This is a genomic window from Thermopirellula anaerolimosa (assembly GCF_054657335.1).
Genome location: NZ_BAAHYX010000004.1, coordinates 458,618 through 573,960 on the forward strand (window position 1 = coordinate 458,618; position 115,343 = coordinate 573,960).

The following is a 115,343-nucleotide window of genomic DNA, read 5'->3' on the forward strand; positions in this document are numbered from 1 at the left end:
CGCCAGAGTCCACGCGAGGATGCACAATACCAGCGAGAACAAGGCCGTGTGCCGAGCGCCGTCATGATGCCGCATTGGCCGCCTCACCGGTTGAAACATGACCGTATGGCCTCGGTAGTCTTCTCTGATTTGCAACGCGCAATACGGTTACGCTGCTAGGGACGCACCGGTTCCAATGCCATCCAGTCTCGAACGGTCTCCACCCGCTGCGGTTCCTTTTTCTTGAAGAATCCGAAGAACGAGGACTCTTGCTTGGGGGGCTTTTTGGTACGCGGCGGGTTCGGATTGTAATAGCCGGTAGAATTCGGCTCTTCCTTGGGTCCGCTGAACAGCCCTTTGATGCCGTCCGCAGCCTTGCGAGTCCCGTTCGCCAACGCCTCGAAGGGGTTGGGGAGATTCGGCAATCGAAATCCACCGGACCCATCCTTGGAGCTACTCGAGGCGTGATTCTTGGACGTCGGCCAAGCGTAGGCCGGATTGCTCCACGCCATCCAAACGGCCGACCCACAGCAAAAGATCACAACAAATAGTCCGTTTTTCTTGCTCTTCACGGTTCCACCATGTCCCTAAAAAGCCCTACGCCGGCGACTCCTCGCCCCCCAAACGGTAAACCCCTAGACCGAATGAAGCCGGCGCGTCGTGTCGGCCACCGCATCGAGGAACGACAGCGAGGACATGAATACCGAAAAAAACGAAGGGAATCCAGATCGATTCCGACCGGGGCCGAGACCGACCTACGACGCTTTCGCAAGAGGATCGTGACCGCTCGAGAATGAACCTGCGGGTTCACCGCGATGCGAGCATCGCATCGACACAGAACCACCGACATCATGGGCGAATCGCCGGTCGTGAAGAAAGCCGCGTGAAAAGACGCTGCCGGGAAGCCCGCAGAGCGGTCAAGCGTTCTACGCCTCCTGCTGAAGAACGTCACCGTCGGGCAGGGTTCCTTCTCCGTTTCCGCCGTTCACGATATCGATCAGCCAACGATTCACGTCGGCCAACATTTCGGTGGACAATTCACGACCGCAAGGGTACTGCCTTAGAACGATGTTGATGCCGACCGTGTGCAGAAAACGCAAATCTTCGCAAGCGAGAACCGGCGAGTATTCGTCGTCGTCACGGCCCACGGAAATCATCACCGGCACCTCGCGGACGCCGAGGTAGTCGGCCAAGGGTCGCATCCCACGCGGAGCGGGCCCGCACAGGGAAATCGCCCCGGCGAATTGCCGAGGACGTCGCCAGGCCAAACGCAAGGCCATGGTACCCCCGGCACCGAAACCGGCGATAAACACCCGATGCTTCGCGATGCGAAAACGCCGCAAAGAACTGCTAATGACGTCACCCACACGACGTTCCGCCTCCTCAATGCAGTCCGGCGTTTGCGGCCAATCCCAACCGCCGTCGTCCTTGCCGTCCACGGCAAACCCGCGCGGCGCCACCGCAACGAAGTTTTGCAAGTTGACCAGCGGCATCACGTACAACAACTGCCGCTCATCGCAACCGCCGTGCCCATGCAGCCATATCAACAGCGGATAAGCGTAGTTGGGTTCGTAATGAAGCGGCGCCAGAACCGTTCGAGCATTGCGCCCCGCCGGAGACCATCGCTCGCTCGCGGGGTCGGATGCTTCCGAGAAAAAAGGCTTGGAAAACGTTTCCGCGGAGGACATCTTGGGCAGAGCGCGACGATCCATGGATAAGTTCGCTTCCCGATCCCTAGAAGATGATTTTGAGCAGGATGAAACGCCCGCGCAACTCGAACATTTCGGGCACGACAACCACGGCGACGGCGACTGAAGGTTTGAAGCGACGATTGCGCCTCTTCAACCGCTCGATTCACGCTCGCGATACCGTCCGCCGACGCGTCGGCAGGCGTCAAGTATTCAAGACTGTACCCCAACGCGCGGCGATCTGTCAACCGTACTTGCGCCGCGGCGCCGAGTAGCAAAATTTGGGCCACATGCGACCGTCCGCCGAGCGCATTTTGCGATTCGACCTTCGACGATCCGGTGCTTGGCGAGGTCCGATCTCCGCCTTTTTTCGCGTCGATTTCCGCCGCGCGACGGCGCAGGCCGACGACGGACCGTCTTCGATCGAAGCCAAGGCGGACCGCATGCTTGCACTGCCGTCAGCGATGTCTCGGGCCGTAAAACTCCCCTCACGACACTCCGAGGTCGCGATGGGAGTCACGCGCGGACTAGTTTGTTCATGGTTTGCACCAGGCCCTTGACGGCTTCCACGCTCTTGCGGAATGCAGCCTCCTCGTCGGGCAACATCGCCAATTCGATGATCCTCTCGACCCCGTCTTTACCCAGCACCACGGGCACACCGATGTAATACCCGCCCACTCCGTATTCTCGATCGCAATAGGCGGCGCATGGGAGCAGGCGCTTCTTATCCTTCACGATAGCCTCCACCATTTGGGCTGTGGCGGCGGCGGGGGCGTAGTAGGCGCTCCCTTTTTGGAGCAGTTTCACGATTTCGGCGCCGCCGTCCCGCGTCCGCTGGGTAATCGCATCCAGTCTTTCCTTCGAGAGCAGTTGCGTGAGGGGAATCCCGCCCACCGAACTGCAACTGGCTAGCGGCACCATGCTATCCCCGTGCCCGCCCAGGAGCATGGCCGAGACATCCTCCACGCTGACCCCGAGTTCCATCGCCACGAAGGTACGAAACCTGGCGGTATCCAAGACGCCGGCCTGCCCCATCACGCGATACGGCGGAAAACTGGTCACCTGCCAAACGCGTTGCACCATGGCGTCCAGAGGATTACTGACCACGATGATGATGGCGTGCGGACTGGTCTTCTTAATTTGCTCGGCCACCGCGCCCACGATCATGGCGTTGGTGGCAAGCAAATCATCCCGACTCATGCCGGGCTTGCGCGGGATTCCCGCCGTGATCACCACGATGTCGCTATCAGCGGTATCTGCGTAATCGACGGTGCCGCGGATATCGGCGTCGAATCCCATAATCGGGGACGCTTGCATCAAGTCCAGGGCCTTCCCTTTGGGCATGTCGCCTGCCTCGGGGATATCCAAGAGCACGATGTCCCCCAACTCCAAGGATGCACACCAATGCGCGGTGGTGGCCCCGACGTTACCCGCTCCAATGATCGAAATCTTGGCACGCTTCATCGGATCGCATTTCCTTTCTGAACGTTGTCCCGTTAAGAACCGTATCCCTTCCGCCGCCCAGCCTTCTCGCGCGGCGTCTCTCGTCGCATTGCGATGCTGCGGCAACCAATTGTGCTACTGTGGAAACCAATCACGTTCCGCCGGCTTTGCTCCCTCGCATGGAACTCATCATTTTTGTCTGGTTGCTTCGAAAAGAAAAGTCCGCGAACAGGCGTCTCGCCCGCCCCTTGTGAGCCGACACGCGACAAGCGAAGATGAGAGGAATCGGCCTTGAAACCACGACACTCGGACTAGGAAAACCGGTCCGTCCCGCGAGCGGCGGACGAAGCCCGGGCATTCTACGGAGAGCTTCCTCCCATGAACATTCAAGAAGTCGTAGCCGAATTGAAGGAAGAACGCGGCGGTCGCATCGTGATGATGGTGGCCGACGGATTGGGCGGCCTCCCCCTCACCCCCGGCGGACCGACCGAACTCGAAGCGGCGCAGACCCCGAATTTGGATCGTCTCGCCAAGCGGGGTGTTTGCGGACTGATGACACCCATCAAGCCGGGCATCACGCCGGGAAGCGGTCCGGGACACTTGGGGCTATTCGGCTACGATCCGCTCCAATACGTGATCGGACGCGGCGTACTCGAGGCCACCGGCATCGGTTTCGCCGTCGGTCCCAACGACGTGGCCATTCGCTGCAATTTCTGCACATTAGGCGCCGACGGCAAGATTACGGATCGCCGCGCGGGCCGGATTCCCAGCGAGGAAAGCGCCGCCGTGGTCGCTTCTCTGCGGGCAATACGAATTCCCGGCGTCGAAATCTTCGTGGAACCGGTGAAAGAGCATCGCTTCGTGGTGGTATTTCGTGGGGAGGGGTTGGGGGCCAACGTCGCCGATACCGATCCGCAGGTGGTGGGGCAACCGCCGCTGGACCCGGTCCCCCACGACGAAGCCTCTCGCAAGACCGCGGAAATCGCCAAAGAGTTCGTCGCGCAAGCCCGCAAGATCCTGGCCTCGCAGAGCAAGGCCAATGGATTGACCATGCGAGGTTTCTCGAAGCGGCCTCATCTCCCCAGCTACCGGGAGGCCTACGGTCTCAAGGCGGCGGCCATCGCGGTCTATCCCATGTACAAGGGCCTAGCCAGCCTGGTCGGCATGGACCTGTTAGGACAACCGACTACGCTCGACGAAGAGATCGACGTCTTGGAAAAGGCGTGGAAAGAGACGGATTTCGACTTCTTCTTCGTGCATTTCAAGTACACGGACAGTCGAGGCGAAGACGGGGACTTCGATGCCAAGGTCAAGATGATCGAGAAATTCGATTCCGTCTTGCCGCGTGTGGAGGCTCTGAAGCCCGACGTCATCATCGTTACCGGCGATCACAGCACCCCCGCCAAGATGAAAAGCCACAGTTGGCATCCCGTACCGACGCTGCTAGTTGCGGATACCTGTCGGCCCGATGGCGCGGAAACCTTCGGCGAAAGGGCCTGCCTGCAAGGCGGCCTGGGACACTTCGAAGCGATTTATCTGATGCCCCTGGCCTTGGCCCATGCCGGCAGACTGGCCAAGTTCGGAGCTTGATCGCCTCGTCGCCCGGATTGACGCCCCTGCACTCGCAGGCTGCCGGTTTACCCGAGGGAAAAATCGCTCATCGCCCCGTGGTAGCCCGCAGGGCTTTTACCGCTCGCTCGTTTATCGTACCAACCGCGCGTTGAGCCAGTCGACGTAGTCCAATTCGTCCGCCCGCGGACCGAACTCCACGATCAAATCCAATCGTTCGGCGCCCGCCACGTTGACATCCACCGCGACCGGGAAATCAGCCGACCGCAGCGATTCGATTCGCCAGGCGGTCGTTCCGTCCAGGACAACGCGGCAAGCCGCATCGCCTCGCCCTCGCGCAACATCATCCATCACCACCTCCGCGCAGAATCTTCGATACTGCTTGGCCAAGTCGTAGGTGGCCCGACACGCGCTGTAGGTGCCCAGCCCCTTCAGATAAAGTGCTTTTCCGCTCCGCAAATAGGCCCCGCGCGGAGTGCGGTCGCGGCCCAGCGGTTGAGCATAAGTCAAATAGGGTACGTGGACGTAATCCATCGGCGACAGATCCGATAGGTAATCGATCCGCGGTCCGAACGCGTGCAAATACTTCACCGCCGCCGTGAACTCCCAAGCGTCCGGTTGCGTGACTCGATCGCCCAGACGCACTTGATGGAGGAACGCCGCTCCCGTTTCGTTTTCCCTTTTCGGATCGATTTCCAAGGGATAGCGCCCGCTCGTCGATCGGTCGACGACCAAACGCGAACCATCCTCCAAGGCCACGGACACCGCCCCCGAAACGGATCGCCGCACGCCGGGTCCGCGGAATGCCACGGCGGCGACGCGGGATGCGGGCACGTCCACGGCGCCGAAATCGCTCAGTATCCGCACGACGGAACTCTCGCTGCGGAGGATACGTCCCCGCAATTCGTCTCCGTTGGTGAGGATGAGGCGGTCGTGCTCGGCGCTGCCCGCGGCGATTCGATCCAGCAAACGATCTCGCGCCGCATTCGAGTACGGTGCCGCGATGACAAGGCCCGCCGCCTGTTCCGTCGTCATTTGGAGGTTCCCGATCCGAGCGTGACGCCAACGAAGGGTGCCGTTATCGAGCCCCTGCCAACCGCCGCTCAGAAGGGTGCCATCGGCGAGGTAAAGGTAATCCTCGCTGGGTTGAAGATCCGGGCAGGTCCCCCAACACACGAAATCATCGAAGCTCTTGGTGAGTACTCGCGATCCTGAAGCATTGGCATCGGGCACCAACAAGCGAACGTTGCCTGTGGCATCGAAACCGTCCAAGCCTGCCCGAATCGGCGGTCCATCGACGAGCAAACACGGGACGAGTTCGTTTTCGTCGGCAACGGCACTCGTGTTCGCGGAGGAGACGCCGGCGCATGCGACGTGACGCCCCATGGTCACAAGCAACCCTACGACTCCGGCGACGGCAGTCCGGCGAGAGCAACGATTCTCACTGCTCGCCGCGCACCGTCTTTCCGTGATAAAACTCCGAGTCGTCAACACAGGCCTCCTTGTCGGCAGCCTTCCTTCAAGACCGTTCCGCGTGCATTGTCACAGGGACACACCGTCACGCCGCATCCGATTCATCTTTCGAAGATGGGCAAGTAACCGTTCGGCACCTGTAGAATCAGGCACGCCATGGCCGTACCGTATTCGGGCGAGATAGGATCCGCCCACGAACCGTCGGGGGATTGGCGGCGGATCAGTTCCTCTCGAATGGCCGGATAATAGCGAATCCAAGCATCCCCCCCGCGTTGCCACATGGCTTGCACGGCGTAATAGTGACCGTAGAAGTAATACGGTTCCTGACGGATTACCCCCGGTTGCGGCACGAAGTCGAGCAGGTAACGAATGCCGTTCTCGATTTCCGCTCCCTCGTAGATTCCAGCCGAGTACAGAGCCACCACGCCCGCCGCCGATCTCGCGAAACCGCTCTCGCCGGGAATCAGCATGTAACGAAAACCGCCGTCGGGGTTTTGCGATCTGCGCACATATTCGATGCAGCGTTCCACAGTCTCCTTTGGGACGTGCAAACCGGCATTCCTGGCCGCACGAAGGGCCATGATTTGGCAGACGGTTACGGAAATGTCGGCATCCAGCTTTTGCGGTTGATATCGCCACCCACCCTCGGCATTCTGCGTGTTGACGATCAAAGCCACCGCCGCCGCCAGTTTCTCGCGAAGATCCGGTCGCGGAGTCGAACCGAGGCACTCCGCCAAGAATAACGTGGCAAACCCGTGTTCGTACATCGGTCCGCGACTGGCCGACGGGGCGTTCAAAACCAAGCCGTTTTCTCGACACTGGTCGAGGAGGTAACGCAATATCCGATCCGTCACGTCTCCGTGGGGCCCGCGATTGGGAAGACTGCCCTCCGCCAGGAAAGCCATGCCCACCAAGGCTGTCACCGCCACGTTACCGCGATACGCGCCGCTGCCAAAGGATCCGTCTTCTCGCTGGCGACTCGCTAAGTATTTGAGACCGTTCGCCGCCGCTCGTTCCGCCGCGGGAGTCATCATACTCGCCGCCGCTTCCGCCGCATCGGTTCCACCCGCGACTTCCGCGCCGACCGATACATTTAAGCTCAGCGCGAGACAGAGAAAGCCCCATAGCCAGACCAGCGCCGGGCCCCCTTTCTGGAAGACTTCCCAAAGGATTCCGCCAACGGCGCGCAACCGCATACAGCCGATCAAATCCGTTAGCAACGGCGACCGTGCAGGCAACCGAAAACCTCGGGCCGTCATTTCCGCTCCTCCGCGTTCGGAATCGTGGTCGCTGCCCGGGGTAATCTCCCCGTGCCGTCGTTCCCGCGCGCCGAGCGTCCCTCCGACAAACGTCGGAAATAGGCCTCGATCATCGGGCGGTACTTGGGCAAAAACGATTCGGTCCCTTGCTGCAAGAGAAGATCGCGCTGGCGCTGGGGCAATTCACCCCAAATCCGTTGTAAGACCATTTGCAGATCGTTTGCCGAATCGCTTCGACCGCCGTTACCGCCGGAAGCCCTGCCCTCGCCCGGCTGCGTCCCCTCAGGCCCCTTCTCGTTCGCAGTCGCGTCCTCGCTTTCCTGTGACGGTGACGGCGAGTTCTGAGATGCAGCGGCGGAAGCCGACGATGACGCCGACTCGCTTTCGGATTGGCGAATGAGTTCCTCCAGACGTTTTACTACGTTTTCCTGATATTGCCGTGTAGTCGGACCAGTGTCGCCCCGCTGGAGTCGCTTTTCGCATTCCGACATCCACTGCAAGACTTGGGCAAGCGAATCTCCGGTCCTCTCGGAAGGAGCTTCCGCAGGCAGGACCGTCCCCTCCGATCGCTCGATCGCGTCCGCAGGTTCCATAGCCGCCGCACGGCTACTCGCTACCAGCCATGCCGCACCGCCGAGAAGCACCCCCGCGACGATCATGGCTTCCACGGACGCCTTCAGCCGGGCGAGCCTCCCTCGCGATACTCCCGGTTCCGGAAGGGTTCGCTCGGCCGACGGGCGTCTCATGCGTCTGGAGAGCGGCTTGATCATGGTTTGAAGAGATCCTCCAAGCTTCCCGGCGAACTGGGTGGGATCAGCGCAGGCGGATCCGGCGACGGTAGCCGGGGCGAGGGCGTAGCGGGTTGGGACGTTGTCGGTCCCTCTAACAGCGTCTCCAACATCCCGCGCAACTGCGATTGCCGCTCACTTAAACGGGCAAGCTCCGCCGCAGCCTCCCCGCCGCTTTCCGTTTGTCTTTTCGCATCCAACTCTTCCGTTCGGCGAAGAATATCGGACTGCAATTCCCTCGCCAATTTGAGTTCCGCCAAGAGCAATTGAGCCTGTCTCGCCAGGTCCGGATCGACCGGTCGGCCGGACTGTCCATCGGCTCCCCCCTGGCCCGAAGCCTGCGACGGCGTTTGAGCGGTCGCCCGGTCGGCCAACGATTCCGTCACCTTTTCCAGCGCCGCCGCAGCCTGACTCTGAAGCGTCAAGGTCGCTTCGTCGTACAACCGACGCTCCAATCGTTGCGCGGCGGATTCCATGGCAGCTTCAGCCTCCCCAAGAATGAAGCCCGCGATCGGCCGATCCACCCACCGCCCCCGGAGTTCGCCGATCTCCCCGGCCAAGCCCCGTTGGCGCTCGTACGGATTGGATTCCACTGCCTTTCCCGCGGCAAGTTCCTTCGTTTCTTGCGTCAATTCCTTTTGCCGCTCGGTCAGCCCTCGCAAGATTTCCAAACTCCGGCGCAACTCCGAAGCGGCTTGTCTTGCGGCCTCCCGCGCCAGGCGTTGATTCACATCGGCCAAGGCCCGGCGCAAATCGTCTTCCGCATTTTGGGCGGCCTGTCCGGCAGCCTCCGCATCCGCACCACGCGCAGCCTCCGCCGCACGATTCATTGCCGCCGCCGCATTAGCCGAAGCCTCCGCGGCCGACGACGCGTTGGCCGACAACAACTCTTGCGCCAACGTTCCGGCCGACTCCGAGTCCGCGGACTGCTGCGCGGCCAAATCTCGCCAAAGATCGGCTCGCTCATCACCCGACTGCGACCGCTGCTCGATCTTGGAGCGCCAACGCGACTGCCGCCCAATCAGTTCTTGCAGTTTGTTTGCAGCATTACGCCAAACGTCGGCATCGCTCTGAGATGCCCCGCCCTCGGCCAGCCGATCCAGCAGTCCTCGCAAATCGGCGATCACCTCGCGTTGCGTCTGAAGTCCCTGACTCAGACGGTTGTCGTCCACCGCGGTCGCCGCCGTCCTCATCCGCGCACCGATGGCCGCATCCCTGGCGCGATCCACGACCTCCCGGAGTCGTTGTGATCCCGGTTCCGCACTGTCCTGCTCGCCTGAGCGAGACCCTAGCGAGGCTGCCGGGTCCGTGCCCGCCGAGTCCGACTTGCGTTTATCTTGAAGGCCCGCGCGGGCATCGGCGGCGTTTGCCGCATCCGCCGTATCCTCCATCAATCGATCGAACTCCTCAGCCAAGGCCGATTGTTCTTGGGCCGCATTGCGCAAATCCTCCAACTCCTGCGGCAACAAGGCATCACGCGACCGGCCCACGGTTTGCTGCCCCAACCGGAGCACGTTTTCCGCCAGAGTCTCTTGGCGCTGCAAAATGTTTTCCAATCGCCGGCGAAGCTCGAACTGCCGTCGTAACACGCCCCAACTTTCCAAGATCGCTTGCAATTCCCGTTCTACGACTTCCTGATGTCCCCGCACTTGCTGTAAGATACCCGCGACCCGCTCGCGAGAACCCTCATCCAGGCGGATCCCGCCGGGGTTGGTCGCGGCATTCTCGCTGAGAAGACTGCGCAAGCTCTTGACCGCCTGCGTCAATCCTTGTTCGGCCGGCCGCGCATGCTCTTGGTCGAGTTTGCTCAGCGACTCCGCCAACTCCTCCAACCGACGCACGTCAGGATGCGTATCCAACCCGCCGATCACCAGTTCGCTCACGATGCGCGCGATATCCGACGGTAATCCGACGGCGGGATCGCCCAGGGCCTGCCCGATCTGACGCTGAGCCAACTCCACGGCAGCCAAGCTCTCGGCGTCCAGTCGGGCCAAAGGCGCTGACGAGGCCGCGCGATCTTGCCAAGAGCGAACGTCCGCCAACGCCTCTCGCTGAACTTCCAGCAATTGGGAGAGCTGCGTCAGGATTCGGTTGCGATCCGCCGCGGCCAGGTCCAACAACTGACCTGTATCGACGACCCGCAGCGAGACCGAAGCGCTTTCCGCTGTTTGGCCCGCGTAGTCCTCCGCCACTGCTCGAACCTCGAGCGTCATTCCCGCAACGGCTTCCATTTCGGCCAGGTTCAATTCCGCACGCAGCGACCTGGACTCGCCCCACTTCTCCCCTTGGGACATCTTTTCCTCGCGTGTGGGAAACGGCAGGGCGCCCTGATAAACGGTCTTCTCGGGAAACACCCGCCGTGTTGACGAGTCGGTGCAGACGAATCGGACGCTCCGGATCGCAAGGTCGTCTCGGGCCGAAAAAATCAGCGGCACCTTGGCTTCCGGCGTGGAGTAGCGGATTCTTCCGTCGGTTTCCACCCACGCCGTCGGCGGCTCATCGACAATGGCACGAATCTCCCAGCGAGGCGGATCGGGATTCGCCGTCCCGTCGGCCGCTTCTACGAATAGTCGATAGCTACCCGAATGGCGCACTACCCACGGCGAGGACTCCGCCTGAGTTGCGGTTTCGGTCCGATGAACGGTCTCGGAAACCGCGACCTCGGGCGACACGCCGTCTCGCTTCTCGGGAGGCAACGCGAACGACTCGCCGTCGCGTCCGATCACCAGATCGAACCGTTCTCCGGTGGAGACCTCGATCTTGACGGCGCGTAAACTGCGATCCGCCCGCCCTCGTGGAAAAACTTGCGTGCCGACGAGGGCCTTGACGGCACCATCGCTATTCTCGGAGGGCCACCCCGTGTACTCCGGCGGAATGAGTCGCAACGTCCAATCCGTGATTCTCGGGGCCTCGACCACGTCGACTCGGTGCCACTCGCCGTTCACGTCGTCTCCCCCGCGAACCCGAAAGGCAAACGAGGACAAAACGTTTTCGCGCCGATGCCGAGCCGTCGTGCCCAGGCGCTCCATGGCATACGATTCCGCGGGGAGGGACTGCTGATCGATCCAGTGGTATTCGATCGTCACGTCCTCCGGCAATCGCCCGGACGCCTCCTCAACCACGACCTCGAAAGTGGAACCTCGTGCAATCCGATCGGGAAACGATACCACCTCCAGATGCGTTCGTTGCGGCCAGGGGAGGTCGAGAAAAGGGTTCAGCAGGCGGAGAGTCGCAGTCCCCGCCGCGACCGGATTCGCCCAGACCAGCGTGCACAGCAGCAAGATTGCCGCCGCCCCCAGTCCCAGCGCCGACCACACTTCCCGCCGAGGCAAAGGCCAAGGCGGAGCGCCGGATTGCATCAACGACTCTGCTTCACGCAGGGCGGCACGGCGCAAAGCGGGCGACTCCTCAGCGAGGTTCGCCCGGGCCTCAGGATCCCCGGAAACCAGCCCGGCGAATTCCACCGCCGCCGCCAACTTGCCGCGAAAAGCCGGAAACACTCTCTCGGCCCAAATCGCCAAAGCGATCGGCTGGATCGACAACGCCAGCGCCGGCACCACCCAGCGGCGCAGGCATTCGATCGCAACCGCCAGCCAAGCGCCCGTCAGTAGGAGGCGCATCCCGCCTTCTCGAAACCGGAAGAGATAGTCGGCCGCGCCCAAGGCCGTCCCTGCCAGCGTCACCAGAAAAAGCGACCAGCCGAGCGCGCGGAGGATCGCCGCCCGTCTGAGACGGCGACGCAGTATTTCAATCTCCTCGATGAAACGCACGCTCATAAATCTTCCGTAGCGGTCACGGCGGGCCGAAATCCAACCGCCCGCTGCTATCTTTCGCAGGCCGACGGGTCCATCCAAAAAATGCTCGCGACGGCACGCTTCGACCTGCGAACTCACACCCTGTTCATTCTACGCCAATCCGCGCAACTTTCGGATCAGCCATTCTCCGGTCAGAAGCCCAAACAGAAGCACAAGGATTGCCGGTTGGTTCCACAGCGTGACGGGAGGCAACCGCTCCACGGCGACGGAGCGACCGGGCGGGAGAGCTCGGCTCAATTGCGAGAGTTGCCACGGACGAAAAAAAGCTCCCCCCGTCATCTTCGCCGCCTCTTTCATACCGACAAAATCCGGTTCCGGTTCTTCCATCTCCCGGCGCGGCGGTTCGACCTCGAAGTTCACCGTCGGCGGCGACTCGGGAACGATCGGAGCGGCGATCCATGCACGATAACTGCCCGGCAAAAGGTCCTCCGCCCTCCCCTCGAAAACATGTCCGACCAACCCGCGACGTTCCAGACGCAATTGCGATCGCGCGGATCCGTCGCGTTCCAAAAACACCGTCACCGAATCCTCGGGAATCGGCGTCCCTTCGGCAGGCCGAAAAACCGCTCGCAAGATTACCGGCTCACCCGGGCGATAGGTCCTCTGGTTGCTTTCCAGCGTCGTTTTTCGCTCGCGCTCCAATTTCCCTCGCGCCAAGAACCTTAGAGTTTGAATCCAATACCGACTGAACAAGGGTTGCCCGCCGCGGTACCGCCAGCGCCAGGTCTCGTCGATCGCATGGAACAGCACCTTACCGGCGCCCGCGTATTGGAACACGATGAGCGGAACAGGGTCTCCGTTCCAGCGGCGATCCGATCCGTGGACGGCCAACGCTCGAGCGCCCGGCTTGAGGTCGCCGACCGAAGCGTACCAATACAAGTCGGGCAAAGACTCCCAAATCGCCGCGTTCCGTCGCGGGTCCAGAGCCAACTGCATGCCGGGACTCCCCAAGCCTATTTCGGTCGGAACGACGCGCGTCACGCCGGCCCGACCCGCCGGATCCGGCGTTCGATCCTGGTCGTTCTCAAACGGCAAGATCGCAGCCAAGGGCGTCGCCCGAAAGGCCGCCGGCATGAATTGCTCTCCGGCGATGAAGAGCACCGCGCCGGACTTCGCGGAATCGCGAACGAACTCCGCGATGTCGTCCAATGTGGAACGGGGAAACCACGCCGGATCGACGTCGCCCAGCATGATCACGTCGTAACGCCAAAGCTCGTCGCGACGCATCGGCACGCCCGGCAACACGTTCTTCGCGTCCGCGGCGTATTCCGGATCCGCCGACTGCAAGACGCAATCCAACGACACGCTCGGTTCGCGAAGCAAGAGATTGCGAAGATAGCGGTATTCGAATCGGGGCTTTCCCTCGATGTACAGGACGCGGATCGGCTCATCCAGCACATGAATCGACCGGCGCAGCACATTGTTCTCCTCTCTCAATTCGCCGGTTTGAACGGGAACTTCCAACCGCACGTTTTGCGTGCCCACGCGATCCGCCTGAAATGCCAGTCGCACGCTCTCGGCAAATGAGTCTCCCTTTATCATCACTACGGTAGAGGCCAAAGTTGAATTCGTCGTAGCATCCACGATACGAATCGGCAGCGTCCGGTTCGCGTAACCCTCGGCGACGATACGCACGTCGGCAAACACGATATCGTGCAGAAAGACGGTATCGTCCATCCGCAGATCGGTCAACCGAACGTCGCGATGGCTCCCGGCACCGCCCAATCCAATGAAGAACAGCGGCGTTCCCCGACGTCGCAATTCCGCCGCCGTCTCCTTCCAATCCGGTCCTTCGTTGCAAACACCGTCGGAGAGCACGACCACCGCAGCGGGCGGCGACCCGCGAAGAGTATCCAACGCCGTGAGCACGGCCTCTCCCAGAGGCGACGTTTCTCGAACGGCCTGCGATTCCTTCAACCATCCACCCGTTTCGCCGGGGCTCCATTCGAAACCGCGACCGCCGTCCAAGAAAAAGGCGCGGACCCGATACTCGCGACTCCACCGCGCCACCGACTCCGGCGGATTCAACAAGATTTGCCGGAGGACCTCGAATCGCACGGGATTCTTCGGCAGTCCGGCGAAATCGCGATTCAGCAATTTCCCCTCCGCCTCAGGATATTGATCTTGAAGCGTCATGCTGGCCGAGTCGTCGCAGACCAGCGCCAAGACGGGCAATCCGGTCCGCTCGATCGTGAGAACCCATTGCCCGAGCATGGCCAACACGACCGCCACCGCCGCCAAACGGAGGGCGATTAGCCCCGCCCGCAGCCCGGGCGAAATCTCACCCTCCTCTCGGCGGTAGAGCCGAATCACGAGAATTATTAACACAACAATCGCCGTGACGGTGACCCACATCGGCCACGGCCAATGCGCATGGAGTTTGACCGCCACTCCTTCGCCGGGCGCGGCCCCCACCCCCATCCACCGTTGTAGCCAGTATGGTACGTCCATTCGCGACGATGCTCTTTGTCACCGGTCTGCCCGGTTTCATCCCGACCTGACGGCCAACATCATTTCCAACACCAATAGCACCAAGGCCAGTTGCAGCAACCACTGCGCGGCGCGGTTGTAACCGGCAGTCGCTTCGCCGGGGGGTTGAGACCGATCCGCGTCTCCCCGCATCTCCACCGGCACGCCGGGCAAAACTCGATTCGAAAATTCCTCGGGCAGCCAACCGTCCGGATCGCTCTCTTCTACGGGCGGATTGACGGCGAACGCGCAGGCCGTCGGCCCATCCACAATGTTGGAAGGCCGCAAATCGGCACGATAAAAGCCTGCCCGTTGCGTGTCGTCAAAACTCCACCGCAACACCTCTCCTTCCATCACCGCGGCGCGTCGAATGCGTCGACCGTCCGGAGCAACGATTTCGACGTCCATCGATCCCGAGAGGCGTTTCAAATCGCGTACTTCGCCGATCGAATCCCCGACCGCCACATTCCGTTGCTCACGTCGAGGCTCCAAGAGATATTCCAACGTCTCTTGAATCATCGGGACGTAATCGGCCCAAATGGGAAACGCCGTCCAGGTCGTGTCCGCCGTCGTCGCCGCCAGGATGACGCGACCGAAGCCGATGGTCTCCGTCAGAATGAGCGGGTCGCCGTTGTCCAAAGCCAAAGCCGACTGGGCATTCGAAGCCGCGGTCTTCTCCAAGCGAAAATAGGCGCTCACCGGCGCCGTCAACAATCCGACCGACTCCCGCCCTTGAAACGCCCGCAAGAGAGGATGCCGATAACCCAGCGGGTCGAGCGCTACGGAATCGCGCCGTATGATCGGGCCCAGACGCGCGGGCAGAAGTCGGCGTCGACCGCCCTGCCCCGCCGCGAGGACCCGATTGTAATTTTCCGCGCGAACGCGCTCTCCGAGAAAGAAAGCCAGTCCGCCGCCCCGATTGACGAAGGCGGCTAACCTTGCCGCCTCCGATTCGGTAAACTCGGCGACGTCACAGAAGAACACGGCATCAAACGGCGTCAGGTCGATGTCGTCGAATGCTCCCTCGCCCTCCGTCCGGACGGCCACGCGTCGAAATCCTTCTTCGTCGCCCGGCTGGAGCGCGAGTCGCAAGTAGTCGGAGGCCCCTTGAAACGGTACATTCGACGGTCGACCGTCGACACACAGAACCCGCACCGCCGGACGCACGGGCAGCACGAATCGCCGCGTGTCATCGCCTTTCAAAGCATCGGGCGCAATCCTCACCTCAATCTCATGATCGCCCGGACTATCGAATCGATAGGTCAGCATCGCCTCCCGACGTCTTTCGCCGTTCCAAGGCAGGGTGGATTCCCGGACCAACTTCCCGTCAACGAACCACTGGACGGCAACATCCGTCGCGCGACTCGGACCGTAGCGACGCATGACCGCTCGCCATGCGGCCTCCTCGCCCACCGTCATGGCACCCGACTCCAGTTGCAAGTCCGCCACCGCCACGTTCTCTTGCCACCCGCCCGAGGCGACGGGCACAACCACAAGGCGTGCCGTTTCCGACAGCAGATTTGCCTCGCGTTGCAGTGCGGCGGCGCTGGAAGAGGTCGTGCCCACCGCTGCGGGCCAAGACGCCCGTTGCAGATCGGTGATCAGCACGACTTCCGCCCGAACCGGTCGCGGCAAATCCTGCTGCGCCGCCGAGATCAGCTCACGGCTCCGCGCCAGAGCCTGCCCCCAATCGACGCGACCATCCGTTGGTTGCAATCGCTGTATTTCCTCCCGGAAAGCCTGCCGGTCGAAAATCGGTCCGGCAAGGGCCGGATCGGGAACCCGCCCTGCGAGGATCAGAGAAAACAAGTCTCCCGGCGCCGCTGATTCCAATAGTCGCATCACCTCGGCTTTGGCGGTCTCAAAACGCGTCGTTCCCCCTTCTTCCGCCGACATCGATAAAGAGGCATCGATGACGAAGACTCGATGGGTGGGCGATGTCGCTGCGACTCCGGCGGGCAGCCCCCTCCACACCGGTTCCGCCGCCGCCCCGACCAATAGGACGATGAGGGCCACTCTCGCCAACAGCAGAAGCAATTCTTGCAGCAAAAGCCTCCACCGTCGGGGTCGATAGGCGGCAAGCAGGAATTCCATCGCCGCCCAATCCGTTTCGCGATGCCGCCGACGACTCCACAAGTGGATCAGCACGGGAACGACCGCCGCCGCCATCCACCCCAAGAGGGCGGGCTGCAAGAAGCCGATCGCCAAAAGATAAGGTTCCCACATGCTGATCATTCAACCGAAAATCAATGGCGAATCAGGCATCCGATTACCTCGTCATTCCATTTCGGACCATTCATCCGCGGCATTGCGACCTTTCCGCAAACTTCTTTCGACGGTCTTCTAGCCGCGACCTCGCCCGGACCTCCTTAGCAGATACTGCGTCAGCACCCGGTCCAGCGGCCAATCCGTGCGAACCAGAAGATAATCCGTATTGAGACCGCGGCACGTCGCCCGCATCCGACTTAAGAACCGCCCGAACTCGCGCAGATAGGCCTGTCGCAAAGACCGGGGGTCGGCCAATTTCTTCGGAAAGCCTTCCAGCCCGCGGAAGCGGATCGGTTCCCGGAACGAAAACTCCATCTCTTGCGGATCCAGGATTTGCACCACGATCACATCGTGTCGGCGATGTCGAAGATGTCGCAGTCCGATCGAAACGTCGTCGAGCGGCGCGAAAAAGTCGCTCATCACCACGATCAGGCCGCGACGTCGGTAGCGTTCCGCGGTCTCGTGAAGGACGTGCCCCAAACCCGTCCGCCCGCCGGGAGAAGCGGCCTCCAATGCCTGCACCACATCCTTGAACCTGCCCGCACCCGCGTCAGGGCGCAGCACCGTTCGCGTCTGCTCGCCGAAGACCGTCAAACCCACGCGATCCTGCCGATGCAGCACCAGATACGCCAAGGCCGCGGCGGTGCACTGGGCGCACTCCCATTTGCTCCAGGACGCACGATCGCTGCGATAGCGCATGCTCTCGCTGGCGTCCACCAACAAGCCGCACGTCAAATCGGTCTCTTCTTCAAACCGCTTGAGGTAGAACTTGTCCGTTCGCCCGAAGACCTTCCAGTCGAGGTAACGCAGATCGTCACCCGGCGAATACTCACGATGTTCGGCGAATTCGACGGAGAAACCGTGGTACGGACTGCGATGCCGACCGGCGACGTAGCCCTCCACGATCGCTTTTGCCCGCAGCGCCAAGCCTTCAAGCCGTGCCGGCAGTCGAGGATCCAAAAACTTTGGGAAGTATTCCACGGGCGGTCAATTCTTCATCCGGCAAGGAAATCGTATCCAGGAGGCGGCGAATCAAATCGTCGGCACGGACGCCCTCCACTTCCGCGCTGAAATTGAGAATCACCCGATGTCGGAGGACGGGAAAGGCGACGGTACGGATGTCCTCCACGGTGGGGTGGGTACGTCCCTGAATCCCCGCCCGTGCCTTGGCCGCCAACACCAAGTATTGGCCCGCTCGCGGCCCGGCACCCCATACCACAAAGTCGCGTACGAATTTCGGCGCGGTCTCGACTGCCGGGCGTGTGGCTCGGACCAATTGCAGGGCGTAGCGGACGACGTGATCCGGCGCGGGAATCCGCCGCACGAGACGCTGCATGGCAAGAATCTCCTCGCCGCCCAAGACCGGCGTGACCTGCGGTTCCACGTCCACCGTCGTCCGGCGAATGACTTCCAGCTCGGCCTCATCGTCCGGATAGTCCACTAAGATGTGAAACATGAACCGGTCGAGCTGCGCCTCCGGCAAGGGATACGTGCCTTCCTGTTCAATGGGGTTTTGCGTGGCCAAGACGTAGAACGGTTGCTCCAACGGGTGTCGCCGCCCGCCCACCGTAACCTGATACTCTTGCATCGCCTCCAATAGCGCGGCCTGCGTCTTCGGCGGCGTACGATTGATTTCATCGGCAAGGATGATATTCGCGAACAACGGGCCCGGAACGAACCGCAGTTCCCGCGTGCCCGCTTGCTTATCCTCCTGGATGATTTCCGTTCCCGTGATGTCCGAAGGCATCAGGTCGGGCGTGAACTGGATGCGATTGAATTTCAACGAGAGCGCGCCGGCGAGCGTGCGAATCATCAGCGTCTTGGCGAGGCCGGGCACCCCAACCAGAAGACAGTGCCCCCGCGCAAACAGGGCCATTAACAGTTCGTCGATGACGTTCTGCTGACCGACGATCACTTGCCCCAACTGCGTCTTCAATCGGGCGGCAGCCTCCGCCAATCGCCGCAGACCTTCGGTATCATCCATTTTGTTTTCCAAGATTCACGAGTGCGCGGGCCGTCATAGAGGATTGGGTGGGGCGAAATGATACGCGATTTCTTTTCGCCCCCCGCGAGGACTCCGCCGCAAGCACGCGGGACTTTCACCGGGGCTTGCCGAAGTCTCTCATCTATAAGCCGTCGCGCCCTTTTCGCTCATTCTCCGAGTCGATGCTCCGCGCTGTCAACCAATCACATTTTACACGATCGCGTCCGTGCCGCGGTTCACGGTGTCCGCGTCTTCACGACCGGCGTCAACGGGGCGGAAAAATCCGGCTTTCGGTTCCGAGAAAACCACTCCTCCAAAAGCAACCGCCGCCGAGTCGGCTCCACCGTGCGATTGCGGTCGTTGCGATCCGGACCGTGCTCGACGCTCCAGCCATCCCATTCGCGAAATGCATGATAGGCCCAATCCCAACCGTACTCTTCGAACAAGTCGATGCAGTCTCGCAAATACCGATAAGCGCTCTCATCCGGCGCCCAGCGAATAGCACTGAATTCTCCGATGTAGATATGGACGCCGTAATCGCGCTGATACCGAATCACGGGGTCGAGTATCTGCCGCAGCGTCTCCTTGTCGTAGTATTTTCCGTTGATTTCGCCCGGGTACAGCAAACCAACCCGAGAGTCGTACACTCCTTGATGCGTGAAGGCGTGCGGCTGATACATATGGACGCTGTAGACGATTCCCGGCACGTCCAGCGGCTCAAACCAATCCAGCCCCTCGGGGCTTCCCCAGGGTCCCGGTTCGACGATGATGGCGTGACAGGGATCGATCTCACGCACGCGTCGCGCCGTCGCCTCAGCCAATTCGCGCCAAGTCATCAGCCCCTCCGCAACTGCTCCCTCGACCGGTTCGTTCACCAAGTCGTAGCCCCACACGGCAGGATGCTCACGATACCGTGCCGCGATTTCCTCCCAAATCTGTAAGAAGGCCTCCTGGAACTCTTTCTCGTGGAACATACGGCATTCGGAGGCCGCATTGCGTCCGCCCGGCGGCGTGTGGATGTCGATGACCGCTAGAATCCCTGCTCGGCGACAGGCCTCCAACCCCTCATCCAGACGCTGCAAGGCCGACTCCAACCAACGGCGGTATTCCGCGACTCCGACGCTATCCGCAGGACTGCGGGGAAATCCTCCCCAAATCAACTGCCATCGGACGTGGTTGGCCCCCCAATCGCGTCCGAATTCCAACAGATCATCGTCCGTAACATGCGGCCCGATCATCGCCCCGCGAAGTCGCGGCAAGGCGTGCCCTTTGTAAACGACATCCCCCGGAGGTTGCGACGGCGCCGATCGCTGTCGACCGATGATGCGTATCCGCACGTCATCGAACCACACCTGTCCCGTGACGGCCTCCAGACCCAGAATTAGGGTAACGCTTTGGGCGCTTTCCGGGATGACGGCGACGTTTTCATGATTCCTCCACCCCCACCCGCCGCCCGGCAGGTTACGCTGCGGCCAGATCGTGCCGGCCGGCGTGTCGATTTTCAACATGCATTTCACGCCGTTGTAGGGTTGCGGCGGTTCGGCGATGTCGGCGGCCTTGATCCGTGCCGAGACCCGAACGCGTGTTCCCCTCAATTGCTCCACGGGCAAGTTCAACAGCACGCTCCGCGAACCCCGACCGGATTCCGGCGGAATCGCCACATGCAAGCACCACCCCTGTTCAGAATCGCGAACCAAAGCGAGCCCCTCGCCCCGCTTGGGCACCCACGGATCAGGCAAATCCGCGACGCGTTCCCCAGCGGCGGGCGCCGCCGGTTCAAAATCGGTCGAAAAGACCTCCGCCCGCTCCTCCGCATGCACATTCGGCCCCGGCAGGCACCATGCGGAGATTCCGGCCATCAACAACAAACCCCAGCGAAACACAGAGACGGCTTTCACGTTCTTGACTCCTAAGAGCTTTGTCGTTGTTTCCCTACCGCGAACTCGCACCGGTTGAAGCTACCCGCTCGTTCCCGGCTCTTTCGCAATCCTTGCGACCTTTTTTGACGGTTTCACTGCCTCGCCTCCCCGCATTTCATGGTTGGGAGGAACTTGGCTTCACAGCGTCTCGCGCGGCGTCCTCGTGCGTCATCTCCGTCTCAAATGCGGCTATTTCGGCGGCACCGACAACAAAGAGCGTCTTGCCGCAAAAAGCCAAGTTTCCACCCTTCAAACCCCACGGTTCCAAGGACACGACTCTAAGGGGACGACCGGCGGATGCATCGAAGACATAAATCGCGTCTTCGGTCGGCCAGTAAACGCGATTGCCGGCGATCAAACCCCGCCCGAAACCCGTCGGCTCTTTGCCGTCCGGCCAAACAAGGCTGACGGTGCCGGCATTGGGCCCCATCGTGTCCAGCAAGTATAACCGATCTCCGGAGGCAACCAAGCGATTGCCCGTCACGCCCAAAAGATAGACGACGCCCTCCAATTCGGCCCGGCTTTGCCACAAAATCTGCCCATTGGCGGCATCCAGGGCAAAGACGTACCGACTATCTCGCGGCGCCAGATACAGGACGCCGTTGTGATAAAGACACGGAGACGGAGATCGAAAACGAAAGATTTCGTTTCGACTCAAATCTCCCCGGGAAACTCGCGGATAGGTCGTCAACCACCGGAAGCTTCCCGTGTCCGCCGACACCGCCGCCACGCAACCCAAGTTGGTACCGACGTACACAGTGTCGCCGTGAAGGGTCGGCAAAAGATGCTCCATTTCGTAAAGCAGGCCCCGGCCCGGCGAGTCCGCAGCGCAGAGGAATCTCCGCCAACGCCCCTCTCCCCGATCCGCGGAATAGCAAGCCAGAAAGACTTGAGACGGGATGTCGGAACGCCGCAGAAGCACGTAAACGTTACCGTCGCGGACCGTCGGAGGACCTTCAAAGGCCCACTCGCGGTCGGGCGGCGCCGTTTTCCAAAGCAGGCGTCCTTGGCCGGCGATGTCCACGCACACCAGGAAGTTTTCGGGCACTTCACCCCCGGCTAGGGTCGGGGCAACCGTGACCGGTTGCCCCATACGGGCGAACAATCGTCCGTCGGCAATCGTGCAAGAGAATCGGGCCGCTCCCAAAGTGTTGTAGGGCAAGCCTTCCGCAAGGCTGGGTTCCGCGAATTCGACGACCACCGGCCCATCCAGGCCCCACAGCGGTTGCCCGGTTCGAACGTCCCAAGCCAAAATCCGCTGGGAAGTGGTTACCCACACGTAATCGCCAACGACCGACGCAAAATAACTCAACGGAGCGTCCGCAGGTTCCGTACCCAGCCGCATACCCGTCGGCTGAATCCACGCATTCATGGTACTGACGGGCGGGGACGGCAGACCGGCACGCCACTTCGGCCGAAGGATCTCGAATGCGCGCGGCAATACCTTGGAACGCGCGTCGTTGCCGCCAAAGGTGGGCCACTCGGCAGAGACCGGCGGAAGCGGTTGGGCACGGACCTCCTGCAACAATTCCCTCAGGACCGTCGCGTACGTCGTTTCGCGTCCCCCGAATCGCCCCGACGCGCTCCCAAACTTCGACGCAAAGTCTTGCAATTCACGCTCCGCGCGCGAGATGTCTCCCTCCAATATGGAGGCCAAGACCAGTCGAGCCAGGACCGCCGGCTTTTCGAAAGAGCAGTCCGGCACCCCCCACCACGATTCGCCCGGCGACGGGAGGAGGCGCAGCCAATGGCTCCGCGCTGCGGCGGGATCGCCGTCTTGAATCGCCCATTCCCCCAGCAACCACAAGGCGTCGTCGGCCCAGCTGCTGGCGGCGCCCGATTCGACCAAGCGCGTCAACTTCGCGCTGTCGTGTTCCGCGGCGGCCTGCCGATACCACATCTCGAACGTACCATCGGAAGACCGGCGGTATTCCTGGAGAGCTTGGGCGGGTAATCGGGAAAGCAAAGCCTGACCGTATTGCCGCAGCGGGATGTATCGCGGTGAGACCGTCGGCATGTCGTGCGTGACCGGCACCAACTTATCCTCGGCACCCTCGATCAAACGCAAGAGACTGGACAAGGCGTCTGAGTCCCGCCCCGCGGCAAGGGCTTCTTCGGCCTGCCGCAGTCGTCCGCGCAGCGTGCTGTCGATCTCGTCCACGCGGGGCTTGCCCGTCAATTCATAGATCGGCCCCACCGACGGAATCACCGCTTGCCCATGTGCGGACGGCACGCCCAGCAAAGCCAGGACGCAAAGCCAGACCGCCCAGGCGGGCCAGCAAACACCCTTGCATGACGAACCAACGGTTCGACACCGCGTACCGACGCGGGGCAAACCGCCGAGTCGAACGGTCGCGCGACCAAGAGACGTCCGAATCAAGCACCGGTTCAAGAGCTTACCACCCATTCTTGCCCTTTTGTCCCTGATGATTGCGACCGTCCCCCATCACAGCTACACATAAAACCGGCAATGGCTCACGAACAAGCGGTGACCGCTTCACAAAAGGCTCGCAAATTCTCGGAAGTCACCCCCGGCGGCGTTCCGCCTCCCGCGGACCAAATCAACCGTCGTCGATCCGTCAGGGATGCCTTCGCCGCATCCACCGCCCGAGCGACATCCTCCGGCGTCCCTCCCGCTAAGACATCCCGCGGCGGGATGTTGCCCACAAGAACCACGTCTTCGCCGGCCAAGGCACGGATCTCGGCCAGACCGTGCTCGTGCGAGAAATTGAAGGCATTGAAGCCGATTTGCCCCGCGTATTTGGCCGTAATCAGGCCGTGGGCGTCGTTATGCAGCATTCTCACCGGCACGTCCAAGGCCCCGAACACTTGCCTCATGAAAGGACAGGCGAACGTTTCGAAGTCTTTCGGCCCGACAAAGCCGATCAAGTCGTCCAGAACCAGGACGCCCTCGATGCTGGGAAAGCATTCCTTTTGATAGCGGAGCCAATCCACAATGAATCGGCTGACCTTGTCCAGCAGTCGCAGGGCTCGCTCAGGCTCCGATCTTAACCCCAACAAAAACTCCGTTTGCCCCAAAAGGTAGGAAGCGATATTCATCGGCCCGCGGCTAACCGCAAAACGAATGCGATGGCCGGACGCCTCCATGCGAGCCTGGCAATGCTTCAGTCGCTTGATGACAAGCGGCAACAGCCCATCCGTTCGGCAATTGGGCACTGTGATGCGGTCGGCTTCCGGCCAACTGAGCAAGACCCGTTCAGCGTGCGGAAAGTCATTTTCGTGGAAACGGCATCTCACCCCGAAAGCGGATGGCTCCGTACACATCCCATATTCCGCCCAGAACCCCGGCAGGAACCAGACGTGGGGAAACTCCTGCATCACCTTCAAATTGGCGGCCAGCCAAGTCTCGTCGTCCGTCAGATACTCCAGAATGGTGGTACCGAACCAACCGGGAAGCCACGGGCAATCGATAATCAGACCGACCGGTTCCGGCACGATCGATTCGCCCCGAAACAGTCGCAACATTGCGTCCCACTGATCGTCGCGCATGAGGTTCCCTTTTCAGCCAAGGCACCCGGCGGACTCGAAAAAAGCTGCTTCCCATTTATCCTCGCCCGATAACGTCGCCGACAAACTTTCTTTGCCCGCGAACCGCCCGTCCGACGTCGCCTTCAGACTCATCCTAATCCTTCGGCTGAACGTTGCCAAACCGCACCCGGCAGCCATTTGTTGCAAAAGGTACGACTACGCGCCTCCTCCCTTCGTGGATCTCAACCTCTCGATCCGAATCGCGACCCACTCAAAGGACACCGCCCGATTTGGCGGATCGGCCCACTTGGTCGGGTAGCGCGAACGCCGCTCGCCGAGTGTAGATTGGAAAAAGAGACCAACCAATCTGCGCGAAAATCCGTATGGATGGTATCCGTAAGACATTGCCGGGCCCTTGCCACTCCGCCTACGCCGATATGGACCTTCACGAGCCTGTTTCGCCGCCCGATGCGTCCGCGGATCACGCTTCCGCGCCGAGCGCGCGGCGTATCAGCCCGACCGATACTCGCGGATGGACGCGCCGCGGATATTTGCGGGCGTCTCTAGCGTCCGCCGCGAGCGTGGCGCCCCAACTCGGTTTTCGTCTGGGCATGTCGCTGCTCGGCTGTATCGGCGGCCTTTGGGCCTTCTTGTGCGTACGGTTTTCCGTGCCGAATACGGCCTCTCGCGATCACCTGCGTTTTCGAGCAGGCCGCCTTGCCGAATTCACCGAGGAAGGCGTGGACGCACGATTTCGCGACAGTCACGGCGTTTGGCTGGTTTGCGTGCGTGTGTCGGGAAGGCGAAGACTGATGGCCTACCGAGCGACGTGCACACACCTCGGATGTTTGACCCTTTGGTCCGCGGCGGACGGAGAGTTTCACTGTCCGTGTCACGGCAGCGCGTTCAATTTGGCCGGGGTCAACCTCCGCGGTCCCGCCCCGCGTCCGCTCGATCTCTGCGCAATCCGGACCACCGGCGACGGATACGTGGAAATCGACGCATCTCGCGTGTTTCGCCGCGAGTCCGCTCAAGCGATCCCTCCCGCCGCCTACGTCTTGCTCTGAACACCTTATGCGACTGATTCAACGCATTCGACGATCGCAGCTTTACCGCAGCGTGGTGCGGCATCCCGCCCCCAGGGATCGCCGAAACCGCACCGCCGTGGTCCTGACGAACCTCGTCTTGCACCTCCATCCGGTGGCGATCTCGCGGCACGCCGTGCGCGTCGGCTATACCTGGTGTCTGGGCGGCATCGCCTTCTTCCTCATGCTGGTGGAGACGATTACCGGCGTCCTACTAATGCTTTACTATCGCCCTACCGCGACGCACGCCTACCGTGACATGCTGGAGTTGCGAGACGTCGTTTCGTTCGGAATGATCCGCGAAATCCACCGCTGGGGCGCCCATGCGATGGTGATTATCGTGATGCTGCACATGCTGCGCGTCTTTCTGACCGGCAGTTACCGACCCCCGCGGGAATTCAATTGGGTCGTCGGCGTCATGTTGCTTTTGCTAACGCTCTTTCTCGCTTTCACCGGATACCTGTTGCCGTGGGACCAACTCTCCATGTGGGCGGTAACGGTGGGCACCAACATGGCGGGGGCCGCCCCCTTCATCGGGCACGAAGGTCCCGGTTCCGCATGGATCACCGCCGGCGGCGAACCGCTTATCACATCGCAGACGGACATCCGATACCTGCTGCTGGGAGCAACCGGTGTTACGGAAGAGACGCTCAACCGCTTTTACGTACTTCACTGCATCGCGTTACCCCTGGCCGTGTTCGCCCTTTGCGCCCTGCATTTTTGGCGTGTGCGAAAGGATGGCGGCATCAGCGGCCCGTTGTAGCAGTCCACTTGATCGGCGATAATCCCGCAGCGTCAATACTGCCTTTGACGAACCGACGCAATCATGACTGAAGAGTCGCTCTTGATTCTGCCGCCCCCCCCCTCGACCGCAGTGGTATGGCTTTACGCCGTACTGGCGGCGGTCAACGCCGCGGCGGCCTTCCGCACGGCAAGGGCACGGATTCAAGACCGATCCGTCCGCGGTTTCACTCTCGTCCCTGTTTCGTTCGGTCTGTACGCGGCAGTCGCGGCAGGCGCCGTGGTACTGTTTTGCTTCACCGGCCGGTTGCCCGGACTGTCGCAGACCGTCAAACGGTCCATCGATTCCGCGCTCAGCGCGGCCGTCGTGTGCGTTCTGTGGTGGAGTGTTCTTTTCGCATTCATCACACTCCGGAGGGCGCTGGTTTCGCCTCTCAGTCGGCCCCACGCATTGAACCTGCCGGTACTGGCCTTTCTGATCGCACTTTCCGACACCCGATTCGCCGACCTGGTTTCGCGGCCCGACAACTTCGCCATCGTTTTGATGGTCGCCGCCACGCTGTTTTACCTCTATTTCGCTCTATCATCGGCGGTGCGCAATGACGATCGGATCTCGCAAGGATTGTCGCCGCTGGAGGGAGAGAAACGAGAACGGGAGAAGGTCTTTGTCTGGCCGGACCTGGTCTACATCGAATTGATCGCCATGATCGTCGTTACGGTCGCTCTATTGATTTGGTCGTTGGCACTGCCGGCCCCTTTGGAAGCACCCGCCGATCCGCTGCACACTCCCAACCCCGCCAAGGCCCCCTGGTATTTCGTAGGACTGCAAGAGCTTCTGGTGTACTTCGATCCCTGGTTGGCGGGCGTGGTGATCCCGACGGTTCTCGCGCTGGGATTGATCGTTTTGCCCTACTTGGACCCGTCGCCCGAGGGAAGCGGCTACTATTCGCTTGCCTCTCGCCCCCGGGTCGCCGGCGCGTTTCTCTTCGGATTCTTCGGCCTGTGGTTGCTGCTCATCGTGATCGGCGTTTTCTTTCGCGGTCCGAACTGGGCCTTCTACGGCCCGTTCGAGTCGCGGGACCTCCCCAAGATCGAATCCAAACGAGTATGGCCGCTCTCCACCTGGGTCCATGAGCGCGGTCAGGCCTCCGAGCAACCTTCCAACGAGAATCGGCAACCCGACGCTGCGCAAATTCTCGTGCGAGAGTGGCCGGGGCTTGCGTTTCTCGTCTTTTACTTTCTCGTGCTACCTTACGTGCTTCAACGCGGTCCGACCCTCGCCTTTCGTCATCGGGTGGGTGCCGTCCGCTATCATTTAGCCATGTTCCTTTTTCTATTCATGTTTCTTATCCCAATCAAAATCCTTTTGCGGGAAATACTTGCCGTGAACTATATTCTTTATCTGCCGGAATGGGGATGGAGTATCTGATCTCTTTTTCATAGCGTGACGCGATCGGCCATGCATATTCGGGAGGAGACCCATTACAATCTGAATCTGCTCCACGTCATCTTCGCCGCGACTTCCTTCTTGCTGCTGGTGGTGACGATCGCCTGGATCGTGCGAGATTCCCGCCGACCTTGGAAACAATATCAGCGGGAAGCCGCGCGTTTGGTCGAACAAATGACCTCCGACGGGGCTTTACGGGAACCGACGAAAAGCGGTTTTCGCGAAATCCCGCCTCCGTCGTGGGACGGTGTCATCGCGCTTCGCGGGATCGAAATCCCCGGATTCGAGCCGGACGGCAAGGCGAGCGTTCGGACGACGATCGATCGTTGCATCACCTGCCATGTCTTGATCGACTGGTCCGAGTGGCAATCGCCGCGCGACGGACGAGATGGGCCGGGTGGCGCGAGCGGACATTCGCCGCGGTTTCCCTACGTTGGTGTCTGGCAAATCCCCACCGGTGCCGTCAACAGGCGACAGGCCGTCGTCGAAGAGCCGCAAACATTGCATTTGTGGCTGCCCCTTGTGCCTCGTTCCTCCGGGACCGCGAGCGATCCCAGTGATGGCAACCTCTCCTCCCACACGGACGCCAAGCCGAAGGGCACGGAGACCGCGACATGGACACCGCCCGTGGATGCAACTTGGGAACGCTGGGGCTTGGCTCTCGCTCCGCGCGCGTCCGCGTATCTCGTCGGTTTATTGGTAACGGAAACTGCCGCACGATCTCCTGCCGCATTTGCGGGCCTGCGTCCGGGCGATCGGATCATCCAGATCGGCGACACCGTGATTCGAAGAGCGGACGAGGTCGGGCTGCTGCTCGAAAAGGGGCTCCAAGGCGGAGGCGGCGATTCCGACTCCGACCGGATCCGCTTGCTCGATTATCCCACTGCCGCGGCACCGCAGCGCCGCGTGGCATGTATTCGATTAACGGTGATGCGTGGCGCCGCGAATCCGTTGGCCGGCCATCCCCGCGCCGATCTTTACCTTTCGCCCGATAGTCCGCACCCGGCGGAGGATTTCGCCTGCACGATTTGCCACGATGGTGTCGGCCCTGCCACGGAGTTCATTCACGCCGCACATTTCCCCGACTCTTCCGGGCGAGCGCGCCAGTGGCGGAACAAGTTCGGTTGGCACGTCGAGGAAAGCGCACGGTATCCCATGCCCCCCCTCACGTTCCTCCAACGTAGCTGTTTGGCCTGCCATCCCCGGGTGTTCGACTTGGCGGAGACGGGCGATCCGGTTCAACCCGCCGCGGACCGTTTGTTGGAAGGACGACGGGCCTTCGAGAACTATGGCTGCCACGGCTGCCACGACGTGACGGACCCGCAATCGCCGCACCCCAGCGATCCCCCCATCCTTCGAGAGCCGCCCTATCGCGGGGCCGCCGCGCAACTCTTGACGCTCTCTTCCGTGCCGGGGAACGTGCGGCAATCCGCGATTGCGTACCTCAACGGAACCGACGACGACAGGCTACGGGAAAAACTTGCGACGGCCGTCACGGCTTGGCTGGCGTCAAGCTCGCCAGACACGGAGTCCACCGCCGAGAGTGACGGCGACCACTCGCAAGAAGTCGCCCCGGAAAGCCACGAAGAAAGATTCACCCGACTCGAGGCGGCGCGTCTGCTTCGCGTGCTCGCAACGGAGCGCCGCGGGGACATGATTCCGCCGCGCGGACCCAGCCTGCGATATATCGCCCAGCGGCGAGACCTCGCTTACGTAACCCGATACATCACAAACCCGACCGCCCAGCGTTCCGATGCCCGCATGCCGCGGTTGTTCGGACTGCTGGAACACGTCAGCCCGCAACGCAAAGAAGAACTGCGCAGCTTCGAAGAAGTCGAGATCGCCGGCATGGCGGCCTATCTTGCGACCGGACCGCTCTTGCCGCAAATCACGCCGGAGGCCGACGCAGCGAACACAACACCGCCTGTTCGCCCGTCGGATGAAGCCGAGTTGAAATGGGGGAAGCGACTCTTTGAAACGCAGGGGTGCCTGGCCTGCCATCGGCATCCGGATTTTCCGCAGGCGCAATCGACGTTCGGCCCCGACCTCGCCGGTTTATCATCCCGTTGGAATTCCTCGGCGGTCCGCATGGCCAACAACGAATCACGCTCATCGCCGCCGACGGAAGCCCTCGACCGGCTTGCTGCATGGCTTGATAATCCCCAGGCGTTCAACCCTCGCACTCGGATGCCGCGACCGCAATTTCGGGCAACGCATTGGCTGATTACATCGGACGAAAGGCAAAGTGCGACCGACACCACCACCGGCAGCGGTGCGGCGGTGGAACTCGCCGTAGATTCAGACGGCGAATGGGATCCTTCCAACTTCGTAGATGCCTTGGCGTCGGGCGCCCGCCGAAAAACAATCCTCCGCGCTCTAGCGGCATTTTTGCTGTCCAGCGCCGACTCTGCGAACACGACCGCCCCCGGCGGCACTTCGTCCGACTCGGTGCCGTCGCCGCCGGATGCCGCGATTGACGCCGTCTTCCGCGAGTACTTAGAGAAACAGGTACCCGACGAACTCCTTGCAGAGGTATTTACAGACGGACTGTCCGACGACTCTTGGGAGGCAATCTCCCCCGCCTCCTGGGCCGACCTGCGGCAGATAACGGCACCGCTCGATCGAGCGAAGAAGTTGCAGTACATCGGGCGTCGCGCCCTGCGGCGTCACGGTTGCCACGGTTGCCACGACATCCCGGGCCTGGAGGACGCCGGGCCCATCGGCCCGACGCTCGTGGATTGGGGGTCGAAGCAACCGTCCCAATTGGCTTTCGATCACATCTTCGAGTACCTCCGCGAATCTCCCTCCGGCCGTGCCGACGGCCTTGTCCTGCAACAACACGACGGCCTGCCCAGGCTCTTACTGACAACCAGACAGCGGGAGGGATGGCTCTACCAAAAATTAGTGTCCCCGAGGAGCTACGATTACGGATTGGACGATGCCAAGGGTTTTATGGAACGTCTCCGCATGGGCGCATGGGCCTTTTCGCCCGAAGAGCGACTGGCCTTGGTGACGTTCGTCACCGGGATTCGTCGCCCGACCATTCCCGCTCATCTCCGCCCTGACAACGACGCCAAGGCGCGGATCCTGGCACAAGGCCGTGCACTGGTGGAGCGGCTTGGTTGCGACCAATGTCACGTCGTGCACCATGAGACCTGGCGCATCGAGTGCGAACCGAAGACGCTCTTGCAATGGCGAGGCACCCCCGAGAGCGACGACATGCCGGACTCGCTCCCTCGCAATCAGACAACGTCGCGGCTCGACCGCCGCGGTTTGCTCACGCTGGATTTGGTCGGTGCGCCGCAGCGCGACTCCGCCGGCGAGATCATCACGGAGGTGGACGACTGGGGGCGGTCACTGTACTTTTTCCGTCTGCGACGCCCTGCGCTGATCACGGGCTCACTGTGGCCCGTGGACGGTCTCCCCGTACCGATCGCCGCACCTCAAATCACAGCCAAGTCGCCGCCGACCGGCGGGGCCATCGCGGACCTGCTGTACCCGACCCTAATTCGTCTGGCCGGTGCGAAGGGCATGACAGTGGGAGAAAATGAGACCTGGGGTTGGACGCCGCCGTCCCTGGCACACATTGGTGCCGCTGTTCGGGGCGACTGGCTGCGTCGATACTTGCTCGCACCTTACCCGATCCGCCCCAACGTGCCTTTGGCCATGCCACGCTATGCATTGACGGATGATCAGATCGACATTTTGGTCGCCTATTTGCAGACGATTGCGAAAGCCCCGCCCGAACGGACGCCTTCCCCCGTCGCCCGCCTGGAAGAGATTGCCCAAAAGCGGATCGCAAGGCCCGATTACCTGCAAGAGGCGTTCCGCATTCTGACGGACGGCAAGACCTATTGCGGAAAGTGCCACACTCTGGACGGACGGCCTACGCCGAGTTCGCAATCCATCACGGCAGCCCCTCGATTGGATGCCGCCGCAGACCGTTTGCGACCCGAATACCTGCGGGCATGGCTCTCCAATCCTCGGGCGATCCTTCCCTATACCGCGATGCCGGTGCTATTCCCCGCCGATGGGTCCCCCTTGGATCGCAGCGTCATGAACGCTTCGAGTCATGAGCAAATGGAGGCAGTGCTGGATTTGTTGGCCGTACTAAAAGACTACTTAGCCGGTCGCGGCGATCCGCGCGCCCCCGCCGAGAATCCGTCGCCGTAGAATCTGCGAGACTTTCCGTTCCCGAAAGGAATCGTGGGCGGTCTGCCATTGCACGGGACTATCGAGTGCGGGCTAGCCGTGCAGTTTCTTGAGCACCCACGCCATATTCTCACCAAGCACCTGCATGGTGCGAATGCCTTCGTCGTCGTTTTTCACGTCTCCAGGCTGAAGTCCGCGTCCCAGATTCCAATAGATCGACCCGACGGTAATCATCTGTCCGATCGAGAAGAAGTGATTCAGGGAATCAAAGGTGTGAATCGCCCCCCCGCGACGGACCGCCACCACCGCCGCTCCGACCTTTCGCCGAAACATGTCGCCCGCCGCCCGGGCCACCATCCCCGCACGCTCCATGAGAGCCTTCATGTTGGCGGTGACGTCGGCGAAATAGACGGGCGAGGCAAGGATCACGCCGTCGGACGCGGCCATCTTTTCGATGAATCCGTTGACGCCGTCGTCTTCCTGATGGCAGCGCCCCTGTTCCTTGAAACAACGATAGCACGCGCCGCAGCCCTTCAAATGCAATCCCGCCAGTTGAACCTGCTCGGTCTCGATGCCTTCATCTCGCAGGACGCGCAAAGCCGTCTCCACCATGATGGCGGTATTCCCATCTTTGCGAGCGCTGCCGTTGAATGCCGTTACTTTCATCCTTCTCCCTCCCGGCGCGAATCGTTCGTCGAATACGGACCGCTCCCACGTCCCTTCAAGATAGCACGCCGCTTCGCGACCGCCAATCAACGCGAACAAGTGTCTCGCGGAGGGCGGCCGTCCAAACCGCGTGAGGTCGTCGTGCAAACGGCGGTCTGCCCCCCAAAAGAAGAACGGCCATCGCACTCCCGGCCAACCGGAGACCCTTTCCCGTTTATAATGTATGAGATGTGTTCGCCTTCGGATGACGTGCCGGTCGATCCGGAGGCAGTTTGCCCGAGGCTGCGTCGCCTAACCCCCATGGCGCCGATCCGTCCGCCCCAGTCGCGGTTCCCGTCGGTTCGTATCATTTCGTTCGCAGTCGTTCGGATCGCCGCTCGGGAACCGACCGTTCGTTCTGAGGTCAACATGCAATTTGGAGACTCGATTCGCCGAGAAAGCATCGCGTCCGGTCGCCGTAAGCGTCGTTGGTTGCGACGTCAATGGCTCCACGCCGCCGGCACCCTGGCCGGAATCGCAAGCGGCTTCGTCACCGCGCCTTGGCATTACGCGGTTGCGACGGACCGCCCGGCGAACGCCGTTCGTGGGCGATTCGTGTTCGAGGGAACTCCTCCGGAGCGCAAACGATTAACGGTCGACAAGGATGTGGATTGTTGCGGCAAATTCGATATCCGCGATGAGTCGCTGATGGTCTCTCCCCAGGGCGGGGTGGCCAACGTCTATGTCTACGTTCGCTCGCGCGACGTGCCCGTCGCCGTCGAAACCGCGGAAAAGGCCGCCGGGCAGGTCGTCTTAGACAATCGCGACTGCATTTTCAAACCCCACTGCTTGGCCTTGTGGTCTTTGCGACAGGAATTGCACATCGTCAACTCGGATCCCATCGCTCAGAACGTGGCCTTTTCGCCGCTGGGCGACTTGCCCGCGAATATCGTGCTGGCGCCCGCGCCGGGGGAGAACACGGAGGCTAGTTGGCGGTTCCGTCGCGGTCAGACCCAGCCTTTCGTCGTCTTATGCAACTATCACCCTTGGGAAAAGGCGTATCTCTTGGTCCGCGACAACCCCTATTTCGCCCTGTCCGGGGAAGATGGAGGATTCGAAATCATCGGACTTCCGCCGGGGGAATGGGAATTCCAACTCTGGCATGAACGGGTCAATTACCTGAATTTGCCCGACTGGCCGCAAGGGCGGCGCATTCTTTCCGTTCGGGGTGAGGATGTGGACTTGGGAACCATTCGATTGCGTCCCGGCGACCTCGGCCTCGACGGCTAGAAAGGACGGGCCCGCGGCCAAGCCGGAAGCCTCAACACCACCCCAGATCCTAACAAAAGGTACTGCTCAGCGGACGCAACCTCTGCTGGGCGAAAACGGTCGAGCGACACCGCCCGCCGCTTGCAAGGCCCCCAACTCCAACGGTCCCCGTTCATCACAGTCATTCATCACTTTACTCGGAAGGTCCATCCGGTCCCTAATCCGTATAACATTCACCATGAAGCAGACAAACCTGAATGCCGGCAGAGTCGGCGACGATCGCCGCCGAATTCCGCGCGGCGGTCGTCCCGGACACAAGACGGTCGATGCGGGAAGCTCCGCGGTCGTCCGCGGCAAAGTTTTGGCGATTACGGTCCTGATTTTTCTTGGGGGATGCTCCTCGTACAAGTCGCCGACTTTCAAATTGAATTTGGAGGGCCGCGACCCCGCTCGCGTCAAACCGGCCCAGCGCGAAGCCATCGAGGAGATGTTGACGGACCTTTTCGGTACCCCGGACGATCCCCGAGTCCCGCCGGGCGTGGATTTGAATCTCTCCCTGCTGCAACGCGCCGCCGGACCGATCGGGCGCGATATCACCGGGAGTGAGCGCGGGCTGTTTCGGAAACATTGCGTGGTCTGCCACGGCGTTTCCGGTGACGGGGCCGGACCGATTGCCGAAATGTTGAATCCCTATCCCCGCGACTTCCGCAACGGAGTGTTCAAGTTCACGTCGGTTTGCGGCGGCGCCAAACCGCTACGATCCGATCTTCTGCGAACGTTGAAACGCGGCCTGCCGGGGACCGGCATGCCCTCCTTTTCGCCCCTCAGCCCCGAGGACCTCGATGCGCTGGTCGAGTATGTCCGCTATCTCAGCATCCGCGGGGAGACGGAATTGTTTTTGTTGCGAACTGTGGTGGACGAGAATGAGCCGCTGCCCCTTCAGCGCCGCTTTGTCCTCGAAGAGGGGGTTCGGCCGGTGGACGCGATGTGGCGATTGGCGGAGGAGCAACCGGAGCGATACGTCGTCGTCCCCGAGCGACCCAAGTTGACAGCGGAGGAGTTGGCTGCGGCGATCCAGCGCGGAAAGACTTTGTATCAGGAACCCCGCGCTCAATGCACCAAGTGCCACGGTCCGGAGGGGCGAGGCGACGGATCGGAAACGGAATTGTTCGACGATTGGAACAAGGCCAAGAAGGGCGTCACGGAGGAACAGACGCGAGAATTGGCCAGGTGGTTTTCGCTTCCCCTACAACCGCTCAGGCCGCGCAACTTCCACGACGGATTGTTCCACGGCGGCGGGCGACCCGAGGATATTTACCTGAGAATATATATCGGCATTCCGGGCACGCCCATGCCGGCGGCGGGGTCCGCGCCGGGGACGCCGGGGGTATTCACCTCCGATGAAATCTGGGATTTGACGTTCTTCGTGCTCTCCTTGTCGCGTCGTGAGTCTTCCTCGCAGGAGGCGGACGCCGCCCCGACGGACGCTCCGGCCAATCCACGGTAATCGGCAACCGCCGCACGATTCCTCTCAGTTAGCCCTACATGACCAAAGCCATGCCTCCTAAAGGCGAGAAATCGGTTCAGCACGGTGGGAACCCGCCGTCGCATCGCGGAATCGCCGACCCGGACCATGATGATGTGCCGCGTTTGCCGCATCGTTTGGCCTGGGCGTTGACGGCGACCGTATTCCCCCTGATTTGGATGGGAGGATTGGTCACCACCTACAACGCCGGCATGGCGGTCCCCGATTGGCCCAACACGTACGGATACAATCTCTTCTTGTATCCTGTGGAGAGCTGGCTGAAGACCTGGGACGTCTTCCTCGAACACAGCCACCGTTTGATCGGCGCGACGGCGGGCTTCATCACCATCGCCCTGCTTTGGAGCCTTTGGGTGCACGACCGCCGCCCCTGGATGCGCAACTTGGGAATCGCGGCCTTGCTGGGTGTGAGCCTGCAAGGCGCACTCGGCGGTCTTCGCGTCGTCGGCCAAGAGATCCTCCTGGCCAACGTTCACGGTTGCGTCGCCCCTCTCTTTTTCGCCTTCACGGTCAGCCTCACCGTGCTCACGTCTCCCCGTTGGCGGCGGAGAGAGCGATCCAGCGACTGCGAACCGAACTCGCGCCACGCCCGCGGGCCGACCAGTCGGAATTTCCACGCGGTATGGATCGTCTCGCTGCCGATTCTCGTGTACCTTCAAATCATCCTCGGGGCGCAGCTTCGGCACATGCCACCCGAATTGCCGCCGGGTTGGTCATTCCTCTGGACGATCCTTCATCTGACGGTCGCCGCCCTTCTCCCGATTCTGTGGGCTGCGTGCTACTGGTTTGCGTGCGGGTTTCGGTCCGCCTCGGGGCCTCGGCGATGGCTCCAGGCCTTCGGATGGCTGCTTGCGCTTCAAATCACGCTGGGGCTTGGGACTTGGGTCGTCAACTATAACTTTCCACGGTGGTTTCAAGAGTGGATCGTGGTTATCCCCTACACCGTGGTTCAAGGCGGCCTGCTTCAAGCTGTGGTCACCACGGCGCATTCGGCTACCGGTTCGGCGCTCTTGGCCGTGGCGGTGGCCTACGCACATTGGGCGTTGTCGGAAGCCGAGGATTTGCCGCCCGATCGCGGATTCACCATCACCAATCCCACGACGGCATCAAAATGAGAGGGGTTCGGCCTGCCGGAATCGCCCGAATCATCGCTCATACCCCTCACGGAGGACTTGTCTTCGCTGCAAAACCTGATAGCAATTCGTTATGGGTCGGTCATGTACCGGTAATCGCAGGAATGGAGTCGCCGCGGAACGCAATCACTAGGACGGAAAACGGTTTTCAGCCAATCGCAATGCGAGATATCCTTTGAGCACCATCACCCCCAACACTCCCATCATGCAACCACGCGACGCGGCGGTAGGACGAACGTCGCTGACGGCGACTCCCGGTCTAATAGCCCGGTGGTCCCTCGCCTGGGCCGATCTTTCCGCACTGGTACGACCTCGCATCGTGACGATGGTCTTGTTCACCATGGGGGTCTCTGCGCGGCTGACCGCGGGGGTGCATACCGATCCCTGGTTAATCGGACACGCCGTAGTGGGCACGTTCTGGGTGATCGTGGGCGCGGTGATTTTCAACCAATGGCTCGAATGGGTAAGCGATGCCTGCATGCCGCGGACGGCCAACCGACCGCTACCCGCGGGTAAGATTCGACCTCGCACGGCGGTCGTTTTGGCCGCCCTAGCCACGGCGTTGGGGTTAGCCTATCTCGCCGCCTTCGGCACGGCCCGACTGCTGGGCATGACCGCTCTCAGTTGGTTCCTCTACGCCGGGGTTTACACCTCGCTCAAGCCGGTCTCAGTGTGGCAGACCCCGATCGGGGCCCTGTCCGGCGCGGCGCCGATCCTGTTAGGCGCAGAAGCCGCCGGTGGGTTGACGGATCCGAATGCCTGGTTCTTTTTCGCGTTTCTCTACCTCTGGCAGTTCCCTCACGCTATGGCGATTGCGTCGCTTTATCGCGATCAATTCGCGCAGGGAAATGTGCGTGTGGCCCCGGTCGCCGATCCCACCGGTCGAACAACGGTTGTGATGGCCCTGGGCGGGGCGGTCGCTCTCTTAGGCCTTAGCGCCGTCTGGGCGTGGACCGCCGGCATGCCGATCTGGGCCGCCTTCGTCCTCATCGCTTCTTCCGGCGTCAACCTTCTTTTTACCCTGTGGTTCGCGCGGCGATCGGACGAGAAAACAGCACGCATTCTGCTGCGTGTCACCGTCCTCCATCTGCCGCTCGTATGCGTCGTACTGCTGAGTCTTTGAGGCAGGGCTTCTGCCGCACGACGGGACGCTTCCGCAATCGCGCGGGTAGCCCCGCCCGGCATAGCGACAAGAAGTCCGAGTACCGATTCCCGAACTCGCGAACCTTCTCGCCGACGGCGCCGCGCCTTAGAATCAAGGTTTTGGCCGTTAGTGAGAAGGGTGAGGTATCGCCATGAACGTCCTGGTGATTGGCAGCGGAGGACGCGAGCACGCCTTGGTTTGGAAGCTGAGACAAAGCCCGGCGGCCGATCGCGTCTTTGCGGCGCCGGGAAATGCGGGAACCGCCGCCGATGGAGAGAACGTCCCCATCGCCGAAAGCGACTTTCCGTCGCTGATTCGCTTCGCCAAACAAAACGCTGTGGAGCTAACGGTCGTGGGTCCGGAGGCACCGCTCGCGGGGGGCATTGTCGATGCATTCCGCGCGGAAGGCCTGCGGATATTCGGCCCCAGCAAGGCCGCGGCGGAGTTGGAGGCCAGCAAGGTCTTTTGCAAAAAGCTCCTCCGCGATGCCAAGATACCTACCGCCGGCTACAACGTCTTTTCCGATGCGGCAACCGCCATTCAGTTTCTCCATTCCCGCGAGGACGGGCCGACCGTTGTCAAGGCCGACGGTTTGGCTGCGGGCAAGGGCGTGATTGTCTGCCAAAACCGGGAGGAGGCCGTAGCGGCGGTCCGCATCATCGCCGAGCAAAAGGTTTTCGGAGCGGCGGGCAATCGACTGGTCATCGAGGAACATTTGCAAGGGGAAGAGGCCAGCGTGCTGGCCATCACCGACGGTCGGAATATCGTCACGCTGCAACCCGCCCAAGATCACAAACCGGCTTACGACGGTGACACGGGCCCGAATACCGGAGGGATGGGGGCCTATTGTCCGGCCCCCGTCGTCAGCGACGAGTTGCTTCACTGGGTCGAGGCCAATATCTTGGTGCCCACCGTGCACGCCATGAAACGGGCCGAACGTCCCTTCTTGGGCGTGCTGTACGCCGGGTTGATGCTGACACCCCTGGGGCCTAAGGTCTTGGAATTCAATGTTCGTTTCGGGGACCCCGAATGTCAGCCCCTATTGATGCGACTGAAGTCCGACCTCTTGGAAATCTTGAATGCGGCGGTCGATCGCCGTTTGGATCGCATCGAACCGCTCGACTGGGATCCTCGACCGGCAGTTTGCGTAGTTATGGCTAGCGAGGGCTACCCGGGCGATTACCGCAAAGGGCACGTCATTCGCGGCCTGGAAGAGGCCGCTCGGCTTCCCGACGTCAAGGTCTTCCACGCCGGGACTCGACTACAAGAAGGGCAAGTCGTCACCGCGGGCGGTCGCGTCTTGGGGGTGACGGCCCTGGGTGAAAACGTCGCCAAGGCCAAGCTTCAAGCCTATTCGGCCGTCAAGTGCATCCGTTGGGAGGGAGCCTGGTGCCGCAAGGACATCGCCGACAAGGCGATTGCTCGCCTCGCCGCCGGTTGATGCACTGACTCTTGGCGAGAGTTTCCGGACCTTGGTCGCCGGTTCAGCGGCGGGGCGGTCGCCGATTCTTGCGAGGTTTGCGTTTTTCCTCGCACAGACGTTCCTCGCCCTCGTCCCACGCGTCGATGGGCTTTTGCAGGTCGTCCTCCGAGAGACCGAAGTCCGGGAAGTCCTCTCCCGGGAGCATCGGTCCAACCTCCCCGATCTCTTCGACGAGAGACTCGTCATCCGTGGGAGAGGACTCGTTCGCCGCGCCTTGACGGATGCTGTTGTCGGAGGATTCGTCACCGGGCCGACGAGCGACTCGACGAGGCCCGCCCGCCTTTTTCGACGAATGACGGCGCGGACTGGACTCACTTTGCCGGAAGTCCGCCGCCGCGTCCCCCTCCGTCACGACCGGCGTCTCCGCCTCTTTTGGGGAAAAGCCGAACTTCCTTAGCCAATCCTCGACATCCGCACGATCGAGCCGATCCTCGGTATCGCGAAGGGCTTCGCGGGCCGATTGCGGCGCGCTCCGAAGGCGACGGCACAACTTGGCGTACCAATCCTCGCTATCGACAAATTTCGCTCGGCGACGCCGTGCCGCCCGTTGCACCCGGTGGTCGCTGGAAACAACCGTCAATTGCTTGGGGGCCGTGTGCTGAGCGATCAACTGTTCCAAGAGCGTATCGGCGTCGGGATACTGAACGGCGAAGCGCACGGTCAGCCCGCGGTAGCGTTCCTCGACCGATCCCCTCCAGCGCGGACCGTGGACGTCGAAGACGATCAGCGTTTCAGCGACCTCCTCGGCGGTCAGAGTCTCGGCCAGGAAGTCCAGCAATCCGCGGCGTGCACGCTCCAACTCGCTGGTCTGAGGCGGTCCCGGCGTAGCCTCCACCCCGCAAGCATTGAGAAGGTTATAGCCGTCGATTAGTAAGGTGATCACACCCGCGGCCTCAATCGCATCCCTTGGCCCCGGCGTCCGGAAAAGGCATCCCGCCGCGCCGATGCCTGCCAACCCAACACTCGCCGCAGATTTCGCGGTCGCTTGGGCACCGAGGTCAGTCGGCGAACGGGAAGACCACACGTCCGCCCACCAGTACGGTTTTCGCCCGCCCTTGCAGGGTCCAACCGCCGAACGGCGTATTTACGGACTTGGAGTGAAATTGCGCCGGATCCACGGTCCACTCCACGTCCGGATCGATGACGGTAACGTCGGCATCGGCCCCCACGGCCAGGGTGCCCTTGGGAATCCCAAGAATCCTCGCCGGATTGACGGTCATCTTTTCGACGGCCTGACTCCACGTCAGGATTCCCGGCTTGATTAGCCGAGTGATGACCAGTCCCAGCGCCGTCTCCAGTCCGACCACGCCGAAGGGTGCTCGGTCCAGTTCCTGCATTTTCTTTTCCTTGCTGTGGGGCGCGTGATCCGTCGCGATGACGTCAATCGTGCCGTCGCGCAAACCCTCGATGCATTCCCGGACGTGCTCCTCCGATCGCAAGGGCGGATTCATCTTGTAATTGGAATCGAAGCTCCGCAAGGTCTCATCGGTCAAAGAAAAGTGATGGGGCGTCAACTCGGCTGTGACCTTAACGCCTCGAGCCTTGGCGCGGCGAATCGCCTCGACGCTGCCCAGCGTGGAGACGTGCATGACGTGCAGCTTGCCGCCCGTCGCCTCCGCCAAGGCGATGTCGCGACTGACCATGACCGACTCCGCGGCGGCGGGTATGCCGGCGAGTCCCAGCACCAGCGAGACCACCCCCTCGTGCATCACGCCGCGCCGAGCCAGTTCGGGAATCTCGCAGTGGTTCAAGACCGGCTTGTCGAACATCAAGCAATATTCGAACGCCCGCCGCATCAATTCCGAGTTCTCCACGGGTGCGCCGTCGTCGCTGAAGGCGACGGCCCCCGCCGCCACGAGTTGCCCGATCTCTGCCAGTTCCTTGCCTTCCCGGTTGCGGCTGACGCATGCGATGACGAAGACGTTGCAGCGACGCGCCCGGGCCGCCTTCTGGCGAACGAATTCCACGGCCGCGGGAGAGTCCAGCGGCGGTTCCGTGTTGGGACAGCATGCCACCGAAGTAAATCCGCCCGCCACCGCCGCCGCCGTCCCGGTCTCGATCGTTTCGTCCTCCTCGCGTCCCGGTTCCCGCAAGTGGACGTGCATGTCGATCAAGCCCGGCGTTACGACGCAGCCGGCCGCGTCGATGACGGTTTCCTCTCCGCCGGGCGGAACGTCATATCCGGCAATTCGCCCGTCCTCGATCAAAAGATCGCCCACTCGGTCCATGCCCTGCGAGGGGTCGATAATGCGTCCGCCGCGTATCCGAATGCGATTGCCGTTCATGAGTTTTCGCCCGTCCGTACCACGAAATCGTCCAAGGCCTGACCGTCCGGCGTTTACGCCGCATTCCCCACCAGCAACCACAAGGCCGCCATGCGAACCGCCACGCCGTTCGTGACTTGATCCAGAATCGCCGAATGGGAACCGTCCGCAACGTCGGCGGTCACCTCCACGCCTCGGTTGATGGGTCCGGGAGCCAGGACCAGAATTCCCTCCTTGGTCCGTTTCAGTCGCTCGGCGTCCATGGCATACAGGCTGACGTACTCGGCCACCGAGGGAAAGGGGCGACTGGTTTGGCGCTCGAACTGGATGCGCAAAAGATTCAGCACATCCACCTCAGGAAGAATGGCGTCCAGGCTGTAGGAGTACTCGACTCCCAATTGGTTCCACAAGGGCGATACCAGCGTAGAGGGACCGCAAACGATGACGCGAGCCCCCAGCTTTTTCAATCCCCAGATGTTCGATCGTGCCGTGCGACTGTGCGCGATGTCTCCCACCAGAGCGACCGTCAAGCCCTCGATCCTGCCCAGTCGCCGACGGATCGTGAGGATGTCGAGCAATCCTTGCGTCGGGTGCTCGTGCGGTCCGTCGCCGGCATTCAACACCGAGCAGCGAAGATTCTGAGCCAGCAGATGCGGGGTTCCCGGCGTTTGATGGCGGACCACCACGGCATCGACGCCCATGGATTCCAGATTCTTAGCCGTGTCGATCACCGTCTCGCCTTTGGACAGGCTGCTCGTGGAGGCGGAAAAATCCACCACGTCGGCTCCGAGGCGTCGAGCGGCCAAGGAAAAACTGGTCCTCGTCCGCGTGGAATTTTCGAAGAAAAGATTGACGCATGTCCGTCCCGCCAGCAGCGGAAGCTTCCTCTGCCCCGCATCGAACGCCCGACGAAATATATCGGCCGTATCCAGCAGAAGCGTAATTTCCTCGGCCGACAATTCCTCCAAACCCAGCAAATGCTTCCGCCGCCACTGCGTAGCAAGCTCCCGCAACCGAGCCAGGTCTTCGTCCATAGCGTTCTCGCTCATTGAGTTAAATGCGGCCAACCGCCCGGCGCTGCCGATCAAACCGTTGCAATTACGATGATCGCCGCGGCTTGTCCGAGAATGTTTGGGGGCCCGGTCCGGAGACGCAGGCAGTCGCGACGCACTCCCACTCTCACCGACCCCGGCACGCAAATCTTCATGATTCTAAGGCTCGTCTTCCCCTGTCGCAAGCGACGCTCCAAGCGGCGGTGCCGCTGTAAGGAATAGGACGCGATGCCGTTCTTGTCCGTGATCATGGCTTCGGATTCCGCTCGTTCCTCGCCTGGGCATCGCGGTTTGCGGTTTTCGTCGCGTTGCGGTTGCCCGACTCGACCGCTAACATACGGGCAACCTGGATAGTAGCCCACCTGTTTGGAAACTTCGCCGAATGAGATCGGCTCAAAAGCAGGAGAGACGATCGATGTCACGACCGAGACTTTTGCGATTGCCTGAATGCGGTGCGGTACTTGCCGCCGCCTTGATGGTCGGCCTGTCCTATGCCGCCGAATCGTCACGCAGTTCCGATCCCGAATCCGCCGTGGTGCGGCGGGAGTTCATTTTCTCCTCCGCGGCTTTTCAAAGCTGCCACGCGTCCACGATCGCGGAGGTCAACGGCGAATTCGTCGCGGCTTGGTTCGGCGGCGATCGCGAAGGTGCGGAGAACGTGGGAATTTGGCTCAGTCTCCTCACCGAGTCGGGTTGGAGCGAGCCTCGGGAAGTCGCCGTCGGTCTGGGCGAAGACGGTCGTCGCTACCCGTGCTGGAATCCCGTCCTTTTCCAACCGCGAAAAGGGCCGTTGGTCTTGTTCTATAAGGTCGGCCCGCGTCCAAGCAGTTGGTGGGGCATGATGATGACCAGCGAAGACGGCGGGCGCACTTGGAGCACGCCGCGACGCCTTCCGGACGGGTTTTTGGGTCCGATCAAGAACAAACCTTTGGAATGGGACGACGGAACTTGGATCTGTCCCTCCAGCGAGGAAACTCCGGAGTCGCCCAGTCGCTGGTCCGTCCATTTCGAACGGACGCGGGACGGCGGTTCGACGTGGGAACGCAGCGATGCGCCCCAAGGCGCCGAACCCCTGGACGCCATCCAGCCTGCCATTCTCCGCACGGCGCAGGACCGTCTGGTGGCGGTCGGCCGAACGCGACAAGGACGAGTATTCTTTACGGCCTCCTTCGATGGCGGAGCAACTTGGACGCCCCTTCAACGAACCACCGTTCCCAACCCGAACTCCGGTATCGACGCCGTCACGCTGCGAGACGGACGGCATCTCATGGTTTACAATCACACGCTCCGCGGGCGATCGCCCCTGAACGTCGCCGTCTCAAACGACGGCGTAACGTGGACTCCCGTCCTCACGCTGGAGGATGAACCCGGAGAGTACAGCTATCCCAGCGTCCTGCAAAGTGCCGACGGTTTGGTCCACATCGTCTACACATGGAAGAGGGAACGTGTTCGTCATGTGGTGCTCGATCCCGCGAAATTGGGGGCGGGTGAAGGAGAGCCGCAGCAGTCGAACGCTTCCACCGCCGGAAAAGCAGGGAATCCGGCACGGCGACCGAACGTCATCATCGTATTGACGGACGATCAAGGGTACGGCGACCTTTCATGCCACGGTAACCCCGTCCTTTGGACGCCGCATATCGACCGACTTTCCACGGAGAGCGTCCGACTCACCGACTTCCACGTTGCCCCCGTGTGCACGCCGACCCGCGGGCAGCTTATGACCGGCCGCGACGCGCTGAAGAACGGGGCACGTACCGTCCCCGCGGCAAGCAACATGATTTGGCGAAACATTCCCACCATGGCCGAGCTATTCCGGCAAGGCGGTTACCGCACCGGCCAGTTCGGAAAATGGCACTTGGGCGACCACTATCCCGACCGTCCCCCCGATCGCGGTTTTGACGAAGCCGTTTGGTTCGGCGGATGGGGCGTCGCCTCGGACGTTGAGTTCGACAATGACTGCGTCAAGATTCGTTACCGCCAAGGGGATCGCATCGCAGTCGCCGACCGATACTGTACGGATTTTTGGTTCGATCAGGCGCTGGCCTGGATGGACAAATGCCGCCGCGAGGATCGGCCCTTCTTGTGCTACATTCCGACCAATGCCCCTCACAGCCCGTTTTGGCCCCCGGATGCCCACGCCGTTGCGTACCGCTCCAAAGTCGATCCGCAAGTCGCCGACTTCTTCGGCATGATCGCGAATATCGACGAGAACATGGGACGACTGGAGAATTGGTTACTGGAAACCGGATTGCGGGACGACACGATCCTGATTTTCATGACCGACAACGGAGGCACGGGCGGGCGGCGACTCTACAACGCCGGTCTCCGCGAAGCGAAGGGAAGCTATTACGAGGGCGGACACCGCGTGCCTTGTTTCATTCGTTGGCCGCGCGGCGAACTCAGCGGCGGACGAACCGTGTCCGTGCCCACCCAAGTGCAGGACATCCTCCCCACACTCCTCGATCTCTGCGATGTGCGACCGACGGAATCGCCCGCGTTCGACGGCGTCAGCCTCGCCCCCGTCCTCCGCGACCCCAACGCCGAATTCCCGGATCGCATGTTTATCGTTCAATACGGCCGACGCGTCGGCGCAGAAAAAAACGATGGCTGCGTCCTGTGGGGGCGGTGGAGGCTCGTCGCGGGTCGCGAACTCTATGATATCCGCGACGACATCGGACAGAAGAACGACGTCAGCGCCCGCTTCCCCGACGTGGCGGCGAAAATGCGGGCCTATTACGAGCAGTGGTGGGCTTCCGTCGAACCGAACGTCCACGCATATCAGCCCATCCTGGTGGGAACCGAACACGAGAACCCGGTTCTGCTGTCTCCCAACTATTGGGCGGGAGTGGACGTCGATAATCACCATCGGGTGTCGGCGGCAGAGGGCGGGCCCCGCGGCGGGCCTTTCCACATCGAAGTAACCCGACCGGGTCGCTACCGCATCGAATTGCGACGTTGGCCCTTCCATTGCAACGAACCGCTCGGATCCGAAGGACCGCAAACAACGGTAGCGGGAAGAGCTCTGCAAGACGTGATCAAACTCCGCCGTGCCCTGCCGATTCGAAAGGCCGTGCTGAGTATTGGTTCCGAGGAAAGGACGGCCGACACGACGCCCGAGGCGCTAGGCGTCTCATTTGAACTGCCCCTTGCCGCCGGACGCACGACCTTGCAAGCTTGGTTCCAAGACGAGACCGGCACGGACCTTTGCGGGGCATTCTACGTGGCGGTCGAACGACTCGGCGATTGAACGCGAGTCCCGCGGCGCGCCGCCGGAGTCGGCAGCGCCGTTGTTTTCGCAATGGCAAGACGGGGTCGACCAACCGCTCCGCCCCGTCTCGGCCATACCGTTGTGCTGATGGATCCCCTCAGGTCGAGCGAGAGGAGAACGCCGCCAAACCCGCCTCGTGCGAGACGGGCTTTGTCAGACGCAGAAAGACGTCCTCCAGCGTGGGATCGCTTTCGGCAAAGCAGGTCACACCGACGCCCGATCGCACCAAATCGCCCAGCAGTGCCGCCGCCTCCGCGTCACCGCCGCGCAGGTCGAAATACAGTCTTCCGTCCTCTTGGTGAACGTTTTCCACATCGGCCCGGCGGGCGACAATTTCTTGCGCGAGGTCCGTGCTCCCGTGTCCCTCGAGACAACGCACCACGATTCGGCGTGTGACGCGGATCGATCGCAGAACGTCCTCCATGGGGCCGAAGCTCAACAGTCGTCCGCGATGGATGATGCCGACCCACGTGCAAAAATCCGCCAACTCGCTCAGGATATGGCTGGAAACGAGGATGGTCTTCCCCTGCCGCCGCAGTTCCTTGAGCAAGCGTTTCAATTCGATTCGGGCCTGAGGATCCAAACCCGCGGCGGGTTCGTCGAGAATCAGAACCGGGGGGTCATGTATCAAGGTCTTGGCGAGATAGAGCTTCTGCTTCATCCCTCGTGAGAGGTCCATCACTCGTGCCCGACGTTTTTCCGACAGGTCGAGCATCTCGAGCAGCAGTTCAATCCGTTGCCTGCGGAACGAACGTGTCAATCGATAGGCCAACCCAAAAAAATCGAGAAACTCCTGGACTCGCATTCCGTTGTACGACCCGAATTGGTCGGGCATGTAACCGATATGGCGGCGGACGTCCAATGGCTGACGCGCCACGCTGTAGCCGGCTACTCGACCGTCGCCCCCGCCGGCTTTGATCAAGGTCGCCAGAAATCGAATGGTCGTGGTTTTCCCGGCGCCGTTCGGACCAATAAACCCGAACAGTTCACCGGCGGGAATTCGCAAATTGAGTCGGTCTACCGCCCGAAACGAGCCATAATCTTTCACGAAATCGATCAACTCGATCATAGAATCGTCCTACCCGGACAGCCTTCAACCGTAAGGACATCTGAACCTGATCATTATAGGGTACCGTGAGCCCTCATCGCACAGGCGTCCGACACGCCGTAATCCAACCAACCGACTGACACCGTGTCACGGCCATGCCGTCGCAGGGTGGAATCCGGAAAAATGGATAGAATACAACGACGTGAGGGATATTTCGGATACTCTTCGGTCCAGGCTTCCGAAGCTATGATTGGCCCTCCAGCGCTTGTTTTCAAATCGCAAACGGCATAGCATAACAAACGGTACAACTCCGCCCAGGTAATCCCCGCTATGCAACCAATTTTGCGTCCCTTAACCCTCGTCTTCTCCTGCCCTCGCTGTCCGGCGTAGACCGGACTCTTCCCCTCGCTTACCAATCTTACAGCTACGGCATTCGCAAAGGATCTCGTTCAACTTACGAATCGCTCCCCACTACCGCTTTTTCGACTGTTGCAATAGGCTTAATACACTCCGCTTCGTTTTCGAAACTTTAGGTTGTCGATCCATCGAGGTGCCGACATGGCTACGGATTTTCAGATCAAGGAACGCTTGCCCGAGATCACCTCGAAGATGGTGGAAACCTACCGCAAGTACCCGGCCACGAACCACCTCGGGCACTGCCCGCTACCCAATTACGACGCTGTCATCGAGGCCGTGGAATGGATGAAGGAAATCCTTTTCCCGGGCTATCGCCATCGCGATGGATTGCACCTGGGAAACATCGGTTATTATGTCGGGGATCTCGTGGATAAGCTCCACGACGTGCTGACGCAGCAAATCGCCCGGGCTTTGCGTCACGAAGCCAACCATTCAGCGCAGTGCGATCCCGTCCGCTTGGCCGACTTCGAGGCCTTGGGACAAGCCAAGACCGTGGCCTTCCTCAATCAACTCCCCGATCTTAGCAAGCTACTGGCCATGGACGTCCAAGCGGCTTACGACGGCGATCCGGCCTGCAAATCCCTGGATGAAGTGATTCTGTGCTACCCAGGCCTAGAGGCCGTTACGGTGTACCGTCTGGCCCACCTATTGCATGAACTGGAGGTCCCGCTCATCCCCCGCATGATGACCGAATGGGCCCACGGGCGAACCGGCATCGACATCCATCCCGGCGCGAAAATCGGCCCTCACTTTTTCATCGACCACGGTACCGGCGTGGTGATCGGGGAGACCTGCGAGATCGGCAGTCACGTCAAACTGTATCAAGGCGTCACGCTGGGCGCCCTCAGTTTCGCCAAGGACGCACACGGTCGATTGGTCCGCGGCACCAAACGGCATCCCACGATCGAGGACCGCGTCGTCATCTACGCCAATGCCACGGTGCTGGGCGGACGAACGGTGGTCGGCCACGACTCCGTCATCGGTTCCAGCGTGTGGCTCACTCGGTCCGTGCCTCCGCACACCACCGTAACGTTGGAACGGCCCAATTTGTGCATCCGTGCCGAAAATTGCGATGACCTTTCGGCCGAGAAAAGCCTGGCGCCCGATCGCGAGCAAGCCGACTCGGGCAATACCTGACCACGCCGGTGCCGTCGTTAAACCGGCCCTTTCAAGAAACATCGCGAGGTGATGCCGGATCCACGCGATGGAATCGTGTTCTCGATAGGCTTATAGCGAAAATTGCCATTCCCAACCAAGAGATCAGCGATAGCCAGGCTCCCCATTCTAGGCCGGGTTGGCGGTAATACCATCGCACGGTCCATTCGCCCTGGGGCAACAGGCAGCCCAAGAAAAGCCGATTGACGCAGACGGGCGTAGCTGCTCGTATCGTACCATCGCTACCGGACTCAACCTCCACACGCCACCCCGGCAAATACTGCTCCGAAACAACCAATAGCCGCGGCTTTGCCGCCCGGACCTGAATGCATAGGTCGCCGGGAGCATATCTCAGGTATTGCACCGACTCGCACAGCGCATCCCTGGACAAATCCCGAGGTTCCATCGCCGATGAAACAGGAATCCTATCCTGCTGTGACAGCGGTCCGGGTATTTCAATCACGGCGGGGACATCCGCGGGACGAACAGCGCCGCCCGGAAAAAAGAACTCCGCCGCGTCATCCCACAGCGCCCGAGTGATAGAGAAACCTCCTGAGGCGAGATTGCTATGCCGTTCCACTCGCCATGCATCGATTAGGAAGGCCCCACGGCATTGCCGTTCCGCCGTTAAAGTCCGGGCTGTTCCAAGTTGGCCTTCCTCTGCATCGCCGGAATCTCTATTCGCCGTCTCACCCAAGTATTCGGCCCCCAACCATTGCAGAACCCCACCGGGCGGTTCTCGGAGTTTATGTTCCGCCGTGTACTCCGTCACAACGTCCAAGAACATGCGATAGCGGAGCGGCATCATGGTTCCGTAATGCTGGACGTTCGCCGTCCCTTGGAGCATTCCCCAGCGTCCGAAGGACGTCTGCCGTTCCCAGCCGATTAATTCCTGCAAGCGATCCGGCGAAGTGTGCCGTCTCCAGGCGTCGGGATACCAAAAGAACGGTCGCCAAACTCGCCGCGGCGGCGTTTGCGGCAGCACCTTCGATAGCGGCGGCGGTCGCACCGGCAGGAACAAAGCCCTGGCGGTTGGGATCAAGTCCACTGCGGCAAGCAACATGAGTAGCACCGTCGCATTTCGCCCCCCAAACCGCCGATTCATCGGTCGAACGAGAGATCCAAGAGATCTATTCTTGCCGTCGAGATTCTCCCAATTCCGAAGCGCTAGTGCCGCGAGCAGCGCCGCCGCGGCGGTCCACAAAAATGAAGCCAGGCTATGCCAAAACGCGGCTTGACCCTGAAAGGGACCGAAGATGACGTCGTCCGGCACGTGCATGGCGTCCCAAATTCCCCGCCATTTCGCCCCGACGACCAACGTCACGCCCGCGATGCTCGTACCAACCGCGACCCAAGCCAGACGCCGGAATCTGCGCGGCGTCGCCCCGCAAAGGTGCGTCCCCATCGCCGACAAACATGCCACGACAATCGCCAACAGCGGCAACCACTTGCCGGGATAGCGGAACATGGCATAGCCGGGCAAGAGTCGCACCATCCACCAGTAAGGTCCGCCCGCCGGAGGATAGAATAGTTGTTTCGCCCCGCCCTCTCCGTCTATCCAAGTCAGCAGGGTATTCCCTAGTAATCCCAATCCGTACCATCCCAACGAGGCAGTCGCCGCGAACAGGCCCAACCACGTCAACCACACCCGCCCCGCCTCGTTGATCTCGCTCGTCCCTTCCCAACCCTTGGCGCCTTGCCCGCCGACAACCTCCGAATCCGTCGTCGCGTCTCTCGTGGCATCGCCCCCTAACACTGCCGCGGCGCGTTTGCGATCAGAGAGCGATATCTTCATCGCCGACAGGGCCAGAAGAAGAGGGACGACACCGAAGTACAAACTGGGCGTCCACCACCGCCCCTCGACAAGGAACGCACGGAAATACCGCTCGTGAACCGGCACCGAAACGCCGCCGAAGTTAGGCCAAAGCATTTCCGCGAAGCGCCACGGGGGAACACTGAAGGCGTAAACCGTGTCCGCTCGACGGTCTTGCAATGCCGACCACGTCTTGTCGCCCGAGTTTTCCTCCGGCAGCACGTCCCACAATCGCCCCACGGACGCCTTCTCCAGCAACAAACGATCGCTCTGTGCGGCGTAATACCAACTTGGCAGGATTTGCACGGCGGCCAACAGAAATGCCAATCCCAAAGCCGCGACGAGCAGGCCCCCGGAGATTGCGGAGAAGATCAGACTTTGTCGGAATCCGCGCTCAAACCTTTTCGCGGCCGAAAAGCGCCGCACCGTCATAATCGCCCAGGTGCCGAACGCGATGACGGCGCCATGATAAGCCGTCTGGGGATCCCCTCCCAAAACGCTCATGGCCGAAGCAAGACCCAGGAGTCGCAAGGCGCGCAATCGAGGACGCACCCAAGCGCATTGACTTCCGGGGCATGCGTCCCCGTTGTTACCACGCGCCGCCGCAGACGGTACCGTCGGCCCAATCGCAAATCCATCGGCATCGAGGATTCGCCAAATCGCGGACAATATCCAGGGAAGCCAAGCCCCGCCCACCAGGTAAACGGGGTTATGAATCTGAAAGAAGGTCGGCCCGGCCAGGGCGTACACCAGCCCCGCCAGCGGACGCGTTTCCGATCGGCACCCCAACTCTCCCGCCAGACGTGCCGCTCCCCACGCCGACAGGAGGACATGCACGAAAAGAAACATCGCGTAGGCCGCGGGATACGGAACGGGAAGCAGGAATATCGCGATTCCCGGATAGAAAGCCGCCGTCGTACCATTGGCCAAAAGCGGCGCACCCAGGTTTTCGTAGGGATTCCAAAGCGGCAATTTGCCGTCACGGTACTGCCGTGTCAGATAGTACCACAGCGGGTAATAGAAATTGCCGGCATCTCGGAACAGGGGCAATCGGTCCCCAAAAAAGGCCGGGGCAGAGACCGCGGCGACAGAGAGCAGGCACAGTATCCGGCAGAGCGTGCCGACATTCCAATGGGGCCGGAGAGGACGTATCACCGACCGGACCATGACGGACCTTCCCGGCGTCGCGGAGGCCACAGTCGAGAGGCCCCCGATCACCGCCGCGAGGCTGCCCGCCTCGCCGTACGCAGCATCGCCCGAGCCTTGCTCGCCGCCTCTTCGCGGCGCAGCAACATATCATCGCCGGCGGCCTTGCGTGCCATGGTCGCTTCCAGGGCCTCGGCAGCGGCTTCCACGTCCAATTCCTCCACCGCCTGCGCCTGCGACGTCATCACCGAAACCACGTCGTTCAAGACCTCCACGAACCCGCCGTCCACATAGAAGGCTCGCGGTTTCTCTTCCGAAAGGATTCGCAACTCGCCCGCCCCCAGCCTTCCGATCAGCGGCGAGTGGAGCGGAAACACCCCAAGTTCGCCGTCGAACAACGGCACGACTACGCCGTCGGCCGACTGATCGACCAGCTTTCGCTCGGGCGTCACAATGATGACTCGCAGTTTTGCCATGCCGGCACCGTAGCTTTAAGTTTCGGAAGAAGCCCGTCCGCTCGTGGCGAATCGACGCCTCGTTTCAATTCTTGGCTTCGGCCTTGAGCCGCTCGGCCTGCTCCGCGGCCTGTTCGATGCCGCCCACATACATGAAGGCCTGCTCGGGCAGGTGATCCCATTTACCGTCCACCAGTTCCTCGAAACTGCGAATCGTCTCGGAGAGCGGTGTGACTTCGCCCGGCTTTCCGGTGAACGCCTCCGCCACGAGGAACGGTTGAGAGAGGAATCGCTCGATCCGGCGTGCGCGATGCACCACCAACTTGTCTTCCTCGCTCAATTCCTCCACACCCAAGATGGCGATGATGTCCTGAAGCTCACGGTACCGCTGAAGAATGCGCTGCACCCTTCGGGCGATGGCGTAATGGCGCTCGCCCACGTATTGCGGATCGAGCAGACGGCTGGAAGAAGCGAGCGGGTCGACCGCGGGGTAAATACCCTTTTCGGCGATCGAGCGTTCGAGGTAGATAAAGGCGTCCAACTGACCGAACGCGGCCGCCGGAGCTGGGTCGGTCGGGTCGTCCGCCGGGACGTACACGGCCTGCACCGACGTGATTGCCCCGCGCGACGTCGAGGCAATGCGTTCTTGCAGGGCGCCCATCTCCGTCGCCAACGTAGGCTGATAACCCACCGCCGACGGCATACGCCCCAGCAAAGCGGACACTTCGCTACCGGCTTGCGAAAAACGGAAAATGTTATCGATGAACAACAGCACGTCGGCGCCGGTGGTATCGCGGAAGTATTCGGCCATGGTCAGAGCGGACAGCGCCACCCGCAAACGTGCCCCGGGAGGTTCGTTCATCTGCCCGAACACCATACACGTCTGTTCGATCACGCTGCGACCGGTATTGCCGATCTTGGCCTCCTGCATCTCCAACCAAAGATCGTTCCCTTCGCGGGTCCGTTCGCCGACGCCGGCAAAGACCGAGAAACCGCCGTGCGAACTGGCGATTCGGGCAATCAATTCGGTCAGAATGACGGTCTTCCCCAACCCCGCACCGCCGAAAAGCCCGGCCTTCCCACCGCGGACGAACGGCGTCAACAGGTCGATCACCTTGATCCCGGTCTCAAAGATTTCCACCTCCGTGGAAAGCTCGGTGACGTCGGGGGCGTCGCGGTGAATGGGCCACAACTCATCGGCCTTGACATCGCCGCGATCATCGATCGGCTGACCCAGCAAATTGAACACCCGTCCCAAAGTCGCCTTTCCCACCGGGACCTTCACCGGTTCTCCGGTATCCAGGCACTTCATTCCCCGGACCAATCCTTCCGTCGTCCCCAGCGCGACGCAACGCACGCGACCGCCGCCGAGATGTTGCTGAACCTCTCCGGTGAGGTCGAGCTTTACGCCTTTGTAGTCCTCGCGGACAACCACGGCGTTGTAAATAGCCGGCAATTGGTGCTCCGGAAACTCGGCGTCGAAAATCGAACCGATGACCTGCGTCACCCGACCGTAATTCGGTTCCTTGGGACTTTCAGCACCGCTTATTTTCGCGGTTTGGGCCGGAGTGGTTGTCATAGCTTTGCCTCAAAAACCTTCTGAGAACTGGGCCGAATGTGCCGCGTATCCGTTTCCGCTCTGAACCGATCGGAAACCCTCTACTCGGCTTGCAATGCCTCGGCTCCGCTGACGATCTCCAAAATCTCCGAAGTAATCTGCGTTTGCCTGGCGCGGTTGTACGCCATGCTGAGACCCGCAAGCATGGAATCGGCGTTTTCGGTAGCCGTCTTCATGGCGATCATCCGCGCTATCTGTTCCGCGGCAGCCGATTCCAAGAAGCAACGAAACAGGCGAATCTTGAACGTGAACGGTACGATCTCCTCCAAGATGCTGCCCGGCGAAGGAAGAAATTCGTATTCCGCGTGATGGAGTCCGCCGTTCTCATCCTCCGCCGGTGCTTGGTACGGCAACAGCGTCTCCACCACGGGATATTGCCTGCTTACGGATTCGAGTTTGGTGTACGCCACGTCCACGCGGTCGATACGCCCGTCGAGGAAGTCCTCCATGAAGCGTCGGGCCAGCACTTCCACGTCGGCGAAGGCGGGCCGGGCATCGAAATGAAAGTACTTTTCATCCACCGGCAGTCTGCGGAATTTGAATGCCGAGACTCCGCGTTTCCCCGATACTTCCACGCTCAGCTTGGCGTACTCTTCCTCCAGCTTTTTGCGTTGGAGAACCGCCAGGCGCATGACGGCGGAATTGTATCCCCCGCAAAGTCCTCGGTTCGAAGTAAGAACCAAGAGCACGGCTTGACGCTTCTCCGACCGTTGCTGCAACAAGGGATGCGTCACCTCCGTTCCGCTCGCGGCGAGATGACCGAGCAAGGCGGTCAATCGATCCGCGAAGGCGGACCCGGCGGCGGCACGATCCATGGCCCGCTTGAACCTGGCCGTCGATATCAATTCCATCGTCCGCGTAATCTTGCGGATATTCCGCACGGAACGACGGCGTCTTTCCAGAACCTTGGTTTTTCCCATGGCTGCCTAACTCGAAATCAGCACTCAGGCCAACGCCGCGGCCGGTTCACGCTTTTGAACGAACTCGCGATTGAATTCCTTCAAGGCTTCGACCAAGCGAGTCTCGTCTTCGCCGCTCAGTTGCTTGCTATCGGTAATGCTCTGTCGCAGGGCCTGATGCTTTTCGTGGAAGTAGGCCAAGAATTCCTTCTCCCAGCGTCGCACCTCCGTAACGGGCACTTGATCCAGAAAGCCCTTCGTTCCGGCGTAGATCACCGCGACCTGATCCGTGACATGCATGGGCTGATACTGGCCTTGCTTGAGCAGTTCCGTCATGCGATAGCCGCGATCCAATCGGGCTTGGGTGGCCGGATCCAATTCCGTCCCCAATTGCGCGAAGGCTTCCAATTCGCGAAAGGCCGCCAGGTCCAGACGCAGGCCTCCCGCCACCTTCTTCATCGCCGGCACTTGGGCCTTGCCGCCCACCCGCGACACCGAAATACCCACATTCATCGCGGGTCGCTGGCCCGCGAAGAACAAGTCGGGCTGCAAGTAGATCTGGCCGTCGGTAATCGAAATCACATTGGTCGGGATATAGGCCGACACTTCGCCTTCCAGGGTTTCCACGATGGGCAAGGCCGTCAACGACCCGCCGCCAAGTTCGTTGCTCAGCTTGGCCGCCCGCTCCAACAACCGACTGTGGCAATAGAAAATATCGCCGGGATAGGCTTCGCGTCCGGGAGGCCGCCGCATCAACAGCGACAACTGCCGGTAGGCCTGCGCCTGTCGCGTCAAATCGTCGTAGATCGCCAGAGCGTGCCGTCCGCTGTACATGAAATACTCGGCCATCGCGCAACCCGCATAGGGAGCGATGTACTGTAGCGGCGCCGGAGAACTCGCGCCCGCCACGATCACGGTCGTGTACTCCATGGCCCCGCGGCGGCGGAGGGTATCGATGATCTGAGCGACGGTGGAGTCCTTCTGTCCCACCGCCACGTAAAAGCACTTGACCCCGGTCTCTTTCTGGTTGAGGATCGTGTCGATGCAAATGGCGGTCTTGCCCGTCTTGCGGTCGCCGATGATCAACTCGCGCTGCCCGCGACCGATCGGCGTCATCGAGTCGATCGCCTTGATGCCGGTTTGCAGCGGTTCATTGACGGGCTGACGTTGCGCCACGCCGGGAGCGGGGCTTTCCACGGGCCGCGTTTCCGTGGTCGCGATCGGTCCGGCGCCGTCCAAGGGATTGCCCAAGGGATCGATGACTCGCCCCAAAACCGCCTCCCCCACCGGTACGCTGAGTAGTCGACCGGTGCTGCGGACCTCGTCCCCTTCTTCGATCTTGAGGTAATCCCCCAAGATGATGACGCCCACGGAATTCTCTTCCAAGTTGAAAGCCAGGCCGCGGACGCCGCTGGGAAACTCCACCATTTCGCCAGCCATCACGCCCGACAAACCGTACACGCGAGCGATCCCGTCGCCGACTTCCAGCACTCGGCCGGTCTCGCGGACGTCGATCTGAGCTTGATATTGCTCGATTTCACTCCGAATAACGGAAGCGATCTCGTCGGCTCTGAATCTCATGGGCACTCCTGTCGATGATTTGCTTGCGGACCCGCTCCAATTGGACAGCCACCGACGCGTCGAACACCGTATCGCCGACTTCGATGACGATCCCACCCAACAAGTCCGGTTCGACCCTCTGTTCGATGATCGGGCGACGCCCCAGCAAGGATTCCAGAGTTCGCTCCAATTCCGAAACGACCTCGGCGCTCAGCGTCACCGCCGTTTTCACTCTCACGCGGATTTCATTCCGGCGTCGAATCCATTCCTCCCGCACCGCCCGAACGATCGCCCGCAGACAGTCCAACCTACCCCGCCTCGAAAGCACCAGCAGAAAGTCCAGCAGACGATTGCTGGCACGACCTCCGAAGACCCGTCGCAGAATCTGCGTCTTTTCTTCGTGCGAAACGACGGAGGAGCCGAGGATCTCCTCGAACTCGGGATAGGGTTCCAGAACCTCTTGAACCAAATCTTCGAGTTCCTGAACCAAGGAATCGGCCTCGCCGGCGGCCTCCGCAACATCCAAGAGGGCCTCGGCATAGACCGCGGCGATCCTCTCGACGGTAACATCGGGCGAGAATTCGGCGGCAAATTTTGCGTCTTCGGCGTTGATATCCGCGGTCATGGAAACTTTCCCCAAATCGCGACGGGTCGCCGCGCCCTGCTCTCTCCGCTGCGGGAACCTCCGCTTTTCCGCCCCGTATCATCTGCGCCGAACGAGCTCCCGGTTTTCGGTCGCCCTCGGCATCAATTCACGTCGGCGCCACGAACGGCACCCAAGGTCGCCACGGCTTGCTCGATCATCCGCAGATGGGCGGCGGGATCGAGTCGAGAAGCAACGATCTTGCCTGCCAAATCGACCGCCAGATTGGCCCCCAACTGAGAAATTTCCTGAACAGCACGGTCGGCCGCCTGTTCGATCTCGGCCAACTTGCGACGGTGTTGGGCCTCCGCCTCTTCCCTCGCCTCTTGCACGATCTGCTGCCCCAACGCCCGCGCGTCCTGCCGAGCCTTCTCCATCATCCGCGCGATTTCCTCTTGGGCCCCGCTGAGCTTTTTCTGATACTCCTCCAGCAGTTCCTTCGCCCGGCGATTGGCTTCCTCCGCCGCTTGGATCTCTCCGCTCACATGCTGCTCCCGATCATCCAAGGCACGGATGATCGGCTTCCAGGCGAATACCCACAGCACGAGGAGGACGCCAAGGAACACAAATACCGTCCACAAGGCGAGGTCGGCTTTGAAGTCCAGCGGGTTGACGGCTTCGCCGACGCCGCCTTCGGCCTCACCGTGACCGCTTGCTGCGGCATGCGATTCCGCCCAAGCGAAGTCGCGCGGCGCGATCATCCCAAGCGATCCAAGGACCAAAGCACCAACCACCAGCCAGCGCCCAAGCATATCTATCAGACTCCCGCGGACAAATCGAGGACAGCGTATCCAGACCGGAGGTCCCGGCCGGGGAGACGTGCGTCAATTGGATGCAAGTTGCAAAACGTCGCACGCCCGTCCCCGGCCGTCCTTTTTTCCACGGGATCAGCCCGTGAAAAACAAGGCTATCAAGCAGACGATCAAACCGAAGAACGTCACGCCTTCGATCAGAGCCGCGGAAATAATCATGGCCGTCTGAATATTCCGAGCCACCTCCGGTTGCCGCGCCATGCTTTCGACCGCGGCGCCGCCGATCCTTCCAATACCGTAGGCGGCACCCAGAATGATCAACCCGGCACCGAACGCACCGCCCAAAAAGATGGAACCGCCGCGCCCGCCTCCCGACGCCTGCACCTGCGCCTGTTCACCCGCCGCGGCGGCATCAGCAGGCGCCGCCGTTTCCGCGAGGGCCGGCAAGGCCAAGGCCGACAGAACGAACGTCATCGCCAAAACGCTCAGCAACTTGTTCACGGAACGAATCTCCTTTCTTCCTGGAACACCCGTGCGCGATACCCTGCCGCCGGCGTATCGCGTGTCTTTGGAATCACCTTCTCGTCAACCGCCCGCGAACCGCATGGCGGCACGCTGCATTTCCGAAAGCACCAACGACATATCCATTGTTTCCCTTAACCGGCCCCGACGGTCCCCGCGACACACCGGCATCAGTGCTCGTGCACCGACATGCCGATGAAAAGCGCCGCTAGGAATGTAAAAATATACGCCTGCAAAAAGGCGACGAACAATTCCAGCATGTTGAGTGCAACTTGACCCAAGATGCTCATGACCGTGACGCCGACCCACAGGATCGTCCACAGGTCGGCCACCGCCGCGATGAAGCCGAGGATGACGGCCAAGACCAGATGCCCGGCAAACATGTTCGCCATCAAACGCACGGCCAACACCGAATGCTTGATCAGCAGCCCGAGCACCTCAATCGCAAACAACATCGGCTTGAGGATGACGGCCATGGCCGCCGGCAGTTCCATCTGGGGAACGAGTCCCAGCCAGTAGCGAACCGGCCCGAATTGCCGCATCCCGGCGCCGATCACAGTGAAAAAGGTCAGGACGGCCAGGGCGCCCGTCACGCTCAACGATCCCGTCGGCGACCCGGCCCAGGGAATCAAGCCCAACAGATTGCAAAACAGCACAAAGAAAAAGACGGTCCACAAAAAAGGCAGGAAACGATCGGCGTCGTGCTTCCCGATGGCAGGTCGCGCGACTTCGTTGCGGATGAATTCAAGCATCGCCTCAAAAAAGTTGGTCAAACGACCGCGAGGAGCGCGTCCGCCCCGCAAACGCCACGCCAACGGAACGAAAACCAAGATCATCAAGACGGCGGCGACCAACTCCAGCACCATGAACTTGGTTACTTGCAGGCGCAGGGGGATCTCCGCCCCGAAAACTTGCACCGTGCCCAAGTCTATCAGCGGCAAGTCGATGTGTTTACCAAACGGCAGGTGAAACGAGACCGCATCCTTGACGTGCTCACCCGCGTGCTTGATATCCAACATGCGTTTACTCCTTGCGGGAGCATGCAGGGCCGTCGTATGAAAATCCAGGTGATTTGGTCGGCTTTGAGCCGGGATCCCTTTCTTCGCCGCCCAATCCCTCCCGCCGTAGGGAATTGATGGTCAGCCAAGACTCGCTGACCAGGGCAACGGGGTAAAACACAATACAATACACAAAAGCGGTGATGCTGACCAGTCGCTCCACAAATATGGAGTACACCGCAACCACCACAAGTGGCACTATCGTCCGAGGAAGGAAGCCCAATACCATGGCCCACATTTTCGCATCCGTTCCGACCACCTGACAGACGATGCCCCAAGATAGTACGGCACCGGCCAAGCAGCCCAGGGCCGCCACAACTGCCGGCAGAAACTCCGCGGCACCGCTCCCACGAATCCAGGACACCGTTGGCACTAGAAGAACATAGGTCACAACAATCGGGATGCAAAGAAACGCCATCGCCCGCCATTGGACAAATTGATGGTCGTGATCATCCATCGGAAGCCTTATCCATTTTCACAGCGTCTTCTTGATCCCGTTTTGCCGCGTCTGTGATTGTCCTTCCAATCGACGAACGAACGCGACGAACCCGAGCACCGCCGTCACACACCCCAAAACCGCCCCCACAATGGTGGCCACTGGCGAGGATCCTGCCCATCGATCCACCAGAAACCCTCCGAAAAGAGGAAGTGCAAACTGCAAAGAGAGCGCAACGACTTCCGAACCGATGGCCCATCCCTTTGCCAGGGGGGATCGGGTGTCCCGCCGGTCGTCGGCGTTCTTGCCAAGATTCTCCTTGGATTGTTCTTCAAAGTCCCGCGAAGGCTGGACCATATCTAGACTAAGATCCGTTATGCACAGTATGGCCCCCGAATCGGCAAGATAGCCGAGATACGCAAGGTTAGCTGCTTTTCTAAAAAAACAAAAGTGAAACCATCTCCTCGCCATCCCCACTACAGGGTACGATCCCGCCTCCCCCGACAACTTGAAGACCGCTAATCTATCACAGTTTTTTCCGCAAAGCACGATCAATAAAGAATTTAAGCCATGTACTCAGAGGGGTTCCTCCCCCGCAACAGTGCCGGGAAACTGTTGCGGGCTGTGGTGTTCGTGTGTATAATCGGGTAAGGTGTTGCGCTGACGATACGAATCCTTATTGAAACGGACTCGACCTCGTTGGCTGACACCTTCCCACGCCATTGCCGGTGGTATCACCGCAAGCGGATTCCGCGAGGGCGGCTATTCGCCGCCGCGCCACGCGTGCTGAGATTTCATTGGGCACGGACCGCCCTGGACATGAACGTGGTTCCGCGTCTCCGAGGACGGTGCGTGCGGTCAGGCCACGCGGAGAGCGATTAACGCTCGTTTGCGACGCTCCCGCCCCGCCGTCCTGTGCGGCGCGTTGAAGACTGACCCTCCTCGGATTGCGCTTACCCGCAACATTTTCGCGGTGTGTTGGAGGTTTGTCCAGTGATTACGGCCTCGCAGCTCAAGTTGCATACCGTCAAGGACTTGGCCGAAATGGCAAAACGCAAAGGCATACCGGGATGGCATGCCATGCGCAAGCAGCAATTGGTGGACGCCTTGGTGCGATCCGCCAAACGGGACGAGCGTAAGCGGGGTACCGTTTCGAAAGGCGCCAAGTCGGGCGACACCAAAACCAGCCGGCGAAGCGAGGCAAAGTCTAAGCAGAGTTCCACCGGTCGTCGCATCGTAGAATCAAAGATCGAATCCTCGAAACCGGCGGCCTCGCAAAGCGGTCCTGCGAGAAACGGCAGGGCGAAGCGAGGCGTGGCGGAGCGATCCGCGGCTTCCCAATCGAAAACCAAGGAAAGGCGGAAATCGAAGGCCGGGCCGGCCGCGCAACCGGTTTCCGCCATTCCTTCGGCCAAGATCCCCTCGGCCAAAGATCTGGCACGGGCGGATGCCGGAAACGGCAAGCCCTACAAAGATCGCTTGGTGGTCATGGTCCGCGACGCCTATTGGATTCAAGCGTGGTGGGAAATATCCAAGTCGGCGGTGGAGCGGGCCAGGGTCGCCTTGGCCCAGAATTGGCACCTGGCTCGACCGGTGCTGAGGCTGTGGGAAATTCAACAGGACGGCACGAGCCGCGCCGAACGCGTGCTCGTACGAGACATTGAGATCGACGGTCGCGCCAATCATTGGTATGTACATGTCGGCGCTCCGGACAAGACCTACAGCGTGGATATCGGCTACGCCGCGTCCGACGGGCGGTTTTTCTGCCTGGCTCGGGGTAACTCCGTCACGACGCCGCCCGCCCATTCCGCCGACGTCGTTGATCTCAAATGGTCCGGCATCCCCGAAGACTTCGACCGCATCTACGCACTCAGCGGAGGATACGAAGAGGGCTCGGACACTAACGAACTGCGTGAGGTTTTGGAAGAGCGTTTGCAACGCCCCATGGGCGGAAGCGTCGTCAGCCGTTTCGGCCCCGGTGTGGATCAGTCGCTGCTCCCCCGCCCGCATTTCCTGTTTCAAATCGATGCCGAACTGACCCTTTTCGGCCGGACGCTACCGAACTACTCCATCACCGTGCGCGGAGAACCGATCGAGGTGGAACCCGACGGCAGCTTTTCCATACGGATCCCGTTACCGGACAAGCGGCACGTACTGCCTATCGTAGCGGTCAGCGCGGACGGATTCGAGGAACGGACAATCGTCGTCGCCGTTGAGCGGAACACCAAGATCATGGAACCGGTGGTTCGCGAAATGGAGAGCTGATCGCCGCCTGTCGTCCGACGACCTCCAAAGGCGGAAGTGCAAGGCACTTCCAAGTCGTCGGCCCTACCAAAGACGCAGCGGGTAGGAGTACCTTGTTCGCCTCGTCGATCGCGGCGGTATAATTGAGGACTTGCCATTGTGTAGGGATGCCGCCGCGGCGCTGACCGGGCATTCCGTTTCGCACGCGCCGTTGCCGGCAAACCCTGCGATCGCGCGCCGGCGGTCCCCCGCGTGCACAAGGCGGTTTCTCGACCGCGGTTCCTCAACTCAAGCTGCCCAGGGTAATATTGAACCGTGAAAGTTTTCTCGGACTGCGATCAACCCGAACTTCGCGGTTGCGCGTTGACCATCGGAAATTTCGACGGGGTGCATCGTGGACACCTTGCGTTGCTGCGTCGGCTTCGTGAAGCGGCGGATCGAGACGGCGTGCCTGCCGTTGTCATGACATTCGCACCTCATCCCGCCGCCGTTCTGTCGCACCGGGGAGCGCCGCCCCCTCTCGTTTGGCCGGAGCGCCGCACGGAATTGCTCGCCGAGGCGGGAATCGACGCCGTCATCGTCCTTGCCGGCACGCCCGCCCTGTTCCAAACTTCCGCTGAGCACTTCTTCCACCATCTGCTTCGAAAACAACTCGCGATCCGCGCAATCGTGGAAGGCCCCAATTTTCGGTTCGGGCGCAACCGCGAGGGCGACGTCCGATTGCTGACCGGTTGGTGTAACAAATACGGGATACGCTTGGAAATCGTGCCGCCTGTGGAATTTGAAGGCCGGCCCATTTCCAGCACTCGCATCCGAGACGCGATTCGGGCGGGACTAATCGATCAGGCCAATGCGATGCTCTCTCGCCCCTTCGCCACGCGCGGCACGGTGGTTCACGGCGCTGGTCGTGGAGCAGCCTTGGGCTATCCCACCGCGAATCTTCAGGACCTGAAAACGGTCTTTCCCGCCCCCGGCATCTACGCCGGTTTGGCAAGAATCGACGGTCGGAGCTACGCGGCGGCCATCAGCCTCGGCGGCAATCCCACCTTCGGCGAAGAGCAGGTCAAGTTCGAGGTTTACGTGTGTGATTTTTCGGGCAACCTTTACGGACGCGAACTGGAGGTCCTTTTTCTGCAAAGACTGCGGGACGTCGTTCGCTTCGACGGCGTTGAAGCGTTGCTCGATCGCATGGCCCTCGACGTGGCAATCGCCAAAGAAAAGGCCGCCGAGTATCTCAAGGATGCCCAACCGGACCGACACCCGCCTGACGATCCGTCGCGGCCGAGCGAACCCTCTTTGCCGACCGAACCACCCAAGCTATCCGTCGCACCGAAGTCGTCTTGATGATTCAAGAGCGTTCGTGAATCGCGGCTACAAGGATTCAAAACAGCCTCTCGTTAGTAGGTAGCTAAGCAACGCTACGCAGCTATTTCTCAACTCCGCCTCAGACAAGCCAAGAAATCAGACCTGGGAGACCCTATTCATGCAAGCCGCCGGTAGCTGTAATCCCCGCGATTCCGCTCCCTCACCGCAAGACGATATGACCATCGATTGGGCCGGCCTGCGGCGAACCATCGCCGATCATCGCTCCTTCATCTTGACTACCCACATTCGGCCCGACTGTGACGCCATCGGCAGTACGTTGGCCTTATCCAACATCCTGCAACGGCTGGGTAAGCAGACGGTCTGCCTGGCCGATTTCGACGTCCCGCCCAACCTGCGGTTTCTCGACCCGAACGGCGAGCTTCATCGCCTCGGCGACCCGCGGACGGAGGAGTGGCGAGCCTCCGCCGACGCCTTGGTCGTGCTCGACACCTCGGCCTGGGCACAACTTGGTGGGATGGCACAATTCCTCCGCGATTTTCCCCGGACGAAAATCGTCCTCGATCACCACGTGAGCGGCGACGAACTGGGGGCGCAATTCTTCAAAGACACGCGAGCCGAAGCCACGGGCCGAATCGTGGCCGAGTTGGCCGATGAATTGGAAGTGCCGCTCGATCCCACGTCGGCCAAGTTGCTCTTGGCAGCCTTGGCGACGGACACCGGATGGTTTCGCTTTAGCTCGGTCCGGGCCGATACCTTCTCCTTGGGAGCCCGACTCGTTGCCGCCGGAGTCCGTCCGGACGAACTCTACCGCGACCTCTACGAGAACGAGCGGATCGGGCGGTTTCGCTTGAGCGGGCGCGCCATGCAACGAGCTGAAACCGAACTCGATGGCCGACTCATACACACCTACCTGGTCCACAGCGATTTCGCGGAGACCGGCGCCATTGCGTCCGACAGCGAAGACATCGTCAACACCACGTTGACCGTCAGCGGTACCCAGTTCGCCGTCATCCTCGTCGAACACACGCCGGGGCGTTTCAAAGTCAGCTTTCGCAGTCGATGCCACGTCGATTGCAGTCGGTTGGCTGCCGAATTCGGAGGCGGCGGCCACAAGGCCGCGGCAGGCGCCACCATTCTGGGTTCACTCGAGGACGCCCAGGCGAAAGTTCTTGACGCCGCGCGGAAGGCCTTGCAACAATAGCGAAACATACGGTTGCGCAAACCGCGCGCATCCACGAAACGAAAGACTTGCGACGGCGGTAGCCGGAGTCGCGGTGACCCGCCCTCAGCCGAGGAAATTCCTTGCGATCGCCAGGCCGCCGCAACCAATTATTGCAGTTTTAATTGCCGCGTTGCCCAATGCCGTCGCGACGGAAGAATCGCACAAAATCACGCGGAACGGCAGGCTCGGGGGCAACCCTTTGGCTGTTTTGTAACGTAATATTGAACGGCTTTATGCCGAAACCATGCCGTCATGTTGTCCGCTCAACGTGATGGCAACCAGGAGAGGCCCGCCCCGGGGCGCCATTAACGCACGCAAACTGTGACATTGGGGAACGCTATGACACAATCGGATTCAGCTTGTTCTTGTTCGTGTTGCTGCGACTCTCCCGCAACGGCACCTTCCCGCCGCGGTTTTGTCGGTAGTTTTGTCGCCTGGATACTCGGGCTCGTAGCGTTGCTGCCCGGCATCGGGAGCGGCGCGGCGGCCTTTTTGAGTCCGCTGGGCAAGAAAGCCCAAGGGGGCTTGCGGGTACGATTGACCTCGCTGGATAACCTCCCCGAAGACGGTACTCCCCGCAAGTTTCCCGTCGTGGCCGAAAAAGTGAACGCTTGGACGGTCTCCCGCGAACCGGTCGGCGCGGTCTATCTGCGGAAGATCGCAGCGGACCGGGTCGAAGCCCTGCATGTGGTTTGCCCGCACGCCGGTTGCTCGGTCGACTACAAGCCCGGCGAGGGCGACGCGGAAGGCCGTTTCTTTTGCCCTTGTCACTTGGCGAACTTTTCCCTGTCCGGGAAGAGGCTGGATGCGGTATCCCCCAGCCCGCGCGACATGGATTCCCTCGACGTGGAAATCGGCGAAAACGGTGACGTGTGGGTCGTTTTCCAAAACTTCCAATTGGGCACCGCGGCGAAGATTCCCATGGCATGATGGGGAGTTGCGTTCGGCGACGATCGGCGCTCAGCATCGCCGTCGCTGCCGACCAGACTCGCCCGAAATCGACCGCCCTTGACACCAGAAAAAACTCCCGCCCCCTCACGAGTCTGACCATGAAAAGCAAGCTCGGCACGACTTTTTCCGATTGGCTGGAAGATCGAATCGCATGGCGATCTTTGGTAACGGCTAGTTGCGGCGGGGGATGTGACGCCTATGGTCGCTGCTGGTGGCCGATGGGGCTGACCGTCCTCTTTTTCCTGCTTTGCCTTCAGGCCATTACCGGATTGGCGATGTGGTTCTTCTACAGCCCATCCAGCCAAACGGCCTGGGAAAGCGTCTATTACATCCAGCATCAACTGACCTTGGGATGGCTTGTGCGGGGCATCCACTTTTGGAGCGCTCAAGTCTTGGTGGGATTCCTCATCGTGTACGTGTTGGGGTTCATCTTTTTGCGGAAATATGCCCCTCCTCGCGAGTTCGTCTTTTGGACCGCACTTATCTTGCTGGGCCTGTCGCTGGCGGGTTGTCTGACCGGCGATCTTTTGAGCTGGGACGACGAAGCCTACGCCGCCACGCAGACGCGCGTGAGCTTCCTGCTCTTGCTGCCGAAGATCGGCGGTACATTGTACCGCTTGGTAGTGGGCGGCCCTTCGTTCGGACATCACACGCTGACTCACTTCTTCGCCATGCACGTGGTCTGCTCGGCCGGAACCTTGATCCTCATCGCCGTGATCCATGCGGCGCTGGCTCGCCGAGCGGGACGACGGGTGGAAGAGATGCCCGACCGTTATCGCGGAGCCAAGCCGGACCTTCGCCTCCCCGTGGTGCTCCAGGGAGGCGTGTGCTTGGTCACGATGATCGTCGTTCTGGCGTTCGTCTTTCTGCCCGGAGCGTTGGATCCCGCCGCTTGGAAGGCGCCCAGTCACCATTTCGGCGTTGAGCTGGGCGCGCCGGCCGACACCGACCCGGCCAATTTCTACGCCGCCGCCCGTCCCGAATGGTCGTTCCGCGGTCTCTATGGTTTCGCCAATCTGTTCCCCGGCGAGATCAAGGTCTTGGCCATTTTCGTGATCCCGGGAATTACGGCCTTGCTGTTTTTCGCCATGCCGATTTTCGGCCGGGCAATGGGCGGGCACGTCTGGAACGTGGCGTTCACGCTGATCATCTTCGGGGGACTGGCCTACTTCTCGTACCAATCGTGGCGACACGACTGGCACGATGCGGAGTTCGCCGCCTCCAAGCAGGCCGCTCGGCGAGACGCGGAAAGGACGCTAACCCTGATTCGATACAACGGCGGCATACCGCCCGCCGGCGCTCTGGCGCTTTTGCGAGCCGATCCCAAGACTCAAGGCCCCAGGCTTTTCGAACAACAATGCGCCAGTTGCCACTCCTTGGGCGTCTCCGGACAGGATGGTGCGATCCTTTGCGACAATCCTTCCGCGCCAAATCTGGCCCGGTTTGCGAGTCGCGAATGGCTCGAAGGTTTGTTCGATCCCGAACGTATCGGCTCGGAACAGTATTTCGGCAACACGCGATTTGCCGCCGGAGCCATGGTGCGCTATGTCGAAGAGCGCTTTCAACAACTGCCCGAGGAAGACCGCAAGGCCGTCATAGCGGCCTTGGCCGCCGAAGCCGATCTCCCCTACGAACCGGCACCTGAATCGGACCGCGATCTGATCGCGCGGGGTCGGGAGTTGATCGCCAGTCAAGAGTGCGCCCGTTGCCATCGTTTTCACGGTGCGGGTCCCGAGGGCGCGGCCCCCGATTTGACGGGCTACGGTTCGCGGGAATGGCTGATCGGCATCCTCGCTTCGCCGCAGCACGTTGCTTTCTACGGCCTCCGAAACGACCGCATGCCCGCCTACGTGGAAGACCCGGCACGTCCGGAAGCGAATCGCATTCCTACCGAGCAATTGGCAATCTTGGCAGACTTTCTGCGGCAAGACTGGGTCGAAATCTCGCCTTCGGCGCCGGGCGACGAAAGCCCTCAACCGGCGAAGGAATCGGTCATGTTGACGCTGGGAAAATGGCAAGCGCGAGCAAAACCGCTCCCGCCGCGCCCGACCGGCGACAAGCAAGCCGAAGCCCGCTGGCTCTACCAAAAGGAGCTTTGCTCGGTGTGTCACGCCCACACCGCCGAGGGTGACGACAACTTGGCCGCCGTCAGCCCCACGGCGCCGGATCTTGGGGGATTCGCTTCCCGAGCGTGGATCGCGGGCTTGCTGGATCCCAAACAGATCGCCACCCCGAAGTATTTCGGCAACAGCGCGTTCGTGGAGGGCAGCATGGCAGAGTTCGTGCGAGGAAACCTGCGCGAACTCATTGACGATATCGGACAAGAGGAGTTCGACAAATTGATCGACGCCTTAGCGGCAGAGGCATTGAAGGAGTACGCGCCCGGTGAGGAACCGCCGACGCCGGACGAGGATACGCTATTACTCTTTGAGGATTTCACCTGCACCGATTGCCACAAGTTCTACGATCGCGGCGAGTTGGGGACGGCCCCCGACTTGACCGGTTACGGTTCGCGGACGTGGTTGTCCGAATTCATTGCCAATCCCAAGAACGAGCGCTTTTACCCCAGTTCCAATGATGGCATGCCGTCCTATCACGCGTTTGCCGAATCGGCCAAGAATCTATTGACCAAAGAGGAAATCGACGTCCTCGCCGATTGGCTCTTGGGAAAAGCCCGATCCGAAAGCGGAAAAAAGTCGCAGGAGTAACCCTTCGCCCGATTCTCGCCGGTGCGGCGACCGCAGTCACGACGACACGGTTCGTTCGCTCGGAGACGGCCTTGTGCCGGCCGGTGTGGACGCTTAAGGTTCGCCGCGATCCCGAAGCGTGCTTCGGCTTGGCCCCGCCAACCGCGGCCAAGGACCCAAGATGCGAAGATTACCCCTTCGCGCCGGTCGAATCGGCCGCGTGCTCATGCTCGCAAGCCGAAGGTCGCTTTTCCTCCGACGCCTGCATTGCCTGCTCGCGGAGACAGTTCTCGCAAATGCCCGTGATCAACAGTCGGTGAGAAACGGCATGGAAGCGGTGTTCTTGCGAGACTTGCTCTCGAATTTCGTCCAGCAAGGGCGTATAGAACTCGATTAGGCGGTGGCAGGCCTGACAGTAGAGGTGGTCGTGATCGGGGTATCCGTAGCCGTGCTCGTAGACATAACGATCCCGTAACGTCATGCGGCGCAGCAAGCCCGCCTCCACCAACTCTCCCAAGGTTCGATAAACCGTCGGCCTGCTGACTTCGCGGGAATTCATCCGGTCTCGGAGATGGGCCATCAAATCATCCGCGTCGAAATGATCGTGATGGCTGAAGATGGTGGCGACGATCAAACGCCGCTGCGCGGTGATGCGTTTCCCCCGGGCGCGGAGAAACTTTTCAAACCGCTGCTCGGGCGACTCCGGCGGGTTGACCGGTTGCAAGGGAAAAGGGCTGTCGCTCACCCGATTTCATCCAACAAACGTTCGACCGCGATTTGCAGTTTCTCTTCGGTTTCGTAGCTGCCGTTGGCGATTTCGGCCTTGATTCTGGCGATGCGATCCCACCGGACGTCGGGCAAATCGTGAACTTTATCGAGAAGCTGGGCCGCGTCGGAAAGCTGCAACTCGTCCTGAATGGGCGAAGCGTTTGCGACGGCCTCGGGCCGCGCGACGCGGCCATGCGGCCCGTGCAAAGGCTGAGCACCGTGGATGTGCGACGGACCGTGAATTTGCATGAGCAATCTCCAAGAGTCACAATCCACACCCCGCCCGACGCGAAGCCGATCTCCGCACATCGCGATCAGGAGAGGATCGGTTAACGAGCGCGGTGAAGGAACCGAAGCACCGCACTCTTTCTCCATAGGAACTATACTCTAAATCTCACTTGGCCGCCATAGCATCCGTCGAAGTCCCCGCCGCCGAACGCATCGTGAAATCCGACGACGTGATCGTGCGTCGGTTCGCGGCCGATGGAGCATCCGGGAAAAGCCGTTCCGTGGCAGGTAGCATCTCGCTCCGCATTTACAATTTCGGCCACAGGTTGCAGTCCCAAACAGCATTCCCTCCGATCGGCCTGTAGTAACGGTGATTCCGCTTGGAATAACGCATCGCGTTGCGCCGCCGCGAACCCGGATTGCGGTCCACAGCGACGGCGCCAAACCGGCGATCCGCGAGGGCGAATCTCGGTCTGCGGTTCAGCCCGACCCGAGACACCCTTGAGTTGCGGTTGTACGTTCCCGGTCGCCGCGTCTCAAGACCGAAACTTTGATTTCGAACAAGTGTTTCAACTTTAGAAGACCGACAGACCGCGTCGCCGGGAGCGACTTGGGAGCGGCCCTTCGGAATCCTCGTTTTCCCGTTCAGTACACACCACCAGCCCGTGGTGATCAGGCCCGACGAGACGGTTTCCGTTTCGCCGGGCCGCCTTTTTCACCGCCCTCCGTTCCTCTTTTCCGCTACCTGCACCTATACCGACCTCAGATTGGCACAAAACAACCGGGCCGTTAACTAAAGAATTCCGGAAGCAAATGCATCTCAAGCTTCGAACACACCGGGGCCTAAAACGCGAAGAAACCATTCAACCGGCCCTTACCCAGACAACCCATAACTACCATCCTTGCTACATTCTTCCAAATGATTTCAAGGTGAACCTTTTGCATAATCCATCCGTCCAAATTGATGGAAAGGCAAATCAACGGCTAAATCGGCCGATGACAAATCATGCGGCAAGAGATTTGCAGCGAGTTATCTCAACAGGCGGAATGCCCGCTGCATTCGCGAGACGCGAGGAACCCACAAGGATTGCGAGGCCCAATCGTCTCACAACCATGCGGCGGACACCCCTCCATAGAGGAATATCCTGGATTGACCAACCTCGGGGGTTCCAAATGCTATCCGCGAGAGCGTGTTTCGATTAGGATGGAAGTGGTAAAAGCACTCCAGCGGCGGATTGTCGCCGAGACCTCGGGCAGGTGAACGAGCATGAAGACGACCAACCACGATTCCGGCCGCCTCATCAGCCGTGCACACGAAGAGTGCGACGAGCCGATTCGCGTCTCGGCCAAGGCATTCCTGGCTTTTCAGGCACACATACAGGCTGAATTGGACGCCTTAGTGGCTGAATACGGCAATCCGCGGCGGATTCTGCGCGCAGATCGCAAACGCTCCTCCGAGTCCGGCAAGTCGCACGAAACGCCGTGATGAATGGGAGCGTGCTCGCTCTCCGTGCTTTCCGGAGGGCCGTACACGCTAATACCCAATCCGAAGTCGCCCTGCGGTATTCAACCGCCGGGGACTTGCTTGAGCAACTCTTCCATCCAGGCGGCCTTGGGATCCTGCGGCATCTCCGGCCAAAGCCGCAAGTTGCCTTCGCTTTGAGTCGCCGCGTAGCATCGCCGGATCACCGCTTGGTCATCGCTGCCGGCAACCCGGCACCAGAGAGGTAACGGAGCGGACAAACTCAACAATGCCGGCAAGTCGCCGAACTTCGCGGCGGAGGGCAAAAAGTCCGGATCGTCCATTTCCGTCACGTGTACGAATCGGAAGTCGCCGTCATCGCACACGGCCAGATCGACAGCCTCGCCTGCTTGGACTCGGGCGGCGGCTACCCAACGGCCCGCTCCCTCCAATCCGATCATCCAAAGCTTGTCGGTCGGATAGCGGTCTCGCAGGTAACGCGTCACGCTCAGCAAATCGTGGACTCGTTGAGCAAACAAGGGAGGATTATAGCCGAAGGTGAAGCCGGCAAAATCATCGGTCTTGACCAACCTGGCCCTTTTCCATGGTTCGCCGTCGCTCGTGAATTCACCCTGACCGAACGTGTCGACGGCCACCACTTTGATGCCCGCTTGCAGGAATCGCTCCACCAAGGGTACGGGTTGGTTCGCCCCCGCCCAAATCGCACGTTTGCCTTCCGCGGAGACCCACACGACGGTCGCGCCCGTGGGCTGTTCGGGCACCAATTCCAGAACCGGGACGCATTCCTTGCGGCTCAAATTCCGCACCAATCGCCGTTCGACGCGAAATCCTTCCCCCGCTTCTTCTCCTAAACTGTCACAGGCGATTTCTTCGGATTTCGGCATGGGTCGGCCGATGATCACATCAAAGGCCCCGCCGAGGATGCGACGATATTGCTCCCAGCTCTCCGCATCCGTAGGGAGCAGGGACTCCATTTGCCGCCGATTGATGTCCTGCCAATTCGCCAGGAACGCCGTTTCCCAATCCTCCCCGCCGGCCGGAACCGGATGATCGCCGTCCCAAACCGACATCTCCTCCCGCGTGAGTGGTTGGAAGTCCTCCTCGACGATCGGCTCTTGCAGCCCCAAGCCGAGATGTCGATTCATCCAGCGGTACATCACCCCTCGCGACACGTAGTTGTAGTTGTGAGGAAATTGAAGCAGAGGCTCGGCCATCACCAATTCCGGCACTCCGTACAGCGTGTAGAGCTGACGCAACTCGGGCAGTCCCTTGGTTGCGATTTCCTTCGTCCAGTCGTCCGCGGCAGTCATACCGAGCGGCTTGGGCGCGAAAAGTCCCGCGAACTCCACGTTGCCGGTGTCGATGCGAAGATAGCACGCATTTTCGCAAGTGCAGCCCCCTTGCATCGCAGTGGAGACCATGACCGCCGGAAACGAGACCTTCGGACGCGGATCCACGGCACACACTAGGAAGGTTTGCGTGCCGCCCCCGCTGGCGCCGGTCACGCCGATTCGCGAGGCGTCGACGTCCGGCAGGCTGCACAAAAAGTCCAATGCCCGAATGGAATTGAACGTCTGTAAACCGAGCATGTTTTGCCCCAGCAATTCCGCTCGAGGGCTGAAAAAGCCCCAACGCTCGGCGGTGTTGAGGTGAGGGCGTATGCCGGGACGGTGCGGCATCTGTCGGCTATCGGCGTAACCGATCATGTCGTAATGGAAAACGACGCAGCCCATTCGGGCTAGCTGCATGCATCGGGCTTGGATGGGGAATCGACCACCCACCGGGAATCGCTCCGCGCCGCTTTCGATATCGCGTGCGACCTGGGCCTCGCCGGAGTCGTAGAATCTGCCGTTCGGCCAATGTCCGTGGGGCGACAGCACCGCTGGATAGGGTGCCTTGCCTCGCGTCGGTCGATAAAGATTTCCCGTCACATAGAAGCCCGGCAGCGACTCGAAATAGACCTTCTCCACCGTGTAGTCCCCGCGATCGATCTTGCCGTGAATAACCGGCTGCAACTCCGGTCGCGGCGGCATCGGCCACAGACCGGCGGCCACAAGGATCTGACGCCTCACCCGCTCACGGCGTGTCTCCCAGGTCGCCAAATCGCTGGGCGGTTGGAACGGAAAATAGCCGTCCAATGTCTTGAGGTCGCCCAATCGGGCATCCTCGTGGACCGCCCCGTTCCATTTTTGAGCCTGAGAGTCGTTGTTCCCAGCGCTGGGCGACTCCGCGTAGGCCCTACCCACGGACAAAGCCAAGACTCCAATCCCAACCGTCGCCAATAAGATGGTCGGCAACGCTCCCGCGATCTTCCGTCGCCCCGCCCCGACGCCGTTAGCAAAGCCTCGCGATCGATGATTCCTCGCCATCGAACATTCTCCCCTGAGCTTGCAACGCGGATTTAGACAACGTCCGGCGAAAAGTATACGGGGGCCGCCGGCGCTAATCAACCGACGAAGAAGCAACCCTCGACCCACGCGTTGAAGCGACGATGGTCCCGAAGAATCGGCGGGCAATTTTAAGAAATGGGTGCGACGTTCTGCGGAGGACTCCTCTCTCCGCCGCGCGATTCGGCAAGAGTCGGCACGGACATCGACATACCGACCGCGCATGAATAACCGAATACCCGCCTATTACGCGGTATCGGATCGCTTCGTCAAAGAAGCGGCCCCGGCGGCGGGAGGCGCCTCGCTAGGCATTTGCTCAGCCGAACTCGGCCTTGCGCCGTTCCAGTTGCTGTTGCAATCGCTGGACGATGGCGCTGTGCATCTGGCTGACGCGGCTTTCTGAGAGATCGAGCGTGGCGCCGATCTCTTTCATCGTCAATTCTTCGTAGTAATACAGGATGAGAATCAATCGCTCGTTGCGATTCAGACCTTTGGTGATGAGGCGCATGATGTCGTTTTTCTGAATGCGCCGCGTGGGATCTTCACCTCGTTTGTCCTCGAGGATATCGACTTCGCGCACCTCCTTGTAACTATCCGTTTCGTACCACTTCTTGTTGAGGCTGATGAGATTGACGGCGCTGGCATCCAGCTTCATCTTCTCCAACTCGGGCACCGATAGTCCCAACACCGCCGCCAGTTCTTGGTCGGTCGGTTGCCGCCCCAGCTTGGCTTCCAAATTCCGCGTAGCTTCGTTGAGTTTGCTGGCCTTGGAGCGGACCAAACGCGGCACCCAGTCCATGGATCGCAATTCGTCGAGCATGGCCCCGCGAATCCGCGGAACGCAATAGGTCTCGAATTTGACGCCGCGGTCCAAATCAAAGGCGTAGATGGCGTCCGTCAGGCCGAATACGCCCGCCGAGATGAGGTCGTCGAGTTCCACGCCCTCCGGCAAGCGTGCCCAAATTCGTTCGGCGTTGTACTTGACCAACGGCAGATAGATTTCCACCAAGCGATTGCGTAGGGACTGATTTTCGGGGTTTTTCTTGAATTCAATCCATAGTTGCTCCACATCCTCGGGAGCGGTCGTGGTAGGCATGGATTCCTCCCTGAAGGTGCCGTCCTGTGTTTTCTGCAATCCATTTCGCCGAACCGCCGCGACAGCCCTCTTCCCCGGTCTTGTCGTGGCGAAAGCACCAGCCTTGGGACGACTCATCCGTGTCTCTCCCGGGTGGTGAAATCAATCGAAACAGCCTTGCCTCAACGCAGTGGGCGCGGCCCCACAAGCCCCTATCCGCCGCGCCATTTCGCCGCCGTCCAGTCTTGCCGCCCCGCGGTTCCGGTTGGTCGTGTGTTTTTTCCGGTCCGGCGTGCTGTTATCGGCCACCGGTGGCGACCAGCCTCTTTCCTAGCTCGCTACGCATTTCCCGGCTTAGGCGAGGAATCCTGAAGACCTTTTCCCGATCTTGCCGCCAACTCGCCCCGCAATCGCTGCTCGACCGACTCTCGGACGCTGCGTTCGGCGACCGCTCCGATGATCGCTCCCAGCAAGGCGAATCCCCAAAGACTCAACCAGGCACGTAACAGCACGTCGTCCGAAGGCGCACCGTGGATCAGTCCGTGAATCAAGACGCAAGTCATGGCCAGCGGACCGAGAACCCCGGCATAACGGCGTGACACGATCCTCGACCTCGCCCCAGGGGTTATGCGCCGCCCAACGTTCGGCGGCGGCTGAGTTCTGCGTGATAACGCGGCGCCCGGCGGATGACACAACGACATTTCCATCATCCAACCGTTGCGCCCATTCTGTATCGGCTGAACAACCCTTCTGCTTGAGCGAATTCGAAAGATCGTGCATGGCTTACGGTATCTTCACAATCGCTTTATTCGTTGAAGCGCCTGACTATGATGCTCTCGCCTGCCAAGGCCCTTCCTCTGATCCTTGGCCGCGATTTTCGCGGAAACTCAGGCCGCGCCCGCGTGCGGAGGTAATAGCCGATCGTGCGAGTCCTCGCCGTGTACGGCGACATTGTTCGCGCCGCGTCCGATCCAGACTTCGAGCAGGCGATCAACCACGTCATTCAGGCCGCGTATCCATTGTTCCGCCGCCGACCCTTCCGCCCATTCCGTCGCCAAAGGCACGTCGTGCCCGCCTTGGAGACGTCCCAAGCCCGGCAAGGCCTGAAGAGCGGCCTCCTCCGTCACCAGCGGCAGTCCCGCCCAAACCGGTATCTCAACCGCCAAGAATCGTCGGGTCGCGGTCTGAACCCGCGCCGCGGCCTCGGCCAGCGTCATTTCCTCCGACACGCCGTTGAAGACGACCGCCGTCCGCTCCAACGCCCCGGCCTTGTGGGCGGTCTTCAGCCAGGCATACGTTCGCATGAGGCCCGGTGCATCCGCGGGCGCCACAAGCAAAATCCGTCCGTCGAGTAAACGCGGTCCCACGTCTTCGGGCGACACCGCTCCCGCATCTCGAATACGAATTACCGTTCCGGCCAGGGCCGCAGCACCCTGCGGCGCTGGGCATCCCGGCCTGGAAGCCGCTTCCGGGACCGTGTGGGAACCGCCGGCAGCAGACCGGTGCTTGAGATTGCTAGCATGGCTTGCGAGCGCTACCGTCGACACCGGCGCATCCGAGATGTGCTCCGCAATCAACGCGGCCTCGCAACCACGTCTTCGCAATACGTCCGCCAGTCCCAGCGCCACCGTAGAAGCCCCTGCTCCATCCCGTGCCCCAAAAACTGCGAGTATTGGGCATGACAACTCCGATGGAGCAGCCTGCTTCAGGGCGTTCCGGCGGAGTACCAGTTGTCGAAGGCGAAAAGCTTGATCTTGCTCCACGTGCACGCCGCACCTCGAAACCGCACCATGTAATCAGGAACAAGTCATCATTCGTCGTCGGCTCGATGTATCATCGCGGCCATGTCGCCGGTCGCGTGCCCGGGCAAACCGGGGGCGGACGACGGTTTTTTGCTTCGTTCGTCATGCTTCTGCACCGGAAAGATCTTCCAGTCGCAGAATCATGCGGGCCAATTTTCCTGCGTCGGCCACCTCGATGTCGTCCGGAACATTCTGTCCATTCGTCAAATAGCTCAAAGGCAGTCGCCCCTCGCTCAGCACGGGCAATAGTCCGCCCAACGACGGTGCTTCGTCCAACTTGGTGAGAAGCAGCGCGGTGGGCGACGCCGTTTGGAAGTGGTCGATGATCTGCCGCAGCGCCCGCGGTCCGATCACGCTGCTAACCACCAGGTGGACCTCGTCGGCGCGAGCTTCGGTCAGCAACGTTCGCAATTCGCGGATTTTGATTTCATCCTTGGGACTGCGGCCCGCGGTATCGATCAGCACCAGGTCCAATCCGGTAAAGCGTTGCACGGCTTCGCGCATCTCGCGCGGAGTGGAAACCACCTGCATCGGCAGGTCGATGATGTCGGCATAGGTGCGAAGTTGCTCCACTGCGGCGATTCGGTAGGTATCCACCGTAATCAACCCGACCCGGCGATTCTCCCGCAGACGAAAATTGGCGGCCAGTTTGGCAATCGTGGTCGTCTTCCCGACGCCGGTCGGCCCAATCAAGGCGGCCACGCGACGCTGCCCTCGGCTTAGCCGAATGGGACCGCACACTGCCAATTCGCTCTCCAGCATTCGCCCGATGCGCGACTTGAGCACGGACGGATCCTGGATGCGGTCGCGGAGGGCGTCGGATCGGACCCGCTCCACCCAATCCCGCGCCTCTTCCTCGCTCAAATCCGCGTCGATCAGGTCGGTGTAAAGCCGAAACAAGGAATCCGGCCAATCGTGTCCGGCTTGAGATCCGTTCCGACGGCACAACTCGTGCAGCATGTGCTCCATGCTTTCCAGCCGATTACGGACCTCGTGCACCGATGCTTCGCCCCGAAAGGCGAGACTTCGCGTCTCCGAATTGGGGGACTCCAGCGACAATCCCCCCTCGCCGAAGTCCGCCCGATTGCGCATCATCCCCGGCGGCGATGGCTCGACCGGCGGCAAACGACTGGGGACGTTGACCCCCGCCGAGGCCGTCACCTCGATCTTGCGAGGACCCGGCAACAGGCCGAACAGGCGCGCCGTCCGAACCTCGCGAGTTCGCAAAATCGCCGCATCGGGTCCCAATTCACGTCGCACAAGAGCCAAAGCCTCATGCATCGTATCGGCGCGAAACGTATGCACTTCCATCGTCCGTGTTCCGATCTCCAACTTTCCTGGACTCATTCCGACCCCGGGGCCATCTCGCTACCATCCCCGAGGAGGTCTCCCGTCGGCATCCGCCTGCTTCCGTCCTCCTCAAATCCGCGAATCGCCCTTGCCCCCATCGTCAGGGAAGATCTCGGCTTCCGAATTCTCCCCCTCAACGGATATCCGGCACCATGGCCACGGATTCGATCCTCGTATCACGCGTGATCTCGTTGTAGCTCAGCACGACCAGTTGCGGCAGATAACCGGAGGTCATCTCCTTGAGCGCCGCCCGGATTTGCGGGTTCACCAGGACGATCGGCGGTCGCTGGGCCGACGTCAACTTGCCGATTTCCTGGGCCAAGGCCCGGCAAATCGATTCGATCACCTGCGGGGGCATTCGTATGAACAGTCCGCGTTCTGTATGATCGAAGCCCGAGCGAATCCGATCCTCCAGCGCGGGATCAAGCGTTACGACCGTCAGGCGGCCTTCGGCATCCCGGTAACGCGTACAAATGGTCCGGGCCAATCGCGCTCGCACGAATTCCGTCAGCAAGATGGGATCCTTGGTCCGCGGTGCATAATCCCCCAACGTCTCCAGGATCAGGCTAAGCTGGCGAATGGGAACCTGCTCCCGCAGCAAAAGCTGCAATATCTGCTGCACCTCGGCCAAACGCATCAGGTTCGGAATCAAATCCTCCACCACCGCGGGCGAGGTCTTCTTGAGTTCGTCGATCAAGTGCTTGGTAGCGTCGCGGGTGAGGATTTCGTCGGCGTGCCGGCGTATCGTCTCGGTCAAATGCGTGGCGATCACGGCGGAAGGCTCCACCACGGTGTAACCGTACATCTCGGCCCGTTCTCGCTGCGACGGTTCAATCCACAAGGCGGGCGATCCAAACGCCGGATCCTTCGTCTCGATGCCCTCCACTTTGCCGCCGGTCACACCCGAATCCATAGCCAAAAGCAAGTTCGGATACACTTCTCCGGCAGCGACGGGGGCTCCCTCGATCTTGATGCGATACTGATGCTGATCGAGTTGGAAATTATCGCGAATGCGGACCTTGGGAAGAATGATCCCGATCTCCGCGGCGACATTCTTGCGAATGCGGTGAATCCGTTCCAAAAGGTCGCCGCCACGTTTGGGGTCCGCCAAGCGTATCAGCCCCACGCCAATCTCCACTTCCATGGGATTGACGATGAGGTAATCCTCGATCTTCTCCTCGGGAGGCTTTCCCGCTTCGGCTTTCTTCTTGGCCTCCTCCGACTGCTTCACTTGATTCGTCTTGCGAGTAAGAATGACGGCCAAGGCCGCGCACCCCGCCGCCAGCGATAACAGCGGGATTGCGGGGAGTCGCGTCAACACCAAAAGCCCTAGGAAGGCGGCAGCGACGATCATTGTTTGCGGCCTGCCGAACATCTGTCGCAGTAGTTCCGCCGGCAGGTTGACCTCGTTGCTGCTCCGCGTCACCAAGAGACCGGCGGCCACGGAAATCAAAAAAGCGGGGACTTGGCTCACCAACCCGTCGCCGATGGTCAACTTGGTGTAAATCTCGGCGGCTTCCGCAAAAGAAAGGCGTAATTGGACGACCCCGATGAAGAACCCGCCGATGATATTCACTATCGTGATAATAATTCCGGCAATGGCGTCGCCCCGCACGAACTTGCTGGCACCGTCCATGGCCCCGAAGAAATCCGCCTGCCGCGTGATTTCTTCGCGCCGCCGCTGAGCCTCGTGCTCGTCGATGATCCCGGCGTTCAGGTCGGCGTCGATGGCCATCTGGCGTCCCGGCATGCCATCCAAGGCGAATCGGGCCGCTACTTCACTGATTCGCGTGGCGCCTTTGGTAATGACGACGAATTGAATCACTACAATGATCAAAAATATAATAATTCCGACGACGATCTGATCGCCGGCTACGAATTCACCGAAGGTCCGCACAACACTGCCCGCCGCGTTTAGGCCGTCGCTACCGGCACGGGTGAGAATCAACCGCGTCGTCGCCACGTTCAGCACCAGTCGCAACAGGGTGCTCGCCAAGAGCAGGGAGGGAAAGATACTGAATTCCAGCGGTGCTCGAACGTACACCGTCGTCAACAACATGATGACGGCCAACGTAATGTTCATGGCCAACAAGAAATCCATCACGGTGGATGGAAGCGTCACCAAAAGCACCAGCACGCTGACGATCAAAGCCACTGGGAACACTAGTTCCTGCGGCTTGACGACCGCCCAAAGACTCGTGCGGGCAAGGGGACTTCCTGTAGCCACGATCGGGAAAGCCTACTGGGATGACAACGGCCCTGGAGGAGCCTCGCTGAAGTGTGCGAAAAACCGATAACTGTGCGCGGCCTGCTACGGCCGACCGCTGCTTTGCGAATCGTGCGGGACGATACTGCAATTTGGGCCAAAAGTCCAGTCGAGTTCGCCCCTCTCACCTTACTCGCCCGCCCCCGCTTGCCGCCGCAACGGACGTCTACCCGAACACACGCTTCGCCCGGGTTCGGCCATGATGAGACCGCCCAGCTAACCGCATGCCTCTTATTTCCCCTAAACCATTTATTTGAAAGCGGGTCGAACTTCTGCGGACTGCACGGCGGAATGCGGATTTGCTTGGGTTTTGGTCTTGCGTCGCGTTTCTCCCGGAGCAGGACTGCATTCCAACCGATAACACGGAATAAGCCGATTCCTCCACCTCACCACCGTTCTTGCCCCCGAGTTGACAAGATGGGGAACGTGGAGTAAATCACCCGAACACTGCCACTCGTGAGCTCGCAAGGATCGAGTGCGGCGGCATCGTGGGGTTCGAGAGAAGATTGGAAGAATTGCGATTTTCGGGTAAGTTAAGGGAGTTCGCTTTCCAACCTGGTACAACACGTAAACAACCTTCCTTGGCGGCAACGGCGGTCGTCCCTTCCCACGGTCCCGACGAGGCGAACAACCGGAAGCCGAGGTCGCCTGTCAGCCGTCACAGTTTCGATCGCCGCATCACCGCCGTCGGCTGAACGCCGTCGTACAGCGGTTCTCGCAACATTTCAACGGATCAGCGTGAAGCATGTCGGAAGAAAGCAACCGGAGTGAGAACATCGGCGGTTATCGAGACCGTCCATGGATTCCCCGTTTTTGGGATGGAATCACCTTCCTCCCTTGGATGCGGATACTGGCTGCCCATCGCTTCCGCATTGCGCCGAGTCGCATCGGCATGTCAGTACTGATTGCCTTGATCGGCCTGTTGAATTCGTTTCTCGCCGCGGTCCAGGGACTGCTTTTAGGGCGCCGCATTCGCCAAACGGCATTACAAGGCGATCCCATCTTTATCGTCGGTCACTGGCGGTCCGGCACCACGCTGCTCCACGAGATGTTCATCGTCGATCAGCGCCACGGGTACACCGATAGTTATGCTTGCTTCGCGCCGAACCATTTTTTGATCTCGCGTTGGTGCCTGGCGCCCCTGGTGGGGCTTCTCATGCCTAAGAAGCGCCCCATCGACAACATGCCCTTCGGTTGGGAGCGACCGCAAGAGGACGAGTTCGCCCTGTGCAACATGGGCCTGCCCTCCCCTTACCTCAGCCTCATCTTCCCCAATGAACCGCGGCGCTACGAGCGATTTCTATACATGGATAAGCTGACCGCGGACGAGTTGCAGAATTGGAAGCAAGGCTTCTTGCACTTTTTGAAAAGCGTCACCCTGCGGGAGAATCGGCGCATCGTCCTCAAATCCCCGCCTCACACGGCGCGCATCCGCGTCCTCTTGGATATGTTCCCGAACGCCAAGTTCGTCCATATCTACCGCAATCCGTACTCCCTCTTTCCGTCGACCATGAATCTTTGGCGCCGACTCTCGCGAGACGAAGGCCTTCAAATTCCGACGCACTACGGCCTGGAGGAATACATCTTCGAGACCTTTGAGAAGATGTACCAGCGTTTCGAAGCCGATCGCCCTCTCATTCCGCCCGGCAATTTCACGGAAGTCAGCTACGAGAATCTCGTTTCCGATCCCGTGGGAGAAATGAAGCGCATCTACCGCGAGTTGGGACTGGACGGCTTCGATTCGGTCCGCGAGGGCTTGAGCCGGTTCATTCGGGAAAGGTCGGGTTACCAACGTAACCGATTCGAACTCGATGCCGCCGTCAAGCACGAAATCGGCCGACGCTGGCGATTCTTCTTCGAACGCTACGGCTATCCGATCGACGAGTGTTGTGGGGTGAACGCTGCGCAACCCGACTCGCACGAGGCCGACGCCGAGAAACCCTCATCTTCCGGCGGTAAGGACTGTGAGATTCAATCCTTCGCCACGGCCCCCGACGATGTTCCGCCGCGGCGCCAACCATTGCAGCGCCCCTGGAAGACGACCGCTCGACCACGTTTGCCTTGATGCTACCCGGACAACATACGATCCGGACAACAGCCTCCGTGGTCCGGTGCGATGCCCGCTAGGCCGCACGTTGTTGCGGGTTCGGCGGCTTCTTTCCTTTGAGCTGATACACGTAAGCCAGCACCTCAGCCACGGCGGCATATAGCTCTTGCGGAATGGGCTGATTGACCTCCACGTCTCGGAAAAGCGCTTGGGCCAAGGGCTTTTTTTCGATGATCGGGATGCCGTGTTGCAGCGCCAAACGCCGGATATTCGCCGCCACCAAACCGGCCCCCTTCGCCACGACGATCGGAGCGGCCATTTTTTCCGGGTCATACTGGAGAGCGACGGCCAACTCCGTCGGGTTGGTCACGACGACATCCGCCTTGGGTACCGCTTGATTGACGCGATTCAGGACCAATTGCCTTTGAACCATGCGGCGGCGAGCGGCGATCTGCGGATCGCCCTCCAGGTTCCGCAACTCTTCCCGCACCTCTTGCGGCGTCATCTTCAGATCTTGTTCGTGCTTCCAAAACTGAAAGCCGAAATCCAGTAGGGCCAACACCAGTAAGGCCAATCCCAAACGCAGCGTGATGCCCAAGAGCAAGTCGCCCAAATACCAGGCCAAAGGCAGCATCTCCAGGTCAGCCAAACCCAAGATCTCGTCGCGCCGAGAATTGAGGTAGAGGAAAGCCACTGCCGCGACCGCGGAGAGTTTGACAAGCCCCAATCCCAGCCGGAAAGCATTGCTGAGAGAGAATATCCGGCCGAACCCTTTGATCGGATCGAGCCGAGAAATATCGGGCATCAATTTTTGCGGCAGGAAGAGAAATCCGGTCTGGAGAAAGTTGGCCGCCGTCGCTACGACCAGGATCGCAATCAACATAGGTCCCAAGACGAGCGTTAGTTCCCACAAGATTTGGCGGAATAGTGCAACGGTGTCGGCAACGTCCATCCGCAACCACGCCTCGGCCCCCAAATGATAGCGAGACAGACGGATTAAGGATTCCAGCGCTGCGCGACCGGTCATCATCAGCGCCGCCGTGCCCCCTAGTAAGACCAGGGCCGACACCAAGTCTTGACTGCGCGCGACCTGGCCCTCCTCGCGGGCCTTTTGGCGGCGATGCGGCGTAGGGTCTTGGGATTTTTCGCCGTTTTGCTCAGGCATAGGCGGCGATTCGCCTTGGTCATTGCGCGGTTAGGACGGCGATCCGGTCCCATCCGCTGCACGCTCGTTATCCGCCGGCGGCGCCCGTCGAAAGGAGCACGCCGAACATATCGGCCGCGGCCGAATCCAAATGCTGTTCAAAGACTTGGGCGATCAGGCCCACCGTCAGCAGCAAGGCCCCGATGGCCACCACCGCATTGATGCCGAATCCCAACATCAACAGATTCAACTGCGGCAACGTGCGACTAATCAGGCCCAAAACCAGCGTCGCCGTCAACAGTGCCGTCGCCGCCGGAGCGCCCACCCGAATCCCCAGCACGAAGCTTTGCGAGACCAGATCGACCAGCAGGGCCGGGTATTGCTCCGCGTTCAAAACGCGTCCCGGCGGCAGGACGCGAAAACTCTCGATCAAGCCTTCCAACAAGAGGCGATGTCCGCCCACGGCGAGGTAAACCGCCAGGGCAAGGAGGAAGAGGAGACGGGAAAAGACCGGCACCTCCGATTCCGCCGAGGGATCGTACACGTCGGACATCATCACGCCGCCCATGCGGGCGATCAACTCTCCGCCCAACTCGATCCCCAGCAGGATGACCGCGACGCCGAAACCCAGCATGAATCCCAGGGCCAACTCTCCCGCCGTCAACAATCCGTAGCCTAAGATCCCTTGCGTTTGCGGCAAGCTCCACTGGTTTTGCAAGGGCGTAAGAACCAGCGCCAACGAAAAGGCAAACAGTGCCCGGATTTGCAGCGGTATCTCCGACGAACCGTAGCCCGGCGCAGCGATCACCAATCCGCTGGTGCGAAAGAACACCAGCGTGAACAGAAAGAATTGCTGCAAAGCCCAATCTACAAGCCAACCCATGCACGCCCTATTCTTTGGACCACGCGCGACCTTCGCCCGCTTCGCCTCGATTTCCTCGCGATTCACAAATTGGACGGTATCTGCCCGATCAATTGCTGCGCGTACTCGATCATGTGGGTCAAGGTCCACGGCAAGGTCAACAGGAAGATCAACATCATGACCGCAAGCTTGGGTATGAACGCCAAGCTCTGTTCTTGAATCTGCGTCACGGCCTGGAGCAAGCCGATCAGTAGCCCCACCAACATTCCGGTTACCAGTACCGGCGTGCCGATCAGGATTCCGATCCACAACGCCTCGCGGGTCAATTCCACGGCGCCCTGTACGTCCATCGAAGCATCCTTTGGATTACTCGGCGCGCCGATCTGCGTCTCGGCGTGTCGCCTTGTTGCGATACGAATCGGGTCGCGTCAGGCAAAGGGAGCGAAACTCTCCATCAGCATGCCGACCACCAGGTGCCACCCGTCCAAGAGCACGAATAGCAGAAGCTTGAAAGGCAGCGATACCAGCACCGGAGGCATCATCAACATGCCCATCGAGACCATTACGGAGGAAACCACCATGTCGATGATCAGAAAGGGAAGGTAAATCTGGAAACCGATGAGGAAGGCCGTCTTCAGTTCGCTGAGCATGAAGGCGGGAATCAAGGCTTGGATGGGCACGTCCGCGTAGGTTTGCGGCTCTTGCTCCAATTGCATGTGCCGCAGAAAGAGCCACACGTCTTCGCTGTTGCCGCAGCGTTCGATTTGCAAACCCATGAATTGCCGAATGGGCCGCTTTCCGTTTTCCCAGGCTTCCTCCAAGGAGATTTGCCTGTTTTGATAAGGCACGATCGCATCGTCGTAGACTTGTTTCCACACGGGGGTCATCACGAACAACGTAATGAAGAGGGCCAATCCGGTGATGACTTGGCTGGGCGGCAGATTCTGCGTGCCCAGGGCCTGACGCAATAGCCCCAAGACCACTACGACGCGGATGAAGGAGGTGGTCATGAGGATGACGGCGGGAGCCAGGCTCAGCACCGTCAGCAGAAGCATCACTTGGAGCGTGGAGGACAGCCCTTCCGGACTGGTCCAGCGTTCCGGTCCCGCCGCCACGGTTTCCGGAATGGAGATCGCCAGCGGCCGATTCGACCCGGTAGCACTGCCGGCGGACTGGGCCGCGACGGGGACGCCGGGCAACAACAAGGCCAACACGCAACCCCAGATCGGAAAGTGATGCCGCACGAAAGAGCGAACCGCGACCGACCGACCGCGGCGTGGTTCACGACGCGACCCGATGATCTCGCAGTTCGGCTTCCCTGCCATAATGCGACCCGTTTTGAGGGAACCGGTATGACGGTTCTCGATCCCGGCGGACCAATCCAAACGACCGCCGCGTTTCCCCGGTGCTTTGCTCGTTCAACCCACTTGTTTCCGCATGGTCTCATCGGCGGCGTATTGGGCGAAGACCTTGCGAAAGGCGTGGGTAGCGCTGGCGGGCGAACTGCGGCGCCAAATCGCCAACAGTTCCTCCACCTCCTCCGGGTCCGTCAATTCCGCCAATGTTTCGGCCCCGTCCACGCTGACGCACGCCAAAACCAGCTTTCTACCAAAGCGAAGCACGCACAGCCTTTGCCGACCGTTCAACGGAATCTGGCCGAGGATTTCCACCAATTCATTCGGAAGGCCCGAAGCGCCTTTTCCCGATGCTCGCCGCATCGCCCAGGCGAAGATCAAAAAGATTCCCAAGACGACGGCCAGCGCGCTCAAGGTCGTGGCAATCGGACCCCATGCCGACGGATTCAGCTTTCCGCCCTGTCCTTTCTCGGAATCGGAACGCGGCAGTCGCAACAGGCTCTCCTGCGAACCGGCGGCATCCTTATCCGCGGCCAATCTCGCGTCGGCCGAGGCATTGCCGGAAAGCGTGACCGCCTCTTTTTCGGTATTCCGTTCCGGTACGGGGATTTGCGCACTAACAAGCGCCGCGGTTGTCTCCGGTCGCTCGGGCACCGGACTCCCGTTGGCATAGGCGGAAGAAGGCCCGTCGACCCACGAGGCGTTTCCCAACGCCCGACCGCTATTCCCGACGGCGGTATTTCCCGAGGAAAAACGAGGGTCCCAGGAATTTCCGCCACCGTTTGCGTAACTCGACGGTCCGGCAGATTGGGACGGCGCGACCGGATTGGGCGGCCACGTTGGGACCTGTCCCCAAACCGGTTGGATGATGACGATCGCCGCAATCCATGCGACAATTCCCGGGCAGAGATTCCCGGCGGTTTGCGCGAGGGAGAAACGGCCTCGCGTACTTCTCGCCCGCCGCGGCAGTGTCGTGATCCGGCGACCTTTGGGAAACCGCATCCGTGCCATCCTAATATTGGAAGTCGTACCTTCCGCCCTCATTCCACCGCAGCTCAATCGCGGACATCCTGCCTGCTTGCTCGGGGCGAGTTGTTTACGCTCACACCTCGGCGACGGGTTCCTGTCCCGCCACCAATTCCGCAACACGGACACAGAAGCTGTCGTTCAATACCAGCACTTCGCCCCGGGCGACCAATCGTCCATTGATATAAATGTCCACCGGATCGCCGGCCAACTTATCCAAGGGGACGACGGCACCTCGCCGCAACCTCAAAACGTCCTCGAGATACATCCTCGTCCGCCCAAGCTCGATTTTGACATCCAACTCGACCTCTTTGATCAGGTCGAGGGTGGCGGTCTCGGTCGAGGGCGGCGCCCCTGCGAACTCCGGCAACTGGAACGCGATCACTCCCGGCGGCAAGGTCGGGTCCGGCGTGTTCAAAGAGGCAATCGCCTGCTCCGCCTGGCGTAGAAGATACTCGAGATCCTCCCGCGGAATCTCCGACTCGGAGGCCGTTGGTGCAGGCTCCGCCACTGGGGGTTTCCCGGCCTTGGTCGGCGGTACCGCGCGCCCGGTCTTTTGAAGAAGCCTCTCGATTTCGCTCTGATCGAGTATCTTGTCGGCGTCCTGATCCTGAGAACCCGCTCCCGGGGCCGCAGGCTGCGCTGCCGCGGAGCCTTTTGCGGAATTCAGCAGCGATTCGATCTCACTTTGATCGAGGGGACGATCATCGCCCGCCTGCGGAGGACCGCCGCTGCTTTCGGGCGGAGACTGCTGCTTGTTCTGGGCCAGCAGCTTTTCAATTTCCGCCTGATTCAGTAAGTCGTCGCCTGACATGAGAATCCGTTCCCACTTGAAGGCCGGCCTATGCGCACCGAAACCTCACGCCCGTCGAGATCCCCTCGACGCCCTGCTCCGGACATAGCCGGGACCGCAATCACCGTTAACGGGAGGCGATCCCGCAAACCATCGCGACTACTGCTCGATAAACGAGAACTCGCTAAACACCACGGTCCGAAGGTAGGGCTTTCCTAGAGCATGGTTAGTTTTCTCCAAAATCTTCCTTTTGATCAACCCCAAACCGGCGTCCGTCAGGTCTGTCAACTCTGCGCTGCGAACAATCACCAGAATCTGATCGCGGAGGCGATTCATGTTCTTGTTCCACTGATCCATGAACTCTTCCGACTGTTTCCCGCCGACGGTCCCCCAAAGGTGGAAGTCGATGCGGAGCGTGGTCTGAGTGGCGGGCTGGAAGGCCGTGACGCTGAAATTCCCCAAATCCACCTCCACCTCATCGCCCGTTCCGGGAACCCCCAAATTGGCGGTAGGGTCCATTTTCGTTTCCGGGACGTCCACGCCCTTGCTTTGGGCCGTCGCTTGAGGTTCCGCCGGATTCGCCAGCTTTTCAGGATCCATCGTCCCCGCCGAACTCGATCCGGGCAGCAGGAAATACGCGGCAATGGCTTCCGCCGCCACCAACCCCATGACGAAGGCCGCTAATTTGAGCTTGCCCAGCATGTGCCCCTTCGATTGCGGTGCGGCAGCTTCCTTTTCTTGCGGGGCTTGCTTTTCGTCGGTGACTTGGTTGTTCTTCTTCGGAGCATCTTGTTTCGCCATAGCTCGCCCTTTGACAAGATGTATCGGAACCGCCTCCGCATACAGGGCGACGGTCCCAAAACAGGAAGAGTCTTTTTCCGCCTCTAAGAAGAGTATAGGTCACGTCTTGGCAATGCGAATGTCAGCAAAAGCCAAGAGCGTGGCCGATCGCAGAGGCCGAGCACGCGGGCAGCACCCCGCACAGGAGGGGATCGCATGACTGGGACTTGTCCCCGATGGGGACTAAGGCGTGACAGGCACCGAGAATCGCCGCAGTTTTTCTTCTCCGCTGCCGCGAAACTCGTCCGTCAGTTCGTTGAGCATGGAGATTTCGACCCGAGCGTTCATCTTCCGCTTCTCGGGAGCAGGGTCGATGGACAGGGGTTCATTCGGACCGACCACGGCTATCCGGATCCGGCGCGGGTCGATCCCGGCCTCGGTCAGCTTGTCCATGACCTTGAGGCACTCGGCGTAGGCTAGGTCCCAGTGGTTTTTGTAGGGAGAATCCGGGGGAAGCGGTCGCGAGGATGTGTGCCCCCGGATTTCGATTTTCTGCGGTTTCCCGGCCAAAACGCTCGCGATCTTCGCAATGGTCTCATCGAACGACGCAGTGGGTTGATCCGTCCCCTCCTCGAAAAAAATCACACCGCCGGTCGTGGCGTCGTCGCTGGGGCGGATCGCTCGGACGCGGCTTTCCCGACCCTCCGGACCCTTGACCTTGCTGGCGCCGTCCAGGGTCCGCGCCAACTTCTCCCTTCCTTGGCTGACCGATTTCAAAGGCGTGGCGGTCGTCGGCTTGTAATACATCGCGATTTCATCGAGTGACACATACTTGCCGAACCGCTTTCGCAGGGCGTCGGCCAGGGCCTCGAATTGATCCTCCTTTTTCACCTCGCTCATGGCGGCCAACATGATGAAGAAGGTCAAGAGCAGCGACATCATGTCGCCGTACGTCAAGACCCATTCCGGCGCTCCGCCGCCGCCCGACTCCTCTTGCGCCAGTTTCCCCATCGCGGAATTTTCCTCTCCCTTTGTCGCATTACGGCGGCGAGTCGTACGAGTCACCTCAAGGCGAGGGACCGTCGTCTCACGCCGCCTTGGCTCCGTCGGCCTGCTTTCGTTGCTTGGGCGGCACGAAGGTCCGTAGTTTCTGCTCGATCACCCGGGGATTCTCGCCCGCTTGAATAGCCATGATCCCTCGCACGGCGATTTCCATGCGAATCTGTTCTTGGCGCGAGAGAAAACCGAGTTTTTCGGCCATGGGAATGGCGACCAAGTTGGCCACGATCGCACCGTAAAGCGTCGTCAGCAGGGCCACCGCCATGCCGGGACCGATCGCATTGGGGTCGCTCATGTTGCCCAGCATGATAATCAGGCCCACCAGGGTGCCGATCATGCCGAAGGCGGGCGCGAACTTGCCGATCTGATCGAGAATCAGCTTCCCGCTTTGATGCCGCGCGGCGACGGCGTCCATTTCCGTGCGAAGAATGTCTTCCATCACCTCGGGGCGAGTCCCGTCCACCGCCATTTGCACGCCCAAAATGATGAAGGGGTCGGTTATCTCCTGCAAGCGGTTCTCCAACGCCAGCAGACCGTCCCGCCGTGCGGTCTCCGCCAGGGAAACGATCTGCTCGATCAACTTCGAGACGTCGTCCTGCTTGTTGAGGAAGACCTTCTTCGCGACGCCGAACAGCTTCAAGACGTCCTTGAGCGGCATGGCGATCAGCACCGCCGCAATCGCTCCCCCAATCACCATCACGACCGACGGATAGTCGATGAAGGCCTGGAACGATGCGCCGGGAGCGATGCCGATGGAGATGACAATCAGCAACACGCCGCCGATCAACCCGATTACGGAGGCGATATCCATATCTCACGCCTTTTCCTCAGCGTTATCGTCCTGGCGGAACGCGGTCCCGCGCGGCGGCGGCATCCAGTGTTTGGCGCGTTGATAGGTGACGGCCCGCCGCACCACTTCGCTCATCGATTCGCGTACCACCACACGCTCGCCCGTCGTCAACGTGATGTACGTGTCCGGCAGTTCCTCCACGTAGCAGATCAAGTCCGCATTCAGCACGAAGGGTTCGCCGCCCAACCGCGTCAACCGAATCATGGTTCATCCGCCGGATAAAACGCCAACCACGGACTTAGCGGATTGCGTAAGCAACCGGCCGGGCCGCAACGCTGCGGCCGGCCGGATCCCTCTCGGCAAAACATAGCTTACGCCGTGCGGGAATCAACGCCGCAACGACAACAATTCATCCAACATCTGTTGAGCGGTGGAGATCACCCGGGTATTCCCGCGATACATCGATGACGCCAGGATCAAGTCGATCAGACTGCCGCCGATGTCGGTATTCGACAACTCCACCGCGCCCGCAACCAAGGTGCCGATTCCCTGTTCTCCCGGGTTGCCGATCACCGGCAACCCCGAGTTGACGCCTTCCGCGAACAAGTTCTGCCCCCGCTGGACCAAACCGGTCGGATTGGCGAACCGCGCCAGCACGACCTGTCCCAAGTCGCGAGTCACGCCGTTGGAAAACACGCCGCGAATGAGGCCGTCTTCGCCGATGATGAAACTCGTCAAAACGCCGGGGGCGGAACCGTCCTGCCGCGACACCGTGAGCGTGCTGCGGTCCGCCGCCAGTCCCGAAATCTTGGAGAAATCCAGTTGGAATTCCAAAGGCGAACGCGCCGAGACGTGCCGTCTTTCGATGGAAATGCGATCGTTGGTGGCCGATATGAAATTTCCCTCACCGTCGAACGAGATCAGGCCCGTTCCCACCGAAATCTCGCTTCCGGACACCGGGTCGTTGTCGGGAGAATCGGCGAACCAGCGGTATACCGTGGAGGTGCTGTCGCGACTTTGCAACACCGCGGTCAACCGCACACGCAGGGGAATACCCAGGGAGTCGTACACCAAAAAGTCCGTGACCGCGCTTTCGCCCACGGCCTCTTGCAACGTGGTCCAGGGCATGTTGACAGTGCTGGTGGTTCCGTCGCTCTGGCGGAGCAGCATTCCGGAGAGCCCGATGTCGATGGCATTATCGATGCCGTTGTTGCCGGTCAATATAATCCTGCCGTCCGTGCTGACCAATCCGCCCGGACTGGTGGCCGGTTCGGCGGGCGGATCCGGCGGCGGCGACTTGGGAATCGGATTGGAGGGATCGTCCGTCGGGACTTGGATACCCATCGCATTGACCATGAAGTCGATCAAGTCTTGCACCGTGGAGGTCGACGTAATGACGAATTCTTTCTCCGTCAAAGCGCGACCGCCCTTGCGCCCGGTGAACTCGAGCACCCCTTCCTGAAACACCTGCTCGTAGCTCGACCCGTCCCGTCGCAAGACGTTGACCAGCAAGGTCGAGGGAATGATCTTGGGGCCGTCCATGTCCAGCGTGGGTTGAGTCGCCAAATCGGCGTCGGGCAGATTGTCCACGATGGTCACGCTCGCGTCCGTCACGCCGCTGATGGTGGTGACAAGATGGTATTGCGTGTCGAGAGGGTTGTAGCGATAGATGTAGCGGTTATCCCATTCCGCGGCGTCGCCCGTCGGTATGTTGGTCAAAACCACGCGACCGTTGATGACGTTGATGGGATCGCTGACGGGACTGGGGCGACTGATCCGCCCATCTTTCTCAAAGGCCACGTAGTACGAGTAATTGCCGCTGAGCAAGGTCGTGTTCAAAGCCGGCCCCAAACCCGCATCCGCCGTGCCGTCCGTATAGCTCGCGGTTCCCATCGCGACTTCGCTGACATACCGAAAATCGTCGCCGCTCCCCGCCACACGGCGGTAAAAGCGAATGTGCGAATAGGTCCCCGTTCCGTCACTGGGAAGATTATTCAGTACGATGGAATCCTCGCCCGCGCCGACGGTATACGTCCGCGTACTGGAATACACACCTTCACTGAAGGCCGGCGGATCGGACGGGGGTGGAGGCGAATAAGGCCCGGTGGCGTAAACCAAGCGGTATTCATAGGTCGTTCCCGGCACCAGACCTCCGCCGGTGGAATCGCCGCCCAGCGATATCCCTCCTACGGCAGGTTCGGAGGCGTATGCGACACTGACGTTGGTGGTGGGGCGACTGTACCGTCCGTCTCCCAGCACGCCCGTCTGGATCCGCGCCGCGGTCGTCGCCAGGTCGCCCGTGGGAGAAAGCGTGCCCTCCAAGTACACGTTCTCCGTCGCCTTGGCCACGGCCTCGGACCCCAGGGGAATGGTGATGGACGAAAGGTCCGTTCGCTGGACCTCGAAATTGTCGTCGATCCCGTACCCGAGAACACGGTTCCCGGTGATGGTCACCAGTTCGTTCGCCGAATTGAGCTTGAAAATCCCGTTGCGCGTATAAAGCCGCTCATTTTGCTGCCCTTCGACGATAAAGAAACCGTCGCCCTGAATCGCCATGTCCGTGGGATTGGAACTGACTTCGACGGTACCCTGATTGAAGTTGGGAGTGATGTCCGCCACCATCGTTCCCAATCCGATTTGTCTCGGATTGGTACCGCCCATATCATCCGTGGGCATAGCGCCCAAGGCCAGCGTTTGAAGAAACTGCGTGGCGAACGCGACGTTGGATGCCTTGAACCCCACCGTGTTCGAGTTCGCCAGATTATTGCCGACCACGTCGATCGTGGTTTCCGAAGCCGTCAAGCCGGTCAACGCCGTCGTCAAAGCTGATGCCAAACCCATATTCGTTCCTCCTCCTTAACCAAGGAATCGTTCCCCCCTGAACTCTTGTACGCACCTCACCGGCCGCCCCCTTTGGACCGTTCGTCGCTACTGTATTCCTCAAGCCCTTGTCGTCGAAAACGCCGTTACCTTGCGACCGCCATTGCTAAGCCTGTACCGCGGTGTCATCTGTTCGGGGACCGTCCTCGAATGGCCGCAAATTCAACGGTTCCCTGCCGACTTCACAGCCCAAACATCTCGGCAAGCGTCGCGTCGGCTTGCTGCGATAGAACCTCGCTGATGTTTTTCGAGGGGACCTTCTGATCTCCAACGTGCAAGTAGACCTCGTTCTTATCCATGCTGACACGCTCCACGCGCCCCTCCACGGCATCACCCGACTCCGTCAGACCGCGGATCGTCTTGTTGATGAGCCCTGCCGCAGCCGTGAGATTCTGCGATCGGCCCATATTCTCCAGGGTGGAGACCAATCGCAGGTTCGATTCGATCTCGCGAATCTGGCTGACCTGCTGCAATAGCTGGGCATTATCCATGGGGTTGAGCGGGTCTTGGTTTTGCAGTTCCGCGATCATCATCGACAGAAATGAGTTCAAGTCGAGATTTCGAAACGCATCGTTTCCATTGGGATTCTGTGCGCCGACTTGTCCCTTGATATTCACGGCGGACGTTTGCATTTTCGTACTCCCAGCCTTTTCTTGAGGCCGTTCTTTTCCTCGGTCTCCGTCGCTCAAATCATGACGTCGATTCCGCTCGCACTGCGCACTCCCACTGCGATCCCCTCCGGTCGCCCGGCGGACTCGATCGCCTGTGCCCGCCGCCGCGAGGGCGTCATTTCGTGGTGCCGCCTGCCCTGTCCGTCCGTAGGCGACTGGAAGGCCTGCTGCGAGGGGCCTTGCCCGTCGCGTCCCATCAAATCCAACTCGAATCGCTCCACGCGAATACCGTGATCCGCCAATCGTTGCCGCAAGACCGGAAGGTGCTCGGCCAGCAGATCGCGCGCGGCGGCAGATTCCGCCTCCATCCGCGCGGACATCACACCGTCGGTGATCTTCAGTTCCACCCGGAGCGACCCCAATTCGGGAGGATGGAGTCGCAACCGCACATGGCCGCCCCTTTCGTTCGCCGCGCGAAACGCTTGAGATACCCGCTGCACAAACCGCGCGCGATCCGCCGCATCGAGGTTCGGCTGAGATTGCTCGCCGGTTCGCCCCGGAGTTGCCGACGGAGTCCCTGAAGCGGTTCCCCCGGAATCCGTCCGCGTACTTGCCGCCCCCCCAACCACAGGGGGCGCATTCGCCGCGGCATTCGACTCCGATGCGGCGACGGCGGTACCGGTAGGGGTCGCCGCAACCGAAGGACCTGCGTTCTCGGCGGGCGCTGGGGCGAGGTTCTGCGCGGCGATCGGTCGATCGGGAATCCCACGCGGCGTTTCCTGCAAGCCTCCCGTCGGCTGAAACCGATTGATCTTCTCGTCCCCACCGACGTCGCCTTTTTGAAAGTGCCTTTTCCCCTTGGATCGGCCTCGCTCGATAACCGATGTGTCGTCCCCCTCCGTTCCCCGCGCGCTCGGCGCCGCCAAAGGATTCGCCCCGGCATCCGCGGCCGCTCGAATTGCCTCCTTGGCCTCCCCAATCTGCGTCACGGCGGCTTTGGCTTCTTCCTTCTCCCCTGCTTGCGTCTTCCGGTTCGTCGCAGTCTTATTGGCGTCCTCACCCTCGATCTTTTTCCCATCCGGCAAGTCGCCTGCGATTACCGGCACTTCGGAAGGCTCCGTCATCGCGATCTCGGTCGCCGGTTCGAGTTCAGAGGCCTTCTTACCGTCCGATTCTTTTTTCTCCGGTTTGTCGCCTACCGCAGGATCGATCTCCCCTTGGGCTGTTGATTGTTTTTCGGCGATTGCATTCTCGATCTCGGAACCAGGCCGCGCGCGGGCCTTGGCCGCATCGTCAACCTCGGGAAGCGACTCGCCGGACGAAGCGTCTCTTTCGCCGTCCGATCGTGCTCCGGTGCGATCCGCCGATGCCGTCTCAGATTGTGCCGACCCTGTTTTCGCGACCGTTACCCATTGCTTTTCATCCGTGGCGACGGGTGGAACATCTCCCGCAACCTCGCCCGCCGAAACCTGCCGCGACTCTTCCGCGCGAGCGTCGTCGTCCTTTTCTTCATCCCGTCCGGATTCCTCTTTCGTCTCGTCCGCTCCGGAAGAATCCTCCACAAAAGCGGAAGATGACGCAGCGCGATCCTCCGCCTTCACCGAGGTCGCCGTCCGCGTGGAATCCTCCACTCGCGTCTGCAACAGGTCCGCGAAGGCGGAGTCCAAGCCCGTGCCTTTTCCCGCTCGCTCCGCGAACGCAATCCGCAGGCGTTCCAGCCCGATTTCTCCACGTTCCACCGCGACTTCCGACATGCATTCGCTCTCCCAACCGTGGTCAAGGCGCAGGTGCATTGGCCCCCGCGATTTCCGCCATCTCGCCGCCCTCCCGCAATAAGCGTAGCACTTCGGCAATCTTGTCCGTCTCCTCGGGAGTTCGGAACTCGGCGATGATCTTACTCCGCTTGGAATCATTCATCTCGGCGAGCAATGCGACGACTTCCTGCTCCTCGCCCTTGTTCAGCATGTCCAAAAGGAGCAATTTGGCTTGAGTGGGTTTGATACTCTCCAGGGTGCGGCGCACCGTTTCCCGTCCCGCGGTGACGGATTCATCCTGGATCGCCTTGACTTTCTCCTGGAAGGACTCTTCGCGTTTCGCCAACAGCTTCTGCTGTTCATCGAAGCGTGTTTCCTCGACCCGGAGCTGATCTTGAAGATTTTGCAAGGCGAGGGATTTCAACTCCAAGTCGCGATACGCCAGGGCGCGACGCTGCAAGATCGCATCGTAGGACGGTTCTTCGGCAGGCTCGGCAGGTTCCGGCAAGGACGTATTCACCGCGGCAACCGGCGACCTCCCACGAATCACGTCCAACGCCTGCGTCACCCGCTGGGGCGTCACCTTCCAAGCCAACCAAACGTGCACACAGACGATGATCGTGCCCAGGGCCAAGGCCGCCAGGAAATAAACCGCCAGCGCACCCAAGGCTTCCGCCAAGCGAATCACGACTCGACCTCACTACGCACCGTACGAGTTCCCATTTCGTCCAAGATCTTGGTTTCCAGGCGATTCTCCTCTCGGCGATACTCCTCCAACTGCCTTTCGCGGAGCATCTCCAGCACGCGGACCTGGCGATCGGCTTCCGCCAACCGTTCTCGCCTCCGCTCGATCTCCTGCTCCACCTGCTCCATTTGCCCTTTGAGAACATCCCGCTGCGCCGCAACCGTCATTTGGTAGCGACGCAAATTCAGCATCAGGTCCACTTGAACCTCGCCCACACGCGAGCAGTCGCGGAGTCGCTCGTTGAGACGCTGCCACTCCGCCGCCGTTTGCCGCTCGTACTCCTCCAAAACCTCCTTGGCTTGAACGGCCTGAGCCAATTCTCTCCGCCTCTCATCGCGCTCGTTCTCGCGCAAACGTAAGATCGTCTGCAATCGAAACCGGAAGCTCGCCATGACTCATTTCATCCGACTGGATTCTCTTGCTTGGCCGACCTCTTCCGCCGCTTGACCTTCGATCTCGCCGTCAATCCCGGCCCAAAATCCGCCGCTGCCATCTTTCGCCGCCAGGACGCTACGCCTTTCCCGCCGCTTGGCCGGATACCGCACCGGTTCCCGGCGTGCGACCTTGCCTTGCGACGCCCGATCCTCCGTTCCCACCCGCCTGCGTACCGGTGCCGGTCGTTTGCCTAGCCATTTGCGGTCCGCCGCCCGCCGCGGCGTTGCCGCCCGCGACGCCGCCCTGCCCCACCGATTCGACGCGTTGCGAAGCCGATTTTGCCGCGGCGGTCGCAATTTGGTCGGCCAATTGCGTGAGTCGCGCGACCGTCTGGGCATATTCGGCGCGATCTCGCATGTCTTGCCGTAGGAATCCGTCGACCTCTTCCCGCATGGTCAACGCGGCGTCGACCAGAGGATTGCTACCGCGGCGGTACGCGCCGATGGAGATGAGGTCCTCGTGATCGCGGTAGGCCGCCAGGAGTTCGCGCAACTTCATCGCCGCGCGATTGTGTTCCTGAGGGACGATGTCCGGCATTAACCGGCTCAAACTGGCCGTCACGTCCACGGCCGGAAAATGTCCCTTGCCGGCCAGTTTCCGCGACAACCAGATATGCCCGTCGAGCAGGCCGCGCACGGCGTCCGCGACCGGCTCGTTGGGGTCATCTCCTTCGACCAACACGGTGTAGAAGCCGGTAATAGCCCCCGCCGGGCTTCTTCCCGCCCTTTCCACCAATCGCGGCAGCAGGGCGAAGACGCTGGGTGTATAACCTTTCGTGGTCGGAGGCTCTCCCGCCGCCAATCCGATCTCGCGTTGAGCCAGGGCGAAGCGTGTGAGGGAATCCATGAGCAGCAAGACATCCTTGCCCTGATCACGAAAGTATTCGGCGATTGCGGAGGCCGCCAACGCGGCCTGCACCCGCAGCACGGCCGGTTCGTTGCTGGTGGCCACCACGACGACGCTCTTGGCCAGTCCCTCGGGACCAAGGTCCCGCTCCAAGAAGTCGTTGACCTCTCGGCCCCGTTCACCGATCAATGCGATGACGTTGACGTCGGCCGCCGTGTACTTGGCCATCATTCCCAGCAGTACGCTTTTCCCAACCCCGGCCGCAGAGAAAATCCCCAAACGTTGCCCCTTGCCGCACGTCAGGAACCCGTCGATGACGCGAATTCCCGTCGGCAGAGGCTCATCGATGCGCGGACGACTGCACGGATGCGGCGGTGCGGCATCGTAGTACACCCGATCGGAGAGGAGAGGCTGCGGTTTGCCGTCCACGGCAAGCCCTTCGGCGTTGATAACCCGCCCCAACAATCCCGCGCCGACCCGCAACCACCGGACGGTCTTGGCCAATCGCACCGTGTTGCCGTGGCGCACACCCTGACGATCCCCGTACGGGAACAGCAGAGTGAGGTCGTTCTTGAATCCCACCACTTCGGCGCGGATCGGTGCGGTCCCCTGGCGTTCGATTTCGGCGACGGCGCCGATAGGAGCGGGAAAACCTGCCGCAGCGACGGTGATCCCTACGGTCTGGACCACCGTCCCCCGTATCTCCGCCGCCATGATCGGCCGCAATTGTTCCACCCAGTCCATGACTCGCTTTCCCGTCTCCGTCGCACCGACGAGCGTGCTTCACGACATATCCGCGTCCTCACGACATCGGGCGGCGTCTCAGCTTCCCGTCAACTCCTCTTCAATCCTCGCCAGTTGCCGCTCGAACTGTTGGTCGATCACGCAGAATTGAGTCTCCACGCGGCAGCCTCCGCGTGTGATTGTCGGATCGGAGATGATTTCGGCATCTCCCGCCGGAGCCAATTCTTTCAATAGTTTCTCGGCTTGGGGCGCCAAAGCGGCATGGTCCAGGGGATGCAGTCTCAGTCGCAAGTGCGCCGCACCTGCGGCCAACTCGAGTGCCTCGCGGACCAAGGGCCGCGCCACCTGGGGATCCCGCTCCACCTCCCGCCGGACCAGTTTCGCGGCGATCGCTCCCGCCAGACGCACCGCACCTTTCTCCCACTGCGATAAAAAACTCTGTTTCGCCTCTTCGATCTGTCTCACGGCGTCCCGCAGCGCGGGCAGCAGGGTTACCAACTTGCGGTCCAAGTCCGCCGCGGCGATCTTCGCCAACTCCTGCCGCGCAGCCAGGCGCCCCTCTTCTTCCGCCCGCTTACGAATGGCAATGGCTTCTTTGTGAGCGGACGCAATGATCTTGGCGGCCTCGCCCCGAATGCCTTCCAAGTATCGCTGTGCCCGGGCGGTAAGGTCCTCAAAATTGAAGGGCACGGTCTCTTGAGCCGCCGAGGAATCGCCCGACTTGATCACCGTAGCCATCGTCACCACCACTCATGCGATAAACCGAACCGCCCCCATTCGCCGAGACACCGGCGGCATCCGTCACGCGACTTCTCTCACGAAGGTCGCTCTCTCCGCCGCCCGCGTCCCTCCGTCGCCGCCGCCGTGGTCCGTCCCCGCCGCCGTGGCAGGCGTGCGAAGATGCTTCAATTCCGGCGGCACGCGAATCCGCTGCTGGGCGGCCAAGCGCCGGGCGGTCTCTGCAACTCTCCGCCGGGCCTCCTCGACGTCGCTGAGTCGCACCGGTCCCAAATCCGCCATTTCGCGCTGCACGCGATCCGCCTGCTCCGACGGCAACTGGGCCAAAACTCGTTCCTGAAAACCCAAGGGTGTTCCCCATAACGCCAAGACCGTCACCGCTAAATCGACGTGCTCGAAAATCACCCCCAACGAGATATCATCGAAGCGGATCAGGTGATTGAAATCGAAGAACGGCGCCGTCGGCAGACGGTCGGCGAGGTCCGGCGCCAGTTGGGAGATGGTGTGGAGCAGTCGATCGCCGACGGGTTGGGGAGCGTTTTGCAAAATCCCCGTCACGGCGGACCAACCCGCCACGCGGCGTCGCTGCATGGCCACCACGTCGGAAAGCTTGGCCTGCAAAGCTTGATCCACCTCTTTCAAGACCTCCGGATCCGTTTCCTCGAGGTCCACCAACCGCCGCATGACCTCCACTTGAAGGGTCGGCGGCAAGCGCACCAATACCGCGCCCGATTGCTGGGGGGGAAGATGCGAGAGGACCAGCGCCACGGTCTGCGGGCGCTCGTTGAGCAAAATGCCGGCCACCTTGTCCGCCTCGGCATCCAGCAGTGTTCGAAAAGGCCGATCACGCAACTCCGCTGCGGAGGAATCACCAACGCTCGACGACGCGGAACCCCGTGCGACGGCCTGTGCCGCGGCAAGATGCGATGCCGCGGATCGCGGCTCTTCCTTGCTTTCCAACCGAACTTGCACGATCTTCGGCGCCATTTGCCGGAACTCGTCCAAGACCTGCCTTCGTTCCTGCGGCGAAATCGCTCCCAACTCCATCCAAGCAGTGCGTACTTTTTCAGCCTCGGCGGGAGAAAGCCGCTCCAAGAGCAGATCCGCCGCGGAAGGGTCCAGCGTATCGATCAACACCGCCGCCTTTCGCAATCCCGTCATTTCCGCATCCTGTCCGCTGGGGGAGCTCTTGCCGGAAGGGAGGCCGGGAAACTGCTCAACTCGCCGTCCCTTCCCGAGGACTTTCGTATTGTTCGGCATCACACCGGATTACCGATCCAAGTCTTCAGGATGTTGGCCGCCGTTTCAGGGTCCTCCGAGACCAATTCCGCCAATTCCTCTCGCAGAGATTTGCTCCCGGCGTCTTTCCACAACTTCTTCGCCTTCGATTCCTTACCGACTTCCTCGGCCTGTTCTTCTTCAACCCGGGGGGCTGCCGCCATCTCCGGTAATCCCATGGGAGACGTCGATTCGGTTCTTCCCTGCACGGTGGATCGCAGCAGCACCAAGCTCACCAGGGCCAGCCCCATCAGGCCCAACGTCGTCCAATATCGGCTCACGAATTCCAACACCTGTTCGCCCGCGCCGGGCGGCGTCGGTGCCACGGTCGGCATATCCACGAAATCCGTGATGGTGACGAGTTGATTGGGGTCGGTACCGTCCTGTGCTTGCGGCAAAAGCGTCAGCACGTGGGTGCGAATCTTGGCCAATTCGTCGGTTCGGATTTTGTCCAATTCCTGCGGCGTCGGCTCCTTGGGCGCGTTCGCGTTATTGGGATCGGCCGGTTGGGATTGCAGCCAAACTTTGCGGAAATAGCCGGCGGGAACGGCAACGGACACCGAGACCTTCTTAATGGGATAGCCGGCGGTCTCCTGACGCACCACCGTTTGCCCTACGGCGTTCCGCTCCGTCCGACGGGTCTCCTCCTCGCTTTCCGTCGGACTGCCGGTCGAACCGGAATTGAGGGCTCGAGGCGTATTGCCCTGCGCCACGTATCCGACGCGCCCTCCCGGTCCCGCATCCGATTGCCGCGTGCGACTGTCCTCGGTCACGTCCAACGGCACCACCTTGGGATCGAGCTTGACCTGCTCCTGCGTCATGGAGCGCGTGGGATCGAGTTCCACGTTGCAACTGACGAGCACTCCCGGTACGTACCCCAGGGCCGCCCGCACTTGCGATGCGAAGTAGGAATCCCACGATCGTTTGACGGCGTAAAACCCTGCCGCGTCTTGCGGATCGTTGTCGGGCGCGGCGTAGTAGTTCGCCCCGGTGTCCATATTGGTGACGACGACGTCCTCCGGCTTGAGTCCGCCGATGCTGCGTGCGACATAGTAACGAATCGAGCGAACGACGTTCTCGGGCAACTCCTGTCCGCCGACCGACTTCACCGCGACGCCGGCGGTGGTCACCGTTTCTCGCTGGAGTCCGCCGCGCGTCGTCCGATCGAACATCACCACGGCGCTCTGCACGCCCGCCATCTGGCTAATGACCCGCGACAACTCCTTTTGCAGAGCCACCTTCATCCGCTCTTCGAGCTTGAAGCGGCTTTCAAAAGAACCGGACTCTTTCAAAGTCCGCTCCAAGATGTCGAGGTAGTTGTACGGCAGCGCGTTGCCCTCGGCCAAGGCGGCCATGTATTTGTCCTGCTGCGCGCGAGGGACTCGGATCCGCGTTCCCTCTACGCGATAGTCATTCAGCCCCTTAGCCGCGAACGCAGCTTCCATGGCCGGCAAATCGGCGGGAGTAAAATACTCGCCGTTCATCAGATAGCAGTCGGGAGCCGATCCGGAGTACATGAACAAGTAGCCCAGGCTGATCACGACCACCGCCAGAAGCAAGGCGGAAGTAATTCTCGCCCCAGGCGTCATGGAGACGAAGACGTCGCGAAGCTGATCCCAGGCTTTGTTGATGAAGTCCATCCGTGGACTCGCCTCCGCTGTCGCTCAAAGGTCGTCGGTCGCATCCGGGCCGTTTACACGCGGACGGCCTGCAATTCCTGATAGGCCTGGACCAGCTTGTTACGAATCTGCATCATCAGCTTGAAGGCGATATCGGCCTTCTGCACGGCGGTCAAAACCTCGGCGGTCGTAACGTCCTCACCCGCCGCCATGCGCTCTACGGCGGCATCCGCCTCCTGCTGCAACGCGTTCGCCTCCCGTACGGACTGCAGGAGGATGTCTTTGAAGCCGTCGGCGCCGCCGGCGGGCTTTGCCTGCAATCCCGCCGCAAGCGGGGGAATTCCCGAAGGTTGAATGGGTCCGATCGCATTCATCAGGCCAGAATCCTCAACGTCTGCTGGGCCATGTCCTTCGTGACTTCGATCGCTCCAAGGTTCGCCTCATAAGCGCGGGCGGCCTCCAGGGCGTCGGTGAACTCGGTCATGATGTTGATATCCGGATAGGCCACATACCCCTTCCACGGTCCGTCCTGGATGGCGTCCGGGTGGCCCGGTTCGTACTTGTACCGCGGTTGGACATCCGTATCCGCCTTGACCGCCGCCACGCGGACCCCCGCCGCTCCGTGCGAACCGACGCTGGGATCCGCCTGAAAGACCACGTACCGGGGCTGATAGGGTTGCGGTTCTCCCGCCTCGTTGTGTGTCGTCGTCACGTTCGCGATATTGCCGGCGATCGCCGTCATCCGGGTACGTTGCGCCACCAGAGCGCTGGTACTGATATCAAGCGCTGAGAACATGGAATGCGTTCCTTTCCGCCGCGTCGGCCCGCCCCTTGCGCGTGCCGGTCGGTCCGACGTCGCGAGCTTGCGCCGGGGAGCAGTCTTTACACCTTTTCCCCAATCGCCGTCAAGAGTAAACGAAATTGACTGTTCATCACGGCCAAGGCCGCGTTATGCTGCATCTGATTCTTCACCATCTCACTGACTTGATGTTCCACGGTGACATTGTTGCCGTCGTGACGGAGTAGCGTCTTGGCCTGGTCGGCCCAGCGTTCCGACGCTGGGACTTTTTCACGCCCCCTCTCCGCATATTGGGCATCACCGGGAGACAGGGCGGGGATTTGATGCCGTGCCTCAATCCGTTTTCGCAACTCGGCCTGGAATGCCTCCACCGGAAGATCCCGCGCCGTGTACCCCGGCGTATCGATATTCGCCAAATTCCCGGCCAAGACCGTGTGCCGGGCCTGCGCGAAGCCGACGACCTCCTCCAAAATGGGAATCGTCGTCGATTCGAATAACCGCGAAATCATGCTCAAGTTTGCGCCTCCCGTCGGTCGAAAATCGTTCCACTTACCCGTGGAACAGCGAGGCCGAACGCTTGTCGATCCCACCAACGTTTGCTCCGCCTGTCGATCGCAGTCGACCGTGTTGCAACCGTCGTTCCCAATGCGTCATGACGTCCGGCCGCGGCTTCCGGTCGCGATCCGAAACTCTTTCCAATGCCGATCTTGCGTCACGGCCCCCCCGGCCGGTGCAACCGTCCTCCGCCCGCCTCGCGCCCGGAGAGAATCGGCACTTCTCGCCGAAGTCACCGGCGACTTTCGCCGAATCCCCTTCGCCCCGCATCCTGCTCGGAATCCGACATCGCCCCGAAAAATCATTCTCCGATCATGAGGCCGAACCGCCGTTATCCGGCCCGGCGGAACTCCTTCGTCCGCGGTGCGTAGCCGTACTGACGCAGACGATCCGTCAGCGTGCGGACGCCGATTCCTAAAGCCTTGGCCGTCCTGGAACGATGCCCTCCGTATTGCTCGAGCGTTTTCTCGATCAATTGTCGTTCCATTTCCGGGATTGTCATTCCCACCGGAATCTCAAACGAAGATTCGGGTCGCGAACGCGATTCGACCGGCAGCCATTTGCGCAATCGGTCCGCGGAGATGCGAGGCGTATTCTCCAACACGCATAAGCGAGTGACCATGTTTTCCAATTCCCGCACGTTGCCGGGCCAATCGTGCTCAGCCAGAACATCCAAAGCCGATCGATCCATCTCGGGAACCTCTCGCCCCAAACGTTGAGCGCAACGCGACCGGAAATACGCGATCAATTCGGGAATGTCTTCTCGGCGCTCGCGCAAAGGGGGCACTTCGATCGGCAGAACCGCAAGCCGGTAGTAAAGGTCCGCGCGGAAATTCCCCTCCGCCACCTCGCGACTCAAGTCGCGATTCGTGGCGGCGATCACACGGACGTCCACGTACTGAGTTTCACTCGACCCCACCCGTTCGAACGCCTTTTCTTGCAACACGCGGAGCAACTTGGCTTGGAGCGGCAAACCGATCTCGGTGACTTCATCCAACAGCAGTGTGCCTCCGTCCGCCGCTTCGAACCTGCCCGCCCGAGCCGAATCCGCGCCGGTATAGGCTCCCCGTTCATGCCCGAACAATTCGCTTTCCATCAGATGCGGGGCCAAAGCCGGACAATTCACACTCACGAACGGGCCGAGACGCCGGGGGCCGGTCGCGTGAATCCATTTGGCGACCAATTCCTTGCCGGTTCCGCTCTCACCGGTAATGAGGACGGTTTCGCTCGTGGCGGCCACCTGCTCGATTTTCGCCCGCAACTCCATCATCGGCCGACTTCGTCCGATCATCACCGGCGGTTCCGCGAGACCGCCGGCCTTGCCGTTCTGTCCGGCGCTGCGGTCATTTAACAGTCGGGCATGACGCACCGCCTCCGCCGTCAACTTCTCCAGTTGTTCCAAATCGAAGGGCTTCTCGATGTAGTCGAAGACGCCCATCCTCATCGCCGCCACCGCCGAGGAGACGCTGGCGTAGGCGGTCACCATGATGATTCGCGCTCGAAGACGGCGACGCTCGAGATGTGCGATCAATTCCAAACCGGACATGCCCGGCATCTTCAGGTCCGTGATGATGCAGTCGTAATCCGTCTTCTCCACGGCGCGCAAGGCTTCAGCGCCGCTGGAACATTCCGTCACGACGTATCCGCATCTCCGCAACACGTCGGCGACCGAGGCGCGGGCGGCGGCATGATCATCCACGACCAAAACCGTTCCGCGACCTTCCGTTTCGACGGTCGGGACTTGTCTGCGTTTCATGGCTCCCCGGCTTTCCTCTTTCTTCAATGCGATGACGGCGTACCTATACCCATTCACCGCGGGTCGCACCCCGGCGCAGCGGCGGTCCTGTGCGGAAACACGAGGGTAAAGCGTGCTCCGCCGGTGGGGCGGTTGGCAACGTCCACCTCGCCGCCGTGGAGTTCCACGACGCGATTGACGATGGCCAATCCCAAGCCGGTGCCGCCTTTTTTGGTGGTGTAAAACGGTTCGAAAGCCCGGCGCAAGGCCTCCTCCTCCAAGCCCGGCCCTTCGTCTTCGGCTTCAATACGCCATTCCTCGGGATTCTGCACCGCTCGCAAAACGAATCTTCCCCCTTGCGGCATTGCGTCCAAAGCATTCAGCACCAGATTGAACACGGCACGACGCAGCATTTCGCGGTCGGCCCTGACCAAGAACTCCCCCTCCAATTGCACAATCATTGTCACGCCTTGGGCATCGGCCTGCGGTTGCAGCGCCGACGCGACCGACCTCAAAACCTCGGCCACCGAAACCCACTCCCAACAAGGCTCGCGCTCCGCGGTGAATTGCAGAAGGTCGGTGACCGTGCTCTCCGCGGCGCGGTGCGCGGCCTCGATGCACTCCAGAATTTCCAGAGCTTGTTCATCCCGCTCTAAATGCCGCCGCAAGAGACTGACGTAGAGCGCGACGGGAACCAAACTGTTGCGCAATTCATGGGCGATATGGGCGGCCATTCGCCCGAGGTCGGCCAAGCGGTCCTTTTGGGCCAATAGGCGATTCTTGCGCTCCAGTTCATCCGTCAGGCGCTTGACCTCGGCACGTAGGGCTTCGTGCGTCTTTTCCAACCGTACCGTGGCCGCCTGCCAGGCCTGCAACACGACCCCCAAACCGTCCTCCGCCGAGGGCAAGACCCAATCCTCGGCCATGTTCGTCGTTGAACTCGCTTCGCTCATGGTGAGCGGTGATGCTGCTTCATTCATTGCGTCGGTCACTCGCACGGCGGCGTCCCTCTCTCTTTTCCCAGCGTCGATTCACGCCTTCCGACGAATCGCGGAACGTGCTCAGCCTTCCCACAAGACATCCGCGTCGCCGCCGGCATGCTCTTCGCGGGCGTACGCCCTTCTAGCCTCCGCGGCGTCTTGCAGCGTGTGCAATCGACGGCTGATTTCCTCTCTCCTCGCGGTCATCTTTTGCTCGCAGTGCCGCTCGATTTCGAGAATCTCCGCCAAGAGGCGACGGCAGTCTTGCAGTTTGTGGGCCGTCTCGCGTCGCAAATCCTCACTACGCCAGGACCGGCTTTCCGGCGTTTCGTGACGATAAGGGGCAAATTCCGACTCCAGCCTTTGGATTTCCTGCAAGTACCGTTGTTTCCAAGCCAGCAGTTCCAACAACCCCTCGACGTCGCCGCTCTCCACCAGTTCGAACTGGCGACGGCAGACGCCCAACAACTCCGCAAGACAAGCCTGCTTACGCCGAACCAGGTCGGCCAAGCGGTCCGCGGAGGCCAAGCCTTCCGTGACAATCCCGGCAGTTTGAGGCATCGCGTCCATCATCCGCACGAAAAAGTGATTCGCTTCCGCTTGCCCGCGACAAGCCGCCGAAATGCGGTCCGTCGACGGCGTGTTCATTGCAATGCTTTTTCCAATCTTTGAAGACGTTCGCGCCAGCCCGCGGCGTCCAGGACCGTCGAGGCCGCAAAGTCCGTATCCGCCGGCAAACGCTGGAGAACGATCTTGGCCTGTTCCAAGGCGATGCGCGATTCCTGACCGCGTCCCATGGCTTGATAACATCGCACGATCTGCGCATAGGCTTCCAACACCTCGGGCCGAGACTGGAAGCGATTGATCACGGCATGATAGGCCTCCAAAGCCTCCATAAAGCGGCCCAGGCGATAACACACGTCGCCTAAGCCGAAATAGGCATTCCGCAGCAGCACCAACTCCGGATTGAGCAATTGCCGTTGATTGGCGCGGTCGTTCATCATTTGCCGCACGGCCTCATAATGAGCCTTGGCCGCCAAAAGGCGATTCTGCGCGTCGCGGCGGAGGGGTAGTCGCCCTTCGTCCACGGTCGAGGCGGCTTCCGACGACAATCCCAGCGCCTGCACGGCCATCCGCCGAAAGATTTCAGCCAATTCGTATCGCGCCCAGGCCGTCTGTTCGTCTTGGGGGTAGCGCGACACCGCTTCCTCCAGTCGCGGCACGGCCTCCGCATCCTTCCCTTCCTCGTAATACAGGTGCCCCAGAGCAAACAGCGACGCTCGCCATTCCCGACTACTCGGCGCCAACGCACCACTCAGGTTTTGAAGCAAAACGCTCTCCGCCTGCGCAAAATCCCCCTTCTCTTGATAGACGTGAGCGGCCAGCAATCGGGCTTCGTAAGAAGCGGCGTCCTTGGCGTGAAACTCCATGCATTCGTTGAGCACTAGGAGCGCCTCGTCCAGGCGGCCCATTGCCAGCAGACATTCCCCCAGTCGCAGCAAAGCCACCGAGTTTCGCCGCTTGGCCTCGTTCCGAAGATACTCGCGCAGCACGCGCGACGCCCGACTGAACGACCAACCGGCCAGATAATTGTCGGCCGCGTCCCACAAATCTTCGGAGTAGGCTTTGGTCGCCGCTCGGGTCTTGGCCAACCGCGTATATTCGTCGCCCGCCAGGCGGAAATGCAATCTCGCCTCCTGAAGTAATCCCTCGGCCTTTCCCGGAGGTCGGCCCTCGGCCTGGTTGACTAAGTGCCGCCCCCAATCGCGATGAATCTCCGCGCGAAAAGCGTGAATCTCACTGTCGGCGAAGACCGGGGACATGGAATCCGTGAGACGCAGGCACGCGGCGAATTCTCCCTGGTTCAGATACTGCCGCAAGGTCGCCCCCGTCTCGTCCCGGACCTCGTTCAACGAAACCCAACGGTTCACGAAGGCGGCCGCGTCGGGAACCTCGCTCAGAACACCGCGGAGGCCGTCGACGGTCTGTTCCACGCGACCAAGTCGCCGATTCAATTGGGCCATGCGAAATCGGGCCGCCCAGGCCTCAGGTCGGCCTGCGAAGCGAATCCACGTCTTTTCATAACCGGTCAAAGCTTCGTCGATATCTCCGGCCAATTCGGCACAGCGCGAACGCAAGTAGGAGGCCTGCGCCAGGATGGCATCGTCGGCCAGAGCTTGCTTTTCCACGCCGCCGAGGATCTCCCGTGCCTCCGCCAGCTTGGAGCGATATTTCGCCTGCTTTTCCGGGCCGTCGAGCGGTTCCAGCAACTCCGCCTCTAGAATGGAGACCTGCGCCCGCAACAACTCGCTCTCAGGCGTTTGCGCCGCCTTGGGACTCAAGCGACTCAGAGCATCGGCCGCCTCCGCCGGGCGCCGCATCTCAAGTAGAATCTCGGCTCGCCGGCGATAGGCCGCGTTCCGACTCTCCACGGATAGCGTCGGGATATCCAGGAACTCCCCGTTGTACCGTAACGCTTCCTCCAAGTTCGGTTGGCGGTCCAAGAGAAAGGATTCCGCCAGCAACCACAGAACGCGAGGCCGATACTCGGAATCCAGTCCGGCCGCCTCTCGGAGTTCGACCCGGCTTTCGCTGAACCGATTCGAGAAGTGCAGGCTCCGCCCCAGCAGAAATCTTCCCTTCGCCTCCCAACCTGGAGGGAATCCGCCCGTCCCCACCGCCGAAAGATAGGCTGCGCTGAGGGCATATTCGCGACTGCGTTCGGTGCCGCTCGCGCGATCACCCTCTTGGGAATGCCAGACGCCCAAGGCGAACATGGCCGCGCGGTAAGCCTCGTCATCGACTTTCCCGGAATCGACGGCTTTATCCGCCAACGCTTTGACCTTGGCGTAATCCTCGTCCGCCAAGGCCTGGAGTATGCTCTTGGCCGTGATGGGCGGTTCGCGCGTCAGCAACAGGTAGGTCGTAATTCCGGCGGTGACCAGCACCGAAACCGCCCCCGCAAGGATGATCCAGCGCCGGCGGCGCAAAAAGCTCCCCGCGGCGGGCGCGGCCGATTCGTCGCCGCCCGGCTTTTTCCGCGAAGCCTCTTCCTCCGACTGCGGTTGCAGTTCCTCATCGACCATAGTCGCCGCTCAATCCTTTCCAACGGCGCGCAAGGTGACTCTCGGCCGGATTGGGAATCCGTTCCCAGAGGCCGACGAAGCCCCGAAGGCTATCTACCGAATAGTCGCGAGGGGTGTCAATGCGATTTGATGGGAAGGAAAAGGCAGAGAACCGGAAACGTGGGCAATTTCGCAAGACTAGGTTATGCACGAAGCCCGGAGCATCATGGCTATGGCTCTATCAGCACGGCTCGCCGGCCGCCGGATTTCCCGACGGGCAGCGCGCACCTCGGCAGTGCATAACGTGGTAGGGTGCCCTGAGGTTTCCCCACCGCTGCAGCTTTTCCGAGGCGATTGATGGCACTTCGGTCCGTACAAACGGGCGCCGTTAGGCCTGGGCGATTCCCGCCGCTTGGCAGGCGAAACGCAGGCCGTCCGCCGCCGTTTTGCCGTAGAAGTCGCACCCGGCCTTTTCCGCCAGCAATTCACTGGCGGCCGCGCCGCCCACCATCAACGCCAATCCGTCGCGAAGCCCCGCCGCCCGGATGGCCTCTACCGTCGCCACGACCGACGAGTAGCAGGTCGTCAGCAGCAGGCTCATACCCACCACCGCCGGTCGGTGTTCGCGGATGGCTTCGACGAACTTCTCGGGCGGGGCGTCCACACCCAGATCCACCACCTTGAAACCCGCCCCTTGCAACATCATGACTACGATGTCTTTGCCGATATCATGGACATCGTGCTGTACGGTGCCGATGACCGCCGTGGCTTTGTGCGAAGCCGTTTCCACATCGGCCGGGCCGAGTCGCGGACCCAACTCGGCCATGATGTTCTTCATGATCATGCCGCCGAACATCAGGTCGGGCAAAAAGCACTCTTCCCGACTGAAGCGGTTTCCTAATTCGATCATGCCCCGATTGCATTCGGCCAAAATCTCTCCTGCGGGAACCCCTGCATCCAATTGTGCCCGCAACAATTCCATCACTCGCGGCTCATCACAGACCGCGATTGCTTCCGACAAGCTGCCTTCCGCCATGAGAAATCCCCTCCGAAGATGGTAACATCCGGCCCGGCTTTGATTCCCCTCAATCCGAGCCGAATGCCGCATGCGTGCCTTAAAAAGACAACAGAACCTGCCAGATATACATGTATCCCAACGCGTCGATGTCCTGCCAAACGCGTCGGACCAACTCGGCGTCCCCTTGGATCGGGGGCAAGTCCTTCACTTTTTCTTCCCAAGGAAAACAAGTACCCGGCGGACGTTTTACCTCAGTGCTCCGACCAGTCGTCGAAGATTCGCTTCCTTCCATTGTTCCCTCCTAAACTTCATCACCTTTCAATGAAACGATGATCCGTCGGGAGACGGTTCCGACGATCGCGCTAGCACCATCCGTCGCTCGACCGGTTCTCCCCACCGCCGGTTGACTGCGCCCTATCGGCACAATGAGCAACTTGCCACTCAATACACTCCGTATTCGCGTGCCGCCTCGGTCAGAGCGCGAAGATTCTCCACCTTCGTGTCGTTCTGCATGATGGCTCCGGCGTCCAAGACGTATCCCCCGTCCTTGGCGACCCCATCCAACACCTTTTTGCAGTACGCTCGCACTTCGTCCGGCGTGCCAAAGGCCAGCAAGTCGTTGGGAATGCCGCCGCTGATGCAGAACTTGTGTCCCACCGCGCGATGCACCTCGAAGATATCCCCGCGATCCACGTGATATACGATGCTGAGGTCCGGCAATTGAGCGATGTATTTCAGATTGGGGTTCCACTCGCCCTCGGCGTAGAACAGAACTTGGTGCCCTTTGGCCCAGAGCGCTTCGATGATCTGCTTGAGTGACGGCCAATAGAATCGCTCGAACTGCTGGGGCGAAAGGAAGGGCACGCACCCGCGGTGCATCCACAGACCGATGGGAACGTTCTTGTCCGGATCGGCCCCCGACAATGCCACGTGAAACAGGTGCGGCGTCAGCGCTTCGCAGGCCTTGAGGACCTTATCCGGTTGTCTGTACATGTCCATGCACAAGCCCCGATAACCGCGGAGCTTGTCCGCGATGATGTCGAACGGCGCCTTGAGGATGCCCGAGATGGCGGATACCGTGCCGCACTCCGTGCGAAGCCGCGCCACTTGGCGACCCAACGCCCCGAAATAGTCCATCATCGACATCCCGCCCAGCAGGAACGACATATTGTTGCGGAAGGTGTTGGGCTGTCCCTCGGGAACCACGTCTCGCGACACCCGCGGGAGCCAAACGTTGAGCAGAAAGCCGGTGGGGTCTTCGATCAAGGCGTCGTACTCGTCGGGCCGCATCCAAGCGTTATCGTCGGGCGGTTCCAGATACTGGAAAGCCACGTCGGCGGGGATATCGACTCCCGGCACGCTGTAATAGCGAAGGTTGACGGCCTGCACCAAGCCCGTCCACACGTAGACCATATTCGCCACCACGGCGTCCCAATCGAAGTCTCGGGCGCATTGGACCGCGGCTTCCAGGGCCTTGCGGTAGTCGTGCGTCACTTCCTGAATGGTGTAGCCCGCATAAACCGCGGTGAATTCGGCGACGAACGGGCGGATCGGCACCATGTCGGGCTTTTCTTTTCGCATCGCCGCCACATAACGCTTCAGACGCTGTTGATACCGCTCCTCCATCGCCGGAGTGCCGACCGTCATCGTATTCCCCTCGCAAGATCGAACCCGCAATGCTGCGCCGTCGCGCAGCCCCCTCGTCCAACCTCGAATCCAAGCGGAATCGCGTCCGCCCGGCTTCAGGTTGCATTAGTATGAGATGCGGCGCCGCGGTCTGTCAACGCGCCCGGGCGAGCGAACACACTTAACGCCCGGCGACTCCACGCGAAGCGGACTGAGGACCGGACACGCGTACGCCGCCGGGTCGGTGATCGCTGTCTTTGCTCAAAAAGCGACCTACTCCGGGATGTCGAACGTGAACTCATTCGGACCGGAGGCTTGAACCTCGCATTCGAACGGCGTGTCTTGCCACGAATTGTATTTCGGCGGCAGCAGCGGCTTGGGAGCCGAGGCATACGTATCCGCGGCGGCCTGTTGGGCTTGAAGCTTGTCGTAGTCTTCACCTTCCGGAGTCGCCGGCACGTCCACCTTGGAAACAAGCACCTTGTACTTGCCGGCCATGGCACCCTCCGCCATCGCGTTGCCTTCCCCGAAGCTCCGCATGGTCGCCACTCCGGACATATCCGTCTTTCCTTGAGCGCCTCGCCCATTCTCATCCAAAGGATGCAATCGCACATCCGCGCCGGGGAGCGGTTGTCCTTTTTGGGTAATGGTGATCTTGACGGGGTAAGTCTTGAAAGTGACCGTCGGTCCCTTGGAACAACCCACGAGTACGATCCCGGCAACCAACAACGCGCGTGCAACTTTCGGTGTCATGCCATCTCTCCTCAATTCAAGAGTTTGTGAAAAAGTGGTCATTCGCGGCGCAATTCCGTTGACTGATCCGCCCCTGTCAGTATATTGAAGTTGTGCCAGAAAACGAGTCGGGCAACATCCTGAGAAACATTTTTCTGCATAATCCATTTTCTGTCGGTTTGGCCTGTCACTTTAAGCGTCTCGGTTCTTGTCTTTTTTTCAATTGGAGGGATTGCACAATGAGAGAGCGTAGATTGAGACACGCCGGTTTCACTCTGGTGGAACTCCTCGTCGTTATCGCCATCATCGGCATCTTGATTGCCTTGCTTTTACCGGCGGTGCAAGCCGCTCGGGAGGCCGCGCGGCGATCTCAGTGCACTAACAACCTCAAGCAGATCGGGTTGGCTCTGCACAACTTCCACGATACGTACAATCGCTTTCCTGCCGCGAATTTCGACCCGCTTTTCGCGAAACCTGCAAATTCCGACAATTTTCCGAACAATTCGCATCGCTGGGGCTGGAGCGTTTTGCTTCTGCCGTACATTGAGCAAAAGCCCATGTACGACGACTTGTTCCAGAATTACATCGGCATGGTCGACGGCAACAACAACGCGTACAGCCCGTGGTACGGATTCGTGCATACCCGCACGTGGCTCAACGGCTACGTTTGTCCGTCGGACGGACGGGCTAGGCAGGTTCCGCCGCAGAACAACGGCATGACTCCCATCAGCTACAAGTGCAACCGCGGCGACCAGTGGTTGAACTGGGACTGGTACGAAAGCCGCGGTACTTTCGGCCGAGGCAACAAGATCCTCGTGGACTTCTCGACCGTGCGGGACGGCACAAGCAACACGATGGCCATTTCCGAGGCCATCGTCGGGGTCCAGAACAGTCGCCAGGTCGGCGAAGCGTTGGCTCGCGACGTGGGAGCGTACAACAGCGCCCCGCCTTCGTTGTGCTTGCAACAGGTGGGAGCGAATCGGCAATTCACGGGCAACGTGCAAGGACCCGGTTGGCTGATCGGCTGGCGCTGGGCGGACGGCCGAAATCCATACACCTTCTTCTATCCCATGCTGCCCCCGAACGGACCGAGCTGCGGCAACGACGGCGAGAACTGGGCCATTGTGACGGCCAGCAGTCGTCACCCGGGTGGAGTGAACGTGTGCTTCGTCGACGGCTCCGTCCGGTTCATCAGCGAGACGATCGACGCGGGCGATCCCACACGCACCGCCACCGCGCCGCCGGCCGGCTTCCCGCCCCTGGTCAACACGAGTCGCCCGCAGGACTACTCCGGCCCGTCGCTCTACGGCGTATGGGGCGCTCTTGGCAGCGCCAACGGCCAAGAATCGGTTCAGCTCCCGTAGAAACCGGCAATCTTTTCGGTAGGAATTGAACAAGTCAGGGTTGCCTCCACAAAATGGAGACAACCCTTTTTCGTTGGGCGGATCGCGGACTCCGTCATCCGCAACGCATCCATCCGGCCTTCGGTCGACATCCCGACGCCGCGACAGACACCTCTGGAAAGTTTCGATTGAAGTTGCAACAACGGTCGCTCGGGCGCATCGCGCTCGTCCTTCGCCTCATTGCATCGCCTCTTTTGGCCACAGGAATCACCGCGATATGCCGCCTTGCTCACTCGTACGACGACTATCGGTGGTCACAGTCGCCCTACTCGCTCTCGCGCCGGTCGGAAGTCTGAGCGGGGAAGGCGCGCGGGCCGGCGAAAGTGTCGCCTTCCCGGAACAACACGCCTCGCCGCCGTCCGACTCGTTGATGCTGAGTACGGAAGGAATCACGTCGATCGGCGGCAGGATCGAGGGGGAATTGCGTACCCGCGATTTCGAAGGCCGTCCGCTCGCCTATTTCGACTCCGCGGCGACGATCATCCTACCGGCGGAAAAGTTCCTCACACCGCAACAAGGGAGCATCTCATTCGTTGTAATCCCGAATTGGCCGGGGAGCGAGCGTCAAGCACACACCTTTGTGCACATGGCCAACGGCTCGTGCCACGTCACCGTTTTCAAGACCGACTCGCAGACTTTGCGGTTTACCTACCGGGGGCGGGACGAAGTGCATGCCGCATGCGATCTGGACATCAGCGATTGGCAACCCGGCGAACCGCATACCATCACGGTCGGTTGGTGTAAGGGGCTTGGCGATCTCTTATGGCTGGTCTTACGTGTGGATGATCGGGAATCGCTCAATCATCGGGCCGTTCCCCTTCAGACGATTCCTCGCGACTTGTTCGTCGGTCGTCGCGGCCCGCAGGCACAGCCCGCCGACGCCTGGATCGGCAGACTCCAAGTCGGCCCCGTCGCGCCTCCCCTGCCCTTCGAAACCGGTCCCAAGCTCCCCGTCATCGCTCGCGTCGACGGTGCCGCCTCCTTACCCTTTCCACCCGTTCACGATTTCACAACCATTTGGAACAGCCAAGACAACCCGCTGCCCTTCGACGAAAACTCCCCGGAGTTCCGGCTATTTCGGCAGGCCGGCTTCCACATGGTCCGGCTGGTCGCCTTTTCCGAGGGATGGCTATGGGGAACGCGCGTGACGCGAGACGACTCGGGCGGCTTGGTCACCGACTTTTCGGACTTCGACCGTCTTCTGAACTTGTTTGCCGCCGCTCAGGCGGAACCCTATATCCGCCTGGCCTACCACACTCCCTCGGCCCTGGTCGATCCCGACATTTCCGCCGACCGACGCCGTTATGCCTTGCCCCACGACCTCGAGCTTTGGGACGAACTGATGTCACGGATCGTCCGCCATGTGCTTCACGAGAGGAATGTCCCCGTACGTTACTGGGTTGCGGCCTTGAACGAAGGCGACCTCCCCGTCGCTCGAGGCGAGGCCGATCCGAATACCGTATACCAACTGTATGAGCGGACCTCCCGACTGGTGAAAAAACTCGATCCGCAAGCCAAGGTGGGCGGCCCCGCCCTGGCGTACTCGATCGACGCGGACGGTCGGCCCAAGCCGATGCTGCTCGATTTTCTACGATACTGCCGCGACCGCGATGTGCCGCTCGACTTCGTGTGTTTCCACGGATACGGCTACCCTCATCCGTACCAATACGAGCGTTTGGTGAACGGCGTCCGCAATGCAGTACGGACTGTTTGGCCCGAAAAAGAGTCCGGCCTCGAGTACTTCCTCGACGAATGGAACCTCTACGCCCGAACCCCCGAACAGGACAACGAGTTCGGAGCAGCCTATCTCGCTGCGTCCCTTCACTACCAGCGTCGGGCGGGGTTGACGAAGTCGAGTATCGTCAGCTTCAACCACTTTCTTCCCGGTCAGACCGACGAAACGACCCTCTTCGAGAAAAAGGGCCCCTTTCCTCGCGGCGCCGACAGCCCTGTCTGCTTTGTGCCGGGAGAATACACGTGCGGAGAACGTACACTTCCGGGAATACGCCTGCATCCTCCTGGAGGCCAAGACCGATACACGTTTTGCCGCGTGCGTTTGCACGTACCCTCGGCAGGGAATCCCCGCTTGCGAACGGCAGTCGGCGTCGTCCCGTTGCCGTCGCAAAGCGACGGTTGCGGTTTTCAATTGGTCGTCGTGCAAGAAAACCGCGAAATCCCGCTCGTGGAGACGGTCGGGATTCCCGGTCCCTGGCATGAAATCGAATTACCGCTGGAGACGTTTGCGGGACGGGATGTCGTTCTGGAGTTTCGCACCGACGCCGGCCCGGAAGGCCGATCCACCGCCGACTGGGCCGTGTGGGCCGACCCCCGCATCCTGGTCAACCAAGACGACCGAGAGACCACCGTTTGGCGACTGCTGGACCGTCCAGACGACGCGGTTGCCGGCGCCCGCCAACGACGTCAACCCTTCGTTTACGACGATGCGACGATCGCACGCTACGGCGGCCTTCCCCTGATCAAGGGCCGCGTCGTGACCACCCCCTACTTCGTCTGGGCCATGCACCACCGACTCCTGGAACGGGAACTGAAGGTCACCTTGCCCGGCAGGCAGGGAATCCTCGAAGACGACACGGGCGGACTGACGGCAACAGCGGGCGACGATCGCATCGTCTTGCTCCTGTGGCACTTCGACGTCATGCGGGACTCTCCGCGGACCTGGCAAATCCGTTTGGAGAATCTGCCGCCCGCCCTCGCTGAGGCCGAATCCCTTCACTGCACCGAGTACCGGATCGACCGCGAGCACAACAACCCCTACACTCGCTATGTGCGCCGCGGTGGCGACTCCAACGGGGGCGTGCACAACCTGGAGACGGCTACCCTGGAATTGACCGCCGAAAAGCGAATCCCGAACGACGGTGGCACCGCAACGCTCGAGCTATCTCTTCCCAACTTGAGCGTCTCCCTGATCGAAATCCGACCCGACTGAAGGAGAGCGAACAAGATCGCTGCGGGCCTGTCTTCGGACGCCGCGTCTGCGACGGGTCCCATTGACCGCCCTCGATTCCCTCGGTATGTTTGAGGAATCGGTTGCGGCAAGCAAGCTCCATGTCCGCGCATTTGCGGCGGCGCTGAGCGGCATGGCCGTAACGGGGCTGCCCCGGGGCGTAGCTCAGCCTGGCTAGAGCGCTTGGTTCGGGACCAAGAGGTCGCTGGTTCAAATCCAGTCGCCCCGACTTTGATGAAGCCCATTTGTTCCTAAGCGTAGGAACATCCTTATAATCCC

General features: G+C 61.0%; 90 protein-coding genes and 1 tRNA gene (1 of these 91 cut by a window edge). 22 read left to right on the forward strand and 69 right to left on the reverse strand.

Translation table 11 applies throughout. The features are described from left to right. From ACYQ6J_RS02395 to mdh, 4 genes are all read right to left on the reverse strand, one after another. On the reverse strand, window positions 1–75 hold the start of the coding sequence (locus tag ACYQ6J_RS02395) for a hypothetical protein (protein WP_460182596.1). 84 nt of this gene lie to the left of the window's left edge; 75 of the gene's 159 nt are visible here — the first part of the coding sequence; its start codon is at window positions 73–75; its stop codon lies off the left edge, out of view. 80 nt (window positions 76–155) lie between these two features. After that, the gene (locus ACYQ6J_RS02400; RefSeq protein ID WP_460182597.1) at window positions 156–551 is read right to left on the reverse strand and encodes a hypothetical protein; all 396 of its coding nucleotides are present in this window, start codon (window positions 549–551) and stop codon (window positions 156–158) included. A 354-nt stretch (window positions 552–905) separates the two neighbouring features. Next, window positions 906–1,691 (reverse strand): alpha/beta hydrolase, encoded by a 786-nt coding sequence (locus ACYQ6J_RS02405; protein ID WP_460182598.1) that lies wholly within the window; start codon window positions 1,689–1,691, stop codon window positions 906–908. A 492-nt stretch (window positions 1,692–2,183) separates the two neighbouring features. Then, window positions 2,184–3,131 carry a malate dehydrogenase gene (mdh, locus tag ACYQ6J_RS02410; protein WP_460182599.1) on the reverse strand — a complete coding sequence of 316 codons (948 nt, stop codon included), beginning with the start codon at window positions 3,129–3,131 and terminating at the stop codon, window positions 2,184–2,186. Between the two features lie 357 nt (window positions 3,132–3,488). Here mdh and ACYQ6J_RS02415 point away from each other — a divergent pair, with 357 nt between their 5' ends. Continuing rightward, window positions 3,489–4,700, forward strand: a complete 1,212-nt coding sequence (locus ACYQ6J_RS02415; RefSeq protein ID WP_460182600.1) for a 2,3-bisphosphoglycerate-independent phosphoglycerate mutase — start codon at window positions 3,489–3,491, stop codon at window positions 4,698–4,700. A gap of 111 nt (window positions 4,701–4,811) precedes the next feature. Here the strand turns inward: ACYQ6J_RS02415 and ACYQ6J_RS02420 are convergent, their stop codons facing one another. The 11 genes from ACYQ6J_RS02420 to ACYQ6J_RS02470 all read right to left on the reverse strand — a co-directional run bounded on the left by ACYQ6J_RS02420 (window position 4,812) and on the right by ACYQ6J_RS02470 (window position 24,164). After that, window positions 4,812–6,071 carry an NPCBM/NEW2 domain-containing protein gene (locus tag ACYQ6J_RS02420; protein WP_460183298.1) on the reverse strand — a complete coding sequence of 420 codons (1,260 nt, stop codon included), beginning with the start codon at window positions 6,069–6,071 and terminating at the stop codon, window positions 4,812–4,814. Between the two features lie 182 nt (window positions 6,072–6,253). Continuing rightward, window positions 6,254–7,411 carry a prenyltransferase/squalene oxidase repeat-containing protein gene (locus ACYQ6J_RS02425; protein WP_460182601.1) on the reverse strand — a complete coding sequence of 386 codons (1,158 nt, stop codon included), beginning with the start codon at window positions 7,409–7,411 and terminating at the stop codon, window positions 6,254–6,256. Beyond that, entirely contained in the window at window positions 7,408–8,181 is a 774-nt protein-coding gene (locus ACYQ6J_RS02430) for a hypothetical protein (protein WP_460182602.1), read from the reverse strand. The genes ACYQ6J_RS02425 and ACYQ6J_RS02430 overlap by 4 nt, the downstream gene beginning before the upstream one ends. After that, window positions 8,178–11,975, reverse strand: a complete 3,798-nt coding sequence (locus tag ACYQ6J_RS02435; RefSeq protein ID WP_460182603.1) for a coiled-coil domain-containing protein — start codon at window positions 11,973–11,975, stop codon at window positions 8,178–8,180. Before ACYQ6J_RS02435 ends, ACYQ6J_RS02430 begins: the two co-directional genes overlap by 4 nt. 129 nt (window positions 11,976–12,104) lie before the next feature. Then, window positions 12,105–14,465, reverse strand: a complete 2,361-nt coding sequence (locus ACYQ6J_RS02440) for a hypothetical protein (RefSeq protein WP_460182604.1) — start codon at window positions 14,463–14,465, stop codon at window positions 12,105–12,107. A 36-nt stretch (window positions 14,466–14,501) separates the two neighbouring features. After that, complete coding sequence (locus ACYQ6J_RS02445) at window positions 14,502–16,709, reverse strand: VWA domain-containing protein (RefSeq protein ID WP_460182605.1); 2,208 nt, start codon at window positions 16,707–16,709, stop codon at window positions 14,502–14,504. A 117-nt stretch (window positions 16,710–16,826) separates the two neighbouring features. After that, window positions 16,827–17,732, reverse strand: a complete 906-nt coding sequence (locus ACYQ6J_RS02450) for a DUF58 domain-containing protein (protein ID WP_460182606.1) — start codon at window positions 17,730–17,732, stop codon at window positions 16,827–16,829. Continuing rightward, on the reverse strand, window positions 17,683–18,735 hold the full coding sequence (locus ACYQ6J_RS02455; RefSeq protein ID WP_460182607.1) for an AAA family ATPase: 1,053 nt from the start codon (window positions 18,733–18,735) through the stop codon (window positions 17,683–17,685). The genes ACYQ6J_RS02450 and ACYQ6J_RS02455 overlap by 50 nt, the downstream gene beginning before the upstream one ends. A gap of 236 nt (window positions 18,736–18,971) precedes the next feature. Next, window positions 18,972–20,633 (reverse strand): glycoside hydrolase family 5 protein, encoded by a 1,662-nt coding sequence (locus ACYQ6J_RS02460; protein ID WP_460182608.1) that lies wholly within the window; start codon window positions 20,631–20,633, stop codon window positions 18,972–18,974. 136 nt (window positions 20,634–20,769) lie between these two features. Then, on the reverse strand, window positions 20,770–22,887 hold the full coding sequence (locus ACYQ6J_RS02465) for an outer membrane protein assembly factor BamB family protein (protein WP_460182609.1): 2,118 nt from the start codon (window positions 22,885–22,887) through the stop codon (window positions 20,770–20,772). 242 nt (window positions 22,888–23,129) lie between these two features. Beyond that, on the reverse strand, window positions 23,130–24,164 hold the full coding sequence (locus tag ACYQ6J_RS02470; RefSeq protein ID WP_460182610.1) for a uroporphyrinogen decarboxylase family protein: 1,035 nt from the start codon (window positions 24,162–24,164) through the stop codon (window positions 23,130–23,132). 362 nt (window positions 24,165–24,526) lie between these two features. Here ACYQ6J_RS02470 and ACYQ6J_RS02475 point away from each other — a divergent pair, with 362 nt between their 5' ends. The 4 genes from ACYQ6J_RS02475 (at window position 24,527) to ACYQ6J_RS02490 (ending at window position 31,589) form a co-directional block, all read left to right on the forward strand. Further along, entirely contained in the window at window positions 24,527–25,210 is a 684-nt protein-coding gene (locus ACYQ6J_RS02475) for a QcrA and Rieske domain-containing protein (RefSeq protein ID WP_460182611.1), read from the forward strand. Window positions 25,211–25,217: 7 nt separating this feature from the next. After that, window positions 25,218–25,991 carry a cytochrome b N-terminal domain-containing protein gene (locus ACYQ6J_RS02480; RefSeq protein ID WP_460182612.1) on the forward strand — a complete coding sequence of 258 codons (774 nt, stop codon included), beginning with the start codon at window positions 25,218–25,220 and terminating at the stop codon, window positions 25,989–25,991. 63 nt (window positions 25,992–26,054) lie between these two features. Continuing rightward, window positions 26,055–27,398, forward strand: coding sequence for a cytochrome b family protein (locus ACYQ6J_RS02485; RefSeq protein ID WP_460182613.1), 1,344 nt, complete (start codon window positions 26,055–26,057; stop codon window positions 27,396–27,398). A gap of 30 nt (window positions 27,399–27,428) precedes the next feature. After that, window positions 27,429–31,589, forward strand: coding sequence for a PDZ domain-containing protein (locus tag ACYQ6J_RS02490; RefSeq protein WP_460182614.1), 4,161 nt, complete (start codon window positions 27,429–27,431; stop codon window positions 31,587–31,589). A 72-nt stretch (window positions 31,590–31,661) separates the two neighbouring features. On the opposite strand, the gene ACYQ6J_RS02495 is transcribed toward ACYQ6J_RS02490, so the two are convergent. Then, window positions 31,662–32,234: a flavodoxin family protein gene (locus ACYQ6J_RS02495; RefSeq protein WP_460182615.1), complete on the reverse strand. Its 573-nt coding sequence runs from the start codon at window positions 32,232–32,234 to the stop codon at window positions 31,662–31,664. A 408-nt stretch (window positions 32,235–32,642) separates the two neighbouring features. Here ACYQ6J_RS02495 and ACYQ6J_RS02500 point away from each other — a divergent pair, with 408 nt between their 5' ends. The 5 genes from ACYQ6J_RS02500 (at window position 32,643) to purD (ending at window position 38,743) form a co-directional block, all read left to right on the forward strand. Further along, complete coding sequence (locus ACYQ6J_RS02500) at window positions 32,643–33,503, forward strand: cupredoxin domain-containing protein (RefSeq protein WP_460182616.1); 861 nt, start codon at window positions 32,643–32,645, stop codon at window positions 33,501–33,503. Window positions 33,504–33,720: 217 nt separating this feature from the next. Then, a complete protein-coding gene (locus ACYQ6J_RS02505) occupies window positions 33,721–34,989 on the forward strand; it encodes a c-type cytochrome (protein ID WP_460182617.1) in 1,269 nt (422 codons plus the stop codon). A 38-nt stretch (window positions 34,990–35,027) separates the two neighbouring features. Then, a complete protein-coding gene (locus ACYQ6J_RS02510; protein ID WP_460182618.1) occupies window positions 35,028–36,140 on the forward strand; it encodes a COX15/CtaA family protein in 1,113 nt (370 codons plus the stop codon). 193 nt (window positions 36,141–36,333) lie between these two features. Beyond that, a complete protein-coding gene (locus ACYQ6J_RS02515; RefSeq protein ID WP_460182619.1) occupies window positions 36,334–37,281 on the forward strand; it encodes a protoheme IX farnesyltransferase in 948 nt (315 codons plus the stop codon). A 172-nt stretch (window positions 37,282–37,453) separates the two neighbouring features. Next, complete coding sequence (gene purD / locus ACYQ6J_RS02520) at window positions 37,454–38,743, forward strand: phosphoribosylamine--glycine ligase (protein ID WP_460182620.1); 1,290 nt, start codon at window positions 37,454–37,456, stop codon at window positions 38,741–38,743. A gap of 43 nt (window positions 38,744–38,786) precedes the next feature. Here the strand turns inward: purD and ACYQ6J_RS02525 are convergent, their stop codons facing one another. From ACYQ6J_RS02525 to ACYQ6J_RS02540, 4 genes are all read right to left on the reverse strand, one after another. Further along, window positions 38,787–39,668, reverse strand: coding sequence for an NYN domain-containing protein (locus ACYQ6J_RS02525; RefSeq protein ID WP_460182621.1), 882 nt, complete (start codon window positions 39,666–39,668; stop codon window positions 38,787–38,789). 115 nt (window positions 39,669–39,783) lie between these two features. Then, a complete protein-coding gene (locus tag ACYQ6J_RS02530; protein ID WP_460182622.1) occupies window positions 39,784–41,070 on the reverse strand; it encodes a dihydroorotase in 1,287 nt (428 codons plus the stop codon). Between the two features lie 53 nt (window positions 41,071–41,123). Next, window positions 41,124–42,083: an aspartate carbamoyltransferase catalytic subunit gene (locus ACYQ6J_RS02535; protein ID WP_460182623.1), complete on the reverse strand. Its 960-nt coding sequence runs from the start codon at window positions 42,081–42,083 to the stop codon at window positions 41,124–41,126. Between the two features lie 50 nt (window positions 42,084–42,133). Continuing rightward, window positions 42,134–42,523 (reverse strand): hypothetical protein, encoded by a 390-nt coding sequence (locus tag ACYQ6J_RS02540; RefSeq protein ID WP_460182624.1) that lies wholly within the window; start codon window positions 42,521–42,523, stop codon window positions 42,134–42,136. On the opposite strand from ACYQ6J_RS02540, the gene ACYQ6J_RS02545 reads away from it, so the two are divergent. Next, complete coding sequence (locus tag ACYQ6J_RS02545; protein ID WP_460182625.1) at window positions 42,517–45,348, forward strand: exo-alpha-sialidase; 2,832 nt, start codon at window positions 42,517–42,519, stop codon at window positions 45,346–45,348. The two genes, ACYQ6J_RS02540 and ACYQ6J_RS02545, sit on opposite strands and share 7 nt — an antisense overlap. 118 nt (window positions 45,349–45,466) lie before the next feature. Here ACYQ6J_RS02545 and ACYQ6J_RS02550 read toward each other — a convergent pair whose 3' ends face one another. After that, entirely contained in the window at window positions 45,467–46,438 is a 972-nt protein-coding gene (locus ACYQ6J_RS02550) for an ABC transporter ATP-binding protein (RefSeq protein ID WP_460182626.1), read from the reverse strand. 537 nt (window positions 46,439–46,975) lie between these two features. Here ACYQ6J_RS02550 and epsC point away from each other — a divergent pair. Continuing rightward, a complete protein-coding gene (gene epsC, locus ACYQ6J_RS02555) occupies window positions 46,976–47,971 on the forward strand; it encodes a serine O-acetyltransferase EpsC (protein WP_460182627.1) in 996 nt (331 codons plus the stop codon). A 31-nt stretch (window positions 47,972–48,002) separates the two neighbouring features. Here the strand turns inward: epsC and ACYQ6J_RS02560 are convergent, their stop codons facing one another. The 11 genes from ACYQ6J_RS02560 to ACYQ6J_RS02610 form a co-directional block, all read right to left on the reverse strand. Beyond that, window positions 48,003–50,969: a hypothetical protein gene (locus ACYQ6J_RS02560; protein WP_460182628.1), complete on the reverse strand. Its 2,967-nt coding sequence runs from the start codon at window positions 50,967–50,969 to the stop codon at window positions 48,003–48,005. A gap of 47 nt (window positions 50,970–51,016) precedes the next feature. Then, the gene (gene atpC, locus ACYQ6J_RS02565; RefSeq protein ID WP_460182629.1) at window positions 51,017–51,424 is read right to left on the reverse strand and encodes an ATP synthase F1 subunit epsilon; all 408 of its coding nucleotides are present in this window, start codon (window positions 51,422–51,424) and stop codon (window positions 51,017–51,019) included. Between the two features lie 64 nt (window positions 51,425–51,488). Next, window positions 51,489–52,982: a F0F1 ATP synthase subunit beta gene (atpD, locus tag ACYQ6J_RS02570; RefSeq protein ID WP_460182630.1), complete on the reverse strand. Its 1,494-nt coding sequence runs from the start codon at window positions 52,980–52,982 to the stop codon at window positions 51,489–51,491. Window positions 52,983–53,062: 80 nt separating this feature from the next. Then, window positions 53,063–53,941 (reverse strand): ATP synthase F1 subunit gamma, encoded by an 879-nt coding sequence (atpG, locus tag ACYQ6J_RS02575; RefSeq protein WP_460182631.1) that lies wholly within the window; start codon window positions 53,939–53,941, stop codon window positions 53,063–53,065. A 24-nt stretch (window positions 53,942–53,965) separates the two neighbouring features. Next, entirely contained in the window at window positions 53,966–55,501 is a 1,536-nt protein-coding gene (gene atpA / locus ACYQ6J_RS02580) for a F0F1 ATP synthase subunit alpha (protein WP_460182632.1), read from the reverse strand. After that, the gene (gene atpH, locus ACYQ6J_RS02585; RefSeq protein ID WP_460182633.1) at window positions 55,458–56,105 is read right to left on the reverse strand and encodes an ATP synthase F1 subunit delta; all 648 of its coding nucleotides are present in this window, start codon (window positions 56,103–56,105) and stop codon (window positions 55,458–55,460) included. The genes atpA and atpH overlap by 44 nt, the downstream gene beginning before the upstream one ends. Before the next feature lie 122 nt (window positions 56,106–56,227). Next, window positions 56,228–56,875 (reverse strand): F0F1 ATP synthase subunit B, encoded by a 648-nt coding sequence (gene atpF, locus ACYQ6J_RS02590; protein ID WP_460182634.1) that lies wholly within the window; start codon window positions 56,873–56,875, stop codon window positions 56,228–56,230. 135 nt (window positions 56,876–57,010) lie between these two features. Beyond that, the gene (gene atpE / locus ACYQ6J_RS02595) at window positions 57,011–57,376 is read right to left on the reverse strand and encodes an ATP synthase F0 subunit C (RefSeq protein WP_460182635.1); all 366 of its coding nucleotides are present in this window, start codon (window positions 57,374–57,376) and stop codon (window positions 57,011–57,013) included. Window positions 57,377–57,567: 191 nt separating this feature from the next. Continuing rightward, complete coding sequence (gene atpB, locus ACYQ6J_RS02600) at window positions 57,568–58,416, reverse strand: F0F1 ATP synthase subunit A (RefSeq protein ID WP_460182636.1); 849 nt, start codon at window positions 58,414–58,416, stop codon at window positions 57,568–57,570. 4 nt (window positions 58,417–58,420) lie between these two features. After that, the gene (locus ACYQ6J_RS02605) at window positions 58,421–58,912 is read right to left on the reverse strand and encodes a hypothetical protein (protein WP_460182637.1); all 492 of its coding nucleotides are present in this window, start codon (window positions 58,910–58,912) and stop codon (window positions 58,421–58,423) included. An 18-nt stretch (window positions 58,913–58,930) separates the two neighbouring features. Beyond that, window positions 58,931–59,080 carry a hypothetical protein gene (locus ACYQ6J_RS02610; protein WP_460182638.1) on the reverse strand — a complete coding sequence of 50 codons (150 nt, stop codon included), beginning with the start codon at window positions 59,078–59,080 and terminating at the stop codon, window positions 58,931–58,933. An 804-nt stretch (window positions 59,081–59,884) separates the two neighbouring features. Here ACYQ6J_RS02610 and ACYQ6J_RS02615 point away from each other — a divergent pair. The 5 genes from ACYQ6J_RS02615 to ACYQ6J_RS02635 all read left to right on the forward strand — a co-directional run bounded on the left by ACYQ6J_RS02615 (window position 59,885) and on the right by ACYQ6J_RS02635 (window position 67,342). Beyond that, on the forward strand, window positions 59,885–61,156 hold the full coding sequence (locus ACYQ6J_RS02615) for a DUF4912 domain-containing protein (RefSeq protein ID WP_460182639.1): 1,272 nt from the start codon (window positions 59,885–59,887) through the stop codon (window positions 61,154–61,156). 294 nt (window positions 61,157–61,450) lie between these two features. Continuing rightward, window positions 61,451–62,479, forward strand: a complete 1,029-nt coding sequence (locus tag ACYQ6J_RS02620) for a bifunctional riboflavin kinase/FAD synthetase (RefSeq protein ID WP_460182640.1) — start codon at window positions 61,451–61,453, stop codon at window positions 62,477–62,479. Between the two features lie 139 nt (window positions 62,480–62,618). Then, entirely contained in the window at window positions 62,619–63,662 is a 1,044-nt protein-coding gene (locus ACYQ6J_RS02625; RefSeq protein ID WP_460182641.1) for a DHH family phosphoesterase, read from the forward strand. A 477-nt stretch (window positions 63,663–64,139) separates the two neighbouring features. Beyond that, entirely contained in the window at window positions 64,140–64,613 is a 474-nt protein-coding gene (locus ACYQ6J_RS02630) for a QcrA and Rieske domain-containing protein (RefSeq protein WP_460182642.1), read from the forward strand. A 119-nt stretch (window positions 64,614–64,732) separates the two neighbouring features. Then, window positions 64,733–67,342, forward strand: coding sequence for a c-type cytochrome (locus ACYQ6J_RS02635; protein ID WP_460182643.1), 2,610 nt, complete (start codon window positions 64,733–64,735; stop codon window positions 67,340–67,342). 169 nt (window positions 67,343–67,511) lie between these two features. Here ACYQ6J_RS02635 and ACYQ6J_RS02640 read toward each other — a convergent pair whose 3' ends face one another. Together ACYQ6J_RS02640 and ACYQ6J_RS02645 are read right to left on the reverse strand one after the other, a co-directional pair. Continuing rightward, window positions 67,512–68,066, reverse strand: coding sequence for a Fur family transcriptional regulator (locus ACYQ6J_RS02640; RefSeq protein ID WP_460182644.1), 555 nt, complete (start codon window positions 68,064–68,066; stop codon window positions 67,512–67,514). After that, on the reverse strand, window positions 68,063–68,338 hold the full coding sequence (locus ACYQ6J_RS02645) for a flagellar biosynthesis anti-sigma factor FlgM (RefSeq protein WP_460182645.1): 276 nt from the start codon (window positions 68,336–68,338) through the stop codon (window positions 68,063–68,065). Before ACYQ6J_RS02645 ends, ACYQ6J_RS02640 begins: the two co-directional genes overlap by 4 nt. 1,246 nt (window positions 68,339–69,584) lie before the next feature. Between ACYQ6J_RS02645 and ACYQ6J_RS02650 the strand changes: the two genes are divergently transcribed. Beyond that, the gene (locus tag ACYQ6J_RS02650) at window positions 69,585–69,803 is read left to right on the forward strand and encodes a hypothetical protein (protein WP_460182646.1); all 219 of its coding nucleotides are present in this window, start codon (window positions 69,585–69,587) and stop codon (window positions 69,801–69,803) included. Window positions 69,804–69,883: 80 nt separating this feature from the next. Here the strand turns inward: ACYQ6J_RS02650 and ACYQ6J_RS02655 are convergent, their stop codons facing one another. The 6 genes from ACYQ6J_RS02655 to flhA form a co-directional block, all read right to left on the reverse strand. Then, complete coding sequence (locus ACYQ6J_RS02655) at window positions 69,884–72,169, reverse strand: acetylxylan esterase family protein (RefSeq protein ID WP_460182647.1); 2,286 nt, start codon at window positions 72,167–72,169, stop codon at window positions 69,884–69,886. A gap of 334 nt (window positions 72,170–72,503) precedes the next feature. Next, a complete protein-coding gene (locus tag ACYQ6J_RS02660; protein WP_460182648.1) occupies window positions 72,504–73,283 on the reverse strand; it encodes a FliA/WhiG family RNA polymerase sigma factor in 780 nt (259 codons plus the stop codon). A gap of 317 nt (window positions 73,284–73,600) precedes the next feature. After that, window positions 73,601–73,864, reverse strand: a complete 264-nt coding sequence (locus ACYQ6J_RS02665; RefSeq protein WP_460182649.1) for a hypothetical protein — start codon at window positions 73,862–73,864, stop codon at window positions 73,601–73,603. Between the two features lie 285 nt (window positions 73,865–74,149). Then, window positions 74,150–74,566: a hypothetical protein gene (locus tag ACYQ6J_RS02670; RefSeq protein ID WP_460182650.1), complete on the reverse strand. Its 417-nt coding sequence runs from the start codon at window positions 74,564–74,566 to the stop codon at window positions 74,150–74,152. Window positions 74,567–75,166: 600 nt separating this feature from the next. Further along, entirely contained in the window at window positions 75,167–76,375 is a 1,209-nt protein-coding gene (flhF, locus tag ACYQ6J_RS02675) for a flagellar biosynthesis GTPase FlhF (RefSeq protein ID WP_460182651.1), read from the reverse strand. A gap of 172 nt (window positions 76,376–76,547) precedes the next feature. After that, on the reverse strand, window positions 76,548–78,641 hold the full coding sequence (gene flhA, locus ACYQ6J_RS02680; protein ID WP_460182652.1) for a flagellar biosynthesis protein FlhA: 2,094 nt from the start codon (window positions 78,639–78,641) through the stop codon (window positions 76,548–76,550). A gap of 784 nt (window positions 78,642–79,425) precedes the next feature. Between flhA and ACYQ6J_RS02685 the strand changes: the two genes are divergently transcribed. After that, entirely contained in the window at window positions 79,426–80,745 is a 1,320-nt protein-coding gene (locus ACYQ6J_RS02685) for a sulfotransferase family protein (protein WP_460182653.1), read from the forward strand. A 58-nt stretch (window positions 80,746–80,803) separates the two neighbouring features. Here ACYQ6J_RS02685 and flhB read toward each other — a convergent pair whose 3' ends face one another. The 29 genes from flhB to ACYQ6J_RS02830 all read right to left on the reverse strand — a co-directional run bounded on the left by flhB (window position 80,804) and on the right by ACYQ6J_RS02830 (window position 110,717). Beyond that, window positions 80,804–81,892, reverse strand: a complete 1,089-nt coding sequence (gene flhB / locus ACYQ6J_RS02690; protein ID WP_460182654.1) for a flagellar biosynthesis protein FlhB — start codon at window positions 81,890–81,892, stop codon at window positions 80,804–80,806. Between the two features lie 67 nt (window positions 81,893–81,959). Next, window positions 81,960–82,754 carry a flagellar biosynthetic protein FliR gene (locus ACYQ6J_RS02695; protein ID WP_460182655.1) on the reverse strand — a complete coding sequence of 265 codons (795 nt, stop codon included), beginning with the start codon at window positions 82,752–82,754 and terminating at the stop codon, window positions 81,960–81,962. A 62-nt stretch (window positions 82,755–82,816) separates the two neighbouring features. Next, window positions 82,817–83,083 carry a flagellar biosynthesis protein FliQ gene (gene fliQ / locus ACYQ6J_RS02700; RefSeq protein ID WP_460182656.1) on the reverse strand — a complete coding sequence of 89 codons (267 nt, stop codon included), beginning with the start codon at window positions 83,081–83,083 and terminating at the stop codon, window positions 82,817–82,819. Window positions 83,084–83,161: 78 nt separating this feature from the next. Further along, on the reverse strand, window positions 83,162–84,058 hold the full coding sequence (gene fliP, locus ACYQ6J_RS02705) for a flagellar type III secretion system pore protein FliP (RefSeq protein ID WP_460182657.1): 897 nt from the start codon (window positions 84,056–84,058) through the stop codon (window positions 83,162–83,164). 93 nt (window positions 84,059–84,151) lie between these two features. Then, window positions 84,152–85,090 (reverse strand): FliO/MopB family protein, encoded by a 939-nt coding sequence (locus ACYQ6J_RS02710; protein ID WP_460182658.1) that lies wholly within the window; start codon window positions 85,088–85,090, stop codon window positions 84,152–84,154. Between the two features lie 100 nt (window positions 85,091–85,190). After that, window positions 85,191–85,928 (reverse strand): flagellar motor switch protein FliN, encoded by a 738-nt coding sequence (fliN, locus tag ACYQ6J_RS02715; protein ID WP_460182659.1) that lies wholly within the window; start codon window positions 85,926–85,928, stop codon window positions 85,191–85,193. Between the two features lie 138 nt (window positions 85,929–86,066). Beyond that, the gene (locus ACYQ6J_RS02720; RefSeq protein ID WP_460182660.1) at window positions 86,067–86,708 is read right to left on the reverse strand and encodes a flagellar basal body-associated FliL family protein; all 642 of its coding nucleotides are present in this window, start codon (window positions 86,706–86,708) and stop codon (window positions 86,067–86,069) included. A gap of 222 nt (window positions 86,709–86,930) precedes the next feature. After that, the gene (locus tag ACYQ6J_RS02725; RefSeq protein ID WP_460182661.1) at window positions 86,931–87,698 is read right to left on the reverse strand and encodes an OmpA/MotB family protein; all 768 of its coding nucleotides are present in this window, start codon (window positions 87,696–87,698) and stop codon (window positions 86,931–86,933) included. Window positions 87,699–87,774: 76 nt separating this feature from the next. Continuing rightward, complete coding sequence (locus tag ACYQ6J_RS02730; RefSeq protein WP_460182662.1) at window positions 87,775–88,557, reverse strand: motility protein A; 783 nt, start codon at window positions 88,555–88,557, stop codon at window positions 87,775–87,777. A gap of 3 nt (window positions 88,558–88,560) precedes the next feature. Then, window positions 88,561–88,800, reverse strand: a complete 240-nt coding sequence (locus tag ACYQ6J_RS02735; RefSeq protein WP_460182663.1) for a flagellar FlbD family protein — start codon at window positions 88,798–88,800, stop codon at window positions 88,561–88,563. A gap of 123 nt (window positions 88,801–88,923) precedes the next feature. Further along, window positions 88,924–91,377, reverse strand: coding sequence for a flagellar hook-basal body complex protein (locus ACYQ6J_RS02740; protein WP_460182664.1), 2,454 nt, complete (start codon window positions 91,375–91,377; stop codon window positions 88,924–88,926). 221 nt (window positions 91,378–91,598) lie between these two features. After that, a complete protein-coding gene (locus tag ACYQ6J_RS02745; protein ID WP_460182665.1) occupies window positions 91,599–92,048 on the reverse strand; it encodes a flagellar hook assembly protein FlgD in 450 nt (149 codons plus the stop codon). A gap of 53 nt (window positions 92,049–92,101) precedes the next feature. Next, window positions 92,102–93,781, reverse strand: a complete 1,680-nt coding sequence (locus ACYQ6J_RS02750) for a flagellar hook-length control protein FliK (RefSeq protein WP_460182666.1) — start codon at window positions 93,779–93,781, stop codon at window positions 92,102–92,104. A 22-nt stretch (window positions 93,782–93,803) separates the two neighbouring features. Next, entirely contained in the window at window positions 93,804–94,469 is a 666-nt protein-coding gene (locus ACYQ6J_RS02755; protein WP_460182667.1) for a hypothetical protein, read from the reverse strand. Further along, window positions 94,466–94,918, reverse strand: coding sequence for a flagellar export protein FliJ (gene fliJ / locus ACYQ6J_RS02760; protein ID WP_460182668.1), 453 nt, complete (start codon window positions 94,916–94,918; stop codon window positions 94,466–94,468). The genes ACYQ6J_RS02755 and fliJ overlap by 4 nt, the downstream gene beginning before the upstream one ends. A 118-nt stretch (window positions 94,919–95,036) precedes the next feature. Beyond that, entirely contained in the window at window positions 95,037–96,551 is a 1,515-nt protein-coding gene (locus tag ACYQ6J_RS02765; RefSeq protein ID WP_460182669.1) for a FliI/YscN family ATPase, read from the reverse strand. Window positions 96,552–96,629: 78 nt separating this feature from the next. Further along, window positions 96,630–97,289, reverse strand: a complete 660-nt coding sequence (locus ACYQ6J_RS02770) for a FliH/SctL family protein (RefSeq protein ID WP_460182670.1) — start codon at window positions 97,287–97,289, stop codon at window positions 96,630–96,632. A gap of 63 nt (window positions 97,290–97,352) precedes the next feature. Beyond that, the gene (locus tag ACYQ6J_RS02775; protein WP_460182671.1) at window positions 97,353–98,450 is read right to left on the reverse strand and encodes a FliG C-terminal domain-containing protein; all 1,098 of its coding nucleotides are present in this window, start codon (window positions 98,448–98,450) and stop codon (window positions 97,353–97,355) included. Window positions 98,451–98,548: 98 nt separating this feature from the next. Further along, a complete protein-coding gene (locus ACYQ6J_RS02780) occupies window positions 98,549–100,207 on the reverse strand; it encodes a flagellar M-ring protein FliF C-terminal domain-containing protein (RefSeq protein WP_460182672.1) in 1,659 nt (552 codons plus the stop codon). A 53-nt stretch (window positions 100,208–100,260) separates the two neighbouring features. Next, the gene (gene fliE / locus ACYQ6J_RS02785; protein WP_460182673.1) at window positions 100,261–100,560 is read right to left on the reverse strand and encodes a flagellar hook-basal body complex protein FliE; all 300 of its coding nucleotides are present in this window, start codon (window positions 100,558–100,560) and stop codon (window positions 100,261–100,263) included. After that, window positions 100,560–100,982: a flagellar basal body rod protein FlgC gene (flgC, locus tag ACYQ6J_RS02790; protein ID WP_460182674.1), complete on the reverse strand. Its 423-nt coding sequence runs from the start codon at window positions 100,980–100,982 to the stop codon at window positions 100,560–100,562. The genes fliE and flgC overlap by 1 nt, the downstream gene beginning before the upstream one ends. Before the next feature lie 86 nt (window positions 100,983–101,068). Continuing rightward, on the reverse strand, window positions 101,069–101,494 hold the full coding sequence (flgB, locus tag ACYQ6J_RS02795; RefSeq protein ID WP_460183299.1) for a flagellar basal body rod protein FlgB: 426 nt from the start codon (window positions 101,492–101,494) through the stop codon (window positions 101,069–101,071). A 377-nt stretch (window positions 101,495–101,871) separates the two neighbouring features. After that, window positions 101,872–103,296: a sigma-54-dependent transcriptional regulator gene (locus ACYQ6J_RS02800; RefSeq protein WP_460182675.1), complete on the reverse strand. Its 1,425-nt coding sequence runs from the start codon at window positions 103,294–103,296 to the stop codon at window positions 101,872–101,874. 53 nt (window positions 103,297–103,349) lie between these two features. Then, complete coding sequence (locus tag ACYQ6J_RS02805) at window positions 103,350–104,255, reverse strand: sensor histidine kinase (RefSeq protein WP_460182676.1); 906 nt, start codon at window positions 104,253–104,255, stop codon at window positions 103,350–103,352. An 81-nt stretch (window positions 104,256–104,336) separates the two neighbouring features. Then, complete coding sequence (gene flgN, locus ACYQ6J_RS02810) at window positions 104,337–104,903, reverse strand: flagellar export chaperone FlgN (RefSeq protein WP_460182677.1); 567 nt, start codon at window positions 104,901–104,903, stop codon at window positions 104,337–104,339. After that, window positions 104,900–107,341, reverse strand: a complete 2,442-nt coding sequence (locus ACYQ6J_RS02815) for a tetratricopeptide repeat protein (protein WP_460182678.1) — start codon at window positions 107,339–107,341, stop codon at window positions 104,900–104,902. Before ACYQ6J_RS02815 ends, flgN begins: the two co-directional genes overlap by 4 nt. 367 nt (window positions 107,342–107,708) lie before the next feature. After that, window positions 107,709–108,356: a cobalamin B12-binding domain-containing protein gene (locus tag ACYQ6J_RS02820; protein WP_460182679.1), complete on the reverse strand. Its 648-nt coding sequence runs from the start codon at window positions 108,354–108,356 to the stop codon at window positions 107,709–107,711. A 423-nt stretch (window positions 108,357–108,779) separates the two neighbouring features. Then, window positions 108,780–109,985 (reverse strand): uroporphyrinogen decarboxylase family protein, encoded by a 1,206-nt coding sequence (locus tag ACYQ6J_RS02825; protein WP_460182680.1) that lies wholly within the window; start codon window positions 109,983–109,985, stop codon window positions 108,780–108,782. Between the two features lie 252 nt (window positions 109,986–110,237). After that, on the reverse strand, window positions 110,238–110,717 hold the full coding sequence (locus tag ACYQ6J_RS02830; protein WP_460182681.1) for a hypothetical protein: 480 nt from the start codon (window positions 110,715–110,717) through the stop codon (window positions 110,238–110,240). 218 nt (window positions 110,718–110,935) lie between these two features. Here ACYQ6J_RS02830 and ACYQ6J_RS02835 point away from each other — a divergent pair, with 218 nt between their 5' ends. The 3 genes from ACYQ6J_RS02835 to ACYQ6J_RS02845 all read left to right on the forward strand — a co-directional run bounded on the left by ACYQ6J_RS02835 (window position 110,936) and on the right by ACYQ6J_RS02845 (window position 115,293). Next, a complete protein-coding gene (locus ACYQ6J_RS02835) occupies window positions 110,936–112,060 on the forward strand; it encodes a DUF1559 family PulG-like putative transporter (protein WP_460182682.1) in 1,125 nt (374 codons plus the stop codon). A gap of 409 nt (window positions 112,061–112,469) precedes the next feature. Continuing rightward, window positions 112,470–115,046: a GH39 family glycosyl hydrolase gene (locus ACYQ6J_RS02840; RefSeq protein ID WP_460182683.1), complete on the forward strand. Its 2,577-nt coding sequence runs from the start codon at window positions 112,470–112,472 to the stop codon at window positions 115,044–115,046. 172 nt (window positions 115,047–115,218) lie between these two features. After that, window positions 115,219–115,293, forward strand: a tRNA-Pro gene (locus tag ACYQ6J_RS02845). The last annotated feature ends 50 nt before the right edge of the window (window positions 115,294–115,343 follow it).

Excerpts from the sequence above, each read along its gene's own strand:
- flhB (WP_460182654.1), bottom strand. The coding sequence starts at position 81,892 with ATGCCTGAGCAAAACGGCGAAAAATCCCAAGACCCTACGCCGCATCGC.
- ACYQ6J_RS02485 (WP_460182613.1), top strand. The coding sequence starts at position 26,055 with ATGACTGAAGAGTCGCTCTTGATTCTGCCGCCCCCCCCCTCGACCGCA.
- ACYQ6J_RS02750 (WP_460182666.1), bottom strand. The coding sequence starts at position 93,781 with ATGTCGGAAGTCGCGGTGGAACGTGGAGAAATCGGGCTGGAACGCCTG.
- ACYQ6J_RS02670 (WP_460182650.1), bottom strand. The coding sequence starts at position 74,566 with ATGCGAACGTATGCCTGGCTGAAGACCGCCCACAAGGCCGGGGCGTTG.
- ACYQ6J_RS02430 (WP_460182602.1), bottom strand. The coding sequence starts at position 8,181 with ATGATCAAGCCGCTCTCCAGACGCATGAGACGCCCGTCGGCCGAGCGA.
- atpA (WP_460182632.1), bottom strand. The coding sequence starts at position 55,501 with ATGAGATTCAGAGCCGACGAGATCGCTTCCGTTATTCGGAGTGAAATC.
- ACYQ6J_RS02490 (WP_460182614.1), top strand. The coding sequence starts at position 27,429 with ATGCATATTCGGGAGGAGACCCATTACAATCTGAATCTGCTCCACGTC.
- ACYQ6J_RS02470 (WP_460182610.1), bottom strand. The coding sequence starts at position 24,164 with ATGCGCGACGATCAGTGGGACGCAATGTTGCGACTGTTTCGGGGCGAA.
- ACYQ6J_RS02635 (WP_460182643.1), top strand. The coding sequence starts at position 64,733 with ATGAAAAGCAAGCTCGGCACGACTTTTTCCGATTGGCTGGAAGATCGA.
- mdh (WP_460182599.1), bottom strand. The coding sequence starts at position 3,131 with ATGAAGCGTGCCAAGATTTCGATCATTGGAGCGGGTAACGTCGGGGCC.
- ACYQ6J_RS02505 (WP_460182617.1), top strand. The coding sequence starts at position 33,721 with ATGAAGCAGACAAACCTGAATGCCGGCAGAGTCGGCGACGATCGCCGC.
- atpD (WP_460182630.1), bottom strand. The coding sequence starts at position 52,982 with ATGACAACCACTCCGGCCCAAACCGCGAAAATAAGCGGTGCTGAAAGT.
- ACYQ6J_RS02740 (WP_460182664.1), bottom strand. The coding sequence starts at position 91,377 with ATGGGTTTGGCATCAGCTTTGACGACGGCGTTGACCGGCTTGACGGCT.
- flgB (WP_460183299.1), bottom strand. The coding sequence starts at position 101,494 with ATGATTTCGCGGTTATTCGAATCGACGACGATTCCCATTTTGGAGGAG.
- ACYQ6J_RS02455 (WP_460182607.1), bottom strand. The coding sequence starts at position 18,735 with ATGGATGATACCGAAGGTCTGCGGCGATTGGCGGAGGCTGCCGCCCGA.
- ACYQ6J_RS02780 (WP_460182672.1), bottom strand. The coding sequence starts at position 100,207 with ATGGACTTCATCAACAAAGCCTGGGATCAGCTTCGCGACGTCTTCGTC.
- ACYQ6J_RS02550 (WP_460182626.1), bottom strand. The coding sequence starts at position 46,438 with ATGATCGAGTTGATCGATTTCGTGAAAGATTATGGCTCGTTTCGGGCG.
- ACYQ6J_RS02650 (WP_460182646.1), top strand. The coding sequence starts at position 69,585 with ATGAAGACGACCAACCACGATTCCGGCCGCCTCATCAGCCGTGCACAC.
- ACYQ6J_RS02415 (WP_460182600.1), top strand. The coding sequence starts at position 3,489 with ATGAACATTCAAGAAGTCGTAGCCGAATTGAAGGAAGAACGCGGCGGT.
- ACYQ6J_RS02710 (WP_460182658.1), bottom strand. The coding sequence starts at position 85,090 with ATGCGGTTTCCCAAAGGTCGCCGGATCACGACACTGCCGCGGCGGGCG.
- ACYQ6J_RS02730 (WP_460182662.1), bottom strand. The coding sequence starts at position 88,557 with ATGGATATCGCCTCCGTAATCGGGTTGATCGGCGGCGTGTTGCTGATT.
- ACYQ6J_RS02480 (WP_460182612.1), top strand. The coding sequence starts at position 25,218 with ATGCGACTGATTCAACGCATTCGACGATCGCAGCTTTACCGCAGCGTG.
- fliQ (WP_460182656.1), bottom strand. The coding sequence starts at position 83,083 with ATGGACGTACAGGGCGCCGTGGAATTGACCCGCGAGGCGTTGTGGATC.
- ACYQ6J_RS02545 (WP_460182625.1), top strand. The coding sequence starts at position 42,517 with ATGTCACGACCGAGACTTTTGCGATTGCCTGAATGCGGTGCGGTACTT.
- ACYQ6J_RS02625 (WP_460182641.1), top strand. The coding sequence starts at position 62,619 with ATGCAAGCCGCCGGTAGCTGTAATCCCCGCGATTCCGCTCCCTCACCG.
- fliJ (WP_460182668.1), bottom strand. The coding sequence starts at position 94,918 with ATGGCGAGCTTCCGGTTTCGATTGCAGACGATCTTACGTTTGCGCGAG.
- atpF (WP_460182634.1), bottom strand. The coding sequence starts at position 56,875 with ATGCTTGGGCGCTGGCTGGTGGTTGGTGCTTTGGTCCTTGGATCGCTT.
- ACYQ6J_RS02435 (WP_460182603.1), bottom strand. The coding sequence starts at position 11,975 with ATGAGCGTGCGTTTCATCGAGGAGATTGAAATACTGCGTCGCCGTCTC.
- ACYQ6J_RS02685 (WP_460182653.1), top strand. The coding sequence starts at position 79,426 with ATGTCGGAAGAAAGCAACCGGAGTGAGAACATCGGCGGTTATCGAGAC.
- ACYQ6J_RS02840 (WP_460182683.1), top strand. The coding sequence starts at position 112,470 with ATGCTGAGTACGGAAGGAATCACGTCGATCGGCGGCAGGATCGAGGGG.
- epsC (WP_460182627.1), top strand. The coding sequence starts at position 46,976 with ATGGCTACGGATTTTCAGATCAAGGAACGCTTGCCCGAGATCACCTCG.
- ACYQ6J_RS02720 (WP_460182660.1), bottom strand. The coding sequence starts at position 86,708 with ATGGCGAAACAAGATGCTCCGAAGAAGAACAACCAAGTCACCGACGAA.
- atpC (WP_460182629.1), bottom strand. The coding sequence starts at position 51,424 with ATGGCAAAACTGCGAGTCATCATTGTGACGCCCGAGCGAAAGCTGGTC.
- fliE (WP_460182673.1), bottom strand. The coding sequence starts at position 100,560 with ATGAATGCGATCGGACCCATTCAACCTTCGGGAATTCCCCCGCTTGCG.
- ACYQ6J_RS02775 (WP_460182671.1), bottom strand. The coding sequence starts at position 98,450 with ATGACGGGATTGCGAAAGGCGGCGGTGTTGATCGATACGCTGGACCCT.
- atpB (WP_460182636.1), bottom strand. The coding sequence starts at position 58,416 with ATGTTGGATATCAAGCACGCGGGTGAGCACGTCAAGGATGCGGTCTCG.
- ACYQ6J_RS02645 (WP_460182645.1), bottom strand. The coding sequence starts at position 68,338 with ATGCAAATTCACGGTCCGTCGCACATCCACGGTGCTCAGCCTTTGCAC.
- ACYQ6J_RS02405 (WP_460182598.1), bottom strand. The coding sequence starts at position 1,691 with ATGGATCGTCGCGCTCTGCCCAAGATGTCCTCCGCGGAAACGTTTTCC.
- ACYQ6J_RS02535 (WP_460182623.1), bottom strand. The coding sequence starts at position 42,083 with ATGGACGAAGACCTGGCTCGGTTGCGGGAGCTTGCTACGCAGTGGCGG.
- ACYQ6J_RS02830 (WP_460182681.1), bottom strand. The coding sequence starts at position 110,717 with ATGACACCGAAAGTTGCACGCGCGTTGTTGGTTGCCGGGATCGTACTC.
- ACYQ6J_RS02495 (WP_460182615.1), bottom strand. The coding sequence starts at position 32,234 with ATGAAAGTAACGGCATTCAACGGCAGCGCTCGCAAAGATGGGAATACC.
- flgN (WP_460182677.1), bottom strand. The coding sequence starts at position 104,903 with ATGAACACGCCGTCGACGGACCGCATTTCGGCGGCTTGTCGCGGGCAA.
- atpG (WP_460182631.1), bottom strand. The coding sequence starts at position 53,941 with ATGGGAAAAACCAAGGTTCTGGAAAGACGCCGTCGTTCCGTGCGGAAT.
- ACYQ6J_RS02765 (WP_460182669.1), bottom strand. The coding sequence starts at position 96,551 with ATGGACTGGGTGGAACAATTGCGGCCGATCATGGCGGCGGAGATACGG.
- ACYQ6J_RS02770 (WP_460182670.1), bottom strand. The coding sequence starts at position 97,289 with ATGGCTACGGTGATCAAGTCGGGCGATTCCTCGGCGGCTCAAGAGACC.
- ACYQ6J_RS02605 (WP_460182637.1), bottom strand. The coding sequence starts at position 58,912 with ATGGATGATCACGACCATCAATTTGTCCAATGGCGGGCGATGGCGTTT.
- ACYQ6J_RS02445 (WP_460182605.1), bottom strand. The coding sequence starts at position 16,709 with ATGTGGGAACCTTATCTTTTGGCGATCGGCTTCTTGCAGCCCGCCCTC.
- purD (WP_460182620.1), top strand. The coding sequence starts at position 37,454 with ATGAACGTCCTGGTGATTGGCAGCGGAGGACGCGAGCACGCCTTGGTT.
- fliN (WP_460182659.1), bottom strand. The coding sequence starts at position 85,928 with ATGTCAGGCGACGACTTACTGAATCAGGCGGAAATTGAAAAGCTGCTG.
- ACYQ6J_RS02735 (WP_460182663.1), bottom strand. The coding sequence starts at position 88,800 with ATGATTCGGTTGACGCGGTTGGGCGGCGAACCCTTCGTGCTGAATGCG.
- ACYQ6J_RS02825 (WP_460182680.1), bottom strand. The coding sequence starts at position 109,985 with ATGACGGTCGGCACTCCGGCGATGGAGGAGCGGTATCAACAGCGTCTG.
- ACYQ6J_RS02835 (WP_460182682.1), top strand. The coding sequence starts at position 110,936 with ATGAGAGAGCGTAGATTGAGACACGCCGGTTTCACTCTGGTGGAACTC.
- ACYQ6J_RS02510 (WP_460182618.1), top strand. The coding sequence starts at position 35,028 with ATGACCAAAGCCATGCCTCCTAAAGGCGAGAAATCGGTTCAGCACGGT.
- ACYQ6J_RS02655 (WP_460182647.1), bottom strand. The coding sequence starts at position 72,169 with ATGGCGAGGAATCATCGATCGCGAGGCTTTGCTAACGGCGTCGGGGCG.
- ACYQ6J_RS02440 (WP_460182604.1), bottom strand. The coding sequence starts at position 14,465 with ATGGACGTACCATACTGGCTACAACGGTGGATGGGGGTGGGGGCCGCG.
- ACYQ6J_RS02425 (WP_460182601.1), bottom strand. The coding sequence starts at position 7,411 with ATGACGGCCCGAGGTTTTCGGTTGCCTGCACGGTCGCCGTTGCTAACG.
- ACYQ6J_RS02475 (WP_460182611.1), top strand. The coding sequence starts at position 24,527 with ATGGATGGTATCCGTAAGACATTGCCGGGCCCTTGCCACTCCGCCTAC.
- fliP (WP_460182657.1), bottom strand. The coding sequence starts at position 84,058 with ATGGCAGGGAAGCCGAACTGCGAGATCATCGGGTCGCGTCGTGAACCA.
- ACYQ6J_RS02500 (WP_460182616.1), top strand. The coding sequence starts at position 32,643 with ATGCAATTTGGAGACTCGATTCGCCGAGAAAGCATCGCGTCCGGTCGC.
- ACYQ6J_RS02660 (WP_460182648.1), bottom strand. The coding sequence starts at position 73,283 with ATGCCTACCACGACCGCTCCCGAGGATGTGGAGCAACTATGGATTGAA.
- ACYQ6J_RS02805 (WP_460182676.1), bottom strand. The coding sequence starts at position 104,255 with ATGAATGAAGCAGCATCACCGCTCACCATGAGCGAAGCGAGTTCAACG.
- flhF (WP_460182651.1), bottom strand. The coding sequence starts at position 76,375 with ATGGAAGTGCATACGTTTCGCGCCGATACGATGCATGAGGCTTTGGCT.
- ACYQ6J_RS02530 (WP_460182622.1), bottom strand. The coding sequence starts at position 41,070 with ATGAACGGCAATCGCATTCGGATACGCGGCGGACGCATTATCGACCCC.
- ACYQ6J_RS02560 (WP_460182628.1), bottom strand. The coding sequence starts at position 50,969 with ATGGTCCGGTCGGTGATACGTCCTCTCCGGCCCCATTGGAATGTCGGC.
- atpH (WP_460182633.1), bottom strand. The coding sequence starts at position 56,105 with ATGACCGCGGATATCAACGCCGAAGACGCAAAATTTGCCGCCGAATTC.
- ACYQ6J_RS02815 (WP_460182678.1), bottom strand. The coding sequence starts at position 107,341 with ATGGTCGATGAGGAACTGCAACCGCAGTCGGAGGAAGAGGCTTCGCGG.
- flgC (WP_460182674.1), bottom strand. The coding sequence starts at position 100,982 with ATGTTCTCAGCGCTTGATATCAGTACCAGCGCTCTGGTGGCGCAACGT.
- ACYQ6J_RS02745 (WP_460182665.1), bottom strand. The coding sequence starts at position 92,048 with ATGCAAACGTCCGCCGTGAATATCAAGGGACAAGTCGGCGCACAGAAT.
- ACYQ6J_RS02820 (WP_460182679.1), bottom strand. The coding sequence starts at position 108,356 with ATGGCGGAAGGCAGCTTGTCGGAAGCAATCGCGGTCTGTGATGAGCCG.
- ACYQ6J_RS02725 (WP_460182661.1), bottom strand. The coding sequence starts at position 87,698 with ATGGGGAAACTGGCGCAAGAGGAGTCGGGCGGCGGCGGAGCGCCGGAA.
- ACYQ6J_RS02800 (WP_460182675.1), bottom strand. The coding sequence starts at position 103,296 with ATGAAACGCAGACAAGTCCCGACCGTCGAAACGGAAGGTCGCGGAACG.
- ACYQ6J_RS02695 (WP_460182655.1), bottom strand. The coding sequence starts at position 82,754 with ATGGGTTGGCTTGTAGATTGGGCTTTGCAGCAATTCTTTCTGTTCACG.